Genomic DNA, 113362 nt, shown 5'->3' with positions numbered 1-113362 from the left:
GACGCCTGCGGATCGGAGCCCGGATCGCCGACGGATATACGATCGGACACACCGACAGATTCACCCCACCGCCGCCCTACCATCACCTGATCGATCGGCCGGACGGGCTCGCTATCTGGCGCCGCCGTGCGGCACTGCAGATCCCCGACGCCGAGTTCGACGCCCTCGGCGTGCCCCGCACTCGTGAATCTGCCTGGAAATCGGACGAACTCGTGTATGCGACGCAATTTCCGACGGGTGACCCGGAGAGTGATTCGGCAACGCTGAGCGTCGTCCGACATCGGGGCGGGGACGTCGACTGGGTCACCGCCGACGCCTCGTCCGCGTACTTCGCCGGTGACCGCGTGGACCGGGAGGGCCGGCCGTCGCCCCTGCACTATCCGGGTGCACCGGTGAGCCGGTGGTGGGAGTTCGAGGATGCCGCTGTGGACATCGGCGGGTATCCGCCCGACAGCGCGCACCCGGTGACCGCGCTGCTGATCGAACTGATCTGCACCCACGGCGATGACTGGTTCGTCTTCCCGATCGATGTCCCGGTCGGTCACGTCGCGACACTGCCGGACGCCTCGATCACCGTCACCGACTCGTTCGGCGACCGGACCGCCGTGACGGCTCCGGTCGACGATTGGTCCATGTTCACAACGACAGGTGCCGACGTCCGGTCTCTGGTGCTGTGGCTTCGCGCGGTGACGCCGCTGGAAGGACCGATTCTCGATGACGTCCTGTTCGGGATGGACGAGTACGCGAACGTGCTGTGGGCAGTCGAGCGGCGCATCGCGGGCCAGGACGTGACCGAACCCGACGCACCCGCGGCTCCGGCACCGGACGAGCACCCGCGGACCGAACCACGAGCCGGCGATCCGGGCACCCGGCGATACCGGTACCTGGCCGGTATCGCCCCGCAGGTGCACTGGCACCCGTACGAGATCGACCGCGACTCCGAGATTCCGCGTTTCGTGCAGCGGGCGGTCGCCGATCTGTCGAGCGATCCGCCCCACCTGATCGCCCCTCCCACCGCCCAGGTGTTGCGCGTGCACACCGATGCGGGCGAGGCCGTGCACACGATCACCCCCGCCACGATCCCCTCGTCCGGAACGCATCTGGAAAGTCGCTACAAACTCGCCCGCGGAACCGACGGCACACCGTGTCTCTGGCTCGAGCGGCACCGCGCCCCGGTGCTGCGCCCACCCGGTCGCACCGTCCGGTTCGACGATGTCGTCGAAGTCTGACGCCAACCGCACGAACCGGTGGACCGCCCCGCATCGGGGGTATCGGCATCGGGAGTATCGGCATCTGTCGGAATCAACCGCCGGAAACTACCTGGCACCGACCGGAAATCGATACCCGATACGAGTAGCCGACTACCCTGTCGCCACTGCACAGGCATTCATAGAGTCATTCTCAACGCACAGAACATTCCGCCATCACCACCGACGAAAGGAATCAGGAAATGAGTACGATCCCGCTCGAAGACGCCCTCGAAGAGATCAAGAGAATCGCTTTCAGCGCACTGCACGAGAACCCGGAAATCAACGGTGTCCCGGTTGACACTCCTGCGGGAGAACAATTCCCGGGTTGCAGCGTGAAGCGACTCCCCACCCGGCTGCAACAGCAGGCCGCGGAGGTCAGCACACGTATCAACCCCGCGAACGCCCCCTTGCGCGAATTCGTCGCGGTCGGTGACCTCGCACCGGACTCACCCCTGGCACTCACATTGACCACGGCGAAATATTGGGGTCCGGCACCACGGGTACTCTCTGTGAGTTTCACCGAATCGACACCGGCCGATCTGCGCGCCAGGATAGTGTCACATCTCAACGCCTGGAGCCTGTGGACGAGTATCTCGTTCGCCGAGACCGCCGGCAGCGGAGACGTCCGTATCTCACGGGACGGCGGCGGGCACTGGTCCTATCTCGGCACCGATATCACGTTGATTCCACGCAATCGCCCGACGATGAGCCTGCAGAGCTTCACGATGACCACCCCGGAATCGGAGTTCCGGCGTGTCGTCCGGCACGAGGCCGGGCACACCCTCGGATTCCCTCATGAGCACATGCGCCGGGAACTGGTCCAGCGCATCGATCCGGCGAAGGCGTACCCGTACTTCCTCGCCACGCAGGGCTGGTCGACGGCAATGGTCGATCAGCAGGTGCTCACCCCGCTCGACGACGCGACGATCTACGGCACCACACCCGACCAGGATTCGATCATGTGCTACCAGTTGCCCGGAGCCATCACCTACGACGGGCAACCGATCCGCGGCGGCACCGACATCAACGCCGTCGACTACGCCATGGCGGCGGTCATTTATCCCAAGCCCCTGTTCCCACCGCACGGCGGGTCCGTCGAGATCACCGCCGACTGGGATCCGGCGGACGACGTGTCCCTGCCGGCGTGACAATGGGCATCCTCCGATGTGAAAGGCGATCATGGCGCGCTACATCGAGTTGCCCAACGCACCCGAGAGTCGCCCATCCCGTCTCCGCCTCGGCGTCGGCGATGTGCTTCGATGCCCAGGAACAGGGGTACGGACAGGCGATGAGTGTGTTGAGGTGCTCGGCGTGCTCGCCGAGTCCGTCGTCGGCACCGACGGGACGATCCTGACACACAGTGGCACACCGAATGTGGTACTCATCAGGGCACGCTCCCCAGGCCTGGCGAGAATCGAGATCGTCACCGGCCGGCCGGCCGATCCCACGGGCGGGCGAGCACCATTGCACATCCAGGTCGTGGCCTGAGCACCGCCCGCGCCGCACGGTCCGCACCGCAGAACAGGTTGACTGCTACGAAACAGGTTGCCGGGCACCGGTACGCCGTCTATGGTGGACCACTGTGAGTCCAGGGGCCTGACCGCTCCGGGGTGTGACAACACCCGGACCACAGCCATATGTCACCGGCCGGAGGAGCTGATTCTCGGAATGAACGACTGAAGTGTCCCGACCCGGCGCGTCCTCGCGTCGACCTTTCGAGCCACTTCTGGAGTTGTCATGCCCGAAAATCATTCTATTTCCACGCCTTCATCCGCCCTGTGCGTTTCCGATCTCGATTTTTCCTGGCCCGACGGCACACCGTTGTTCGCCGGCCTGTCGTTCTCCGTGGACCGACGCACGCATTCGCTTGTCGGCTCCAACGGTGCGGGCAAGACCACACTGCTGGGGCTGATCGCCGGCACCCTGGTGCCCGCGTCGGGCAGCGTGACCACCGCCGGTGACGTCGTCCTGGTCACGCAGAACCCGCAGGCCGATCCCGGTCGTACCATCGCCGACGTCCTGGGGATCGCCCCGATCCTGGCCGCACTCTCCCGGGTCGAGGCGGGTTCGGTGGATCCGGCGGACTTCGAGACCATCGGCGACGACTGGGACATCGAGGAACGCGCCCGCGCGTTGCTGTCGGAATCCGTTCTGCCGCATGATGATCTGCTGCGCACCGTCGACACCCTGTCGGGCGGTGAGGCGACGCTGCTGACGATCTGCGGCGCCCTGTTGCGACGACCGGGGGCACTGCTGCTCGACGAACCCACCAACAACCTCGATTCCCACGCCCGGGCAAGACTTTTCCGGATGATCGACGAGTTCTCCGGCGTCCTGCTGGTGGTCACCCACGATCTGGAACTGCTCGAACGGGTCGAGGCGACCCTCGAGTTGCACACCGGGTCGATCCGGCTGTTCGGTGGGCCACACTCGGTGTACCGGGAGATCCTCGACGCTGAACACCGCGCCGCCCAGGCCGCGGTGGCCGACGCCCGATCCGATCTCGCCAAGCAGAAACGCGAGAAGGAGGAGGCGAACACCACACTGGCCCGGCGCGAGCGAACAGCCCGAAAAGCGGAGCGGGACAAGAGGGTTCCCAAGATCGTCATGGGTTTGCGCAAGAACAATGCCGAGGTGGCGGCGGGCAAACTGGCGAACAAGCACCGTGATGATGTGATCGCCGCCACTGATCGGCTACACGAGGCCCGCGACGGGATACGCGTCGACCAGTCCGCACGCATCACTCTGCCGGAGATGTCGCTGGCGAGCCGCGCCCAAGTGGTCGACGACGACCGGCTGAAACTCCTGGGGCCCGAACGGGTTGCGATCGCAGGACCCAACGGTTCAGGTAAGACCACGCTGCTGGAGTCGCTGATCGCCGCCGACACGATCTGCGTCCCGTACGCCTACCTGCCGCAACGCCTTCGGTTCGTAGACGAGTCGAAGTCCTTGGCCCAGGCCATCACCGATGCCAACCCCGACATCGGCGAGAACGAGATCCGCGGCCGGCTGGCCCGGTTCCTGTTCCGCGGCCGGCGCGGCGATCAACTGCTGTCGGAGCTGTCCGGCGGCGAACGGATCCGGGCGGCGCTCGCGTCCGCGCTGCTGCACACACCCACACCCAAACTGCTGATCCTGGATGAACCCACCAACAATCTCGACATCGATACCGTCGAGCAACTCGCCGACGCCCTCACCGGCTGGCAGGGTGCGCTGATCCTGGTCTCCCACGACCCAGGATTCGTCCGGCGAGTAGGGATGGATCGCACCGTGACACTGGAACCGAACAGGGCAGGGCCAGAAGAGGACAGGGCCGGTGCGGTGACTCCGCGTTATGTCGCGGGAAACGGCACAAAGTGCGGAGTTTCCACTCAAAGCCGGCAGCAGAGTCGAACGGTTCAGTAGCGGGCCAGTTCCGGGCCGAGGCGGGCGGATTTGTCGTCGGTCCAGCCGGGGACCCGCAGGATCGCCTGCCAGGCGTAGGGGATCTCGGTGGAGTAGTTGTGGCCGTGACCATCGGGCACCTTGTCGGAGGAGACCATGTCGGCCGAGATCTGCAGGAAGGTGACCAGCGGGATCCACCGCACATCGGGGTGTACGTCGGGGCCACGCTTCTCGCGCAGCCAATCCGGTTTGCGCAAAATGGTTCCCGGATCCCACCACACCACCGGGTCGGAGGCGTGCTGAAGGAACAGGATACGGCTGGTGGTGGGCCACGGCCGCTTCTCGGCCTCGGCGATATCGTCGTGACCGGCGACGAATCGCACCTGATCGCCGTTCTCGAAAACCGGCAGACGTTCCGGGCTGCCCTTGTCGCGGTCGCGGGTGGTGGCTTTCCACAATGGATTGTTGACGATCGGCCCGGTGAAGAACGCGCCGTCGGTGCGGGCCGCGATGTCGGGGATGGTACTGAACGGGGCCTCGGCGCCCGAAGTACCCAGGCTCTCGCCGAATACCACCAGCTTTGGCCGTTGGGCTTCGGGCATTGTCCGGATCCGCGCGGACACCGCCTCGAACAGCGCCTGCCCGGACCGGCGGCTGCGTTCGTTGTCGACGAGGAACGACAACCAGCTCGGCAGATACGAATATTGGATGGCGACGGTCGCGGTGTCCCCGTTGTACATGTACTCCAGCGAGTCCACGGTGGACCGGTTGATCCAGCCGGTGCCGGTGGTGCCGGCGACAGCGATGATCTTGCGGTCGAACGCTCCGCTGCGTTCCATCTCGGCGACGGCCAGCCTCGCGTTCGCCCTCGGGTCGGCGTCCTCGCCGAGGCCCACGTAGGACCGGACCGGTTCCTTGGCGGGGGTCCCGTTGAAGCGTTCGAGGTCGGCGACGGTGGGCCCGGTGCCGATGAACACCCTCCCCTGTAATCCGATCGAATCCCAGGTCACCAACGAGCCCGGACCTCCCGAACGCAGCGGCGAGGTGGTCGGTTCGGATTCGGCGGTCGTCTCGTCGTTGAGCGAGGCGAACGAGGAGTTCATCGCCCGCATCGAATACCGGGCCACCACACCGTTGAGGACGAGCACGGTGAGCACCAGCACGAGCAATACGGAGGTGACACCGGCTAGTCGCGGCGGGACATAGTTGTCGAGCCGGCGCGCCAGAAAGCGGACCGCGTCGCCCCACGCCCACCCCAGCCAGATCAGTACGATGAATGCGACGTGCGCGATGACCGCGATGACCGGGTAGGCGTGCCAGGACATGTGGGGCATCCCCATCAGATCTCTGATCTCGTCCTGCCAGCGCGCGAACCAGTACAGCATGATCGAGGTGCCGATCAGCGCCACAACCAGCAGACCGAACCAGTATTCGCGGCGCGGCGGCGGCCACGGACGCTCACGGGAGATCAGGTACCGCACCAGCCACGACGCGAACGTCCCGAGCAGATAGCCGGTACCCGCTGAGATGGCGCTGATCAAACCCTGGAACACCGGCTCGCGCGGCAGCAACGACGGTGTCACCGATAACCACAGCATCACCAGCGCGGCCGACAGACCGGTGAAGCTGTACCGGTGCACCCGTCTGGACAGGAGTCGGCGCGCGCGGCGTGGCCGTCGGCCCCGCACACCCGGTTCGGCGGTCGCCGCGGGTTCCTCGCCGATGACACCTGTCGCGATGGCATCGTTGCTCGTCGTGCTGTCGTCGTCGCCCATGATCCTCTGTCAATCCCCACCGGCGGTCCGGTCGTGGCAGCGTACGCCCCGGTCTCTCCCGTCGCTCCGCTCGCCCCGGTCTCTCCCGTCGCTCCGCTCGCCCCGGTCTCTCCCGTCGCTCCGCTCGCCCCGGTCTCTCCCGTCGCTCCGCTCGCCCCGGCCTCGGACGCCCGTACCGGTCAGTCCATCAGCTCGGCGAGCTCGAGCCACTGTGCTTCGGCGGTGTCCTTCTGCTCCACCACGGATTTGAGTTCGGCGCCCAGGGTAACGAGCTTGCCGGGATCTGTCGCGGCGGCCGCCAGATCGGCATGCAGCTTGTCCTCCTTGGCCGACAGCTGCTCGATCTGCCGTTCGAGCCGGTTCATCGTCTTACGCGTCTCGCGATGCTCTGCGGCCGACAACACGGTCGACGCCTGCGACGAATCAGATTCCACCACAGCCTGTTTAACGGTCGACTTTGCCTCGTTCGCGGCGAGCTCGCGACGCCGGTGCAGGTATTGCTCAATGCCACCGGGCAGGTTGGTGAGCTTGCCGTCGCCGAACAACGCCCACGTGCTGTCGCAGATCCGCTCGATCAGGTACCTGTCGTGGGAGATCACCACCAGGGTGCCCGCCCACGAGTCCAGGATGTCCTCGACCTGCTGCAGGGTGTCGATGTCAAGGTCGTTGGTCGGCTCGTCGAGCAGCAGCACGTTGGGCTCGGCCATCAGCACGCGAGTCAACTGCAGCCGACGGCGTTCGCCTCCGGACAGGTCCCGTACCGGGGTGCGCTGTTTGGCGGGGCTGAAGCCGAGCCGTTCGGCGAGCTGGGCGGCCGACATCTCCTTGTCACCCACCATGATCCGGCCGGCCACGTCCTCGACGGCGTCGAGGACCCGCTGGTCTTCGTCGAGGTCGTCGAGTTCCTGGCGCAGCCAGCCGATCTTGACGGTGGTGCCCTCGATACGACGGCCGGGGGCAATGCTGACCCGCGCTCCGTCCGCGTCGTCACCGGCACCGGCGACCTGTCCGGCCAGCACGCGCAGCAGCGTGGTCTTGCCGGAACCGTTGACGCCCACCAGACCGACCCGCTCCCCCGGCGCCAGCCGCCAGGTCAGGTCGTCGAGAAGCGTTACGCCCCCAGGGGTTTCCAGGTGAGCGTTCTCGAGTTCGATGACCACCCGGCCGAGCCGGCGACGGGCGAACGAGGAGAGCGTGACCGTGTCCCGTGGCGGTGGAACGTCGGCGATGAGCTTCTCGGCGGCCTCGATCCGGTAGCGGGGCTTGGAGGTTCGGGCGGGCGGGCCCCTGCGCAGCCAGGCGAGCTCTTTGCGTGCCAGGTTACGGCGGCGTTCCTCGGCGGCGTCGTCGAGACGGACCCGCTCGGCCCGCGCGAAGATCCAGTCGTTGTAGCCGCCCTCGTACTCGTCGACACGGCCCGAATGCACCTCCCAGGTGCGGGTGGCGACGGTGTCGAGGAACCAGCGGTCGTGGGTGACCACGATCAGCGCGCTGCGCCGCGACACCAGGTGATCGGCCAGCCACTGCACCCCTTCGATGTCGAGGTGGTTGGTGGGTTCGTCGAGGATCAGCAGATCGGCGTCGGAGATGAGCGCGGTGGCCAGGCCGACGCGCCGCCGCTGACCGCCGGACAACTCGTCGACACGGCGATCGAGCAGCCCGTCGATCCCGATACCGGCGAGGATCGCGCGCACCCGGGCATCACCGGCCCATTCGTACACGGCCACCTCCGGACCGCCGACCACCACCTCGGCGACCGTGGCACCGGCGGGCAGGTCGCCGCGCTGCGTGACCGTCTCAACCCGGATGTCGCCGGCCCGCGATACCCGGCCGCTGTCGGGTTCGGTGATGCCACCGAGAATCTCCAGCAGGGTGGTCTTTCCGCCGCCGTTGAGGCCCACCACCCCGATTCGCTGGCCTTCGTGCACGCCGAGGCTGACGGAGTCGAGCAACTGTTTGATGCCGAAGCTCTTGCTGATGCGGTCGGCGTTGATCAGGGCCGTCGGGTTGGAGGGTGCCACCCGACGACGATAGCTCACCCCGGCGGGTGGTCCCGGGCCACACGAACCTCGACGACGGCGGTCTGGCCGTCATGGCTGTGACGCACCCGACACCCGAGCCCGTGCGACTGAGCGTACAGGCGCGCCACACCGGCCTGATCGCGATGGCATTCGAGCAACATCACCCCGTCCGCCGAACACCACCGCCGGGTGCCGGCGATCAGTCCGCGCACGGCGTCGAGGCCGTCGTGGCCACCGTCGTGACTGTCGGCGGGCTCATGATCGAGCGCCTCGGCCGGCAGCAGATCGCGGCGCGAACTGGGCACGTAGGGCGCGACGGCGCCCAGCACGTCCACCGCCCCGAGTACACCCTCGCCGGCGAGCACCCCGGTCATCGCCCCGGGTAGTGCGCCGTGGACGACCCGCGCGGACGCGGGCAGGTTGCGCCGCGCGTGCCGCCGCGCCACCGCACTGTGGTCGACGGCGATGAGCCGCGCCGATTCGGCCCGAGAGGCGACGACCGCACCGATGGGCGCCGCACCGCAGTACGCCTCGACCACGACCGGCCGCACCACGGAAGCATGACAGGCGTCGATGACCAGGTCGGCCACGAATGCCGAACGACGGCGCGGAATGAACACCCCCGGCCCCACCGACAGCCGCAGATCCGCGAACTTCACATACCCGACGATATGTTCGGGCGGTTCGCCCTTCTCGCGCCTGCGCACCATCGATTCGAGCAGGTCGGCGTCGAGCGACCCGCCGCGGGCGGCGGCCTCGGCGAACAGCCGGGCCTCGTCGTCGGCGAAGACGCATCCGGCCCCGCGCAGCCGCCCGGCGAGCTCCGTGACGCCTTCGGGTTCCCACGACTCAGCCGTGATCGATCACCTTGGCACCCGGTACCGGTCCACTGGCCACACGCACACCGCGCGCCACCCCGGCACCGGCGAGTTCGGCCGCCACGGCCACCGCCGAGTCATGGTCGGCGCAGAGGAAGGCGCAGGTAGGGCCCGACCCGGACACGATGCCGCCGAGTGCGCCGGTTTCCAGTCCGGCGCGCAGCGTTCGGCGGAGAGCCGGTTTGAGTCCCAGCGCGGCGGGCTGCAGGTCGTTGTGCAGCAGCGGCGCCACCGCGTGCGGATCTCCCGAGGCCAGCGCGGCCAGCAACCGGTCGGGGCGGGCCGGATCGCCGGACGGGGTGTCCGCCGCGGCGCGGTTCTCGCGCAGCCGGTCGAGTTCGGCGAAGACCGTCGGGGTGGACAGACCACCGTCGGCGAGGGCCAGCACCCAGTGGAATTCGCCGCGGGACAGGACCGGCACGAGCTGTTCGCCCCGGCCGGTGCCCAGCGCGGTGCCGCCGTGCAGGCCGAACGGCACGTCGGAGCCGAGGCCGGCGGCCAGCGCGGACAGCTCGGCGCGGTCGATGTCGAGTCTCCAGAGTTCGGCGACGGCCACCAGTGCGCCCGCCGCGTCGGCGCTGCCACCGGCCATCCCCCCGGCGACAGGAATGGACTTGTCGATGTCGATGGACAGCCCGGCCGCCCGGTTGGCCCATTCGGCCAGCACCACCGCCGCGCGGTAGGCGAGGTTGGTGTGATCGTCGGCGACCGACGCGGCGCCGTCACCGCGGGTGTGCACCGACAGTTCCGGGTCCTGACGCACGGTGATGTCGTCGTACAGCGACAGCGCCTGGAACACGGTGATGAGGTCGTGGTAGCCGTCCTTGCGCAGCGGTCCCACCCCCAGATGGAGGTTGACCTTGGCGGGCGCGCGCACGGTGACCGACGAGGAGACCACGGACAACGACACACCTGACACGTTGTAGAGCCTAGTGGTCGGGTGCGACAGGGACCTGAGCGAGTCGGACGAAATCGGCCACCGCCAGCTTCTCGCCCCTGATCTGCGGGTCGATCCCGGCGGCGCGCAGCCTGCGTTCGGCCTCCACAGCACCGCCGGCCCAGGCCGCGAGCGCCGACCGCATCGTCTTACGACGCTGGGCGAACGCGGCGTCGACCACCTCGAACACCTGGCGGCGCAGCTGCTCGTCGACCGGGTAGGTGTCGGTGCGCGTGATGCGCACGAGTCCGGACTCGACCTTCGGCTCGGGCCAGAACACGTTGCGACCGACCGCACCCGCCCGCGCCACCGTCCCGTAGTAGCGGGCCTTGACGCTGGGCACCCCGTAGATACGGCTGCCCGGATCGGCGGCGAGCCGGTCGGCGACCTCGGCCTGGACCATCACCAGAGCCGTGGTGATGCTGGGCAGTTCGGCCATCAGATGCAGCAGGACGGGAACCGCCACGTTGTAGGGCAGGTTGGCCACCAGCGCCGTCGGTTCGGGCAGATCCGCCCGGCGCACCGACATGGCGTCGGCGGTGAGCACCTCGAACCGCCCGGCCTGCGCCGGTGCGCGCTCGGCGATGGTGCGCGGAAGCCGTGCGGCGAGCTTCGGGTCGATCTCGACGGCCACCACCCGGCCGGCCTCGGCGAGCAACGCGAGAGTCAGTGAACCGAGACCCGGGCCGACCTCAAGAACGGTGTCGCCCGATCCGATCCCCGATGCCGCCACTATCCGCCGGACGGTGTTGGCGTCGTGTACGAAATTCTGGCCGAGTGTCTTGGTGGGCCGCACATCGAGTTCGGCGGCCAGTTCGCGGATCTGTGCAGGTCCGAGTAGTGCCGGTCCCCCGCCGGTCGCGGATGCCGAGGTGCTCAGCGCAGGCCCAGCCGGGATGAGCAGGACGGCCACGCACCCCAGCCCTGAGCGGCCTGTGTCTTGCTTGCGATGGCGATCTGCTCCTCACGGGTTGCCAGGTCGGCGCGCGGGGCGTATTCAAGGCCGCCCCAGCGTTCCCAGGTGTTCTGGTCGAACTGTACGCCACCGAAGAAGCCGTTGCCGGTGTTGATGGCCCAGTTGCCGGTGGCCTCGCACTGTGCGAGCTGATCCCAGACCGAACCGGCCGGCACATACGGCGCTCCCGCCTTGGTGCCCACCCGCACGGTCGCCGGCACCGGCTCGGTGACGGTCTTGGAACTGATCTGCTCGCGGTCGGTCACCTTGCCGTTGACGATGGTCAGACGGTAGGTGACCTCGTTCTTACCCGGTATGCCGCGCTTCTCCACGACCTTGCGGTTCTTGACCAGGGTGGGGTCGTCCTTGGTGATCGGATCGGCGGTGAACCTCTCGGTGACCGTCGACATCTCGGTGCGGACCCGGGTGACGACGATCTTCATACCCGGGGTGACCGGGGTGTCGGCGGCGGGTTTGACCTTGTCCAGGTCACCGAGCGGCTTTCCGGTGCCATTGAGAACCTCGGCCACGGTGCGCGCGGCGACGTTGGTGCGGTAGCTGGTGGTGCCGTCGGTGATGCGGATCCTCTTGGGCAGTGTCACCTCCACCAGACCGCCGGTGAGCGGGACGCTGTCGGCGCCGAAGTTCTGCGGGCGTGCCACGACGTTCGTCAATCCGTTCTCACTGAGGATCTGCTGCACAGTGGTGCCGGTGGTCTCGATGGTCGACTGCTTGCCATCGATGTTGAGCGTGAGCGTCTTGTGCCGGTTGAACACGATGGTCTGGCCCTGTTTGAGTCGCGAACCGAGTCCGGGCTCCACCCTGTCGGCGCCGGATGGCTTGTAGCCCTGATCACGCAGGACGCGGTCGACGGAGAACGCCATGGTCGAGATCTGCTTGGTCTTGCCGTCGACGGCGAGCGTGATGTCCTTGTGCGAGGTGACGCCCACGACGCCGCCCGCCATCACCGTGAGCAGCGCGGCACCGGTGGCCACGCGTGCTGCTTTGGAATCGGACTTGTGGATGTGGAGCAGAACAGACACGTTACGAAATTCCTCGTCGACAACAGATCGGCCACGTGCCGGTTGTCGTGACTCCCGACGGTCGCAGAGGGCTGCGACCTGGAGGAGGCGGCACGTGGGGATGAACCTCTTGATTACGATACGATAACGAACAGAAATGCTCAGCGCAAAGGTATGTTGTAAACCCGGCGGGCATTGGCACCCACGATCGCCGCGAGTTCGACCTCGTCGACGTCTCGGGTCCGCGCGATGTGACGTGCGGTGTACGGCAGGCAATACGACTGATTTGGCTGGCCACGGTAGGGATGCGGGGTCAGGAACGGCGCATCGGTCTCCACCAGAAGCTGATCGTCGGGCACCAACTCTGCCGCCGCACGCAATTCCGTGGAGTTGGCGAACGTCACAGTCCCGGAGAAACTCAACAGATACCCGCGGTCGACACATTCGCGTGCAACGTTTCGGTCACCGGAGAAGCAATGCATGATCACGGCCTCGGGGGCACCCTCGGCCGCCAGCACATCCAGCAGATCGGCGTCGGCATCGCGGTTGTGGATCATCAGCGGCTTGCCCAGCCGCTTGGCGAGGTCGATATGCCACGCGAACGCCTCATACTGCTGTTCCCTCGTGGCACACGATTCGGACTTGCCGATCCAGTAGTAATCCAGCCCGGTCTCACCCACCGCGACGACCCGATCGTCGGCGGCCATCGTCTCGATCTCGGCGCGCGTGGCGTCATCGAGTTCACCGGCGTGGGTCGGATGGATCGCGACCGCCGCGTACACCCGCTCGTCCCACTGCGCCGCCCGGTGCGCCCAGCGGGCGTCGACGATGTCATCGGCGACCGTCACCACCGCCGCCACCCCCACCGACGCGGCGTGGTCGACGATGGACCGCACCGATTCGGGATCGCGGCCGCCGCACGCGGCCAGGTGCGTGTGCGCGTCGATCAGTCCCGCCAGCGGCGTGGGATCCGGCGGCGGCTGTTTGCGCAGCCGCCTGCGCGCCGCCTTGTTGCTCTCGGTCTCGGTCGGGGCCTCACTCACGGACACCACTGTAGGGAGCCGGCGGCGTGCGCCTCTGCCGGGGCGGGCACATTGCGACGACCGGTCAGGACCGGAACACCATCCGCACCGCGGACTCGTCGCCGTCGATCTCGATGAGTTCCAGGGCCTTCGCGTCGTCTATCGTCAGCGCACCGGCTGCGAGACCGAGGATGTAGTGCGCCTGACCGCGGATCGTGGCATCGCCCGACAGATCATCCCGCTTCGACACCGAGAACCCCGACGGAGTGGCCCGCAACTCGAACCGGGCATCGCCGATGTCCAGACCCACTGTCACCGCCGAGCGCACCGTGGCACGGGTTTCGAGAAGTGCGGGCACCGCCAGCGCCAGCCATTCCGGGCGGAACACGTCGCCGGCTTTCGGCCCCTGGACCATCAGCGGCGTGGACCAGCGAATCAGCCCCTCCAGCGGTTCGCGGAGTTCGGCTCCCCACGGTGTGAGGGCGTAGTCGACGACGCTGCCCTCGCCGGCGAGTCGGCGCTCGACCACTCCGGCGGTCTCCAGGTCCCGAAGCCGGTCGGCGAGCATGTTGGTCGCGATGCCCGGCAAGCCTTGCGCCAGATCGCGATACCGTGCCGGCGAGATGAGGAGTTCCCGGACGATCAGCAGATTCCACCGGTCACCGACGATCTCGAGTGACCGGGCCAGGCCACAGTACTGCCCGTAACTACGCATCCATCTCCCACCACTTTCACAATCTCCTTGTTTTTCTCAAGCGCACGTGCCATTCTCAATTCTACACCCGGCCAGAGAATCGGCCCACGACCGAAACCCCCGCAGGAACAAGGCCCCGCCGGGTTGAGAATGCACCGTCTTCCTCGGCCGCACTGCGTGATTGGGCGGGGATATTGACCGGTCGACCACCAGAACAGGAGACACACATGGCACTCGACACTCCCCGCGACATCGTCGCGCGGTACCACCGAGGATGGACCACCGGCGACATCGAGGCCGCGATGACTGTTGTACACGACGACATCACCTGCTGTGCACCAGGTTTCGATATCCACGGAAAGGACACCTACCGATCGTTCATCGGCGGTTTCGCACCCACCCTGACAGGAATCGGGGATATCGCAGAATTCGCGGACGGCGAGCGGGTGGCGCTGTTCTACTACCCACAGACCGCCGCGACATCGACCACACCGGCGGCGGAGCTGTTCACGGTACGTCACGGAACGATCGTGCAGAGCATCCTGATCTTCGACCGTATGTCTTACCTACCGGCACAGCCGGACTCGTAGCCGCCCCGGCTAGTCCAGCCCCGACCGCCCCTCGGACCAATACGGCTTTCCGTGGACGCGGCGCGGCGCGCTCGGCCAGCTCCGAACGCTACTCCGGACTGCGCGGACGGTTGCGGCGTCGCCGCCGGCGACCACATCGACCGGCCCGGGGCGGCTTGCCGCGGCTTCTCGGACCTGTTCCAGGAGCAGGGTCCGATCCTCATCCTTGGCGACGACGACGCGCTCACCGAAGCCGAGCGCATCGAGTGCGGCGGCCAGTGCCCCCGGGTCGACGGCCTCGAAAACCAACGGCGCATCGGGTCGAAGGTCCCGGACGACGCAGGCGAGACCGATGGTGGATTCGTCACCGACGAACACCACCTCGTCGCCGGTCTTGCCGAGTTCCACCGACCGGCGCGGCCCGAACACCGAGCAGGTATCGCGATCGGCGACCTCCCCGAACCACCGGCCACCGGGCCCGTGATCGGTGGCCCAGCCGATCAGTTGCGTGGTGGCGTTCGCGTTGTCCCACGCGATCGGCGTATAGGTGCGCAGTGACAGGCTGCCACGGTACGGCCGGAGTTGCAGTTTGTCGCCGGGCGACCATCGCTTGTCGGCGAAACCCTGATCATGCAGCGTGACCCGAATGAACCCGGGCGCAACCGGCGTCACGCCGGACACCTGGACATCTGTCAGGATCGCGTCGCCGACGATGTCTGCCAGACGCGAGACGATAGCGTTCATACTGCCTCCCATGGTCGAGCGCGTGACCAAGCCCCCGTAAACTTAGGTTTACCTAACGTAGCGCCGGGTCGCGGCGTCCGCAAGGACTGCACGGAGTCATCCCCCCGTCGTCGCCCGATCAGCACGGGACTCTCGCTCGCCCGCGGAGCTACAACTCAACAGTCCCGTCGATGACGGTGACGCAGTCACCGCCGACCCAGATGTCGGTGCCGTCGTCGGTGATGTGAATACGCCCGGCCCGGCCGACCGCGGCACCCTGGGCGGCCACGTACTGCTCGGGGACCCGGCCCGCGGCGCGCATCCATATGGCGACACCGGCATTGAGGCTGCCCGTGACCGGATCCTCTGGTACGCCGATACCCGGGGCGAATGCCCTTACTTCGTAAGCGATTTCGGAGTCTTCGAGGTACGGGCCGACAACACCCACCTTATGGGAGCCGAGCGCGGCCATGTCGGGCTCGAGCCCCTGTACCCGGTCCGCGGAATCAAGGACCAGCAGCATCCAGTCGGGTCCGTTGACCACCCATTCGGCCGCGGCGATCTCCTCACGGCCCACACCGAGCGCTGCGGCGACCTCGTCGACGATGACCTCGTCGACGGATCCGGTGCGGCTCAACGGCGGCGCGGCGAACGCCAGGCGTTGTGCGTCCGCGCGGACGGACACCAGACCGACACCGCATTCCTGCACGATCCGGTCGGCTTTCGGCACGCCACCGGCGGCCAGCCACGCATGTGCCGATCCGAGCGTGGGGTGTCCGGCGAACGGCAGTTCGCCACCCGGGGTGAAGATCCGCACCCGGTAGTCGGCGTCGGGGTGGGTCGGCGGCAACAGAAAGGTCGTCTCCGACAGGTTCGTCCACCGGGCGAACGCGGCGAGCGTCTCGTCATCGAGGCCGTCGGCATCGACGACCACGGCCAGCGGGTTGCCACGGGTCGGTTGCCGCGAGAACACATCGATCTGAGCGAATCGTCTGGTCACGGCGCCATTCTGCCCGGTACCACCACACCGGTCCAGCGATTTCCGGACCGGCCCGGTTCCCGCTCGTTCAGCGGATCGAGCGGAACGCTTTGAGGCGCAGCACATGCCGAAGAACGAAGCCGAGGATAGGCCGCATCAGCGGCACGGCCCAGCGCCAGGGCAACCAACCGACCCAGCGGGGTGAGCCGGCTATCGCCCAGGTGACGATGAGCGTGCCGCGCGGCCCGTCGGTCAGCGTCCAGCGTTCGGCGAAGCTGTGGATGACCAGCGGCAACGACAGCGCGGTGCCGGTGAGGGCGAGTTCGACCCCGTGTTCGACGTGGGTGACGCGTTCGGTCACCGACAGCAGTGTTCCCGACATGGTGCGCACCGCACCCTCGGGCACAGTGGGTGATGCCCCCCGCACCACCGCCTCACCGCTCCACGTGGGCCCGGACAGCATCGGCAGGCTCGACATGTACTCGATGTCGACGAGCCGGTCCCATACCTCTCCGCGCGAGAGCGGAGTCCGTTCGGTCAGCACTATCGCGAACGACGCGTCGTGGGCGATATAGCGGTCCAGTTCGTCTGCGGTGACCTCCTCACGCACCGCTGATCTGCCGGGATCGGCCGCGGTACCCCACAACACCACCAACCCGATGATTCCGGCGACGGCCAGCGCCGCCACCATCCCGATCACCAGCCACACGATCTGCGACGTACTCATCTGGCCCCTTCCGACCTGGTCGTATCGTCCCATTGATTTGAAGCTTTACATTTCATATATGAAACATGCTAGCATGCTCACTGAGAGCTAGGACACAGAATCAAAGGAGGTTTCGGTGACATTCGACCTTCCGGCGTCAAAAGGTCCCCTGCGGGATCTCGCCACCGAAGCCGGTCACACGCTCGGTTTCGCACTCCAGGCGATCGGGGCAACCGTGGTCGCCATACTCCGGCGGCGGCTGTCGCTCAGCGAGACACTGACCCAGGTCGTATTCATCGGCCGGGTCAGTACAGGCCCCGCCCTGTTGCTGATGATCCCCGTCGGCGTGTTCATCGCGGTGTCGGTGGGCGAGCTCGCCGGCCGGATCGGGGCAGGTGGCTACTCGGGCGCCGTGGTCGCGTTCATCATCGTCGGGCAGGCCTCGGCGCTGGTCAGTGCGCTGATGATGGCGGGCGTGGCGGGATCGGCCATCTGCACCGACCTCGGCTCACGCAAGATCCGCGAGGAGGTCGACGCCATCGAGGTGATGGGCATGAACGTTATCGAGCGACTGGTCGCCCCGCGCGTGGCCGCCGGAATCATCGTGTCGATCATGTTGTGCTCACTGATCACGGTCGTCGGAGTGGGCGCGTGCTACGCGTATCACATCTACGTGCAACATCTTCCGGCCGGAGCGTTCATGGCCACGTTCAGCCAGTACGGCCGGATGTCGGACTTCGTGATGGCGCTGGTGAAGGCGGCGGTATTCGCGCTGGTATCGACGATCGTGGCCTGCTTCAAAGGATTACACGCCCGCGGCGGCCCACGAGGGGTGGCCGACGCGGTCAACGAAGCGGTGGTGATGGCCTTCGCGCTGGTATTCGTGTTCAATACCGTGTTCTCGCAGTTGTATACGGTGATCGTTCCCGCAGTGGGAGCGTACTGATGGTTGCCACACACGACTCCACCTACCGCATCCGGACCTCGATGTCCCGTCGGGTCGAGGGCGCCACCTCGGCGGTGGTGCGCCTGGGCGAATACGTCACCTTCATCACCCGCGCGACCCTGGCGATCCCGTACACCCTGGTCCACTACCGCAAGCACGTCCTCAACCAGATCTCCGAGGTCACCTTCGGTTCCAAGTCCCTGCTGTCGGGCGGTGGAACACTGGGTATCGTGCTGGCGATGTCGCTGGCCGCGGCGATGATGCTCGGCGTCGAAACCTACCGGGGGCTGCAACTGGTCGGCATGACATCGCTGTCGGGAATGCTGTCGGCGGTGGCCAACACCCGCGAGCTGGCACCGGTCGTCGTGGCGATCGCGCTGGCCGCGAAGGTGGGTACCGGATTCACCGCGCAGATCGGCGCGATGCGCATCTCCGACGAGATCTCCGCACTCGATGTGATGGCGATCCGCTCGATCCCGTTCCTCGCGACCACCCGCATGATCGCCGCGATGGTGTGCGTACTGCCGATCTACATGATCGGCCTGCTGTCGAGCTACATCGCCACCCGGCTGGTGGTGGTCTGGTACAACGGTGAGTCGTCGGGCACCTACGACTACTTCTTCCACCTCGCGATGAGCCCGTCGGACCTGCTGTACTCGGCGATCAAAGCGGTGTTCTTCGCTGGCATCGTGACGCTGGTGCATTGCAGCTACGGCTATTTCGCCTCGGGCGGCCCCGAAGGCGTCGGTCAGGCCGCCGGTCGTGCCCTGCGCACCTCGATCCTGGCGATCGGGATCTTCGATGTGATCCTGACCTTCGGGCTGTGGGGTCTGGTGCCCGAGATCCCGGGAATGGGGATCTGAGCGATGACCATCATGCTTCCCGGCCGCCAGGTGTCGAAGGCCGGGTACATTCTGCGGGCACTGGTAGCGACCGCCCTGCTGGTCGCCTTCGCCCTGTACATGATCTCGCGCAGCACGGGTATGTTCGCCGACACCGCGCATGTGCACAGCGAGATCCCGGTCGAGGCCGGGCTCATCTCCCCCGGCGCACCCGTCCGGTTCAACGGCGTCAAAGTGGGCCAGATTGATTCCATCGCCGCCGGCACCACCTCGTCACAGGTCGGCATGACCGTGGACAGGGCGATGATCTCGTCCATTCCCGACAACGTGCGGATACGGGTTTCGCCGCGAACATTCTTCGGCGACATCTACATTCAGATGATGCCCGGAACCGGAAAGGCCACCGGCACACTGCGCGACGGCGCCGACATCCCCGTCGACAGCGGCGCGGACGCGGTCAACCTCTACGACATCTTCACCAAGATGTCCAACCTGCTCGGCGAGGTCCGGCCCGAGAAGATGAACGTCGCCCTGAACGCGGTGAACCGGGCTATCGGCGATCGCGGCGCCGAACTCGGCCTCATGATCGACGATTGGTGGGTCGCCTCGCGCGAACTCGAATCGACGATGAACCGATTCCTCGACGCCACCCCCCGATTCCGGGCCGTGGTCGAAAGCCTGCGCCGCGCAACACCCGACGTGATCAAGACGCTGTCCTCGGTCACGTCGATCTCCCGCGGCATCATCGAGAACCGCGACCAGCTCGCGAATATGATGTCCTCGGCGGCAGGCTATCTCGAATCACTGACACCCTTCGTGACCGCCCAGCGCACAAACCTGATCACCGTCGTCGAATCGACCTCGACCATACTGTCGACGGTCGGCGACAATCCCGACGGCCTGTCGGCCACCCTGGCCGAGGCGGACAAGTTCGGTGCCGCAGGCACCGTGCTGTTCTCCTCCGGCAAGTTCAACATCACCGCCGTACCGACCTTCTCCCAGCCCATGCCGTACACGGCGGCCGATTGCCCTCGCTACGGAAGCCTGCGCGGGCAACAGTGTTTCGGCACCGGAACCCGGCAGGGCGTTGGACCGGTCCGGATACCCGGCACCCCGAACGGCACCGTCCTCAACCCGCCGCGGGGAGACGACGATCCCGGCGACACCGGGTCGCCGACCGGCACGTCCCGACAGGACACGACCCGAGAGAACTCTGGCCGAGCGAACACGACCCGGGAGGGTGTCATCGACGGCACCGCGGAGAACAAACCGATGAGCAACCTGGAATCGACGGTGACCGGCAAACCTTCGACCACCGGAACACCCAGCGCGGCAACAACCCTCATGGTGGGACCGATGGTGCGCGGCATGAAGGTGCAGGTGCGGCACCGATGACCAGACTCCCCCTGTCCGTCACCCTCAAGGCCCTCGCGTACGTGGTGGTCGGTATCGTCGCGGCCGTCGTCATGAGCAACACGCTGCGCGTACCCGTGCACGGTGACACCACCGTCTACCGGATCCAGTTCTACGACGCCGAAGGACTCACCGCCGGCAACCCCGTCTCCATGTCGGGGGTGCGTATCGGCCGGGTCGACTCGGTGGATCTGCGCCCGCAGAAGGACGGCACCGCACTGGCCGAGGTGAAGGTCACGGTCGCCTCGAAGTACCCGCTCCCCGACAAGGTTCACGCCACGGTCCGCTACGGTGACATGCTCGGCGCGCGTTACATCGCGCTCGAATCCACTCCCGACACCCCCGCACGGACCGGGAACCGGATCCCCGTGGGAGCCACCACCGCGGCGATCAATCTCACCGCGCTGATGAACGGCTTCCAACCGCTGTTCTCCGCCCTCGACCCGGATCAGGCCAATCAGCTCGCCCGCGGTTTCGTGGACACCTTCGAAGGCCGGGGCGGATCGGTTCAGACCCTGCTGGAACAGATCTCGACGATGGGCCAGAACCTGGCCGCCAACGGCGCCGTGTTCACCCGCCTGGTATCCAATCTCAACGCACTCATGACCACCGTCAGCGATCGCAGCCCCGAGCTCACCGAGTTGTTCGACGGCCTCGGCAAGCTCAGTTCCACGTTGATCGGCGACAACGGGCAACTGACCACGCTTCTCGACAGCGGCGACAAGGCCGTCACCGCGCTCGCGGACATGATGACCGCGGCGGGAAGCGATTTCGAGACCTCACTGAAAGGACTCACGAACATCACGTCGGCATGGATCCCGCAGACCGGGGAGTTCACCACGTTCCTGGCGAACTTTCCGACACTGGCGCGCAAACTGAATCAGTCCGGCCGCTACGGGGGATTCATCATGCTCTACCTGTGCAACTTCACCCTCGAAGCGGCCGGCCTGAGCGCCAACATCTTCGGCCCCCTGCACTCGCCGTCCTGCATGCCCAGGTCCTCGGCACAGCAGTATTCGGTACCGAGGTGATGCGCTGATGTTTCTGGTCAAACTCATCGACGTCTTCGTCGGCATTCTCGCGTTCGTCTTCAAATCCGACAAGCGCGCGCAGGGTGCGTCGGCGGCGACGCTGGGTACCGCGGGCATCATCACCCTGCTGGCGATCATGCTGGTCGCCATCGGCGTGCCCCGGATCGTCTACCACAACAGCACCACCGAGTACACCGCCGAACTGTCCAACGCGTCGGGCCTGACCACCGCGGACCCGGTCCTGGTGGCCGGCGTACCGGCCGGGCGCATCGAGCGGATCTCGCTGGCCGGTGACCGCGTCGAGGTCGGATTCCGCCTCGACAACGATCAGCCGCTGGGCGACCGGACCACCGCCGGGGTGCGGCTGCGCACCGTGCTCGGCAAGCGCTACCTCGAGGTCGTTCCCGCCGGTTCCGGCCCGGTGGGCACCGGCAAGACCGGCAAGAAGAATGTCATTCCGTTGTCGCGCACCACATCCCCGTATAGCCTCGACAGTCTGTCATCGGACGCCGTGACCACCTCCGCCGACATCGACGTCGATGTGCTTCGCACGATGATGACCACGATGACCAAGCTGATCCCCGACTCTGAGACCACCTCCGACTCGCTCAACGGGGTCACCGCGGCGGCATCGACCATCACTCGCAGCGGCAACCAGATCAATCAGCTGCTGACCATCTCCCAGCGCTTGGCGGCGGTCACATCGCAGCAGAGCGAGACGATGGCCGATGCCTTCTCCTCCACTCAGGCGCTGGTGCAGATGCTGTCGGTGCGTCATCTCGCGCTCACCCGGCTCACCGACAATCTCCGGTTGATCCTGCGGCAGATGGCAACCACGTTCCCGAACGTTCCGATGGCCCAACTGACCACCCAATTGACCGCGGTCACCAAGACCCTCGCCGACAACGCCGGTCAGATCGACGAGATCCTCACCCAGCTGCCCGCGTCGGTGCGGACCATCACCGACGCCACCGGCAACGGCAACTGGGCCGACGTGGTCTCACCGTCCGCTGTCATTCCCGATGGACTGCTCTGCGTCCTCGGCGTCGTCAAGGGGTGCAGATGAGCTTCCGCCAGGTCCGCGAAGTCCGCAAACGCACGCATCGTGGCGGCAAGATCTTCACTGCCCTGCTGGTGATCGGGGCCATCGTCGCCGGCTCGTGGTACGTCTTCGGCCGCGGCGGCGACACCCGGACCGTGCACGCCGATTTCGCCTTCGTCAACGGCCTGTACCAGGGGTCCACGGTCACCGTGCTCGGAGTGCCCGTGGGCCACATCGACAAGGTCGACGCTCGCGGTGATCATGTCCGGCTCACCATGAAGGTGCGCCGCGACGTCACCCTTCCGGCCGGGGTGGAGGCCTTTGTGCTCAACCCGTCGGTGATCAGCGACCGCCATCTCGAACTCGGTCCCGCCTACACCACGGGCAAGACGTTCGCCGACGGTGGCGTGATCCCGCAAAACCGCACCCACTCCCCGATCAGCTGGGACAACCTGATGGAGAGCGTCAAAACACTCACCCAGGTCATGGGGCCGGGGCCGGACTCCGACGGCACCGGCGGCGGTTCGGAAGGTCTCGGCGCACTACTGTCCCGGACGGCCAAGTCGTGGGAGGGACGTGGCCCCGAATTCGGTACCGCCATGAACACTCTCGCGTCCGCATCCGGTGTCTTCGGCGCCCGCGGCGACGACATCGACGACCTCATCGACAGTCTCGATCTGATGATGACGACGTTCCGGAACAAACAGGTTTCACTCGACGGGCTGATCCGGTCGATGAGCGTGCTGTCGGACAAGTGGGCTGAGGCCGACACCGACATCACCACGCCGATCAACGATCTGCGGACCGTCTTCGATCAGATCAACAACTTCGTGCTCCGGCACGGGGGCGACGTGGGCGTGGTGGCCGAAAATCTCGACACGCTCGGAAAAACGCTGGTGGACAACAAGGCCGGCCTGGCCGAGTTCATGGACCTGGCTCCGCTGATGATGCAGAACCTGTCCGGTGCAGTCGGACCCGACCGTCGGGGGCGGATCCGGTTGAACGTGTCCACCACGCTTACCCAGTTCAAGACACTCAAACCGCTCTGCGATCAATTCCCGATGCCGATCTGTGTGGGCGCCGGGCTGACCAACCCCATCTCGTTCCCGATATCGGCATCCGACCCGCTCGGCATCGTCTCGGCAATCTCCGGCGGTGCGCTCCCCAATAAGCCAGGAGGCCGATGATGCGCGCCGCCCGCATGTCCGCCCTGACGCTGACCGCCGGAATGTGCCTGTCCGCGTGTGCGACCGGTCTGCAGGACCTGCCGATGCACGGCGTGGGCGGCGACACGTTCACCGTCACCGCCGACGTGGACACCGCCGACGGCATCGTCTCCGGCGCCGACGTCCGGCAGGGGCAGCAGGTGATCGGCAGGGTCACCGATATCGCGCTGGTCGACAACAAGGCCCGGCTGACCCTGACCCTCGACGAGACCGTCCGGGCACCTGAGAACTCGACGCTGAGGGTGGAGCTTCCCTCGGCACTGGGCAATCCGTTCCTGCGACTGAACAAGCCGGACCATCCGCAGGGCACCCTGCACCAGGGATCGCATATCTCCGCACAGGACACCTCGCTCGGGCCACAGGTGGAAAGTACCCTCGCCGCACTCGGAAACCTGATGAGCGGCAGCGGTATCGGCCAGTTGCAGTCGGTGATCACCAGCCTCAACGACGCCTTCGCCAACCGGTCCGACAAGGTGGGTGACCTGATCGACACCCTGAACCGGTTGTTGGCCCGATCATCGATCCACACCGAGGATTTCAACGCCGCCCTGTCGGCGGCCGCCGATGTGAGCGACCTGTTCGCCGCCCGGCAACAGCTGGTGACCGACTTTCTCGACCAGGTGCCCGACGCCGTCACCGTGCTGGCGGGTCAGCGCGAGCGCATCGGTGCGCTGATGCGGCAGACCTCCACCCTGGCCGCCACTATGAACCAGATCGTCAGTGGCAGAAGATCGGAACTGAACAATCTGGTGGGCGAGGCCCGTACCGTCCTCGACGCGCTCGGCACTTTCAACGACGACGTCGGACGGACGCTGCGGCACATGAACGGTTTCCTGGTGAACTTTTCCAGCGCCATCCGCGGCGACTACCTCGTCTTCGACGGTGGCCTCGACATCCCCGGCAGCATCGACAAGATCCTCACCGGTGGACTGTTCCTGTCCGGGCAGCCCGCACCCGACATGGGCGAACTACGCGACCTCGTCACCGGCGGACTCGCGAAGGACCGCCGCAAGCCGGCGGCCGGCCGCACGAAAACCGACAAGAAGACACGGTCCGACACGGGTGTCACACGTGAGAAGACACGGCCGGGCACCAGCACGACGACCACCGGGGAGGCCCCGCGATGAAGCCCACCCCGTGGTACAGACGGCTGCCCACCGGATCGCTGCAGTTCGTCATCTTTCTCGCGATCGCCGCGATCGTGATCCCCTACGGCATCAACTTCATCGCTGGGCCCGAGGGATTCGGCGACAAGATCACGCTCCGGGCGCAGATGCGCGATGCGTTCGGTCTCACCAGGGGCACCGGTGTCACCGTCCGCGGTGTCGACGTGGGCACCGTGTCCGAGGTGACCCTCTCCCCCGACGGCAAGGCCGCCGACATCACCATGGTGCTGCGCGGCAACGTCCGGATTCCCCGGGATTCGTACATGCAGGTCACCATGGCGACGATGGCCGGCATCCAGAGCGTCGACATCATCCCGGAATCGTCGACCGGCCCCTACCTGACGACCGGCGACACGATCTCCGCACCCGCCGACCGGCAGCCACAGCAGATGGACTCCATCATCGCCGACGCCGCCAAGGTACTGCGCAGCATCGGAGACGGCGAACTGACCATCGTGGGCGACGCGATCTACAGTGCGCTGGGCACCAACGAGAAGACGCTGACCACGTTGCTGTCCAACGGATCACAACTGGCGTCGCTGGTGCGGCGCAACGCCCCGATGCTGCGCGGACTGTTCGACGAATGGCTGACCGTGCTCGACGCGATGAGCGATGGCACCGAATCGTTCGAACGGGGCATGAAAACCACTGCCACGTTCACCGATCAGCTCGACGCCCAGCAACCGGTGTTCGTGTACCTGCTCGACCGCTCGCCCAAGGGGCTCGACCACGCCCGCACGCTGTTCGACAAGTACCGCGGCACCTTCGGTGGCGTGCTGGCGAATCTCGCAGTGGTGGAACCGATCATCAGCGACCGGCAACCGGCCCTGGCCACCGGGTTGAAGACGATCCCCCGCGGCATGAAGGACCTGCGATCGATCGTCAAGAACGGTCGCGCCGACTTCTCGCTGATCGCCACCCAGGGCCCGGTGTGCCTGTTCTACGACGAACCCCGCAGTAGCGTCGGCGACTTCGACGTCGCCGCACCGAACCTGGCCCGCTACTGCCCGCCGGGCAACGGCCACGGTCAACGCGGCGCGGTGAACGCCCCACGGCCCGACGATCTGGGCACCTCCACCTGGACCTCGCCCGGCCAACCATCCGGACCGGCCGTCGTCGACGATCCCGTACTCATCCCCAACGGCACCGAGTTGCTCGACTGGTGGCGCACACTCGAAGAAAGGGCATCACATGGCAATTGACACAGTGACATCCACAACCGGGATTACCGGAACTGACGAATCGCCCGCCCTGAACGATACGGGAAACGAGTCGAACGACAATCCGGACGCGGCCTCCGCCGCGGCCGACCCGATGGCCGATAAGCGGCCCACGGCCGCACGGACGGCGCCGCTGCGTAAACAGGCAGTTCCGCAACGTAAGCAGTTTTCGGTGCGCCCCAAGCAGGACAAGCTCGAGCAGAGCGGCTCCGACACCAATGCCACGACAACGCCGGGCAGATCCGGGCGGAACCGGATCCTGCTCGGTATCCTCGGCGCACTGCTCACGGGCGCCGTGGCCGCCGGCTGCTTCTGGGCGGGCCGAAGCACGGTCGGCGACTCGGGAAATTCGGACGGTGACCGCGCCGTGGTCACCACGATCGCCCGCGATTACGCGATCAAACTCTCAAGTTTCGACTACCGCAATCTGGACAAGAACCGTGAGGCGATCGCGGCGATGTCGACTCCCGATTTCGCCAAGAAATATGATGAGATGGTCCAGGCGCTGACCCAGATCGTGCAGAACGGCAAGGGCGAGGCCACCGCCACGGTCTCGTACGCCGCCGTCGACTCCATCGACGACTCCTCGGCGACGGTGATGCTCTTTATCGACCAGCAGGCCAAGAACGTCGTCTCGCCCGACGGCCGCTCTCAGCCGTACCGAATGGTGGTTTCGCTCAAGCACTCCGGCGGTAAGTGGCTCGTCGACAATGTTGAAACCATCTGATCGGCAACCCCACACCCGCCCGTCCACCGGGTGCACGCTCGCCCACCCGAAATTGATGTCCCCGAAATTGATGTCCCCGAAATCGATGGCGTAGAGGAGAATCCATGCCCACCCCCTATCTTCCGGATCTGAAGACCACCAAGGCCGAGCTGACCACCCCCCGCACCCGAATTCGCATCACGACCCGCAAACACCGGATCACCAACGCCCGCAAGCCCGCCCACATCACCGAGGCCCTGGACTTCTGGTCGTTCGCCGGTTCGGCGGCCAACGTGGTGCTGCAGCTCGGCTGGCCCGAGGTGGCCTACGGCGTGATGGAGTCGAAGGTCGAGTCGGGGTCGCTGATGCACCATCCGTGGAAGCGGGCCCGCACCACCACACAGTATCTGGCGGTAGCCATACTGGGCACTGAGGAGGAGCGTAACGCCTTCCGGGACGCCGTGAACACCGCCCACCGACATGTGCATTCGGATTCCGAAAGCCCGGTGAAGTACAACGCGTTCAACAAAGAGCTCCAGATGTGGGTCGCCGCATGCCTGTTCGTCGGCTTCGAGGACTCCCATCAACTCCTGCACGGGATGATGACCGCCGAGGAGGCGGAGGAGTTCTACCAGTCGGCCAAACCGCTGGGCACCACCCTGCAGGTGCCGGACTCGATGTGGCCGGCCACCCGCGCCGACTTCGACCACTACTGGAACATCGGCTGCGAACGCGTCGTCATCGACGACACCACATGTGATTTCCTCAACGATCTGATCGATCTGAAGATGATCAACCCGCTCCTCCGGTTGCCGTTCGTCAACCTGCTGCGCTTTCTGACCACCGGATTCCTGCCGCCACTGTACCGAGAGCAGCTCGGTCTGGAGTGGACCGACGACGATCGGCGGCGGTTCGAGCACCTGTTCACCTTCGTCTCCGCGGTGAACAAGGCCCTGCCCAAATCGATCCGGTTCGGCGGCAGCCGGATGATGATGCGCGACCTGCGTCATCGGATCAAGCACAACAAGCCGATAGTCTGATCAGAGGATACGTGGTCCACCCACCACGGCGCCAGAGCGCCGGCACCACAACACGGCACCGGATAGATAGACGGTTTGACAGATGACACCTCAGGGCCTTCGCCGCACTCAGTTGACCGACGAGGTCGCCACCGTGTTGCGCAACCGAATCATGACCGGTGACCTGAGGCCGGGCGATTTCGTACGGCTCGACGAGACGGCGTCGTCACTGGGGTGCAGCGTCACCCCGGTACGTGAGGCGTTGGTGACGCTGCGGGGCGAGGGACTGGTCCGATCCTCCCCGCACCGCGGCTTCATCGTGGAGCCGCTCGAGCGCGGCGACATCGTCGACATCTTCTGGATGCAGGCCGAACTGTCGGCGCGGCTGGCCACCAACGCCGTCGGTAATCCCGACCTGCCGGCGCACCTGACCACCCTGTCCGCCCTGGTCGACGAATTCGAGGACGCCGTGGCCGCGGGCGACCAGCGGCGGGTGCTGCGCACCGAGTTCGCCTTTCACCGCGAGATCAACCTGGCCGGCAACAGCAAGAAGCTCGCCTGGTTCGTGCACGCGGCGAGCAAGTACAACCCGCACGAGCTGTACACCCGCGATCCAGAGTGGCGCACGCAGGCGGCGGCCAGCCATCGTCGCCTGGTCGGCTATTTGCACCACCGGGACACCGCGGCGATCCGCACCGAGATCCACAACGGTTTCGAGGATGCCCGCGACCGGCTGATCGACAAGCTCGAATCGATCGGGTTCTTCGACGACCAGTCCCGGGCCGAACGCGCACCGGCCTGATGCTGTGTCTCGTGGTCGGTTCCCGGTCGGCCTCTCAGGCCCCGGCTTCCTCCCTCGCTCGCAGGTCGCAAGCTCCCCACTCGCCCGGTCGTCCGGACACGGCCGGGCCGACCGAACCCTCTGCCAATGCTTGTCCCGCGCGCTTCCCGCGCCGAACCGGCGCACGACAGGTAGCGTTGGCCCGGTGTTGGGATTGCCAGAAACAGTTACGGTCGCACTCTTCGACCTCGACGGGGTGCTGACGTCCACCGCGGTGCTGCACCGCGGCGCGTGGAAACGCGCCTTCGATGCGTATCTGCGAGAACGTGACCCGGACGGATTCGCCGAGTTCACCGCGCAGGACTACCTCGACCACGTCGACGGCAGACCCCGCGCCGACGGTGTGCGCACCTTCCTCGCCTCCCGCGGTATCACCGACGTCGACGAGGCGACGATCGAGGCGATCGGCACCGGCAAGAACGAGATGTTCCTGGCCGCGCTGGCCTCCGACGGGGTCACCCCCTATCCGGGTTCGGTCCGCTATCTGACGGCCGCGCGCGATGCGGGACTGCGTATCGCCGTGGTCACCTCATCGAAGAATGGAGAAGCCGTGCTCGAGGCCGCCGACCTGTCCGGATATGTCGAGGTCCGCGTCGACGGGCTCGATGTCGTCGCCCGTGGACTCAACGGAAAGCCGGCACCCGACTCGTTCCTGCTCGGTGCGCAGCTGATGGGGGTCGAGCCCGCGCACGCCGCCGTCTTCGAGGACGCCATTTCCGGGGTAACCGCCGCGGCCGCAGGCGACTTCGGCTATATCGTGGCGATCGACCGGCACGACGGGGAACAGACCGAGGCGATGCGCGCGGCAGGCGCGAGCATCGTCGTCGCCGACCTCGATGAGCTGGTGACCGCATGACCGTTCACGAACATGCCTACGGTTTCGAGGTCCACCCGTGGCGCCTGCGCTGGAGTGGTCTGGACACCGACGCGCTGAAGAAGACCGAGACCCTGTTCGCCCTGTCGAACGGCCACATCGGCCTGCGCGGCACCTTCGAGGAGGGTGAGCCGGTCGACCATCCGGGCACCTACCTCAACGGCTTCTATGAGGGCCGCGGTCTGCCCTACGCCGAGAGCGGGTACGGCTACCCAGAATCCGGGCAGACCGTGGTGAATGTGACCGACGGAAAGATCATCCGGCTGCTCGTCGAGGACGAGCCGATGGACTTGCGCTACGGGCGTACCGAGGAGCACGAACGCACCCTCGATTTCCGCACGGGAACGCTGCGCCGGTCCACCCTGTGGACCTCGCCCACCGGCCACACGGTGCGCATCAAGTCCGAGCGGCTCGTCTCGTTCACCAAACGCACCATCGCGGCCATCCACTACGAGGTGGAACCGATCGGCGAGGACATGAAGCTGGTACTCCAGTCGGACCTGCTCGCCAACGAACCCGTGCCCACCCCCGGCAATGATCCGCGACTGGCCGCCGCGCTCGACGCCCCGCTGGTCCCGGATCTGGCGGCGTGCCGCAACTTCTGGTCGATCCTGGTGCACCACACGAAGAACTCCAACCTGCACATGGCCGCCGGGATGGATCACGAGATCGACTTCCCCGACAAGTTCGACGCGTTTATCCGCGCCGACGGTGACCTGGCCCGGCTCACGGCCGCCGCCAATGTGCCGCAGGGCACCAAGTTGTCGCTGACCAAGTACATCGGTTACGGCTGGTCGGCCCGGCGTTCGGTACCCGCGCTGCGCGCCCAGGTCGACGCGGCGCTGGCGATGGCGATGGAAACCGGATGGGCGGCGCTCAAAGCCGAGCAGGTTGCCTACCTCGATGACTTCTGGCGGGACGCCGATATCGAGCTCGACGGCGACGCCGAGCTCCAGCAGGCGGTGCGGTTCTCGCTGTTCCATGTGCTGCAGGCCGGGGCCCGCGGGCAGTCCCGGGCCATCCCCGCCAAGGGCCTGACCGGCCCCGGTTACGACGGTCACACCTTCTGGGACACCGAGAGTTTCATCCTGCCGATGCTCACCTACACCGCACCCGCGGCGGCCGGTGAGGAGTTGCGCTGGCGGCACGCGACGATGGACAAGGCCAAGGCCCGCGCCGCCGAACTCGGCCAGCGTGGGGCGATGTTCCCGTGGCGCTCCATCAACGGCGACGAATGTTCGGGCTACTGGCCCGCCGGTACCGCCGGTGTCCACGTGTCCGCCGATATCGCCAACGCCACCGCCCGCTATCTGCGCGCCACCCATGACGAGAAGTTCGAAACCGAGTGCGGTGTGGAGCTTCTCGTGGAAACCGCCCGACTGTTCGCCGGACTCGGACACCACGACGTCAACGGCAGGTTCCGGATCGACGGGGTGACCGGACCCGATGAGTACACCGCCATCGTCAACAACAACGTGTTCACCAATCTGGCTGCGCGGCAGAATCTGCGCGACGCCGCCGAGGTGGTGCACCGCCGACCCGATATCGCCGGCCTGCTCGGTGTCACCAATGCCGAAGTGGCGCACTGGGAGTCATGCGCCGATGCGATGACGATCCCGTACGACGAGGCACTCGGGGTGCATCAGCAGTGCGAATCGTTCACCCTGCTCGGTGCCTGGGATTTCGAGGCTTCGGTAGGCAAATACCCACTGCTGCTGAACTATCCGTACTACGACCTGTACCGCAAGCAGGTGGTCAAGCAGGCCGACCTGGTGTTCGCGATGTACAGCTTCGGAGAGGAGTTCAGCGCCGAGCAGAAGCTCAAGAACTTCGACTACTACTATCCGATAACCGTGCGCGACTCGTCACTGTCGGCGTGCTGTGAGGCCGTCACCGCCGCGGAGGTCGGCTATCTCGACCTGGCCTACGACCTGCTCTCGGAATCGGTGTTCACCGACCTGCACGACCTGCACAACAATGTCAGCAGCGGGTTGCACATCGCCGCGCTCGCCGGGGCCTGGACCGATTGCGTGGCCGGTTTCGGCGGCATGCGCGATTTCGGCGGCAACATCACCTTCGCGCCGCGCCTGCCCACCCGGCTCACCTACCTGTCGTTCAGGATGGTGGTGCGTGACTCCAAGATCGTCGTCGCCATCGACAAGGAGCACGCCACCTATCGACTGCTGTCGGGTCCGCCGATCGAGCTGGCCCACCACGGCGAGGAGTTCACCCTGCACGAGCAGCCGGTGTCCATGACCATCCCCGGGATCGAGCACCGAACCCCGCCGAACGCGCCGCCCGGCTGCGAGCCGTACCAGCGCAGCGTGTGAGCGGCGGTGATGGTTAGGCACCTGCCCGCACGGGTCGGTAATCTGACGACATTATGTCTGCAGACACCGCCGCGGCCGCCGGCCCCGAGTTGTATGGGGCCGGCCGTCCGTACTACCTGACCACCGCCATCGCCTACCCCAACGGTGTGCCGCACATCGGCCACGCCTACGAGTACATCTCGGCCGACGCACTGGCGCGGTTCAAGAGACTCGACGGCTTCGACGTCCGCTTCCTCACCGGGACGGACGTGCACGGACAGAAGATGCAGCAGACCGCACAGGCCGAGGGCGTGTCCACCGCCGAGCTGGCCGCCCGCAACTCCGACAGATTCCAGGAACTGCAGGATCGGCTGGGTTCGTCCTACGACCGGTTCATCCGCACCTCCGACGACGACCACAAACGCGCCTCGGAGGCCATCTGGCGGCGGATGGCCGACGCCGGCGATATCTATCTGGACAAGTATTCGGGCTGGTACGACGTCCGGGACGAGGTCTTCTACGCCGAAGCCGACACCACCGTCGACGAGGCCGGCGACCGGGTGGCCGCCGACAACGGGCACAAGCTGACCTGGACCGAGGAGGAGACCTACTTCTTCCGGCTCTCGGCGTACCAGGATCGGTTGCTCGCCCTGTACGAGGAGCATCCCGAGTTCATCGGCCCCGACGTGCGCCGCAACGAGGTGATCAGCTTCGTCAAGGGCGGGCTCACCGACCTGTCGATCTCGCGGACCACCTTCGACTGGGGTGTGCCGGTGCCCGATCATCCCGGTCATGTCATGTACGTGTGGGTGGACGCGCTCACCAACTACCTCACCGGTGCCGGTTTCCCGGACGATCCGGAGACCACCGGCAGGTACTGGCCGGCCGATCTGCACATCATCGGCAAGGACATCATCCGCTTCCACTGCGTGTACTGGCCGGCCTTCCTGCTCAGCGCGGGCATCGACCTGCCCAAACGCGTGTTCGCGCATGGCTTTTTGTTCAACAAGGGCGAAAAGATGAGCAAGTCGGTGGGCAATGTGGTGGACCCGGGCAATCTGATCGACCAGTTCGGGCTCGACCCGGTGCGCTATTTCTTCCTGCGCGAGGTGTCCTACGGTCAGGACGGGTCCTATTCGGCGGAGGCGATGATCAGCCGGATCAACGCCGATCTGGCCAACGAATTCGGCAACCTGGCCCAGCGCACCCTGTCGATGATCGGCAAGTACTTCGACGGTGCGGTACCGCGGCCGGGCGAGTTCACCGACGCCGACCGCGTGCTGCTCGACGCCGCGGACGCACTGCTCGAGCAGGTACGCGGACACTTCGACGCACAGGCCATCCATCTCGGCCTGGAGTCGCTGTGGTCGGTGCTGGCCGACACCAACCGGTACATCTCGGCGCAGGAACCGTGGAAGCTGGCCAAGTCCGACGTGGACCGGACCGCGACCGTGCTGTACGTGTGCGCCGAGACGGTGCGGATCGTCGCGTTGCTGGCGCAGCCGGTGCTGCCCACCTCCTGCGGCACGATCCTCGACCTGCTGGCGGTCGGCGAAGACCGGCGGTTCGCCGCGGTCACCACCCGGCTCGTCCCCGGTACCCCGCTGCCCAAGCCGTCTCCGGTGTTTCCCCGCTACGAGACGTCTTGACACCTGCTCCGCTCGACGTTCTGGGTGCGTTGCTCGACCACACCCGGGCACATCGGCTGCCGCCGCCGGCCGCCCTGGTGGGCGACTGGTGGGGTGCCGATGCGGTGATCGCGCCGTCGATCGACCTGGTCGCCGGCCATCGGCCGCCACCGGTGTCCGACCGATTCTGGTTCGGCTACATCGGTTTTCCCCACTACTCGGCCGCCCGCGCCGGCACGGGCGAGGACGACGCGACCGGCAACCCCACGACGGGGGGTCTCAACACCGGGGGCACCGGGACCGGAGACGATGGGTTGCCGGCGATCGCCGGCGGTGAGACCGACGCCGTCCTGCTGCTTCACGACGGCCGCTGGGAATACCGCAGCATCGACCGATCACCTTGCCCGACATGGATTTCGGACTGCCTCACCACGGCCGCTCAACTCGGTCCGCCACGACCGCCGCGGGTGAGCTGGCACGCACCACAGCGGCAGCCCCACCTGGCGGCCGTCGAGTCCTGCCTGGCGGCCATCCGGGCGGGCGAGGTCTACCAGGCCTGTGTGTGCACCCGCTTCACCGGACGGATCGACGGCTGTACAGCGGACTTCTACCGACTTCTCGCCGCTGCCACAACACCGGCCAAATCCGCTTTTCTGCAAGGTGATTGGGGTTCAGTGGCGAGCTTTTCACCGGAGACGTTCCTGCGCCGCGCCGACGGAGCGGTGATCTCGGCGCCCATCAAGGGCACCATCGCCGCATCCGGCGACCCCGCCACCCTGGCGTCGTCGGTGAAGGACATCGCCGAAAACGTGATGATCGTCGACCTCGTCCGCAACGATCTGGGCCGGGTCGCCGACATCGGCAGCGTCACCGTGCCCGCCCTGCTCCGGACCTCCCCCGCCCCCGGGGTGTGGCATCTGGTGTCGACCGTCCGCGCGGATGTCGGAAGCCACGTCAGCACAACCGATCTGCTGGAGGCCACGTTCCCGCCCGCGTCTGTGACCGGAACCCCGAAGCTGCGGGCGCTGTCACTGCTGGCCGACTGGGAACAGCACTCGCGCGGGGTGTACTGCGGTGCGATCGGGATGTGCGGGCCGGGCGGCGACCTCGACCTGAACGTGGCGATCCGCACCGTCGCGGTCACCCCCGACGGCGAGGCGGTCCTGGGCGTGGGCGGCGGGATCACCATCGACTCCGACCCGGCCCGCGAATGGCAGGAATGCCTGGACAAGGCGGCCTCCATCGTGTCCGCCTTCCCCCACGATGACACCGGACGATCGCACCCGACCCGTTAGGATGTCGCCATGGGGTTGATCACGCCGGGGACAGATCTTGTGCGGATGCACGACCGGCTGGCCGCGGCACACGAGGCCGTCGTCGGCCGCGGCGAGGCCGCACCCGAGTTCATCCGTGACGAACTCGTCACGTCCTGGCGGCAGTCGGCGGAGTTCGGCGTCGACCCCGACAACCTCGATCCACCGCTGGCCGGGCGCGCGAGTGTCGCCGAGCGGCTGGCCCACCACCCGCTGGCCGGTGCCATCGAACGCATGCGGCAGCTGTTCTCCGACGCGGTCACCGATCCCCACCTGATCATGCTGGTCGTCGACCCCGACGGGACCATCATCCACCGCAATGTCCCGGCCGACCTGCTGCCCATCGCCGCCGGTATCCGGTTGTTCGAAGGCAGCCGCTGGGATGAGCAGTCGGTGGGCACCAACGCGGTCACGATGGTGATGCGGACCGGGCGGCCGCAACTGGTATTCGGTCCCGAACACTACTGTCGCGCCCTGCACAAGGTATATTGCGCCGCCGCACCCATCCGGGACCGCTCGACCGGGTCGATCGTCGGCCTGATCGGCATCACCGGGCCGTGCGCCGAACTCCAGCAAGCATCCACCGCCCTGGTCACCGCGTTCGCCGCGCTCGGCGAGCGCGAGATGGAGATGACGCACGAGCGCAACCTGGCCGAACTGCGGGTGCGCACCGTCGCCCACCTCACCGGCCTGTCGGGTCCGGGCATGGTTGTCGACGACAACGGCTGGGTGGCCGCAGGGGTCGGCTTCACCGCCCCCAACCGCATCGACGCGCCGGTACCGGGGGCGATGCCGTTCGTTCCCGGCATGGGTGTGTGCGAGATCGAACGCGTCACCGGCGGCTGGTTGTTGCGCCCGTCGGGCCCGGGCGGACCGGTTGTCGCCACACTCGACCTGCGCGGTGAGCCCAGCGTCACGGTGACCGGCACCGACAGCGAATGGCGGTCGGTGCTCACCCGGCGGCACGCCCAGATCGTGCTGCTGCTGGCCGATGCGGGTGAGAGCGGCATCACCGGTGCCGAGCTGAGCCGGCGGCTGTTCGGCGACACCGAGCACCTGGTGACCGTGCGCGCCGAGATGTCCCGGCTGCGACGAGTGGTCGGCTCGCTGCTGTCCAGCCGCCCCTACCGGCTCTCGCGGGGCGTCGAACTGCGCGTCGTCGGCGACGTCGAGCCGGCGCGATCGGGCATGCACGAACCCGATCCGGCACTCACCGGCTGATCCCGGACCGCCCGGTCAGCCGCGCCGGTCCAGCACCGCCTGATACACCTCGCGCCGCGACACGCCCAGACCCGTACACACCTGCGCGCAGGCGTCCTTGAGTCGCATCCCGGCCGCCGCGAGTTCCTCGGCACGTCCGGCCAACGTCGGCACGTCGGGTTCACCCGAACCCGCCGGCGCGCCCTCGATGACGACGGTGATCTCGCCGCGCACCCCGTCGGCGGCCCAGCGCGCGAGTTCGGCGAGAGTTCCACGCCGAACCTCCTCGTGAGTCTTGGTCAGCTCGCGGCACACCGCGGCACGTCGGTCCGGTCCGAGCACCTCGGCGGCGCAGTCGAGGGTGTCGGCCAGCCTGTGCGGGGATTCGAAGAAGACCGTGGTCCGCGGCTGCGCGATCAGTTCGGCCAGCCAGGTCCGGCGGGCGCCCGGTTTGCGGGGGGCGAAACCGTCGAAACAGAACCGTTCGGCGGGCAGCGCCGACAGCGCCAGCGCCGTCGTCACCGCGGACGGGCCCGGCAGGCAGGTCACCGGCAGCCCGGCGTCGACACATGCCCGGACCACCGTATATCCGGGATCGCTGACCGACGGCATCCCCGCATCGGTGATCAGCAGCACCGTCGATCCCTCGGCCACCGCCTCGACGAGTTGCCGGGCGCGGGCCGTCTCCACGTGGTCGTAGTAGCTGACGATACGGCCGGTGATCTGCACGTCGAGGGCTGACGCCAGGTTGCGGGCCCGCCGGGTGTCCTCGGCGGCGACCACATCGGCGGTCCGCAACGCCGAGCACAGTCGGGCGGAGGCGTCACCGGCCTGCCCCATCGGTGTCGCGGCCAGGACGAGCCGGCCTGCCGGGGCGAGCGGAGCAACGGGGGATATCCGATTCTCGGGAGCACTCACCGCATCAGGGTATCCGCGCATCCGGGGGCGGCCCACGGCGGCGGCACCACGCTCGGGCGATGCCCTACCATCGAGCGGGTGACGTTGACCGCCGACCGCCCCGTGCACTCGCGCGGCGTGCCGGCCCCGCAGGCCACCACCGCGGACGCACCGGACCCGGGCACGCTGCTCGACGTGCCGGGCACCTCCGAGGACCTGGGTACCGCACCGGCCCCGATCATCCCCGAACCGGTGTTCGGCGCCGCCGACCGTACGCGCGGGCTCGTCGTCGGCCTGCTGCTGACACTGGTCGCCGCCGCGACCCGGCTGTGGAATCTCTCGCACCCCACCGACCAGGGCACACCGGTCTTCGACGAGAAGCACTACGTTCCGCAGGCCTGGCAGATCCTCAGCGGCGCCAACTGGATCGAGGACAATCCCGCCTACGGGCTGGTCGTCCACCCGCCCGTCGCGAAATGGCTGCTCGCCGCGGGTGAGTGGATGTTCGGCTACGGCCCGGTCGGCTGGCGGATCATGCCGGCGATCGCGGGTATCGCAATCGTGGTGATGGTCTACCGGGTGGTGCGCCGACTGACCCGGTCCACTCTGATCGGCGCCATCGCCGGCGTTTTCGCGATCTGCGACAGTGTGCTGTTCGTGCAGTCGCGGATGGGGATGCTCGACATCCTGCAGACGGTGTTCATCGTCGCCGCGTTCACCGCGCTGATCGCCGACCGCGACCAGGTACGGGCCCGGATCGACAAGGTGTACCGCGAGGGGCGCATCCACGACAGCGTGTACGGGCCCCGTTACGGGTTCCGCTGGTATCGGTTCACCGCCGGGATCATGCTGGGCCTGACCTGCGGCACCAAGTGGTCGGGCATCTACTACGTGATCGCGTTCGGCGTGCTTGCGGTGGCGCTGGACGTGGCCACCCGCAAGGCGTACCACGTACGGCGGCCGTGGCGGGGCACCCTCGTACGCGACGTGCTGCCCGCCGGCATGAGTCTGGCGGTGCTGCCGGTGCTGATCTATCTGGCGTGCTTCATTCCGTGGTTCAACTCCGAGACATCGGTGTACCGGTACGAGGTGGGCAACGCGATCGGCACGGGTGGCCCCTTCTCCTGGGTGCCGGGGGCGTGGCGATCGCTGTGGTACTACGAGTCGGGGATCCTGGAGTTCCATGCCGGACTCACCAATGCCGCCGGCAACCACCATCCCTGGGAATCGAAACCGTGGACCTGGCCGATGAGTCTGCGGCCGATGCTGTACGCCATCGACAACGGCCCCGATCACTGCGGCGCCGGCGAATGTGTCCGGGCGCAGATGCTGATCGGCTCACCGGCGTTGTGGTGGCCGGCGGTGCCGATGCTGCTGTGGGCGCTGTGGCGGCTGGTGACGCGCCGCGACTGGGCGCACGGCACCGTCCTGGTCGGCTACCTCGCCGGCATCCTGCCGTGGTTCACCTCGATCGACCGGCAGATGTACTTCTTCTACGCCACCGCACTGGCCCCGTTCCTGGTGATGGGGCTGGCACTGTGCTGCGGTGATCTGCTGCGGTCGGCCGCGGCCCGGGTACGCCCCCGGCACGCCCCGGACGGCCCGGCCACGGTACGGACCGAACGACGCACGCTCGCCATCCTCGTCGTCTCCGTCTACATCGCGCTGGTCATCGCCAACTTCGTGTGGCTGTGGCCGATTCTCACCGCGAGCCCGATCTCGCCCGAGCAGTGGCACAACCAGATCTGGCTGCCCAGCTGGGGCTGATCCGGGCCTGTGCCCTCAGGCCGGGATCGCCGCGCGCGAGACGGGGCACGCCAGACACCGCGGCCCGCCGCGGCCGGTCGCGAGCTCGCCGCCCGCGATCTCCAGCACCTCGATGCCGACGTCGCGGAGCCTGCGGTTGGTCTCGGTGGCGTGCGCGTAGGCGATGACCACGCCGGGTGAGACTGCCAGTGTGTTGCTGCCGTCGGCCCCGTACACCGGTAGGTCGCCGGCACCGGCGTCGAGCGCGGTGTCGATCACGCGCAGCCGCGCCAGCCCCATAGCCCGGGACGCGACGTCGGCGAACTCGGTCGGCCCGGTCACGGTGAGGTCGTCGGGACCGCCTCCGGCCACCCGGCTCACCGTGAACGTGGGAGCACAGCGCATCTGCGGATTCATCACCATCGCGTCGGTGTCGACCATGGTGGCCATGGTGCCCAGGTGCATGTACGCGCGCGACTGGGCGATCCCGACCGCGAGCACCGTGTGCGCCAGTTCGTCACGGAACAGGCTGCGCGCGAGCGCCTCGACCCCCGCCGGGGTGGTTCGTTCCCCCACCCCGACGGCCACCACACCGGGCGCGAGCAGCACCACGTCGCCACCCTCGACGGGTGCGGTGCGCGACTCGTAGGCGCGCCGGGTACCCAGGAACAGCGGATGGTGGGCGAAGACGATGTCGGTGAGGGAGGTCTCACGGCTGCGCGCGGCGAACGCGAGCCGGGTGATGGCGAATCTGTCACCCACCCAGAACGAACTGTCGCGGGTGAACATGAGATTGGGCAGCGGATCGATCACGAAATCGGTCTCGGCGTGCATGAAACGTACCAGCGACGTCGCCGACGTCCCGATCTCACCCGGCAGTTCGTCGAACGCCAGGCCCTCGATGAGCACCCGGGCCAGGTCGGCGGGCGCCAGGCCGCGCAGATACGCCGACACCTCGGCGGCCAGCGGAGGCCCCAGCCTCCGGTCGCTGACGGCCGCCGAAATCCCCTGGATGCGGGCGGCGCCGCTGTGTTCGATGGCCTGCGGCAACAGGTCACCGAGCAGCAGCACCTCCACCCCGCGTTCGCGCAGCACCTGCGCGAACGCGTCGTGTTCGGCGCGCATCTCCGACAGGGAGGGCACTACGTCGAACAGCAACCGATCGCGGTTGGCCTCGGTCAGCCTGCTCAGTTCGGCGCCCGGCCGGTGCAGCAGGACACCGCGCAGCGTACCGACCTCCGACGACACCCCAAATTCACCCATGGGATAAATCTAGGGCATGTCGCCGGCTCGTCCGGGCGTGCTCTCGGCGACCCGCGCCGGTGCCGTCTCCGGTGCGAACAGCCACATCAGCAGCGCGATCGCGGTCACCCCGCCGGTGACGGCGAATGCCGTGGTGAACCCGGCCGTCGACGCGATCAGACCGACCACGATCGGACCGCTGACCGCCCCGAGGTCGCTGGCCATCGAGAACGCGGCCAGCGCCGAGCCGCCGCGGACCCGGTTGCCCAGGACGTCGGCGAGGGTGGCCTGCTGGGTGGGGACGAACAGCCCGGACCCGAGACCCGCCACCGCCGACACCGCCACCGTCACCACGATCGACGAGGTGAAACCCATCGCGGCGGTGGCCACGGATACCACCACCAGGCCGGGCAGGATCACCGTGCGCCGGCCGTGCGCGTCCGACAGCCGCCCGGCGGTCATGATCGCCATCACGTTGCCCGCGGCATATGCGGCCAGCACCACACCGGCCAGCGCCGCGTCCTCACCGAGGCCGTCGACGACGAACAGCGGCACCACCGCCACCCGGACGCCGAACGAGGCCCAGCCGTTGGCGAAGTTCGACACGAGCACCGCACGATAGGCGCGGTTGCCCCAGGCCGCGGCCAGCGAGACGGCCACCCCACCGGTCGGCTGCCCCGACCCCGGTGTGTCGCCGTCGGCGCGCAACTGGGTGGCCACCACGATCGAGGCGATGATCAGCGCGATCGCATAGACCACGAACGGCATCCGCAGACCGAAGCCGACCAGAGCGCTGCCGATCAGCGGTCCGGTGATGTTGCCGATCAGGAAACCGGCGGAGAAGTATCCCGACACCCGGCCGCGGATGTCGTCCGGCGCCATCCGGATCAGCAAGCCCATCGCCGACACGGTGAACATCGTCGAACCGATACCGCCCAGGCCACGGAAAACCAGCAGCTGCCAGTAGTTCTGGGCGAACGCGCAGGCGAGTGTGCTGATCGCCACGATCAGCAGCCCGACCAGGTAGACGCGCCGCTCGCCGACCACCGCGATCAGCCGGCCGGCGCCGGGTGCGAAGATCAGCCGCATCACGGCGAACGCCGACACGACGGCCGAGGCGGCGGTGATCCCGACGTCGAAACTGCGGGCGAAGCTGGGCAGCGCCGGTGCGATCAGCCCGTATCCGAGGGCGATGACGACATTGGCCGACAGCAGCACCCAGATGCCGCGGGGAATGCTCCTCACTCAGATCCGTTCCGGCAGTTGATCCAACGCGGCCGCGGTCAGCGTGCGGCCGATCTCGATCAGCTCTGCCGACCGGTGGAAGTCCAAGGTGCGTGCGGATTTTCGCGGCACGCGGATCAGTACGTCGGGCGGGTGTGAGGCCGTCTGGTACCGGGCCAGCGCTTCCTGCATGATGTCGAGCGACCGGGTCAGCACCTCCACCTTGCCCATCCGGGCACGTGCGGCCGGATCCGCGTCGGCGGGCACGAGTTCACCCGTGCGGGCGTCCGGACCGTCGAGGTAGTCCGGCAGTTCCACACCGAAGCGGTCCCGGACCGATTTGACGAAGTCGTTGTCGAGCAGGGGTGCGACGTTGCGCCGCATCATCCCCGCGCTCCGCGACCCGCGCGAGGCACCCTCGTCGGGCGTGAAATCGTTGCCGAGGATCACCCCGACGGTTACATCGCTGAGCACGGCGGCGGTCGGCGCCACCGGCAGCGGGTCGAGGATGCCGCCGTCGCCGAGGATGCGCCCCTGATACGAATGCGGGCTGATCACACCCGGGATCGCGATAGAGGCCCGGATCGCGTCGACGAGACTGCCCCGCTGATACCAGATCGACCGGCCCGCGGTGAGGTCGGTGGCAACCGCGGTGAACGGGGTGGGCAGGTCCTCGATCACGACGTCGCCGAGAATCTCGCGCACCCGGGTCACCACGCGTTCTGCGCCGATCACGCCCGCCTTGGACAACGAGACGTCCATCAGCCGCACCAGATCGAGTTGTGTCAGGGTCGACGCCCAGTCGGCGAATTCGCCGAGTTTGCCCGCGCAGTGCAGGCCACCGACGAGGGCTCCCATCGACGACCCGGACACCGTGACGATCTCGTAGCCACGCGCGAGGAGTTCGTCGATCACCCCGATGTGCGCGTAGCCACGGGCACCGCCGCTCCCCAGCGCGAGCGCCACCCGCGCCGGTTTAAACGTCTTCGGCGCGTCGACCGGGCCCGCGGATACGTCCGCTCCGGGCCGCGACGCCACGTCGTCACCGGGCTGTTTGACCACGGCCGAACCCGGGCGCTTGGCCACCGCGCCCGGGTTCCGCCGGGTCATGTCATTACCACTCGGCCTCGCCATGGGTCCGAGAGTATCGGGCAGGCCCGCGTCTGTGTCAGTCGCGCACCACGAGAACCGGTACCTGCGCCTGCTGCAGCACCTTCTGGCTGGTGGAGCCGAGCAGCATACCCTTGAACCCGCCCCGGCCGCGGCTTCCGACGACGATCAGTGACGCGCCGGTACCGGCGGCGTCGAGCACCGCCTTGGCCGGTTCGTCGGGCAGCACCACATGCTGGACGGTCACGTCCGGGTAGTCGCCCGAGTATCCCGCCAGGCGCTCACCGAGCGCCTCCAGTGCCTCCTCCGACATCCGCGTGATCTCGTCGGGTTCGATCCCGTACCCGTGCAGCGCGTCGGCGTCGAGCGGGGTCCACGTGTGAACCGCGACCAGCGGCACATCACGCAAGGCGGCCTGCCGGAACGCCTCGGCCACTGCCGCATCGCTCACCGGCGAATCGTCGACACCGACCACCACCGGGCCGTCCCCGGCATCGCCGGCGACGACCGCGACCCGGCCGTGCGCGTGCGCGGCGACGCTGGTGCTGACCGACCCGAGGAACAGACCGCGGAAGGTGCCCAGGTGCCGAGTGCCCAGCGCGATCGCCGACGCATCCTTGCCGAGTTCGAGCAGCACATGCGCGGCGTCCCCGTCGGTGATGGATGCCTGGACGGTGATCGACGGCGCCGTCTCCTTGGCCACGGCGGCGGCCGCGTTGACCGCGTCGGTGGCATCCTGACGTACCGCCTCGATGACGTCCTGCGGGATGATCAGGCCCGGCGCGTAGTTGCTGGTCCGCACATCGTAGACACCGATGATCTTCAGCTCGGCGCCTTCCAGTTCGGCGGTCCGCGCCGCCCAGCGCACCGCGCCCGTCGATGCTTCCGATCCGTCGACACCGACCAGGATCGCGTTCATGTGGCCTCACTCTCCGTAGAATCCTCAGCCCCCAACTCCCCATCATGCCGATCGCGGACGCCGAATCCAAGGGAAGTTGGTCCTGATCAGGGGTACTTTTTGACGCGTAGACTGGCTCGGGGACCCCCTCGGGAACGACATGGCGGGAACCGTTGGCCGCACCGGCGTGTGGGTCCACCACACGGCGGGAACCGCCGACCGCACCACAACCCGACACAACCTCAGGGAAGCAGACGATGAGCACAGGTCAGCAGCATCAGCCCGGATCGAATTCCGACGTCCGGCGGGCCGCGACCCACGCGATCATCACCATCGTGTTCGTTCTGGCATGTTTCGGTGTGGCGGCCCTGTCGTCGGGATCGCTGCGCACCGCGATGATCGCGGCCGCCCCCGCGGTCATGTTCGTCGGCGCGTTCAGTTCACTGTGGATCACCTACCGCAGCTGGCAGGCCGGGGGCCGCTGGCAGGTGTGGCAGGGCGCGTCGTGGTTTCTGCTCGCCGCCGCCGTTCTGACCTTGATGTCGACCGCACCGGTGTTGCTGGACTGACCCGGACCGGCCCCGGGAAGCCGCCGCGAGGTCTACCGCCCCCGCTCGCCGTACCGGCGACGGAAACGTTCCACGCGGCCCGTCCTGTCGACCAGTCGTGCGCTGCCGGTCCAGAAGGGATGCGAATCACTGGTGACATCGACGACGATCAGCGGATAGGTGCGCCCGTCGGACCACTCGACGGTCAGTTCGGAGTCGGCGGTCGAGCGGGTCAGGAATTCCTTTCCGGTGGACGCGTCACGGAAGACGACGGGGCGATAGTCGGGGTGGATGCCGGGTTTCATTGCTGTCCTTTCGGTGTGATCGATTCACTGTCCGCCTGATCGGGAATGCCCGCGCCGTCCGGACACGGGTCGACGTGTTCGAGGCCGAACGGATCGTCATAGGCCATCCAGAGGATCTGTCCCTGCGTCATCTCATCGTCGGTGAGGCAGGCCCGGCGCAGTGCGGCACGGATGTGGTCGGGATCGGCGCGGTGCGCCAGGATCACGATGCTCGAATGCCGGTCGCCGTACTCGTCGTCCCAGCGCAGCGCCGCCATCGCCCGATGCTCGGGGTCGGCGTCGGCGAGTTCGTCGTCGTCCATAGCGGCCAGCCACCGACCGTCGGCGTCGACGCGCAGGCCGCCGCCGGCCGACTCGAGCCACAGCGCACGATCGGGTTGTGTTGCCAGCCAAAGCCTTCCGCGCGCCCGCACCACGCCCTCGAGCAGTTCGTCGATGGCCTCGTGCAGCCGGCCAGGATGAAAGGGGCGCTGCGCGGAGAACTCGAACAACACCACGCCGCAGTCCTCGTGCAACGGCGGCCTTCCGCGCAGCAGAGAATCGAACGGATTCGCGATCCGGCCGTGCGGAGTGTGTTCGGGAATCGCCGACAACATGGTGGCCGCGATGGCCGGGGTGAATGGTCGCTGCGGTATCTCCATGATCAGCGGGGCGGCCGGTGCCAGACGTTTGAGTACCGCCGCGGTGCGCGCGGTCAGCCAGGAGTCGCGGGCCACCGCGTCGCAGCCGGCAAGCACCAGGGCGTCGGCGAATTCGACCTGACCGACAGCCACCTGAGCCAGTGTGCGTTCGTCATTGCCGACCCCGATGATCAGACCGGCCTCGTCCATGGTGATATCGCCGGTGGCCGCTTCCAGCCAGTCCATCTCCGCGACGCACGCGACAGTCAGCGCCACCCGCACCTCGTGGGCCGCCGGTGCCCTTACATAGCCCGGCATCCCGTCGACGACCACGTTGTCGATGGCCCACGTGACCGCCTCGGGCTCAAGCACGGGATCGAGTGCGACGACGACGGCACCGATGTCGGCTCGGCGGTGCAGTTGCCGCAGCAATGGCAGCAGGTCGGCGCGGACCGTGCACGATCCGCAGGCGTGTTCGAGCTCGACCCTGGTGCGCGCGAAGTATCCACCGCTGCGCAGGGTCCGGATCACCTCACCGTCGGCAACCCTGGATAAGTCGTGAGCAACGATCGCCGTCTCGCCGGAGCCACGGGCGGCGATCGCTTCGGCGACCGCGCCGGACACACGGTCGATGGCGTCGCGGTCGAGTCCGGTCACCAGAATCACCGGCGTGCGCGACCCAGGCTTACTGGGAGTGATTTCCATTTGCACCGTGAACACGCTACCGTGCGTTCAGCACTAATGCCAATCATTACCAATAGCCCTGTTCAAGGAGGTCCCATGTCGGCGCACTGCCAAGTCACCGGACGCAGTCCCGGTTTCGGCAAACAGGTGTCACACTCGCACAAGAGAACCCCCCGCCGCTGGAACCCCAACATCCAACGGCGCCGCTACTACGTGCCCGGCGAGGATCGGTACGTGACGCTGCGGGTATCGGCGAAGGGCATCAAGACAATCGACCGCGACGGCATCGAAGCGGTGGTCGCGCGAATCCGGGCCAACGGAGAGAAACTCTGATGGCCGGCAACGACATCCGCCCCATCGTCAAACTCCGGTCCACCGCCGGCACCGGCTACACCTACGTGACGCGCAAGAACCGCCGCAACGATCCCGACCGGATCGTGCTGCGCAAGTACGACCCCGTCGTCCGGCGGCACGTCGAATTCAGAGAGGACCGCTGATGGCGAAGAAGTCCAAGATCATCCGCAACGAGCAACGACGCGAGACGGTGTCGCGATACGCCGCCCGCCGCGCCGAGCTCAAACGCGTCATCGCCGACCCCGCAGCCGGTCAGGACCAGAAAAATCTTGCCCGGCAACAGCTTCAGCGGATGCCTCGAGATGCAAGCCCCACCCGGTTGCGTAATCGCGACGCCGTCGACGGCAGGCCCCGCGGCTACCTGCGCAAAGCCGGACTGTCCCGGATTCGCTTTCGTGAAATGGCCCACCGCGGTGAACTACCGGGAATCACCAAATCCAGTTGGTGACAACTACTCTCGCTCAAAGGAACTCAATCATGGGTAAATCTCACCCCCACCGACGTCCCGAACAACCGACCCGCAAAGCGGCCAACAGGCTTGCCGCGCTGAGTAAGTCGACCGGAACCACACCCGCCATCGACTACAAGGATGTGGCGCTGCTACGCCAGTTCCTGTCCGACCGGGGCAAGATCCGCAGCCGCCGGGTCACCGGCCTCACCCCGCAGCAGCAACGTCAGGTGGCCACCGCGATCCGCAATGCCCGCGACATGGCGTTGTTGCCCTTCGCCTCCCACGGAAAGTGATCTCATTCTGCGGCGCGCATGTCCAGGCTGATCTCCTCGGCGTCGAGCTGGGCCAGTTCACGGGTCAGCAATCCCGAACTGTAGACGCCTGATTCGCGGTGGCGCAGCAGGATCTCGCGCTGCGCGGCGATGATGGCGCGGCGGATTCGGGTGTATTCGGCACCGATCTGCGCCGGCGACGGCATGGTGTCGTCGGCCTCGTCGTCGGCCTGCTTCTGCTCGTCGGCACGCTGGGTCCACTGCACCACGCGAGCGCGCAGAGCCGGCGAATCGTGCACCGAGGGCGATTCGGCGATCACCCGGCTCGCCGCGACTCCCATCTCGCGGCGCAGCCGGGCACGGCCCGCCGCACGATTCTGCGACATGTCCGGTAGCTTGAGCCGCTTGATCAGCAGAGGGAGCGTTCCACCCTGTACGAGCAACGACAACGCCGCCACCACGAAGGCGATCAGCACCAGCATCGGACGTGACTCGGTGTCGGCGGGCAGCGTCTGCGCCGCGGCCAGAGTGACCACACCGCGCATTCCCGCCCAGATGATGATCGTGCCCTCCGCCCTGCCCATCGGGGCGGCCAGCACGTAGTCGATGTCGGCAAGCCGCCGGGTGAGCCGCGAGTCGTACAACGCGGCGGTGTCGACGGACACCCCGCTCAGGTCGGCGTCGCCGAGGTCATCCAGGCGCCTGCGCCGCAGCAATCGCCGCATCCCCGGCCTGCGCCTGCCGGCGCGCTCGGCCGGGTCGAACTCCAGCCGACGAGCGTGCACCGCCTCGCTGGCGTCGGCGAGGAACTCACGCTGATCGGACCGCCGGCCCGCCTTGTAGCCGAGCCACCACACCAGCGGCACCACATAGATCGCCCGGATAGCCGTGACCACCACCAGCGCCGCCACCCCGATCCCCAGTGCGGCGAGCACACCGCTGTGGTCGCGCTGTGCGTCGCGGACCAGGCCGTACAACTCCAGCCCCATGATCAGGAAGACACCGCCCTCGAGAATCAGCTCGATGGTCCGCCAGTTCTGCCGGTCGGAAAAACGGTGCTGCGGGGTCAGGTATTTGACGGCGCCGGTACCGGTGACCAGCCCCGCCGTGACGGCCGCGACCAGGCCGGAGGCGCCCAGTTCCTCGGCGGGCAGGTAGGCCAGGAACGGCACGGTGAACGATATGGCGGTATTCACGGTCGCGTTGCGCACCAGGGCGCCCACCCGCAGGTTGACCGCACCGACGATCGCACCGATGACCACCGCCGCGAGGACCGCGTACAGGAAGTTGACCGCGACCCCGGCGAACGAGATCGACGAGGCGGTGGCCGCGACCGCCGCACGCAGCAACACCAGCGCGCTGGCGTCGTTGAGCATGCTCTCGCCCTCGAGGACCGCGATCACCCGGCTCGGCGCCCCCACCCGTTTGGCGATGGAGGTGGCCACCGCGTCGGTGGGGCTGACGATCGCGCCGAGCGCGATGCCGGTGGCGATGCCGAGGTCGGGAATCAGCCAGGTGAAGAAGAAGCCGAGACCGACGGCGCTGACCAGCACCAGCAGAAACGACAGTGCGCTGATCGTGCCGAGTTCACGGCGGAAATCCATCGCAGGCATCGACACCGCCGCCGAGTACAGCAACGGCGGCAGCACCCCGACGAGAATCCATTCGGGGTCGAGTTCGATCTCGGGAATGAACGGAAGGATCCCCACGATCGCACCGGTCACCACGAGGATCAGCGGGGGTGAGATCCGGATTCGGGGACCGATCTCCTGCGCGAGCGCGACGGCGAGGACCCCTACGACAACGACGAGAATCTTCTCCATCGCACCATCATCTCAGGGGTCCGCGCGGTCCGAGGGTCACCCGGACACGCCGCCGACGTCAGGCGTTGCGGGCGGTTCCGGAGCGCGAGGCGCCCGATCGCGGGGCTCCGCCGCGGGCACTACCGCCACGCGAGCCGGTGCCGCGAGCACTGCCGCCCCGGGCCGAGGTTCCCCTGTGTGCGGTGCCCCGGGTGTTGCCGCCACGGGCACTACCGCCCCGGGCGTCACCGCCGCGACGCGACTCGGCGCCCTCGGCACTGCGCTGGCCGCCGGTGCGTGAGGCTCCCGAGGTGCCCCGGCCCGAACCGCTGCGGCCGGCCGAACCACGTCCGCCGCCGCGGGCGGGACGCGACTGCGAGGGCCGCGAACCGGCCTGGGCCGGTTGCACCGGTTGCGGTTTCACGCGAGGAGCGCGCTCGCCGACCAGTTCGTCGACGGCGGCGCTACGGGCGTCGGCCGGTTGCGGGCTCACCGAGATCTTGGCCTTGCGCAGCAACTGCGCCACGTCCCGACGCTGCTCGGGCAGGCACACCGTCACCACGTCGCCGGAGCTGCCCGCGCGGGCGGTACGGCCCGAACGATGAAGGTAGGCCTTGTGTTCGGCGGGCGGATCGACGTGTACGACGAGTTCGATACCGTCCACGTGCACACCGCGGGCGGCGACGTCGGTGGCCACCAGTACCCGGACGCTGCCGTCGGCGAACGCCGACAGATTCCGGTCACGTTGCGGCTGCGACAGATTGCCGTGCAGGTCGACGGCGGGGATGCCGTCGGAGGTCAGCTTCTTCGCCCACTTCCGGGCCTGGTGCTTGGTGCGGGTGAACAGGATCCTGCGGCCGCTGCCCGAGGCCAGTTCGGCGACGAGGTCGTTCTTGCGGTCGGGAGCCACCTCGAACACGTGGTGGGTCATGGCCGGCACCGGCGAGGATGCCTCATCCACCGAATGCAGGGTGGGCGAATGCAGGAACTTGCGGGCCAGCACGTCGACACCGTTGTCCAGAGTCGCCGAGAACAGCAGCCGCTGGCCGTCGGCCGGGGTGGCCTTCATGATGCGGGTGACGCCGGGCAGGAAGCCGAGGTCGGCCATGTGGTCGGCCTCATCGAGAACGGTGATCTGTACCTTGTCGAGCCGGACGATACCCTGCCCCATCAGGTCTTCGAGGCGGCCGGGGCAGGCGACGACGATGTCGACCCCACGCCGGAAGGCCTCCACCTGGCGGCCTTGCTTGACACCACCGAAAACGGTGGTGACCACGAGGTCCGCGGTCTGCGCCAGGGGGTTGAGCGCGGCGGCGATCTGAGTGGCCAGCTCTCGGGTGGGCGCCAGGATCAGGCCGGTGGGGGCGCCGGAGGTGCGGCGGATGCGGCCGTCGGCCTTGGCCTGCGCCAGCCGCGCGACGACGGGAATGGAGAAGGCCAGGGTCTTGCCCGAGCCGGTCTTGCCACGGCCGAGGACGTCGCCACCGGCGAGGGTGTCCGCCAGGGTGGCCGCCTGGATCTCAAATGCTTCTGTTTTTCCTTCTGCGGCAAGTGCTTTCACAATGTTTGCGGGCACGCCGAGGGATTCGAATGTTACGGTCATCGATTATTGGCTTTCACGATCTGGACATGCCTGCGACGCCCGGGGGCGGAGGATGTCAATGGGCGAACACGCGGGCTTGCGAGCTCGTTCGCCGTACGAAAGTCTGGTGGCGGGTCACCGACCCGCAACGAAGCGTTCTACGACGCGTTGCCGCACCGAGGTGCGGTCACTCCCCTGAAGACTACCCGTCGGTAACAGTTGTTGCCACCCGACGCGATGGTGACATCGCCCACTGCCGCACGAACAGCCCAGCTCAGGACACTTCGGTGACCATCACCGCGACGGTACCCGGTTCGCGCGCCTCGAAGATGTGTTCGACATCTCCGGGGCAGGAGACGAAGTCCCCGGCGCGCAGTGTGTTCCTGTTCTGTGCGGCACGTTCGTAGACGGCAAGATCAACAACCGACCCGACACGATCAGTATCAGAGTTGTTGTGAGAGTTGTTGGTACGAAATTTGTTTGCTTCCTCTTGGGTGGCTTCGCCGGGCGGGATGCGTTCCTGGCGGCAGTACGGGCGCCCACCGGTGGCGGCCTGGCCTTTGACCAACGTTTCCAGTGCGAGGACATTCCCGTGATCACCGACCTGGACGTCGGCCCCGCGTGGGGCGAGGACGTGTCGGGCGATCACGATGCCCGATGCGGTCGCGATGTCGATGTGGTCGCCGCCGAGGGCTTCGGTGACGGTGACCTCACCCATGGCCAGCTCGGGTGGTACCGAGTCCACCTCGCCCGGGACAGGTCTGGCTCCGGATCACTGCCCACGCGACGCACCATCCGTATTCGAACTGGGTCGGTTTCGGGACGATGCCGCGGTCGCTGGCCGTCTCGTCGCATGCACACCGCGGGGTGCAGTCTTTTGTGGCGACGCAATCGCCGATCCGCTCACCGGTCTCGAAGCCGCGCTCCTGGTCGCCGAATCCCTCCGCGACGGTGGCGGTGCCCTCATCGATGTCACTCTCTCTCGAGTCGCGGCGAAATACGCTCGTTCGGCGTCGACGCGCTTGCTCGATGCCGCACCGTCTGCCCTGATCAGCCACATCCCGTCGTCGAGATGTGACGCCCCCGAGCTCGGGGCAGACAATTCAGTCGTCGACTCCCTGGTATCACGTCAGCATCAGCACGAGTGCGGCCACTGACGTCAGACCAACGGATACATGGGTGTGCCGGCGGTAGATCGGGCGGGGCACGGATCGACCGCCGGCACCAGGGTTCAGGCGATGCTGACACCCTTGGTTCGTAGGAATTCCTCGATGCCGGCGAACCCGCCCTCCTTGCCCGTTCCGCTGAGCCCGAAACCACCGAAGGGACGGACCGGGTTCAGGTTGGCGGCGCCGTTCACCAGTACCTCTCCCGTCACCATCTCCTCTGCCACCCGGAGCGCACGCTTCACATTGGACGTCTGGATATAGCCGGAAAGCCCATATCTCGTCGCATTGGCGATCTCGATTGCCTCTTCCTCGGTGCCGAAACGCGTGATCGCGAGAACCGGACCGAAAACCTCGTTCTGAGCGAGCTCGGAATAGGGATCGATATCAGCAAAGACTGTGGGCTCGATGAAGTACCCGCCCGCCAGGTCCCCGTCCAACTGCAACGCTTTGCCACCGGTGACCAACCACGCCCCGGATTCCTTCGCCCGCTCGATCATTCCAAGGATGCGATCGAACGCGGCGCGGTTCACCACCGGGCCGGACATGTTCGCGGGACCGAACGGATCCCCCACGGTGATCTGCTGTGCCACCGCCGCGACCCGGGCAACAACCTCATCGTAAACAGTGTCCTGCACGAGCATTCGGGTCGGGAAGGCGCAACCCTGGCCCGACACGACCCCGATGGGGATCATCGTTCCCACCGTGCATGCGGTGTCCAGGTCGGCGTCATCGAAGATGATGTTGGCCGATTTGCCGCCGAGTTCGAGCACCGCGGGCTTCCGGAACTTGTCAAGGTGATTGAGTCCAACGGGTGTTACGCGGCGGCCTGATCCGCCGCGGGTTCGGTGCCGTCGATGGCAGCGGGTTTGTTGATCCAGGCTTCGGTGGGCAGGTCCAGGATCTTCGGGCCGCGACGGGTTTGCTGGTCATCGACGTTCCCCGGTCCGCGTGGACCACGTTCTCCACGGCGAGCAGACCGGGCTCGCGGGCCTGGACGTGGACGCCAACGATGTAGCGGAAATAGATGTCGACCATCACGCAGTCGTCGAAGTAGACGCCCTTGGTCGGGCCGGCGAGTTTGGAGATGTCCCACGTGTAGACCTGCCGCGGGGCTTCGGCGACTAACTCGGGGCGGTCCTTCGTCGGATGTCGAGCCTGTCGCCGACGGTCGGTGACCTGCAGGTTCTCCCGCAGGATCCGGTACATCGTCGACACCGAACACAGGTAGGTGTCCTCGTCGAGGAGTTGGGCGTAGACCCCGAGCGCGGGGCCTGGTCGACGAACCGGTCGCAGTCGGAGCGCTCAGCGGCTCGCGTGCAGCCACGGTGGCCACGTTCGCCCGGCCTTCTTTCGTTCGGCGCATCCGCACATCGGAACGGGTGCGGCAGAACGTGTCGCAGCTGGCTTGCGCCTCGGTCACACTCATATCATCCGGTAGGGTGCGCCACCACCGTTGCGCGGCAGTGTGGTTGGCCTTCTCCACCAAACCTTTACGATTCCCGCGCCGTGGTGGGCACACGGCCACCGACACCCCGTAATGCTTGGCCACGCCCGCGAACTCGGCAGTCAACGCCCCGGTCGCCGGGTGACACACCGTGGCCATCCGATCGAACCGCCACTTCTTGGTGACACCACCGAGTCGGCGGGTGATGCGGTCAAGGCCGGCGATCACCTGCGGGCGAGTCATATCCGGCGCCAGATAGCCGCGCCAACGACCCGAATGCGCTAGCGACCCGAAAAGGAGATACGCCGCCGGGCCCCAATTCCATCCGGCCGGCGGGTTCGGCAGTTCAACCCAATCCCATTGCGTCTCTTCACCCGGCGGGTGCTCAATGACCGCGTTCGCACGTTCGGTCACCTGCGCGCACTCCTCGCACCGCGGACGCAGCCCGCGCTGCCGGATCTGGCGGGTCAACCTCTGGTACGACTGCGTGTAGCCCAGATCCTCGAGTTCGTCGCACAACGTGCGCGACCACAAATGCGGATCCTCGTCCAACCGCGCCCGGACATAGGCCAGGAACGGATCGAACAGATCGACCGCCGGCTTCTTGCGCTCACCCGGAGTGCGTTCCCCGTTGAGATAGGCCCGGATCGTTTTCCTGTCGTGCCCGGTATAGCGGGCGATCGCCGAGATCGTCCACCCCCGTTTATGCAAAGCATGTACTTCCACATCGTTCTCCCGTGTCAACATGAAAGCGGGCCTCCCGTGTGCTGGTGAGTTCTGGCCATCACGTTCGCTGACCGGATGCCAGCAGCCGAAGACCGCTGACCGAGCACCACCTCATCCACACCGGACAGTCGGCGTTTGCGTTTGCCGTTCACCCCCCGGCGGCTCAGCGCACCACCGCCGGGTACCGGCAGCTGTCGGGCACCGACACCAGCGAACACGCCACCGGCAGGCGGGTGGGGCGATATCCGGTCGGCACACCCCCCTGCCGGGTGATCTGCCGGTAACCGGCGACGGCATCGGTCGGCGTGCGTGTCAGTGACCGATCATGGTGCACATCAACCGAATACAATCCGAATCGCGGACCGTAGTCGCCCCACTCGTAGTTGTCGGTGATGCTCCAATAGTTGAACGAGATCACTGTGACGCCGTCCTGCCGGGCGCGCTGCACCCAGTAGACGGTGTCCCACAGGTGGTCGCCGCGCCGGTACCCGTCGGGCCGAACACCGTTGGGGGCACCGGCCATTCCGGCCTCGATGATGCGGATCGGCACGCCCGGATATCGCCCGGCCAGATGCCGGAGCACGTAGTAGATGCTTTCCGGTGCCTGCGACGCCTTCCACAGTTCACCCGTCGCCGCCAGCGCCACGCTCAGATCGGTGACCGAGAGCGAGTAGTAGTTGTCGACGCCGATGAAGTCCATGCTGTCCCGAAGACGTTCCGGGAACAGACCTTCCAGCCAGGGTCCGAGCCCGGGTACCGGAAAGTAAGCCATGTTCGTCGACACCTCGGCGCCCGGTTGCACGGCATGGATGTGGCGATAGAGCCTGCGGTGGGCGTCGATGATGCCATCGACCATCCGCGTCGCGTTCTCGGGCCGCACCCCGCCGTACATGAGTTCACGCCGAACGTATTCGGTCGGTTCGTTGAACGTGATCCACAGCGGATCGGCCCAACTGTACCGGTCCGCCACGCGTGTACCGAAGGCCACCATGTCATCTGCCATGCCCGTCCGGTTCCAGCCGCCGCGGTCGACCTCCCAGCCGGGATGGACCCAGTGATTGAGGGTGATCATCGGCCGCATCCCGGCGTCGACGACCGCCCGGATCACCCGGTCGTAGAACGCCCAGCCGACATCGTCGAACCGTCCCGGCCGTGGCTGCACCCGCGACCATTCGACGCTGGTGCGATAGATCCGGACACCGAGCGCCTTCGCCCGCGCGATGTCCTGCAGATACCGGTGATAGAAGTCGACACTGTTGCCCACCTTCTGCCGCACCTTGCCCTGGTCGCCGTAGCGCACCCAGTTCGAATCCCGGTTGTGGCCCTCCGACTGGAACCCGGCCTGGGCGACCCCGAATTCGAAATCCGATCCGAGCGGCGGCACCGCCGCCCCCGCCTGTGTCGGCCCGCACAGCACCCCGGCCAGCACCACCGACACCACCAGCACCCAAAGCCGCATGTTCATACGCCGGTTCTATCGCGCGCAGAGCCTCCACCTGCCCGGTTTGGAAAGACTGCCGGTGAGGCTGCTACAGTGGCACACGGTCAATCGCATCGCGCGCTTGCCCGGGGCTATGGCGCAGTTGGTAGCGCGACTCGTTCGCATCGAGTAGGTCAGGGGTTCGATTCCCCTTAGCTCCACCCAAAGTGTCTTACGGGAACACGCGACATGCGTAGGTTCGTCGTGTTCGTGTTCCGCACCCTCTCCTTCGGCAAGCCGTTCTGGTGGGATTCACGGACGATGGTGGCGAACGGCTCGGCGAGTCGCCGGGCCAGCAAGCCTCCGATGTGTCCGGTCGCTCCGGTGACGGTGAGAGCGGGAAAGGTTCATGATGAGGCTTCTGACGGGTGTGTGAGTTGGTCGATGGCCTATGTACCAGGATCCGGCGTACACGTTGAGGAACACTTCTCCGCCGCAGTTCGGGCATACCGGGATCGCTGTTGGGTCGACTTTTCCGGTCATCGGATCGTAGTGGTCGAGTGCTTTGCGAATGATCGGCTCGGACGGCCAGACCTCCCTCGTGCGGGGGGGTGAGGCACTGGTAGAGACCGTAGTCGCCTTGCGGGGTGTAGATGCGTTCAGAGTCGAAGCCGTTACGTGAGAAGAGCTGGTCGACGTTCGAGGTCATCACGAAATAGCCGCGGTCGTCAATAATGCCGCGCAGCCGCTGGTATAGCGGTGATGGTTCAGGGTTGAAGCGGATGTCTTCGGTGTGCACGGCCCAGAAACCCCAGAGGTATTCGGGTGGCAGGTCGCGGCCGATCATCTCGTAGCGTGCGCGAAAGCCCGCCCGGTGCAGTGCCGGGAACAGTTCGGCGAAGCGTTCACGATCGGTGTAATCGAACCCGGCAGCAGCCGACAGACCAGCGCCGGCGGTGATGAGTACCCGGTCGGCAGCCGTGATCCATTCGGCAGCGTCACGAAGGTCATTCACGTGAGTACCTCTCGGATGGCGTCGAGATATACGGCTTCATCGGCCGGGGTGAAGGCGGTGACGAGCGGCTCGACACGGCTGTCGGGGTGTTCGGTGAGCCAGTCGCGGATCGTGCGGATCGCGACACGCGCGCCGGAATCTTTGGGGTATCCGAACACGCCGGTGGAGATCGCGCAGAACCCGACCGTGCGGATTCCGCTGTGCTCGTCGGCTGCGTCGAGGATCGAGCGATAGCAGGATGTAAGTGCTGCCTCGTCGTCGGCGGTGGGTTGGCGGGTCGGCACCATCGGGCCGACGGTGTGGATCACGAACGCCGCGGGCAGGTGATACCCGGCAGTCAGGGTGGCGGTGCCGGTTGGCTCGGGGTGCCCTGGCGGCGCATGTGCTCGGCGCATTCTGCTCGCAGACCCGGACCCGCGGAGGCGTGGATCACGTTGTCGATGCAGAGGTGGCCGGGAATGAAGCATCCCAGCATCTGGCTGTTCGCGGCATTGACGATGGCATCCGCGCGCAACACGGTCAGGTCACCGCGCCACAGGCGCATACGCTCGGCAACCGCCCCGAATGCTGCCCCTTGTGCGGCGAGTGTCGGGAGTTCCTCGGCCGCGATGGAACCGCGCGCCTCGGCTTCTTCTGACAGCAGCGCGTCGAGCAGTGCGCTGACTTCTTCCGGGATCTGGCCAGGCCCTCGCAGTGTCAGCAGTGCGGCGAGAAGGCGGCGGTCATTCAAGGCGGCAGGTGGGATGATCTGACCGCGTTCGCCCGCGAAGTACTCGATCAGCGGTGCGATGTTCATGGTGCCTCGTCGTAGGCGTCGCGGGCTTCGATGATCGCTGCCATGTGGTCTATTGCCCAGTCTTCAAGTGCTTTCAGTGGTGCCCGCAACGATTGCCCGGCCTCGGTGAGTTCGTAATCAACACGCGGCGGGATCTGCGGCGTCATCGTTCTCAGTACGAGACCGTCACGTTCGAGACCACGCAGCGTCTGGGTGAGCATCTTTTGTGATACCCCGTCGATGCGCTTACGCAGCTCGCTGTAGCGCAGCGGACCAGCGGCCAGTGCGCCGACGACGAGCACCGTCCAACGATCCCCGATGCGATCGAGCATCCGCCTGGTCGGGCAGTTCCGGTCGTACGGATCCCATTCCGGCTCGGCCATGCGGCACCTTCCTGACTGTAAGGCACCTGCAAGTGCCTACTTCCCAATGGATTGTGACTCTCCTACAGTAACTCATGTTCGGCGATCCGGACAAAGAAGCGTTCACGTTGTCCAGAAAGGTCACACCATGTCATCCGTCAAAGAAGCCGTTGTCGCAGCCACCACCCGCCTGTTCGTAGAGCAGGACACCACGGTCGTCGCAGAAGCGTTCGGCCCCACGTATGTGCAGCACTCCGCGATCGCTGCGGACGGCATCGAGGGTCTGAACGGTCTCGCGAACAACCTCCCCGAAGGTTTCAGCTACGCTCTTTCGCGGGTAGTCGCCGACGACAGCCTCGTCGTCCTCCATGGTGTCTACACCGGTTTTGGCCCGGACCCTCTGGTCAGCTTCGATGTATTCCGCGCCGATAACGGCCGCATTGTCGAGCACTGGGACGCCCTCACGCCGCAGGTCACCGAGACGGTGAGCGGCCACAGCCAGACCGACGGCACCACCGAGGTGCGCGAGCTTGATCAGACCGACGCGAACAAGAAGCTCGTCGCCGAGTTCGCCGAGAAGGTTCTCATCGGCCAGGACTACAGCGTGCTCACCGACTACATCTCGACCGAGACCTACATCCAGCACAACCCGGAAGCAGGCGACGGCCTCGACGGGTTCGGCGCTGCGGTCGGCCGTTGGGCAGAGGGCGGCAAGAACCTCGTCTACAAGCAGGTCCACCAGGTCGTCGCCGAAGGTAACTTCGTGTTCACCCGCGCCGAAGGCGAGTTCGGTGTCCCCGTCGTCTACAGCGACCTCTGGCGCGTCGAAAACGGCAAGATCGTCGAGCACTGGGACGTCGTGGTCCCGATCCCCGCAGAAATTCCTCACACCAACGGACTCTTCTAAGCGCTGGTAGCGTCCCGCGTCTGGATCGGACGCGGGACAATCTGTCGCTGCTGCTTCACAAGTGCTGACGAAAGTGCTGAGCAACCTGTAGCTCGGCGTATCGCGGTGGAGCTATCCGAACGCCGTCCGCTCGGTCTGTTCGCATAGCGTCCACTTCTTCGTCCGTGAGGCGTGATCTCTTCCGGTTTCCCGAGACGGGAGCGGTATGCCGGTAGCAGCGGCGCGCCTCCTCGTCTCGTCGGCAGAGTCAACAGAGCGCAACACATGATCCCGGCGTTGTCGAACCTCGTCACCGTCGTCGCAGGTGATCGTGAGGGCGCTCTGCCCCTTCGCGGTGGCCTCGCCGATGCTGGCGCTGCCGCCGGTGACGAATGTGGTCTTGCCGATGAAGTCATAGGTGAGGTCGGTCATGGTGCTTCTCTTCGATGTCGGGGAGGTCCGTGGCTCAGTCCACGGTCTCGACGGTGGTCTGCTTTCCTTCGAACTCGGCCAGCTCGGACTCGGTTGCGTCGTAGCTGCCGAGGTGGAGGACCTGGTCGGAGTGGCCCATGTTGGTGGCGTCGTAGAAGAAGCCGATGTTGCCCCAGGGCGTGTAATAGATGAGGTCGCCGTCCTCGGGGTCGGATCCGGGGGTGCCGTCCCAGTCGAGCTCGCGGGGGAGGTAGGCGATCTTCTCGCTGACGTCGAAGTCCTCGAGCTCGAGGGTCATCGGCAGCAGGGAGAGGAAGTCGCGGGTGGCCGGGGTGTCCTCTTCAATGGTGACGTCGACGGAGGCGTCGCCGGCGGTGAAGCGGACCACTGTGCCGACGACGCCCTGTTCGCTCTCGCGGTCCTGCGACGAGCTCGGGGCCGGGCCGGCGCCGGTCGCGGCCGGGCTCGACGCCCCGTTGGTGGCGTCCTGGTCGTCCGCGGGTCCGCTGCAGCCGGCGACCGCCAGCACGAGCACGGCCGAGGCCGCGGCGATCGCGGACGATCGGATCCGGTTGGGCCGCGGGCGTCCGGTGAGCTCGAGCCTCATCGGGTTGGCTCCGCGGCCTCGATGGTCACCGTCGGTGCCCCGTCGCCTCGCGTGAGGGCGTCGAGGGGGCCGTCGATGCGGCCGAGGATCATGAGTCCGGCCGAGCGGGGGAAGTCGCGATAGAAGATGGCGAGGTTGCCCCAAGGGGCGTAGTAGGCGATGTCTCCGGCGCTGGCTGCGGCGGCGGCGGGCGAGCCGTCGGTGCTCAGCCGTCCGGGAAGGTCGGCGATCTTCTCGGTGGAGTGGAAGTCGGACAGCGCCAGCGTCAGGGGCAGCATGGCCGCGATGTCGTCGAGCGTCGCGCTCAAGGCCGTGCCGCCGGTGGTAGTGATGCGGATGTCCATGGATTCAATCCTCTTGTCGTGGTCGTGGTCGTGGTCGTGGTCGTGGTCGTGGGCGGTCAGGTGAGTTCGTGCTGGGGGTCGCGGCCTGTGTTTAGCCCCGGTCTGAGGCGAGGAGGACGACGATGGCGGCGAGGACGGCCAGTCCTGCGTAGCCGAGCGAGATCGTCTGCAAAGTCATCCCGGCGGCGGTGAGCCGTCCGGAGATGAGGCTGGGCAGGGCGGCTCCACCGTAGGAGAAGAGGTAGACGGTGGACATGAGCCCGGCCCTGTCTGCGGCGCTGGTGCGGGACAGCAGTGCGCGCATGGAGCCGGTGAACGCCGCCCCTTGGGCCGCTCCGGCGACGATGCCGCACAGGATCACGACGGCGATGGTCCCGGTGCGCAGCCCGATGACGACGCCGACCACGGCCAGCGCGAAGACGACGATGCCCAGTCGTTGCGCGGCCGCCGGGCTGAGGCGTCCGGCGAGCGGGCCGCCGAGGGCGTAGGGGGCCATGAAGGAGGCGAACACGATCCCGGCCACGAGGGTGTTGGTGGTGCCCAGGCTCTGCGCGGAGATGGTGGGGCTGAAGGCTTGGTAGAAGCCGCCGAGCGCCCAGGTGCCGACGAATACGGCGATCGCCGCGGGCAGTAGCGGCCGGATCGTGTGGGGCAGGTGCACGTGAGGCCGCAGCGATCGCAGCCCGCCTTCGCGGCGGGCCGTCGGGTCGGGACTGAGCAGCAGGAGCGCGGCGCACACGGCGAGCAGGACGGTCACGGCGATGTAGGGGGTCTGCTCGGGCGCGGGCCCGTACTCGGCCAGCGCCCCGGCACCGACGGCGCCGATCGTCAGGCCGATCAGCGGGGAGCCCGCGACGACGGTCGCGCTGAGCCATCTCGGCTTCTCGGGGGCGAGGTCGACGATGTACGCGGCGATCGCCGAAGAGCCCAGCCCGCAGGCCAGCCCCTGCAGGGCGCGGCCGGCCATGAGCACGCCGAGGCCGGTGACGTCGAGCAGCGCCAGGGATCCGGCGGCGGCGAGGACGACGGCCCCGAGCGCGACGGCCCTGCGCCCGATGTGATCGGAGAGCCGTCCGAGGACGACGAGGGCGAGCATGACGGCGACGAAGTAGGTCACAGCGGCGATCGACAGGTCGCCGGTGGTCAGGCCGTCGGCGGAGCGGTAGCGCTCGTAGAGCGGGATCGGCGCGCCGGAGGCCGCGAAGACGACCACCAGCGACGCCGCGGCGGCGGCGAACCCGAGCCGCCTGCGCGGCAGGGGCCGCCCGGGGGCGTCGGGTGCGCTGGTGGTCGGCTCGCTCATCTCGTGGTCTTTCTCGTCGGTCGTGGTCGTCTCGTCGGTGGTGACGCGGTCGCGTCTCAGGGGCGCAGGAGCGCCTTGGTGGCGCGCCGCTCGTCCATGGCCCGGTAGGCCTCGGCGGCCTCGTCCAGGGGCAGGTCGAGGTCGAACACGCGCCCCGGGTCGATCCGGAGGTCCCAGATCCGCTCGACGAGGTCTGGCAGGAATGCGCGGACGGGGGCGGGGCCGCCGGTGAGCTGCTTGATCCTCGCGATGCCGGCGTCACCGCGCTCTTCGACGATGTCGGTCGCGCCGAACTCGCGCGCCGGCGCCTGCCGGTCGGCGTGGCGGGACACGGCGATCACGCGGTCCGCGCCGAGCTGGCCGGCCGCGAGCACGGCCGGGAGCCCGACCGCGCCGTCGCCGACCACGACGACGGTCTTGCCGAGGCCCGCCTCGGCGGCGGACGCCCCGAACCATCCGGTGCCGAGCACGTCGGAGGCGGCCGGCAGGGACGGCACCAGGTCCGGATCGGGCTCGCCGGGGTGCTCGGGGTAGGTCTGGTCAGTCGTCGTTCTCGATGATGTTCTTCAGCACGGTGGTCGCGCCCATACCATTGGGCCAGCCGGCGTAGAACGCGAGCTGGAGCAGGGCTTCCTTGAGCTCGTCGTCGGTAACGCCGTTCTGCCGGGCGTAGGCGAGGTGGAACTGCAGCTGGTCCATCTTCCCCAGCGCGGTGAGCGCGGAGATCGTCACGAGGCTGCGGTCGCGCTTGGACAGGCCTTCGCGCTCCCAGACCTCGTCGAAGAGGACCTTGTCGGTGTAGTGGACCATGCCGGGGGCGAAGTCGCCGAAGGCGTTCTTTCCGCCGGTCCAGCCGGTGCTCTGCTGCTCGTCGCTCATGATCGCTCCATCTCTCGTGGCCGGTTCTTCGTGCTTCTTCCATGCAACCCGTGACGTGGTGTGGGTGCCAGGCCCGGTCGTGAGGGGGTACTGCCAGGGATAGGCTCGTCGGTGCTTGCCGTTCCTGAGTCCTGGCGTTGTGTGTTTTCAGTCTCGGTCGGGGGATTCCAGGGCCCAGCTGGCCAGGATTGCCAGCCGTTCGGCCGAGGTCGTGGTCGGCTCGGCGGTGGCGATCCGCAGCGTCAGCGCCCGGTCCACCGTTGGGGTGAGGTCCTCGCGGGTCAGTTCCAGTCGTCCGACGACGGGGTGATCGATGACCACCCGGGGCGGGCGGCAGCCACGGTGTCTCTTGGCCGACCAACGGGACCGGAACGGTCCGCTGTTCGTCGACAACTGCCCGATGAGCCGATGCAGCGCCCGGTCGTGCGGGTCGCGCGCTGCGGCGGTCCGTAACCGGTGCACGTGTTCGTCGGCGACCTGGTCCCAGTCGGGGTAGAACGCGGTCGAGGAGTCCTCGTCCAGGAACAGGAACCGGGCCAGGTTCGGCCGGGTGTCTACCAGGGCGGGTGTCAGGAGGGCGCGGCCGAGCCCGTTGACCGCGACGACGTCCAGCCGGTCGGTGAGCACGGCCGCAGGGGCGTCGGTGACCGCATCGAGGGCGGCCCGGAGTCCGGAGCGCAGCTTCACGGGCCGTGCCCCGTCGGTGCGACTGCTGGTCCGCTGGGTACTCATGGCCTCGAGTCAAGGCCGATCCCGGGACGTGTGCCAGTCCCTGCCAGTACCCCCGCACAGCAGGGTCTGCCACGAGCGCCGGGCTTCTGGTGACCTGGATGGACCACTGCATACAACCCCTGATTGGGAGCCATCATGACGACAACCATCCGCAGGACCCTCGCCGGCCTGGCAGCCGCGACCCTGGCCGGCGCGCTGCTGCTCACCGGCTGCTCGCCCCAGGACGAGTCCGACGCCGCGCCGGAGACGACCAAGACCACCGCTTCACCCGCGGCCGATGGGCCTGGCATCGTCGTGTCCTCCATTGAGGAGCGCGAGGCCACCGCCGGCGACCCGGAGACCTTCACCGGGGACGTGGAGATCCAGCCCCTGTATGACCCGAACGACGCCTCGACCGGCGGTGCCGGCCAGGTCACGTTCCAGCCCGGGGCGCGCACCGCCTGGCACGCCCACCCCGCCGGCCAGCGTCTGATCGTCACCGACGGCACCGGCTGGATCCAGGCGGAGGGCGAGGACCGCATCACTGTTTCCGAGGGCGACGTCGTGTGGTTCGCACCCGGCATCAAGCACTGGCACGGGGCCACCGACGGCGAGGCGATGACCCACATCGCCGTCCAGGACACCATCGACGGGAACAACGCCGAATGGATGGAACACGTGACCGACGAGCAGTACCTCGACCAGGCATGACCAGGAGGAGAATCGATGACGCACCGACACCCCCACCGCCCCGGACGCCTCGCGCTCTCGGCTGCCGCCCTGGCCGCCGGTGCTGCTCTGCTGGCCGGATGCACCGGCCAGCCCGCGGAGGACGCCGGCCCGACTTCCCGCACCGACCACATCGGATCCGTCGCTCCGGCACTGGAGCAGTACGACGCCGAGCAGGTGCAAGCCTTGTGGAACGACGAGAGCCTCTCTGCCCGCGACCGCGGACTGGTCACCATCGCCGTGCACGTAGCCGGCGGGAACACCGACGACCTCGGGTTCTACGTCGACAAGGCCCTCGACGACGGCGCGACTCCCGCCGAGGTGTCCGAGACCATCACCCACCTCGGCTTCTACGCCGGCTGGCCCAACGCCATGGCCGCGGTCGACCCGGTCGCCGCCGTGTACGAGGAGCGCGGCATCGACGCCTCCGAGCTGCCCGAGACCGACCCCGAGCTGCTCGACCAAGAGCCCGCCGCCGAGTCCGCCCGGGAGACCGCCGTGCAGGACCAGCACGGCGACACCTCGCAGCGCCTCGTCGACGCCACCGACGAGACTGTCTTCGACGACCTGTGGCTGCGGCCCGGACTCGAGCCGCGCGACCGCAGCCTCGTCACAATCGTCGCCCTGGTGACGACCGGCCAGGCCGACCAGATCCCGTACCACCTGGGCCGGGCCATGGACAACGGGTTGACCGCTGAGGAAATCGACCCGCTCATGGAGCACCTGGCCTACTTCACCGGCTGGCCCAAGGTGTTCACCGCTATGCCCGTCGTCACCGAGACACTCGAATCCCGATGACCCGCCCGGCATCCGCGAGACCCGTACCCGAAGGAAGGGAAGCATCATGTCGCGCATCGTCGTGATCGGAGCCGCCGGCGGGGTCGGCACCCGCCTCGTCGGCGAGCTGATCGCCCGCGGCGACGACGTCACCGCCGTTCACCGCCGTCCCGAGCAGGCCGGGCAGCTTCGCACCCTCGGGGCGGAGCCTGTGCTGCTCGACGTTGCCGACGAGGTCCGCTCCGGATCGCTGGACGGCTTCGTGCAGATTCTGCCAGGCGCGGACGCGGTCGTCTACGCCGCCGGGGCCAGTAGCGCGCCGATTGACGTTGCCCGGCTCGTGGACGGTGACGGGGTCGCTGTCGCGGCCCGAGCGGCCGAGGCCGCCGGTGTCGACCGTTTCCTGCTGATCTCGGCGTTCCCCGACGCCTGGCGCGGCAAGGGCATGCCGGCCGCGTTCGAGGAGTACATGGGCATCAAGAAGGCCGCCGACGTCGCCCTCGTGGCCACCGGCCTCGACTGGGTCATTGTCCGCCCCGGCACCCTCACGAACAGGTCACGGACCGGGCGCGTCGCGCTGGGCCCGGCGATCGCCTACGGCGACGTGTCCCGGGCCGACGTCGCCGCCGTCCTGGCCGAACTCGTCCACCGGACCGAGGTGTCCCGGCAGGTCCTGGAATTGACCGAGGGCACCGCCTTGATCACCGACGCGGTCGACGCCGTCGCCCGCCTGTAGGAAGGAATGACGTCGATGACCGACACCATGCGCGCGCTGATCGCCGGACGGGGACCCGACTGGGTCCTCGACGAGGTCCCGGTCCCCGAGCCCGGTCCCGGGCAGGTCCTCATCCGAAACCGTGCGGCGGCGGTCAACAACGCCGACCTGCCCATGCTCGCCGAGGCCGACCCCACCGCGGGCGGGCACGGGGAGGAGTTCGTCGCCGGGTTCGAGTACGCCGGCGAGATCGCCGCCGTCGGCGACGACGCCGGCGACTGGAGGGCCGGGAACCCGGTCATGGGGTCGATCCCGGCCTCCTTCGCCGAATACGTCGTCGCCGACCACCGGTTCGTCATGCCCCGACCCGCTTCGCTCGTGCCCGAGATCGCGGCGGCCCTGCCGACGGGGCTGCTGACCGAGCACGGGGCGCTCACGGTCGCCGGGTTCGAGGCCGGCCGGAGCGTGCTGATCACCGGGGCGTCGACCGGCATCGGCCTCATCGGCGTCCAGGTCGCGAAAGCCCTCGGTGCTTCTCAGGTGATCGGCACGACTCGCAGCCCGGGCAAGCGGGAGCTGCTGGCCTCGGTCGGAGTGGACGAGGTCATCGTGACAAACGAGCAGGACCTGGCTGAGGCGGTCCTGGCCGCCACCGGCGGCGAAGGCGTCGACGTCGTCCTCGACCACGTCGCCGGGCAGGTCTTCGCCGAGACCCTGCTCGCCACCGCTCACGACGGGCACGTCGTCAACATCGGCCGGCTCGCCGGGGCGGCGTCGACGATTGATATCGATGCCCTGTCCTACCGGCACCTGAACGTCCATGGCGTCTCCTTCGGCTTCACCCGTGACTGGGAGACCGCAGGCATCATCGCCGGCCTCCTGCCCGAGGTGATCCCCGCCGTCGAGCGGGGACAGATCCGCCCGGTCATCGACAGCGGCCTGCCGCTGAGCCGCCCCGACGAGATCGCGGACCGCCTACGCTCGGGCCTGGTGACCGGGAAAGTCGTCGTCGCCATCGACGACTGATCCCGACCGCCGCCGGGGAGCCTGGGCCAGGGGTGGTACCAGCAGGGTCTGCCACCGGCCCGGGTACCGGCCTAGCGTGGAATCACAAGCGATGAACAGACGCACAGGCGATGAACAGACGCGAGGAGAGAACGAGCAGAGCCATGGAGTACGCGCATCTGAGCCGGTCCGGCCTACAGGTCTCGAGGATCGCGCTGGGCGCCATGAACTTCGGCGACGCCGCCGGCAAGGACGAGGCCTTCGAGGTCCTGGACCGAGCCTTCGACCTCAGCATCAACCACATCGACACCGCCGATGTCTACGGCGGTCCGCAGACACCGGACATGATCCAGGGCTTCGGCACCTCCGAGGAGATCATCGGCGAATGGCTCCAGCACACCGGCAGGCGTGACGAGATCGTGCTGGACGCCGAGACGCTGACTGAGTTGGACCGGATCCGGCCCGGTCCCGGCGTCGCCCCGCAGTCCTACGCCTGGTGACCATCCAGGCGCGATCGAACAGAAGGAGAATGGAATGAGTGAGAACGGATTCGACCAGATCTTCCCGACCGGGGAGCCCAACGACGCGTTCGCGCAGTACTTCATCGGACAGAGCTACCTCGCCCCGCTGACCGATGGCAGCGTGCCGGTGTCGAATGTGTCGTTCGAGCCGGGATGCCGCAACAATTGGCACATCCACCACGGTGAAAACGGCGGCGGCGATCAGATCCTTCTGTGCACCGCAGGCTCCGGTTGGTACCAGGCCGAAGGCGAGGACCCGGTCAGCATGGTCCCGGGCACCGCGATCCGCGTGCCGGCCGGAACCAAGCACTGGCACGGAGCGAAGGCCGACGCGTGGTTCTCCCACCTGGCCTTCATCACGCCCGGCGAGGGCGTGAGGAACGAATGGCTCGAGCCGGTCACCGACGAGGTCTACGGCCAGCTGCCCAACAACGGAAAGTGAACTGACAATCATGAGCATTCTGAACGAGACCTACACCCTGACCGGCGGCGTCGAGATCCCCAAGCTGGGGCTGGGCACCTGGTTCATCGACGACGACCAAGCCGCCGACGCCGTCCGCGCAGCGGTCGAGATCGGCTACCGCAACATCGACACCGCCCAGGCCTACGGCAACGAGCGAGGTGTCGGCGAAGGCGTGCGCACCTCCGGCGTCGCCCGTGAGGCCCTCTTCGTCTCCACGAAGCTCGCCGCGGAGATCAAGGACTACGACAGTGCGGTCGCCGCGATCGACGAGTCGTTGGCCACGATGGACCTGGACTACGTCGACCTGTTCCTCATCCATGCTCCGCAGCCCTGGGCGGACTTCCGCGGCGGGGACTACGCAGATGGGAACCGACAGGCCTGGAAGGCCCTCGAAGAGGCGCACCAGGCGGGCAAGGTCCGCGCGATCGGCGTGTCGAACTTCCTGCAGTCCGATCTCGACAGCCTGCTGGAGACCGCGACCGTTACGCCGCACGTCAACCAGTTGCTCGTCCACGCCGGCAACACCCCGACCGAGCTGCTGGACTACTGCGAGTCCAAGGGCATCCGCGTCGAGGCCTACTCACCCATCGCCCACGGCGAGATCCTCGACAACGCCGACGTCAACGCGATGGCCGAGAAGTACGCCGTCACCGTGCCACAGCTGTGCATCCGCTACACCATCCAGCTGGGCACCGTGTCTCTGCCGAAGACGGCGAATCCCGACCACATGCGCTCTAACGCCCAGGTCGACTTCACCATCTCCGACGACGACATGGCTGCGCTGCAGAACCTGCACGACCAGGACTACGGCGAGGCCGGCGCCTTCCCCGTCTACAGCGGCAAGTGACACCAACAAAGACGCGAACACTTCTCAACGGAGGAGAGGCACGCAGATGCGCGCACTACTGGAAGACAAGACAGCGATCGTCACGGGGGCGAGCAAGGGGATCGGCCTCGCCATCGCCGAGCTATTCGCCGAGGTGGGTGCCAACGATTCCGCCGCACCGGCCGCTCATCCCTACGAGCGGCCCCTTCAGAGGGATCCCGCCTCTGCCTCGCAACGCGGCATTCGATACGACACCCCATACATGAAACATGAAAGGAGCCACTCAATGACCACCTGGACCCGGCGGAGTCGAACCGTACGCCGTCGACCGCCCCGGCGCCGAGGAGCTCTGGCGGCTCTCAGCTGCGATCACCGCCACCGATCTGCCCGGGTAGCGAACAGGAGGGACTACTCCGCAGTGGACGCCCTCGCGGCTATCCGAGCGCCGTCGGTGCCGTGGACCTGCTCGGCCAGCCGCCGCATCCGTGCCTCCGACGGCGTGTTCGGATCGGCGCTGTAGGCGGTGAGCGTCAGCCCGTGCTGGGCGGGCATCTCCAGGGCGTCAATGCTCAGGTGCAGGTCGCCGACGAGGGGGTGGCGGAAGTCCTTGTAGCCGTTCTGGTGCAGTCGCACGTCGTGCTTGGCCCAGAGCGTGCGGAAGTCCTCCGACCTCGTGTTCAGCTCGCCCACCAGTTCGGTCAGCCCGTCATCGGAGGGGTCTCGGCCGGCCTCGGTGTGCAGCAGCGCGACGGCGATGTCGGCGGCCTTCTGCCAGTCCGGGTAGAGCCGGTGCGCACCCTCGTCGAGGAAGCAGAACCGGGCCAGGTTCACCGGTCGCGCGGAGTGCACGAACGCCTCCGAGTAGAGCATTTGGCCCAGCGCGTTGATCGCCAGCACGTCGAGGCGGCCGTTGCGGATGAACGCCGGCACCCCGGTCATGCCGTCCAGCAGCCGCTGCAGGCTCGCCGAGACCTGGCCGCGCTTCTTCCGCGCGGTCTTCGGCGCGGGTCCGGCGGCCCGGCTGAGGTCGAACAGGTGCTCGCGCTCGGCGTCGTCGAGCTGCAGTGCCCGGACGAGGGCGTCGAGGACGCCGTCGGAGACCCCGGCGAGCCCGCCGCGCTCCAGGCGCGTGTAGTACTCGACGCTGACCCCGGCCAGCAGCGCGACCTCCTCGCGGCGCAGCCCCGGGACCCGGCGGATGCCGCCGAAGTCCGGCAGACCGGTGTCCTCCGGGCTCAGCTTCGCCCGGCGGGTCATGAGGAACTCGCGGGTCTCAGCTCGATTGTCCATATTTTGATGGTAGATCGACTGTTTCATTGCCAGGCAGTCCCCATCAGGGTCTGGCACCGGCCCACGTGAGGGGCCACCCGGCCGTGGGCGCATCGATGCGGGCGAAGTTCAACGTGCGGACTGCTGCCGCAGTCCCTTTGTCACGACGGGCTCGAAAGCGCGCCATGACTGCGGTCGTTACCCTCACGAATGTCCACGTTCGGCCACGCACGTACCTGCAGGGTGTGACGGTCTCGATCCCGGTGATGACGACCGGGCAGGGCCACCGGTATCTACTGAACAGCGTGGTCGTAGGCGACCGGGACGCGGCGACCGCGCTGACGCGCTACTACGGGCAGACCGGAACCCGCCCGGCCGCCGGCACGGGGCGGGCCTGGCCGGCCTCGTTCGACGAGATCGTCGGGCCGCATGTTCGACGGAACCGGCCGGTCCACGCGGACGGCGCAGAGGTGACCGGTTCCGGCAGGATCAGGACGGGCGCTAACGTTGGCCCATGGCCGATTCCGTCCCCGCACCGCACCCGTACGCGAATACCACCGCCGAGTTCGCAGCGAATCTCGCGGCCGTGCAGGCCAACATCGAGGCGGCCGCCGCCCGTGCCGGGCGGTCCGCGCAGAACGTGCGGCTGCTGCCGGTGAGCAAGACGGTGCCCGAGGAACGGCTGCGGCAGGCGATCGCCGCCGGCTGTCACCGGCTGGGCGAGAACAAGGTCCAGGAAGCCAAACGCAAATCCGCGAACCTGGCCGATCTGGGCGTCGAGTGGGCGGTCATCGGGCACCTGCAAACCAACAAGGCCAAGGACGTGGCCTTGTTCGCGACCGAGTTCCAGGCGCTGGACAATCTGCGGGTCGCCGACGCACTCGATCGCAAGCTGACCGAATTGGGACGAACCCTCGAGGTGTTTGTGCAGGTCAACACGTCCGCCGAGGAGTCGAAGTTCGGGCTGCCACCGGCCGAGCTGGACGGCTTTCTCCACGAGTTGCCGCGGTTCGAGACCCTCAAGGTGCAGGGCCTGATGACGCTGGCGCTGTTCACCGCCGATACCGGCCGGGTGCGCACATGCTTCGGCACACTGCGCACGCTGCGGGATCGGGCACGCGAGAGTTCCCCCGAACTCATCGGGCCGGGCGAACTGTCGATGGGCATGTCCGGTGACTACGAACTGGCCATCGAGGAGGGCGCCACCTGTGTCCGGGTGGGGCAGGCGATCTTCGGCGCCCGCAACACCCCCGACAGCCGGTACTGGCCGCCCGCCGGACCCACCGACTAGCGTCGGCCGCCGAGATCAGTCGGCGAATCGCAGACGCAACAGGTGCGGGCGCACATCACGGACAAGGGGCAGATCACCGATCCGGCGCAGGATCGAGGACTTCCAGACCCCGCGACCGGGCGGCAGCGCGATGTCGCCCACCTCGGCCACACCATCGATCTCCACGAGCTTCTCCGCTTCACCGTAGGTCAACGCGTACGGCATCGGCGGGGTTTGATAGCCGTTGGCAAGAGTCAAGCCGGACAGTGTTTTTCGTGAAAACCAGTGCGGAATCGAGTCGAAGACGAGGGTGGCACCGGGAAAGCGGGCGGCCAGGAAACCGATCAGTGTGCGCGCCTCGTCCGGTTCGAGGTACATCAGCAGACCTTCTGCCGTGATGATTACCCCGGAATCTGTGTCGATGCCGTCGGCCCACGAGGTGTCCAGCGCCGAGCCGGCGATATGCTCGATGGCGTCCTCGGCCGGTAACAGCTTCTCCCGCAACGTGATCACCTCGGGCAGATCGACGCCGACCCAGCGTTTCACCGGACGGCCGAGCCGCCAGTACGTGGTCTGCAAACCCTCGGCGAGCGCGACGACGGTCCCGTCCGGGTGCGTGTCGAGAAAGTCGTTGATCTCCTTATCGACGGCGAGCGCGCGCAGCGGATGCGACTGACTGGGTGTGCCGAACCGCTCGAAATCGGTGTCGATGGCCTCGTACATCCGCACCGCGAGCGGATCGGTGAACGTCGAGTCCGGCCGGCGTGCCTCCAGCGCACGGTTGCGGAGCGTCCAGAGGGTGGTCGCGGAGACGCCGTCGAGATCAGCCATGAGGTAAGGGTACCCTCACCCATGTTTATCGGGCTACCCGGCGAACACCTAACCTGCGATCACATAGGCGGACTCGAACATCACCGTCCGGCCACCCACCCGAATCCGCGCGCCGGGCACCAGGACATGCGGACGTCCTGGTGCCAGCCGGATCTCCACCGTGCTCGGACTCGAGACGTAGGTACCGTTGGCCGAATGCAGATCCAGGATCTGCACCGTCCATTCGACCAGCCGGAACTCCACGTGCTTTCGCGACAATAACCCCGAATCATCGCGTACCTGAACAAGTTTGGGAGTCGATTGCGGGGCCGGTTGACCCGAACCGGTGAGCCTGCCCAAGATCAGTGTCTCATCGAGGATCACCTCGGTACCCTGGTCGAGGATCAGCCTGCCCAGCGCCGGCCGCTCCCCTTTCACCAGCACCCCGGGCCCCAGCGCCAGCGGCTGCCTGCACTCGGCACACCAGCGGGCATCGGGATGGTTGAGATGCCCCTGCGGACAGCGGATTCCGTAGGCCATCGGACGTGAGTGGGCCACATCGGTGACGGCGTCGAACCCGTCCGGGGCATAGCCGGTCCCCGCCGCCCCCACCGGCACGTACGGCCCGTCGAACTGGGTCGGCGCCGCACGACCCGAGCCCGGGCCGGGCGGAGTGGGTCCCGGGTGATCGGTTGCCCCAGAAGGGGACACAACAGAAGATTTCATCACGGAATTGGAGACCGGCGGCGTGGGCGCGCCCGGCCGGTGTCCAGCGGGTACCGGCGCCTCGACGTCGGGGGCGGGCGGGTCCTGCGGCGCCGGAATCGACGGTCCGGGATCGGCCCGCGCCGGTGCGAGGTCGTCGGTCGCCGGTTCGCCGTCGCCCGGTTCCCGCGGGCTTCCGGCCGCCCACGGTTCGGTCGCGGCCGGTGCCGCCGTCTCCGGCGCCACCTCCGGCCCGGGCGGCACCTCGGGCCCGGACGAGGACGCGGGCGCTTCGGCGGACGCCGGTGGGCGTTCGTGGGCCAATGGCGCGGTGACGGGCAACTCTCCGGTCACCGAGCCGGTGACCGGCTTCAACTGTTCGACCGGACCGGACCGCGCCGGTTGCGCGCGCAGCCGGCCCCGCTGTCCCGTGTCGGGAACGATCTGGGTACTGCGCAGCCCGACGGGAACATGCAACAGCGCACCCGCCGCCGGGACGACGCCGCGCACCAGATCGAACCTTTCCCGCCCGGGCTCGGCGGGCGTGATTCCGGCCAGATACAGCCCGAATCCCTCGTGCGACCACGGCAGCGCCCGGTCGAACGGCGTACCCGGACCCGGTTCGATCCGGCGCCCGTCGACCTCGGCGAACACCCGTCCGTTCAGGAAGGCGGCGATGCCGACCCGGTCGGTGGCGGCGAAGGCCATGTCGATGTCGTCGTCGGCGGTGGCCACCAGCTGGGCGATCGCCCGGACCAGATGCCGACCTCGACGGGTGACCCCGTCGGGTGTTTCGACGTCTGACTCGATGCCCGCGATCGCGGCGAGAACCGGCTCGGGTGTCCCTGCGGCCACAACACAGAAGAAAGCCGGTGTCCGGATGACAACCCCATCACCCGGAACCAGCGTCACCCTCGGATATTCAACGCCCGACATGGCCCCACTGTAGCCCGCCGGACACTGCGTGACGGCGGGCCACGGCGGGCTGAATCACAGCACTACTTTGCTGTCGCGATACCCAGCGAGGGGAAGTAATAGCAGGTGGCGTCACCGTTCTTGATGGTGCCGTAGATGGCTGCGAGCACCGTACCCTGGCCCGTCTCGACGAGACCACCCCGCGCGCCGTTGGTGGGCAGCAGCTTCACCAGCGGAGTGAGGGCGGTTTCGGCGATGCCCTTGGCACCCGGGATCCCGGCCTCCTCGATGCGCTGGGCGACGGCGTTGACGATCGTCTCGGCCAACCCGTCCATCGGCGCGCCGAGCCCGCTCTGGAGGGTGTTCACGTTGAGCCAGGCCACCCTCATCCCGGACCTGTCGGACCTGTCGGAGAACTGCCCGACCGGAACGAAACCGAACATGACCTCGCCCTTCTTGATCGCGTTGGCGTCAACAGTCTTGTTCAGCGGCCAGGGCAGTTTGATGGTGAGGTCACCGAGGCCCGGCGTGTACGGCCCCGGCACGGCGCCGCCGAGCGCGGTGGAGATGCTGAAGTCGGTGCAGGCGCCCACGGTGGGTGTGAACGGCGTGATGCCCAGGCCCTTGAGCAGCTCGTTGGCCGCCGCGATGCTGTCGGCGGCGGTGGTGTCGTACTGATGCCTGACCAGGGTCCGATCGGCCACGTCCTCCAGCGCGAGCCGGATGGCCGCGGACTGATCGGTCTGAGCGGGGGCCTTGGGAGCGGCCGATGCCGTCGGAGCCGCCACTACGGCCCCGGTGACCAGCGCAGATGACATCATGGCCGCGGCAAGAGCACGACGCGCACGCAATTTCATGAGTTCTCCTCGACTAGCGGTCTCCACGGAAGCGTCTGCCAAACCGACGAATCCCTGTGAAACTAGCGCACTTATGTGATAGATGTGAATATTGAGGTGTAGTCGTTATCATTTCGACATGCATCGGATGTCATGTCGCTACCCGGCCATCCCGTCGGACACGGCCGATCTCACGCCACTCGCCGGGTGCGGCGATATCCGATAATCGGGATGAGGTTCACGACGGGCGACTCTTGATATGTCAGACTTGGATTGATATTTCAACGTGAGGAGTTTTCGCATGGCGAATGCCGTCTACCGTCCGCGTCGCTCAACCCTGGCCGTACCCGGATCGAGCCAGAAGTTCATCGACAAGGCACGCTCGCTCAACCCGGACGCACTGTTCCTCGATCTGGAGGACGCCTGCGCCCCCGCCGCCAAGGCCGACGGCCGCGTCAACATCGTCAAGGCGCTCAACGAGGGCGGGTTCGGCGACACCACCCGCGTCGTCCGCATCAACGACTGGACCACCGAGTGGACCTACCGCGACGTGGTCGATGTGGTCAGCGGCGCCGGCGCCAACCTCGACTGCCTGATGCTGCCCAAGGTGCAGTCCGTGGCGCAGGTCCAGGCCCTGGACCTGCTGGTCACCCAGGTCGAGAAGGCCGAGGGTCTGGAGGTTGGCCGCATCGGTTTCGAGATCCAGATCGAAAACGCGAAGGGTCTGCTGGCGGTCAACGAGATCGCCGCGGCCAGCCCCCGCAACGAGACACTGATCTTCGGGCCCGCCGACTTCATGGCATCCATCCAGATGAAGTCCCTGGTGGTGGGCGAACAGCCCGACGGCTACGACACCGGCGACGCCTACCATCACATCCTGATGTCGCTGCTGATGGCCGCCCGCGCCAACGACCTGCAGGTGATCGACGGCCCCTACCTGGCGATCAAGGATCTCGACGGCCTGCGGCGCGTCGCCGGGCGGTCCGCGGCACTCGGTTTCGACGGCAAATGGGCACTGCACCCCACGCAGATCGACATCGTCAACGACATCTTCTCCCCGCGCCAGACCGACTACGACCACGCCGAGAACATCCTCGACGCCTACGACTGGCACACCTCGGCCGCAGGCGGTGCGCGCGGCGCGGCGATGCTCGGCGACGAGATGATCGACGAGGCCTCCCGCAAGATGGCGCTGGTGATCTCGGCCAAGGGCCGGGCCGCCGGGATGGCGCGCACCGATGTGTGGGCTCCGCCGCAGTAGCCTTGCTGATATATCAGATGGGAATTAATATGTCTCCATGGTGCCAACGCAACCCGTGACCCCCTCGAACGTCACCCCCGAGGTGTTCGCCGACCTGTTCCGCGAACACCCGGGCGGTGTTGCGGTGGTAACCGCCGACGCCGGCGGCGGACCGGTCGCGATGACCGTCACGTCGGTGTCGTCCGTCGACGTCTCTCCCCCGATCCTCATGTTCTCGGTATCCGGGCGATCCTCGAGCGCACCGACGATCCGCGCGGCGCGGACCGTCGTCGTGCACCTACTCGATGCCGACGACGTCGAGATCGCCAAGCTGGCCGCGACGCACGGCGTGGACAGGTTCGCCGACAACTCGTCGTGGTCGCGACTGCCCACCGGTGAGCCCCGATATCACGGGACCCGGGCCTGGATCCGCGGAATGCCCGTCGCGTCGATGGACGCGGGCGACGCCACCATCATCGCCGTCTGGGCGCTGGAAGCGGGTACGGCCGAAGGGAAGTCCGCGGCACCACTGGTCTACCACGCCCGCACCTGGCACGGACTCGGCGAGCACAGCAGGCTGGACCGGCCCTCCGGGCAGGACTGAGTCGCACGCAGGCCCGAAGCCCCTGCCCGGACCGTCAGCGGCGTCCGAGATGTTCGGCCAAAAGCTTTGCCGCGATATCGAAATGACCCTCGGCGATACGTCGCGCGGTGGCCCCGTCCCGGACCGAGAGGGCTCGGACGAGATCTTCGTGGTCATCGAGCGAGCAGGGCACCCGTTCCGGGAAGAGCGCGAAGAAGCGGCGCGGGATCATCCGGCCGGCATCGGAGAGCATGCCGATCAGGCGCGGCGAACCGCAGGCCCGGTTGATGGCGGCGTGAAAGAGCCAATTGAGGGTGGTGATGTCTTCACCGGATTGCGATGCGATCCGAATCTCTCGCTGAAGTTCCTTGACACGCAACAGGTCCCGTTCCGAAATCTTGCCGGCGGCCCACTGCGCGGCAACCCCGGACAGGGCCGCCATCAGCTGAAAGTTCTCGATGGTCGACTCCGGTGACACGCCGATGACCGTGACACCGCTGCGCTGCACCACCTTCACCAGCCCGTCCTGCGCGAGCGCCAGGCACGCCTCCCGCACCGGGGTACGGCTGGTACCGAACTCGGCGGCGTACTTGTCCAGATCGATACGGTCGCCCGGCGCCAACTCGCCCGCCAAGATCCGTTCACGCAGAACGTCGCCGACCCGCTCGCGGCCGGTACGCCGATCCGTCCGGTCGGCATCGACCTCACCGACCACCCACGGGCCCTGCACTGTGTCACTCACCGGCCACACCTCTCCTGCTCCGACCTGCCCAGTATCACCGATCGGCGTCACCGATCAGGGACCCGCCCTTGACGGGCCACGCTCGCGGCTATAAATATATCAGTTATCCGGTGATACTTTTAAACCCGAGAGGCATACCAATGACCGAATCGCGCACCGACCAACTCACCCTCGTCGCATTCATGCAGGCATCCAACGTGTCCGTGTTCTCCGGATCGTGGCGTTACGCCAGCTCGGCGGCCGACTACCTGGACCTGCGCTACTACCAGCGCATCGCCCGCACCCTCGAGGACGGCAAGTTCGACCTGATGTTTTTCGACGACCGCCTCGCGATGCCGTCGATCTACGGCAACTCACCCGACGAAGCCGTCCGGCGAGGAGCCCGCCCCATCAAACTCGACCTCACCGCCATCCTCGGCGCGATGGCCGCCGCCACCGACCACCTCGGGCTCGGCGCCACCTACTCCACCACCTACTACGAGCCGTTCCACGTCGCCCGTACCTTCGCCACCCTCGACCACCTCAGCCGCGGCCGCGCCGCCTGGAACGTGGTCACCTCCGTCAATGACGCCGAGGCGCGCAATTTCAGCGTCGACGCCCACACCGAACACGACCGCCGCTACGACCGCGCGGACGAATTCATCGACGTGGTGAGCAAACTGTGGGACTCGTGGGAGGACGACGCCATCATCGACGACCGCACCACAGGCGTATTCGCCGACCCCGACAAGGTGCACGAACTCGGCCACAAGGGCGAATTCTTCTCCGTTCAGGGACCGCTCACCGTGCCTCGCACCCCGCAGGGCCGCCCCGTGATCATCCAGGCCGGGCAATCCGGCCGCGGACGCCAATTCGCCGGTAAATGGGCCGATCTCATCTTCACCGGCAACCCCAGCCAGGCCATCGCGCAGGAACACTACGCCGACCAGAAGGCGACGATCGCCGCCGAGGGCCGCGACCCGAACAGCGTGCGGATCCTGCCGATGGTCTACGTCATCACCGGCGAAACCGAGGACATCGCCCGTCAGAAGGAAGCGATCTTCCTCAACGAACTCGTCCACCCGCAGGCCTCACTGGCACTGCTGTCGGAGGTCACCAACTACGACTTCTCCGGACACAGCCTCGACGACGAGATCACCGACGAACTCGTCGACTCCATCTCCGGTATCCGAGGCCTGGTGCAGGGCGTCAAACGGCACCTCGGCGATCAGCCGATGACCCTGCGGGTACTGGCCAATCACCGTGCCACACTCCTGCAGGGCCCCCGTTTCGTGGGCACCGGAGAACAGATCGCCGAACAGATGGCCGACTGGTTCAACTCGCGGTCCTGCGACGGATTCGTCATCGCCGCCACACATTTCCCCGGAGCATTCGAGGACTTCACCCGGCTGGTGGTGCCGGTGCTCCAGCACCGCGGCCTGATGCGCACCGACTACACCGGCAACACCCTGCGCGAAAACCTCGGCCTGGCACGCCCGGCCAACCACTTCGCCGACACCGCCGCACCGGCGGCCGACACGACCCCGGCACCGCTTGCCGCCGCACTGCCGGAGGCCGTCGGTGCCTGAATCGACAGCTTCGACCGCCCACCCGGGCACACCGCCGCGCAGCACCATGCTGTCGGGAATCCGGGTGCTCGACATGGCGACCCTGGCCGCCGCCCCCCTTGCCGCAACCTACCTCGGTGAATTCGGCGCCGACGTGATCAAGGTGGAGCAACCGCAGGGCGGCGACGCCATCCGCGGCTGGGGCGTGCAACGCAACGGCGTCGGCCTCATGTGGAAGAGCGTCGGACGCAACAAGCGATCGGTCACCATCGACCTGCGCACCGACGACGGCCAGCGACTCCTACGCGAGCTCGCCGCCCGATGCGATGTGGTGGTGGCCAACACCCGGCCCCTCACGCTGCGCACATGGGGTCTTGACTATGAGCAACTGTCCCAGGTCAATCCGAAGCTGGTGATGCTGCATATCACCGGGTTTGGCCTCGACGGCCCCAAGGCGCCGCGCCCAGGCTTCGGCACCCTCGGCGAGGCGATGAGCGGCTTCGCCCACCTCACCGGTGAACCCGACGGCCCGCCGACGCTTCCCGCGTTCATGCTGGCCGACGGGGTGGCCTCGCTCAATGCCGCCTATGCGGTGATGATGGCGCTGTACCACCGTGACGTGCACGGCGCCGACGGACAACTCATCGACATCAACCTGATCGACCCGCTCGCCCGGCTCCTCGAACAGGCGCTGCTCACCTACGACCAGACCGGGGACATACCGCGACGGGCCGGCAACAAATGGGACATCTCCGCCCCCCGCAACACCTATCGCACCGCCGACGACAAATGGCTCGCCCTGTCGGCCAGTGCGCCGACCATCGCGATGCGCGTGTTCCGGGCCATCGGGCGCGCCGATCTGGTGGAACACAACGACTTCGCCGACCCGCAGCAACGGCTGGCCCGAGCCTCCGAAGTCGACTCCATCGTCGCCGGCTGGGTATCGGCGCGAACCCTCGACGAGGCGATGCAGGTGTTCGAGGACGCCGAGATCGCCGCCGCCCCCGTCTACGACATCACCGACCTTATCGACGACGAACAGATGAAGGCACGCGGAGTGTTCGTCCGCATCGATGACGCCGACCTCGACAGCATGCTCGTGCAGGCACCCGTGCCCCGATTCTCCGGCAGCGAAGGCATCGTGGACAACCTCGGCCCCGCCCTCGGCGCACACACCGACGACGTGCTGGCCGAGGTCCTCGGCCTCGACGAGGCCGCCATCGCCGACCTGCACACCCGGAACATCGTCTGACCGCCACCACACGAAAAGGCCTACCGCACATGACCACCATCACCCGGCCCATCCGCCGACGATCCGAACTGGCCACGCCGGCCTCCAATGAACGCATGTTTGCCAAGGCCGCGACCTCGGCGGCCGACCTCGTGTTCCTCGACCTCGAGGACGCGGTTGCTCCGGCGCTACGAAAAGAGTCCCGCGCCAAGGCCGTTCACGCACTCAACGACTACGACTGGGGCGAGACCGCCCGCGCCGTACGGGTCAACGACATCAGTACGCACTGGGCCTACGGCGACATCATCGAGGTGGTGACCGGCGCAGGCCACAACCTCGACACCATCATCGTCCCGAAAGTCACCGCCGCCCGCGACGTGTGGTGGGTCGACGTCCTGCTCAGTCAACTGGAGACCGACCTCAACCTCACACGGCAGATCCGGCTCGAAGTACTCATCGAAGACGTCGCCGGCGTCGCGCACGCCGAGGAGATCGCCACCGCAAGCCCACGCCTGGACGCACTGATCTTCGGCGCCGGCGATCTGAGCGTGTCACAGGGTGCCCGCGTCGACACCAACTTCGTTCCGCGCGACCCGTACCCGGGCGACTTCTGGCACTACGCCCGGATGACCGTGCTGACCGCCGCCCGGATCGCGGGGATTCTCGCCATCGACGCCCCCTACCCCGATTTCGCCGACGCCGACGGCTACCAGAGGCAGGCCCGCTACGCGGCATCACTCGGCTACAACGGCAAATGGGCCATCCACCCCTCGCAGATCGACCTCGCCAACGCCGTGTACTCGCCTACCCCCGAAGAGGTCTCGCGGGCCCGGCGCAACCTGGATGCCTACCGCGACGCCGAGGCCCGCGGACTCGGAGCCACCAGCGTCGACGGTCAACTCGTCGACGCCGCACACGTCAAACTCGCCCAGGCAGTCCTGGCCCAGGCGGATTCGGTGAGTACCCCTTCGGCCCACTGAGGCCTCCGTGTCGGCCGACGCCCACCCCTCTCTCCGATTGAGGAACGAAGAGCCCACCCCTACGCCGATTGAGGTGCGAAGAGCCGCTAGACGATGAGCCTCGAAACCCGGTGAGATGACATTGTCGTCTCACCGGGTTTCGAGGCTCATCGCTTACGCTTCTCGCCGCTCAACCAGCGGAGGGGAAAGCTCGAACGGCGGCGGAGGATCAGCCGACGGCGCGGCCGTAGTGCTCGTCGGGAGAGCTGTCGAAGTACATGCGTCGCGGACCGTTGGGCAGATGCTCGAACACCGGATCCTCGTCATCGATCTCGAGGACGACCGCACCACCGGGCCGACGCCGACGCGGCGGTGCGGGCACCACCGGACGGATCCGGGACTGCCGCTCCTCCAGCTCGCGGCGGCGGGCCTCGTCCTTGCGCTGCCGTGCCGCGCGGGCCATCCGCTGTGCCCTGGCCTCCTGTTCGCGGACGACGGACCGACGAAGGAATGCCAGGTAGCCGACCAGGGAGACCGCGACGAGCATCGTCACCAGCCAGCCGATCAGTCCGAGAACCACACCGGCCACGATCGAACCGAGGAGCACGCCGAGGAAGCCGAGCAGCACCCGCTGGCGCTCCTTGTACCGGGCGTCGGAATGCTTGTCGACCAGGCTTTCCTTCGACCGCGACGGCGACGGCCTGCGCGGCGCAGCAGTGGTCACCGGGACCTGCTCAACCCGCGCAGTACCCGGCATCGCCTCGGCGAGCAGGTCGTCCTCAATCAGATCTTCTTCCAGATCGTCCGGTCCGGAATCGCTCAGGTCATCGCCGTCGAGTTCGGCCTCCGGGCCGATGTCGCGTGACCCGTCGGCGGTGTCGTCCTCGGATGCCTCATCCGACTCCGTGTAATCGTCCGCCTCAGTGTAATCATCCGCACCATCGTCTGTCGCCACGTCGGGCGAGGATTCCCCGGCCTCATCCGGGAGACATTCGGGAGTGACGGACTCGGGTGTCTCCGCGTCGAGTGCGACGCCCGCGGTGGTCACCGTCGGTTCGTCGGCGACCTCGGCCTTCTCAGTGGCCGAATACACCCCGATATCGGCTGTGTCGGTGCCGGTCTCCCCGGGCTCGGCCTCGTCGAGGTCGGTCGCGGTGGACTCCGGACCCTCGGCGATGACCTCGGCATTCTCCGACTCGACGGTCTCCTCGAACGCCTCGTCGGTGGCGTCCGCGGCAGGTTCGGACGCCTTGAGCCCGGCCGCCTTGAGTTCGGCTTCCTTCTTCTCCAACAAGGCGATCGCCGTCGGCGACGGCACGCGGGCGGGCTTGTGGGTGGGATCGGACGGGTGGGCGCCGGCCTTCTTGCGACCCGCCGACGCGCGCGCACCACCACGGTGCAGCGTGCGCGTGGAGGCGGCCGCGGCCGTGGCCTTGCGGACCTGCGGCCGACCCGTGTTGATCACCATCGGCACCAGGACGAACAGCCAGACGGCGACCAGGCAGATCCATAGGACGGAGTTCGGCATCAGGTCCCTCCTTCACTCATGCTGCAACCGCCACTCTGGCCACATTGCCACCATGAACAATCTATGGCGGATCACCCATGCCTGGGTACCGACGCGCCGAGCCCATCCGGATTGGCCCAGGTTCTCAGGAAATGTTCAGTAGCTCGCACGACCCGAACGCACCAGCGCCTCGACCGCGCTGGTCGGCAGGTCCTCCACGGTGAGCGCGAACAACAGGTGATCGCGCCATTGCGAGTTGACGTCCATATAGCGCTTGAGCAGGCCCTCGTTGCGGAAACCGACCTTGGCGAGCACCGCCTGCGACGCCTGATTGGCGGGCTGCACCGTCGCGTCGAGCCGGTGCAGCCCCACCCGGCCGAAGCAGTGATCGACACCCAGCGCCACCGCGGCGGTGGCGATACCCCCGCCGAAGTGTTCCGAGTCGATCCAGTAGCCGATCCAGGCACTGCGCACGGCACCGCGCTGGATGTTGCCGACCGTCAACTGCCCCACGTACCGGCCGTCGAGCTCGATGACGTAGGGCAGGATCGTGCCCCGTTTGGCCTCCGACCTGAGCGCCGAGTACAGCGGCCCCCACTGGCTGGTGTGATGTCGCTGCTCCCAGGTACCCATCCCGGTCGGTTCCCACGGGACCAGCGTCTGCTCGTTGCGCACACGCAGCTCACTCCAGGTCTTGGCGTCGCGGAGCCGGATCGGCCGCACACTCACCTGACCTGCGGACGTCCGGATCGGCCCGAGAGTCGACTGCCACGTCTTGCCGTACGGTCCCCCCCACCAATTCAGCACGCCGGCTCTCTCCGTACTGGCCGCGTCGGCCCGGGGCGCATCAGCATGTGATCCGGGGAGATCAGACCGGACGGAATCCGGCGCCGACGCCTCCGTAATAGTTGAGCTGGTCGAGCACGACCGACACCTTGGTGGCGATCATCGGCGAGTAGATCGGGATCGACGGGTGGATGCATTCGACGATGACGCCGGCGTTGGTGAACGGGATCGCCACACCGGCGCCGCCGGTCAGGATGCCGACGAGCTTGCCGCCGGCGATCACCGGTCCGCCCGAATCGCCGGGGGCCGCGCACACGTAGCTGAGGGTCTCGTAGCTGCGGGCGCTGTTCTCGATGACCTGACCGCACGAGAAGCCGGTGGTCCGGCCCGACTTGCAGACCTGGGTACCCGCCCGCGGATGCTGCGCGACATCGGTCACCGTTGCCCGGCCGACGGTGCGCACCGGATACACGGCCGCCTTGTTGAACACGATGACCGAGTAGTCGACCTTCTTGTTCTTGGCCGCGATGGTGCCGATGACACCCGAGCGGCGGCTCTCGATCGACACCTTGGAGCCGACGTTGCCGCAGTGTCCGGCGGTCAGTCCGACGAGCCGGCCGCCCTTATCGTAGCCGGCGGCGGCCAGCGTGCACGCAGCGGACCCGTCGACGACGATCGGCGTGCCCGGACCCACGGCATAGCCGGGAGCCGCCTGCGTCGGCGACGCCATCAGACCGGTGGGAATCAGAACGGCGAGCACTCCGGCGAGAGCGACCAGGATCCGCGAAGCGGTACGCATAAGTCTCCGATCGAGATGGACGTTATCGGATACAGCGGGGTCCGCGGCGGATACCTGCTGTGAGGTGGGAAACACGACCGAGACTCTAGCGCACCGGGCGCACCGGTTCGGTCAGCCCGGCGTACGAAATCCGAATCGAATCGCCCTCCGAGAGCCTATCCCACCCGCCAACTCATCGACAGCATGCCCTGGCTGTAAGACCTAGCCACGCTGGGCGAGGAACGCGACCTCCACCTCGTCGCCGGTACCGAGCTCCTCGACGTCCGGTTCGACGATGATCAGGCAGTTGGCCTCGGCGAGTTCGGCGAGCAGATGTGAGGAACCCGTCGGCGAGGCCCCGATCACCTGCACCAGGTACTCGCCCGAGCGTTCATCACGCATCAGCTGTCCACGCAGGTAGCCCTTGCGGCCCGCCACCGACACGATCGGCCCGATGGTGCGTGCCCGCACCGTCCGCCGCATCGGTTGGCGCTTGCCGAGCGCGATCCTGATCAGCGGGCGCACCATCACCTCGAAGGCCACCAGCGCGCTCACCGGATTGGCCGGGAGCAGGAACGTGGGCACCTCGTCCCGGCCGAGCCTGCCGAATCCCTGCACCGAGCCCGGGTGCATGGCGATCCGGGCGATCTCCAGGTCGCCGAGATCACTGAGCGCGGCCACCACCGCGCGCGAGGCGCTGCCACCGACGGCGCCGGTGATCACCACGATCTCCGACCGGATCAGCTGCGCCTCCACCACCTCCCGCATCCGGGAGATGTCCCGTTCGGCGATCCCGACCCGGTTCACGTCGGCTCCCGCATCACGGCCCGCGGCGGCCAGTGCGTAACTGTTGACGTCGAAGATCTGCCCCGGACCGGGCGCCCTGTCGATGTCGACGAGCTCGTTGCCGATGGAGATCACCGACATCCGCGGTCGCGGATGGACCAATACCCGCGGCTGCCCGACCGCTGCGAGCAGGCCCACCTGCGCCGGGCCGATGATCGACCCCGAGCACACCGCGACGTCGCCGGGCGCCACATCATCGCCGACACGCCGGATGTAGTCCCCGCTGCCCACTCCGTGCCCGATCTTCACGCGCTGCTCACCGCCGTCGGTCCAGCGCAACGGCACCACGGCGTCGGCGAGCGTCGGCATGGGAGCACCGGTCTCGACCCGCACCGCCTGACGCGGCTGCAACCGGGTGGGCGTACGCGCACCTGGGGAGACGTCACCGACCACCGGCAGTCCGACGATCAGCGGTTCGCCTGCCATCAGGTCCACGAATTCGGCGCCACCGGGGTCGAAGTCGTCGAGGTCGTCGGGAGCGTCCTGACCGGCGAGCGCGACATCGACCGCACGTACCGCGTATCCGTCGATCGCCGCCTGGTCGAAGCCGGGCATAGGCCGCTCGGCCACCACTTCCTCTGCACACATGAGGCCCTGTGCCTCCGAAATGGCCACCCGAACCGGCCTGGGTGCCACCGCCGCAGCGGTCACCAAAGTCAGATGATCCTCGACCGAACGCATGTCACCTCTCGCACCTCTTGAGCTGCCGGTGTCACGCTATCCGGCCGCAGGCCTGTGGGAAAGCAGGCGCGCTGAGAGGACACCAAGTGCGCCGGACCGGCCCTCACTCCTCGGCAAGCCTGTTGACCAGCCATTCACGCAGGTCGGGGCCGTAGTCGTCGCGGTCGAGGGCGAAATCGACCGCGGCCTTCAGGTAGCCGCCGGGATTGCCCAGGTCATGCCGGGTGCCGTGATGCACCACGACGTGCACCGGCTCACCCTCGGCGATCAGCAGCGCGATGGCGTCGGTGAGTTGCAGTTCGCCGCCCGCCCCCGGGGTGATCCGGCGCAGCGCGTCGAAGATCTTCCGGTCGAGGATGTATCGTCCTGCCGCGGCCAGATTGGACGGCGCCTGGTCGGGGCTGGGCTTTTCGACCATGCCCTTGAGCCGCATGACGTTCGGGTTGTTGGCGTCGGGCAGTTCCTCGACGTCGAACACGCCGTAGGCGCTGATCCGGTCCCCCGGCACCTCGATGGCGCACAGCACCGAGCCGCCGCGCCGGGCGCGGGTGCGGGCCATCACCTCGAGCACCCCGCCGGGCAGCACCAGGTCGTCGGGCAGGAGCACCGCGATCGCGTCCTCGTCGTCGTCGAGGTATTGCTCGACGCAGCCGACGGCGTGCCCGAGCCCGAGCGGCTTGTCCTGCACCACCGAGGCCACCTCCAGCAACGACGGCGCCTTGCGGACCTTGGCCAGCATCGCCTCCTTGCCGCGCTTGGACAGCGTGTTCTCCAGCACCAGGTCTTCCACGAAGTGCGCGACCACGCCGTCCTTACCGGGCGAGGTGACGATCAGCAGTCGTTCGGCGCCGGCGGACTTGGCCTCTTCGGCGACGAGTTCGATTCCCGGGGTGTCGACGACGGGCAGCAGTTCTTTGGGGACGGTCTTGGTGGCGGGCAGGAATCGTGTTCCCAGACCGGCCGCCGGGACCACCGCGGTCCGCGGGATGGGCGGGGTGTCGGGAACGGACTCGTGTTCGGCGGTGAGTTCCGCGCGTGCGCTCGTTGCTGCCATAGATCCACCCTAGGCTGAGATGTATGGCGTTGGTGTGTCCACAGGTAACAGATCACAACTTCGCAGGCCCCGTCCAGCAGACCCACAACCGACGTATCCGAGCCAGGGAGGTATGCGATGACCGGCACCAAAGATGAGGTTCGCGCCGCCGTCCGGGCCACCCGCCGGGCCCGGCCGGCGGATGAGCGTGCCCGCGCGGCACAGGATCTCGCGGGATGGATGACGTGCTCACCGTTCCGGCTCGAATACGACGTCGTGGTGGCCGCGTATGTGCCGACGGGCACCGAACCGGGGTCGCGGGCGATGCTCGAGGCGCTGACCGGCCAGGGTGTGCGTGTGCTGGTCCCGATCGTCGCGCCCGGCCCGCCCGCACCGTTGGACTGGGCGCGCTACGACGACGCCGACACCCTGACCTCGGCCCGGTTCGGGCTGCATGAACCGGGAGGGGACAGACTCGGGCCCGACGCCGTCGCCAAGGCAGCGGTGGTGTTTCTGCCGGCGCTGGCCGCCGCTCGCACCGGGGTGCGGCTGGGCCGGGGCGCCGGCTACTACGACCGTTCGATCGCGACGGCCTCGGCCGCGGAACTGGTCGCGGTCGTCTACGACGACGAGCTGGTCGACGATCTGCCCGCCGACCCGCACGATGTTCCGGTCGACTGGGTATTGACCCCCGGCGGCGGATTCGTCCGCTGCGAGCCGGCGGCGGACGACAACTAGGCCGAGGCCGCCGCGGTGCTCGTCGAGGACGAGGTGCTCGACGCCGAACCACTTCCCGACGCCGAACCACTTCCCGACGCCGAACCACTTCCCGACGACGAACCACCGGAGGAGGACTCCGACTTCGTCGAGGAGGAATCCGACGAGGAGGAGGTGCTCGCGGAGTCCGAGCTCGATGCCTTCTCCGACGCCGTGGAGCCCGACCTCGAGTCGGTGCGGTAGAAGCCGCTGCCCTTGAAGACGATGCCGACGGAGTTGAACAGCTTGCGAAGGCGGCCCGCGCACGCCGGGCATTCGGTCAGCGAGTCATCCGAGAACGACTGGACGATGTCGAACTTGTTGTCGCATTCCGTGCACGCATATGAGTAGGTGGGCACCAATACCTCCGAAGATCTGAATCTGCCGACGCGTATTCTAACGCGTTGTTGGCACTCACTCATTCCGAGTGCCAATCCATGGGACCGAATCAACCTCCGGGCGGTCGGTCGCCCCGCTGATAGACGTCCGGCACACCGTCGCCGTCGGCGTCGATCTGTTCGATCCGGGCGAGCTCGCGGTATCCCCGTTCACGCATCCGCAGCACGGTCGCCGCGATCAGCGCCGCGGCCACCGATCCGAGCAGCACACCTATCTTGGCGTGTTCGGCGGTATGTGCGTCATCCGGATACGCCAGCTCGCTGATCAGCAGCGATACCGTGAATCCGACACCGCCCAGGATGCCGATACCGATGACGTCCGGCCAGCGCAAGCCGTCGTCGAGCGAGGCCCTGGTGAACCGTGCCAACGCGGCGGTGGCCGAGACGATGCCGACCGCCTTGCCCACCAGCAGCCCCAACAGCACCCCGAGCGTCACCGGATCGGTCAGGGCGCCGCGGATGCCGGACAGGCCACCGAAGGTCACGCCCGCCGCGCAGAACGCGAACACCGGGACCGCCACCCCCGCCGACAGCGGACGCAGTCGGTGTTCGAGGTGTTCGGCCGTACTCCTGTGTTCACCGCCGAGTACCGGGACGGTGAAGCCCAGCAGTACCCCGGCCACGGTGGCGTGGATACCCGAGGAGTGCACGAATGCCCAGGTGCACACCGCGAGCGGGACGAGTACCCACCACGACCGCACACCGCGCCGCACCGCGACCGCGAACGCCGTCAACGGGATCAGTGCCAGCCCCAGTGCGCCAAGGTGCAGGTCGGAGGCGTAAAACACGGCGATGACAACGATGGCGAGTAGATCGTCGACCACCGCGAGGGTCAGCAAAAATGTGCGCAGCGCCGACGGCAGGTGAGTGCCGACAACCGCCAGCACGGCCACCGCGAAGGCGATGTCGGTTGCGGTCGGGATCGCCCAGCCGCGCAGTGCGCCCGACCCGGCGGCGGTGTTGACGGCCAGGAAGACCAGCGCCGGAACCACCATGCCACCGACCGCGGCGAGTACTGGCAGCACCGCGCGAGCCGGATCGCGCAGATCGCCGGCGATGAATTCGCGTTTGAGTTCGAGGCCGACGACGAAGAAGAACAGCGCGAGCAGTCCGTCGGCGGCCCACTGTGCCACCGTCAGGTCCAGGTGCAGCGATGCCGGGCCGACCTCGGTGGCCATCAGCCGGTGGTACCGGTCCTGCGCGGGGGTGTTGGCCGCGACCACGGCGGCGAGTGCGGCCAGCAGGACCAGCATTCCGCCGATCGTCTCCTTGCGGAGAATGTCGGCCACCCGGCCCGCCTCGGGCCAGGAGCCGCGGCCGAACAAGGTACGACGGCCGGCACCGTCGTTCGGGTTGTGCCCGGTGTGTTGTTCCTGAATGGCGTGGCTCCCACCTGCGGGCGGCTCCGCCGGTCGCGGAGCACAGTTCTGTTACCCGCCGACCAGACTTCCCGGCACACCGGGTCCATACAGTAACAGCCGACCGGCACCGGCGCCACCGACGGAACGCTGTCAACCTTGGTTTCCCCAGGTCAGCCGGTTGTCCACAGATCGTCTCCGGCGGCGCGCGAGGCGCCCGGACACCCCTAGCGTCGTCGTATGCCCGTACTATCGCCCCGCGACCCGCTCGCGCCCCGAGTCCTCGACCGCATCCGCCACCTCGCCCGGCCGTCGTGGACCCGTTCGGTGGTCGTTCGCCGGGTCGCCGCCATCGCCCTGGTGCTCACCGCGATCGTGGTCGGGCTGTCCGGGCAGGCCGCCGACGCCGACCGGCCGGTCATCGTCGCCGCACGCGATCTGCACCCCGGGGCGCGACTGTCCGCCGAGGACCTGTCGGTGAGCCGGGTTCCGGGCCGGCTGGTACCGAAGGGTGCGATGCGCCTGTCGGCCGACTGCGTGGGCCGCACGGTGGTGTCCCACATCCGTTCCGGCGAGATCCTGACCGACGCCCGGGTGCTCACCTCCCGACTCCCCCGGCAGCTCACCGGGCGGGCGTCGGCCCGGCTGGTACCGGTCCGTCCGGCCGACGCCTCGGTGGGCTCGATACTGCGCGAGGGTGATGTCGTCGACGTGCTGGGGCCGGATTCGGCGGTGCTGGCGCGGGGTGCGGTCGTGGCGCTCACGACGGGACTCACGCAGGTCTCCGGCCCGTTGTCGGGAGGCGGTTCGACGTCGGCGCCGATCCTGTTGGCGATGGCGGAACGGGAGGCGCACCGGGTGGCAACCGTCGGCCTGGATTCGGCACTTGCCATGGTCCTGCACTGAATAGTGCTCTACATCACTGTCGATGCCGCTGGTGCCACCCTCCGAAAAGCACAGGTCAACGGCGTGATCCCGGGCACACATACAGTCAATTCTTTGCCAACCACAAGATAATCAAGTATTTGGCAAAAGTATTCCGACACGCGGAGAGAGCCGGTGAAAGCACTGTCGCTCGTTTATCATCCTGGATAGGCTTCGCCCGAGTGCGCTTCCGTCACGGGAGTCGCGGTGACCTCACCGACGCAACGAGAACCGACGTACAAATTACCGACGTACTGACGAGCATGTATCGACCATCACGAGAGGACAGCCGTGCTCAAGGGCTTCAAGGAATTCATACTCAGAGGTAACGTGGTCGAGCTGGCCACAGCGGTGATCATCGGTGGAGCTTTCACCGCGATCGTCACCGCTTTCACCTCCAGCATCATCGAACCGTTGTTCGCCGCCATTCCGGTCGGCAGTGGTTGCGACGACGGCGCCACCGCGACGGCCGCCGCGGACGGGACGGTCGCCGGACCGATCCAGAGCTGTCCACTCGGGTTCAGGATCCTCAGCGACAACGAAGCGACCTTCATGGACTTCGGCGCGCTGCTGACCGCGATCATCAACTTCCTGATCATCGCCGCGGTCATCTACTTCCTCATCATCATGCCGTACACCAAGCTCTCCGAGCTGCGGAAGAAGCCCGAGGACGAGGCCGACGACGACGAGATCTCGCTGCTCACCGAGATCCGCGACCTGCTCGATCCAGACGGCAAGATCGCCGAGAAGAAGGCCGCCGCCAAGAAGGCCGCGGACGAGAAGGAAGCAGCGGAGAAGGAAGCAGCCGACAAGGAGGCCGCCGAGCGCGAAGCCGCCAACCGGCTCGGCAGGCTCGGCGGTGATCCGCTCGGAGCTCCGGTCGGCGCCACACAGCGCTTCACCGCACCGCCGCCGGCCGCACCGCAGGCTCCCCAGCCCGGTGCACCGCAGGGACCGCCTCCTGGTGGCCCGGGTTACGACGCCCCCGGCGGTCCGCCGAGCCAGCCGCTGTACACCAACCCGCCGCGCTACGGTGCCCCGTCTCCGTATAAGCAGCAACCGCACCAGCCGTCGCCGTACCAGCAGCAGCCGCCCGCCGGTGGTTACCCGACACCGCCGCCCGCGCAAGGCAACTATCCGGCCCCGGGCGCCTATCCCGGCCAGTACCCACCGGAGGGCGGCGAGTACCCGAACGACCCCGACGGTCCGGGCAGGCACTCACGCTGACGCATCACCTCCACAACTGAACGAGGCACTTCGGGCGTGTCTCCCAATTCCCTGTGCCGCCCTCTGCGGAAGAATTGGGAGACACGCCCGAGTAGGGCGGCAACCCGACTGATTCGGCGCCCTCGTGCCCTACCTATACCGAGGGAGCCGACTTCGTGGGCCTGCCGAGCAGGAAACTGTCGGCCACCGCCTTGACGTCGCCGGCGAAGACCGAACCCACGTGGCTGCCCTGATACCAGTGCACCCGGCCGTTCCAGTGCTGGTGTAGCTGCTGGGCGGCGGTCACCGAGGTGATCCGGTCGTTGAGCGCCGCGATCACCATCCTCCGGTCGGGCTCCGCGTGCGGTTCGACACTCAATGGGTCCATGACCGCCGACACCGTCCGCACGGGCTCGCTACTGAGCAGTTCAGCCATCAGTTTGCCCCGGATACCGCCGCGCGCCATGTGATGGGTGAGCGTACGGTGCATGTCGAGCATCGGTACTGTCGCCAGGACCGACGACACCCGCGGATCGAGCGAGGCCACCAGCGCGGCGATGGGCCCGCCGAGTGAGGTACCGGCGATCGTGATATCGATCGGGTCGTGCGTGTGGATCCAGCCGATCAGCGACCGGATCTCGGCAACCGCCCGCATGGTGATCAGCACGTTGAGGATCGGGTCAAAACCCGGATACGCGACCCCCGGCAGACTGCGCGGGCCGTGCGCCGGCAACACCGGCATGACCACCTCGAAGTCGAGATCGTTGTGCAGATGCGCCGCGCGGAAGGTGAACAGGTCGTCGGGCCTGCCCTGAGAGGCGCCATGCACCCAGATCAGCCACCGACGGCGGGTGCCGCCGTGGCTGAGCACCCGCGCCGACGCCTCGTTGGCGGCACCCGGGTCGAACTCCGCCACCGATGCGGGCAGCGGATCGGCCACCTGGAAGGAGATCTGCTCGTACGGTGTGGTCATGAATCGGCGTGATTGGCGCCTGAGGATCGCGGGTGGCCCGGGATCGCGGCTGGCGCCCTGGACACCGAGTGCGACGAACTCGTCGGCGATCGTCGCGCACCTGTCGACGTAGTCGGCCACCGCCTCGTCGGCGGGAATGTCACGCAGCACCGAATTGAGGGCGATGAAGAACTCATCGAAGACCGTTTCACCGACCGCCCGCGGCCCCCAGCCCGACCGGGGCCGACCGCTGCGGGTATCACGGATGTGCGCGATCCGGGCACTGCGCAGCGACCGTGGCACCACCTCGGCGAACATGAAGGCCCTGCTGAACCCGGCTTCCCAGCTTTTCACTGCTTTTCCTCAACCTTTCGCACACTCTGATCCGTGCCGTCCGCCAGCCATTGCCGTTGCGGACTTTCCGGCAGGCCCAGCGTCCGGGATACCTCGTTGAGCGACTCATGCACGCGCTCAAGGAAACTGCGCGGGTCAGGCATCGACTCAGGCGTGGACACCAGACCCATCGTGATCCGGCCGGCATAGCTGTAGGCGGTCAGGTTCACATCGGCGGGTGCGATCGCCAGTGCGAACGACACCCAGTCGACCACCTCGATGTCGCCGACCCACCGGGTTTTCTTGGGGCCCGGCATGTTTGCCGTGGTGATGTTGTTCATCACGCGCGGCATCCGGTGCGCCGCGAGGATCCGGAACACCGGCCCGAGGCGGCCGGTATAGGCCGAGGTCTTCTCCGTCAGTTCGAAACCTACCTGCCGGCGGTAGGCGACCGCCTCATGACAGCTGGCCGCGGTCCGGACGACCCGCTCCACCGGATCGTCCAGATCGGCGCGCAGATACGCTGAGGCGGTGGCGATCTCGTTGCCCCACGTACGGGGTGAGGTGATGTCCTTACACACCCCGAACACGCTGACCTGTGCTCCCGGATTCTCACCGCGGGAAAGCAGTTCGGCGCGCATGGCACCGGCTATCACTCCGTGGAGCGCACCGTTGACGGTGGTCTCGGTGGCCACCGCGATCCGTTGCACCGCCGCCAGCGGGATCTCACCGCTGGCACATACCCGGACCGCACCGCTCGGAGTGTTGAAACTGTTGCGCGGCACCGTCAACGGCCTGGGTAGGGTGGGCGTGCCGCTCTTGATACGTGCGGCCCGGGCGAAACCGCCCACCATTCCCGGAATGGCCCGCAGCAGGCGGCGCGATTCCTCGCGCGCCATCCTTCCCAGCACCCGCCGGTCGACCGGAGCGGACACCGGGTCGATGGGCGCGGGTTCGATGACCCCGCCCTCCTCCGAGGTGGCACCCATAAAGGTGTTGAGCGCGGCCAGCCCGTCGGCCACCGCATGGTGGATGCGCACCACCACCGCCTGACGGCCGCCGGTGACCCCGTGTATCAGGGTCAATGCCCACAGTGGACGATGCCGATCCAATTGCCGCACAGCGAGTTCAGCGAGCACCGCGTCAAGTTCGGCGCGTCCGCCCGGCTCAGGCAGCGTCACCTCATCGAGGTGGTTACGGATGTCGAAGTCCTTGTCACGTACCCAGAACGGCCGGGCCTGATATGCGGGCAGCCGCTCGAGATGCTGTGTGGAGCGCGGGAATCTGCCCAGGTATCGCGGCAGGATGTCCACCAGTTCGGTCAACGACACCGGTTTACCCCGACGTGAGGTATCGATGACCGCGATCTTGAGCGTGTGCATCGGCGTCGTGCGTGTCTCCATATTCAGCATGAGGGCATCGGGCCCACTCAGCCGTTCCATGACATCACCCAACTTTCGATTCAGGGCCGCCGAGCGCACGTTTGAGAACCTTGCCGGTGGCGTTGCGGGGCAGTTCGTCGAGGAAGTGAACCTCTCGCGGCACCTTGTACCCGGCGAGCTGCTGCTTGACGTGCTGCTTGAGGTCGGCTTCGCCGAGTTCGAAACCGGGACGGGCCACCACGTACGCTGCCAGCCGCTGACCGAACTTCTCGTCGTCGACGCCGATCACCGCCACCTCACCGACCCCCGGATACGCACCGAGCACCTCCTCGACCTCCAACGGGTAGACGTTCTCGCCGCCGGAAACGATCATCTCGTCGTCGCGGCCCACCACGAACAGGAGACCGTTGTGGTCAATGCGGCCGACATCGCCGGAGACCATGTGGTTGCCGGCGAACGCCTTGGTATCCGAGGAGGTGTAGCCATCGAAACCGGAGTTGCTCTGCACCACGATCCGGCCGATCTCGTCGGTGCCGAGTTCGCGGTCGTCATCGTCGAGAATGCGCACGCTGGTGCCGGTCAGCGGGCGACCGGCGGTCTCGGGTGCGATGCGCATGTCGGCGGGGGTGGCAGTGCTGATAAGTCCGGCCTCGGTGGCGTTGTAGCTGTTGTAGATGATGTCGCCGTAGCGGTCCATGAAAGCCAGCAGCGCCTCGGTGCGCATCCGGGAGCCGCTCGCGGTGACAAAACGCAGTGACGGCATGGGCCGGGCGTCGAGCACCTCGGCGGGCAGATCGATGATGCGTTCGATCATCACCGGCACCACCGCGAGACCGGTGGCCGCATGTCTGCGCACCAGGTCGAGGGTGCCCTTCGGGTCGAAGCGGCGCTCCATGATCATGGTGCAGGTCATGGTCGACGAGATGGCCATCTGACCGAAACCCCAGGCGTGGAAGATGGGCGCGGCGATCACCGTCGACTCTCCCGCGCGCCACGGGATGCGCTCGAACATCGCGGCCAGCGACGAGATGTCGGTACTGCCTCCCCGGCGGGCGCCCTTCGGCGTGCCGGTGGTGCCGGAGGTGAGCAGCACGATCCGGCCGGCTTTGGTGGGCCGGCGCGCGCGATGGCCCCAGTGCGCCTCGATCAGACCGTCGAGGGAGTCGGTGCCGGCGACCGGGGCGGCGGGGTCCTCGATCCACGCACGCACCACGCGCAACTTCGGGAGCCGCTGGACGGCCGGGCCGAGGAGCGCGTCGAACTCGTCGTCGGCGATGAGTACGTCGGCCTGTTCACGCTCAAGCACGTCGGCGAGCTGCGGAGCCGCGAAACCTGTGTTGAGCAGCACCGAGTCCGCGCCGAGCCGGGACACCGCCGCGATCGACTCGACCAGGCCACGATGGTTACGGCACATGACGGCGACGGTCGCCACATCTGGGATGGCCGCCAGCGCTGCGGCCAGCGCGTCGGCCCGCCGGTCGAGTTCGCCCCAGGTGACCGGTCCGGCCTCGTCGATGATCGCGGTGCCGTTCGGCGCGCGCACGGCGGCCAGACCGATACCACTGACCGGTGATGCTCCGCCGTGCCTGCGCATGGCCAGACCCATCCGGACGTACCGGTCGGGCCGCAGCACCGTAAGAAACCCACTGCCGACCAGTTCACGGATCACCCAGATCAACGCCGCGATCCGGCCGCGAACCGCGGCCGCCACACCTGAGAAGTTCATACCCTCACCACCGTCTGTTCGTCGGACCTTTTACCTACCCACCCCGCGGTGTCCCGCGCATTCAGCCCAAAATCGGGAACCTGCGTTTGTCCGCGAGCTCGTCGAGGGCATGCTGCATCCGTGCGCGGATCTCCGCGTCGACCATGTCGATGTCGGGGTCGTCGCCGAACTCAGCGGCGATGTCGACCGGGTCGAGCACCCGGGTGATCAACTTGGACGGCAGCGGAATATTCAGTGAGACACCGAGGCTCAGGCCGAATGGGAAACCGAAGACGAACGGCACGGAATCGGCGCGCACCAGCTTGTCCAGCCGCAGAAGTTTGGCCAGGGTGTCGCCGCGGTTGATGTACCACTGCGTTTCCTGCCCGCCGATCGTCACGATGGGCACGATCGGCACCCCGGCTTTGAGCGCGGTCCTGATGTAGCCGGTACGGCCGCCGAAGTCGACGTTGGCACTCTGGGAGGTGGGACGCATCGCGTCCCAGGTGCCGCCGGGAAAGACCAGCGTGGCGGCACCCTCCTTGAGCGCGCGGACCGCGTTCTTGGGGTGGGCCGGCAAGAAGCCGACCTTGCCGAAGATGTCTTTGCCGGGGCCGGTGAACACCAAGTCGTGAGCGAGGGTGTAGAGCGGTCGGTTCTCACCGAACTGCTCGGCGAACGCGACGCCGATCACCGGCACGTCGAACGCGGTTATCCCGCCGGAGTGGTTGGACACCAGCAGAACACCGCCGTCGGGAACCTTCTCCATGCCGGTGACCTCGGACCGGAAGTAGTTCTTGGCGATGAGCCGCAGCAACGGCAGGACGCGTTTGACCCAGTCCTCATCGCGGGCGACCAGGTCGGTGCGCAGCCCGTCCGCGGGGGCCGCGTCCTTGTCGCCGGAGTCCGGACCATCCGGGCCCGTCCCGTCGGCCGTTACGGTTGGTTTGTCTGCCATTGTTCTCTCGTCATCCTCCACGCCCACCGCGGCGCTCGCGCGCGCGGCCATCCGCCGCGATCATTGTCGGTGCAGCCGATGTTGCCGTCACTACATCGTAAGTTAGAACACGTTACAGTTTTGGCCTAATCCCGAGTTCGCCGCGAAATAGGCACACAACCGTGGTCACCTTACAGATAGGCTTACCGTATGGATTTCAAACAGCACGACCTGTCCGATGACGAGATTCGCCGGCGCGCGGAACTGTACGGACCGCTGGGAGCGGCGGTGCGCGAACTGATCGACGCGGCGATCCGTACCGAGGTCGACGACGACACCATCCGCACCGCCACCACCCAGATCTCCGACATCGCAGCCGGTCTGCGCGCCCGGCAGATCGACGGCGCGTTCGGCGTGCGATACAACGCGAGCGGCACCGGGATGGCCTGGGGAAACGCCGTCGTCGGCCTGGCCAACGGGGTGGCGCCCCCGATCACCCTGCACTACCCGCCGACCGGCGGAACGCGGGCCGAGTTCAACCTCGGCGCACCGTATGAGGGTCCGCCCGGTTGCGTACACGGCGGAATCTGCATGATGGTGCTCGACGCGCTACTCGGCTCGGCAGCAGCCTCCGACGAGACGGCCGCCTACACCGGCACCATCACCGTGCGTTTCCTACGGCCGACGATGCTGTTCACCCCGCTCACCGCGAGCGCCGAGGTGACCGAACGATCCGGCCGCAAGAAGATCGTGCGCGGATCCATCGCCGACGAACACGGCGACACCGTCGTCGCCGAAGGCGTCTTCATCCTCCCCCGGGAAACCAACGCACGCCCCCTCACCAGCGTGGACGGCAGCACCCGGCGGGCGCCCGGCTAAGCTGGCGGGCACGTGCCCGGCCCCGACCCGCCGGCCCCGTGCCATCGGACCCCACAGGAGACACCGTGCTGAACACCGGCGACACCGCACCCGATTTCACCCTCCCGGACCAGGACGGCAATCCCGTCACACTGTCATCGGTACTGGCACAGGGTCCGGTCGTGCTGTTCTTCTATCCGGCCGCACTGACCCCCGGATGCACCAAGGAGGCATGCCACTTCCGCGACATCGTCGGCGAGTTCACCGCCGCCGGAGCGCGTGTGCTGGGCATCAGCGCCGACGACGTGGCCAAGCAGAAGCAGTTCGACACCACCCACAATCTCGGCTACCCACTGCTCTCGGACACCGACAAATCGGTGGCCAAGGCGTACGGGGTGAGTCGGCGTATCGGCCTGCTGCCCAACCAGCGGGCCACCTTCGCGATCGGCGCCGACGGCACCGTGGTCGCGGCCGTGCGCAGCGAGATCAACATGAACGTGCACGCGGACACCGCGCTCAAGGCACTGGCCGCGGGCTGAGCCGTGACCGTCGCCGGGATCAGAGCACCTGCGACAGGAACGTCCGCAGCCGCTCGGACTCGGCGGCGGTGAAGATCTGCTCCGGCTTGCCGGTCTCCACCACCACACCCCGGTCCATGAACACGACGTGATCGGAAACGTTTCGGGCATAACCCATTTCGTGGGTCACAACCACCATTGTCATACCGCCGGAGGCCAGCTCGGCCATCAGCGCCAGCACGCCCTTGACCAGTTCGGGGTCCAGGGCGGAGGTGGCCTCGTCGAAGAACATCACCTGTGGCTCCATCGCGAGCGCCCGTGCGATGGCCACCCGCTGCTGCTGCCCACCGGACAGATTGGCCGGCCGCGCATCGGCCTTGTGCGCCAGACCTACCAGCTCAAGCTGGCGCAGCGCCACCGACCGTGCCTCCTCCTTGCTCACACCTCTGAGTTTGCGCGGACCGAGGGCGATGTTGTCGGCGACGCTCTTGTGCGGGAACAGGTTGAACTGCTGAAACACCATTCCGATGCGTTTGCGCAGGTCGTCGGGGTTGTCCTGGAGCACCGACCGGCCGTCGAGGGCGATGTCGCCGCTGTCGGGTTCGTGCAGCCGGTTGAGCACCCGCAGCAGCGTCGACTTGCCCGATCCCGACGGCCCGATGACGGTGGTGGTGGTGCCGGCGTCGACGTGGATATCGACGCCCTTGAGAACCTTGTTGTTCCCGAACGCCAGGTGCAGGCCGGTACCGGTGAGCGAGACCGCCTGCTTGGTGGTGGTGGATGTGGTTGACACAGTGTCTCTTTCGGGTTCGCGCGGCTATGGCTTAGTGGGCGGCCCGGGGACCGCGCCGCCGCTGGTCACCAGCGGTCCGGGATCGTCCTCCGCCGGTGCCGGACGGCCGGTGCGCAACCTGTGGTCGATGTAGTTGACCAGGTGGGTCAGCGGGATGGTGAGCAGCAGGTAGACCAGGCCCGCGGCAACCAGCGGGGACAGATTTCCGGTCTGCGCGTTCAGGTCCCGCCCGACGGCGAACAGTTCGCGCTGGCTGGCCAGCAGACCTAGGAAGTACACCAGCGAACTGTCCTTGATGAGGCTGATGAACTGGTTCATCAGCGCCGGCAGCACCCGCCGCACACCCTGCGGGATCACCACCAGCCGCATCGACTGCCCGTAGGAGAAGCCGATCGCGCGCGAGGCCTCCATCTGCCCGGCTTCCACGCTTTGGATGCCGGAGCGGAAGATCTCACCGATGTAGGCGGCGGCCAGCAGGGCCAGGGCCACCGCGCCGAGCCAGTACGGGTTGTTGCCGGTGATGTCACTGACCACCGGGCCGATACCGAGGCCGACGATCAGGATCACCACCACGGCCGGCAGACCACGGAAGATGTCGGTGTAGATGCGGGCGGGCCAACGCAGCCAGCGCGAACGGGAGATGCCGGCAACGGCCAGCAGCAGACCCAGCAACGTGCCCAGCACGCCGGACACCAACGCCAGCAGCAGTGTGTTGGGCAGACCCGTCTTGAACAGATCCGGGAACGAATCCTTGTACAGCTCCCAGTTGAAGAAGGTGTCGCTCAACTGCGCGAGGGTGCCCTTGCGACTGCCGGTGTCGTCTTCCTTTCCGGCGGCGTTCTCGCGGGCAATCGTGGCGATGTCGGGCAGTTCGGGCGTCGGCGCGGCCTTGCTGCCGGGCTTCCAGCCGGCGGGCAGTTCCCGCGGAACCCAGTCGGCGTACAGCGTGGCATAGGTACCGTCGGCTATGATCGCGTCGAGTCCCGAGTTGAGCGCGGCCACCAGTTTCGGCTTGTTCTTGCCCACTGCCCAGGCGACGAAGTTGTTGACGCTGAAGGTGTTCTCGGTGATCGTCACCCCGTCACCCGGCCGCACCGCGCCTTCGGCCTGCTGGGACGGCGCCACCCAGGCATCGATCTGCCCGGTCTTGAGATTGGCGTAGGCGGTGGCGTAGTCGGGGAACTTCACCGGGTCGAGCTTGAGGGTGTTGACGACGTAGTCGTCCTGCACGGTGCCCTGCACCACGCCGATCCGCTGCCCCGGACCGAGGTCGGAGAAGCTGGTCGCCTTGCCGCCGGGAGGTGCGACGAGCGAGAAGTAGCCGAAGTCGTAGCCGTTGGTGAAGTCGACCGTCTGCCTGCGTTCGTCGGTGGTGGTGATCGACGACGACCCGATGTCGAAACGATTGTTGGACACCTGGGCGAGCAGTCCCGCGAATTCGGTTCCGGCGAAGGTGATCTTGAGGCCGATCTTGGCGGCGATCGCCTTGAGCAGTTCGTTGTCGAAGCCGGTGAACACGCCCTTGCGGTTGACGCAGATACTCGGTCCGGCATCGGAAAGGGTGCCCACGGAGATGACACCGCGATTGATCAGTTCCAGCGCACCGATGTCGATCTGATCGACCGGGGTGGTGGTCACGGTGGTGAATCTGTCCTCACCGCCCTCCTCGGCCGCGGCGAGGTTGACCGGCGCGGCCGAGGCCGACGACAGGCCGGGCGGGACGCAGTTGTCCGGAGCCGCGTGTGCGACCGGGGGCGCCGCGGCGACCAGCGAGAGCAGTGCGGTCAGCAGCAGGATCACCACAACCGCCGGCAGCCGGACAGGTACCGCAATCTGTGAGATGCGCACGAATCGCACCCTACCCAGTCGGTACCGGCGGAACCGAGGCTTTCCCCAGGTGCGCGTATAAGTCGGCCCGCGGACGACTTATACGGCGATGTTCAGCGGCCGAGCCGGGCGATCACCTCGGGGCGCCGCAGCGGCGGCACCGTCCTGGGTGGTTGCCGACGCTGCGGCAGCACACCGAGCAGGTCCCTGGTGGCCGCGGCGACGGTTGCGACGGCCTCCTCGAACGCGACCTCGGTGGCGGCCGACGGATGCCGGATCCCGCTCACCTTGCGCACGTACTGGCGCGCGGCGGCCTCCACCTCGTCGGTGGTGGCCGGTGGCTCCAGGCCACGCAGTTCAGTGATGTTTCGGCACATGGCGGCTCCGATGTCGGTGGGGGCGGCTCACTCCGCGATCGTGATGACCGCCTTGCCCAGGATCTTCCCGGCGGCCATGTCCGTCAACGCCTGTCCGGCATCGGCCAGTGGATAGCGCGCGGTGACCGGCGGGCGCAGCCCGGCGTCGATCATCTCGATGATCTCGTCGTGGATGAGTCCGGGAATGTTGTCGTTCGGGTGGGACCGCAGGTACTCGCCCCACGCGGCACCGACGATCGCGATATTGCGGAACAACACCCGATTGAGTTTGACGGTGGGGATGCCGCCGGCGGCGAAACCGACCACCACGTAACGGCCGTCGGGCGCCACCTGGCGCAGCGCCTCGTCGAACACGTCGCCGCCGGACGGGTCGATCATCACGTCGACACCGTCGGGCGCGAACTCCCGGAGTCTGTCGCCCCAGCCGTCGGTGAGTTGCACGATGTGATCGGCACCGAGACTCTTGAGCAGGTCGTCGGCACCGGTGCGATGCACGATGGCCACCACCGTCGCCCCCATCGCCTTGGCCACCAGGATCGAGGCCACCCCGATGCCGCCGGCGGCGCCGAGGACACCCACCACCTCGCCGGGCGCGGTCTGTGCGCGCATCTTGAGCGCGAACACCGCGGTCTGGAAGTTGATGCCCAACGCGGCACCCTCGTCGAAACTCAGGCCCTCGGGCATCGGCAGCAACATCTCGGGGACAACGAGGATCTGTTCGGCGAATCCACCAATCATCGGGGTGACCAGCACCTTGTCGCCCGGCCGGTACTGCCCTCCGTCCGGGGCCTCGCGGACGACGCCGGACACCTCGGTGCCCGGGATGAACGGCAACGGCGGACGGATCTGATACTTGCCCTGGGCGATCAGCAGATCGGGAAAACACACCCCGCACGACTTGATGTCGACGAGCAGTTGCCCCGGTCCCGGTATCGGATCCGCGATCTCGGTCAGTGCCAGGCCGGCGGGCCCGGACTCCTCGGTGAGCAGTTGCGCCTTCATCCAGCCCACCCTACGCCGCCCGGTGCGGGCGCGGTGACGGGAATGCGACCATGGTCGGACCCATAGTTAGGATCACGGTATGACCGCATCCCCGGCCCCGTCCCCTTCGCCCGAGCGACTCGCCGTCGCAGCCGAGGCGCCCGGATTCATGCCCCTCGACGAGGCACAGACCCTGTACGAGATCGCGGGTGAGTATCTGACACACACCGATTCGACGAAGGTCGGGATCGAGATCGGCACCTACTGCGGCAAGTCCACGGTGTTTCTCGGCGCGGCGGCCGAAGCCGCGGACGCGGTACTGGTGACCGTCGACCATCACCGCGGCTCCGAGGAGCACCAGCCCGGCTGGGAGTACCACGACCCGACGCTGGTCGACCCGCACAGCGGCACGCTGGACACCTCGGCCCGCTTCCGGCGCACCATGTTCGACGCGGGTCTGGAGCGCACCGTGATCGGCATGCTCGCGCCGTCCACGACCGCCGCCCGCGCCTGGGGCACACCGGCCGACTTCGTGTTCATCGACGGAGGCCACAGCATGCGGGCCGCGCAGGACGATCTCGACGGCTGGGCGCCGTGGGTGCGGATCGGCGGCGCGCTGCTGATCCACGACGTCTTCCCCGACCCCGCCGACGGCGGCCGTCCGCCGTACGAGATCTATTGCCAGGCGCTCGCGTCCGGCCAGTTCACCGAGGTCCGCGTCGAGGGTTCGCTGCGGGTCTTGCGCCGCGACGGCGGCGTGCCGGGCACCCCGCTGCCGCAACCGCCCGCCTGATCCCCGCCCGTCTACTCCCCGTGCGCCCGATCCCTGCCCACCCGGCACCCGAGGGGTAACTCCCCGGTCACCCGGCGACCGGCTGCGGTACCAGATGCCTTGTCAAGAAGTCGATCTCGTGCCGCACGGTGGCCTCGTACCAGTCGTTGCCGGCAAAGACGTCGAAGTGGTCGCACGGATAGTGCCGGACCTCGGCACGGGCAAGGAAGGCGACCTTGGCGGCGGCCTCGGGCGGGGCACCGGAATCGAAGTCGGCGATCTGCACCAACACCGGTGCGCCTATGTCGCCGACTCCCCTGCCAACCCGGAACGAACCGATCTCCATGCCGATCGCGGCGTCGATCTCGTTGCGCCACGAGGGACCGGCGATGGCCCGGTAGCTCTCGAAGAAGCCGGGTGCGCTGAGCGCGGCGCCGGTGTCACCCGGGTAGCCGACGACCCGCATCATGGTGGGCGTCCGGCCGACCTTGGTGGCCACCGTGCTGCCGATCGCGGCGACCGTGGAGCGTGCCATGCCCGCGCCGCTGACGTGCGTGCGGGCGTGTTTGCCCGCGGCGATGCCGCTGACCAGCGGAACCACCGCGACCACCGCCGCGATGTCGGCGCGGCCCTGCGCGACCTTGAGCGCCAGTCCGCCACCGAGCGACACTCCCCAGATGATGATGCGCCCCGGGTCGACGCCGGGCAGGGTGGCCGCCGCCTCGATCGCCGAGGCGTAGTCGCGGGCCTGCCCGGCCATCGAGACCCGCTGTCGCGGTACGCCGTCCGAGTGTCCGAAGCCCCGATAGTCGAACGCGAACACCGCCAGGCCGGCATCGGCGAACCGCTGCGCGAACGGCGCCAGTCCCGAGTCCTTGGTGCCGGCGAAACCGTGTGCCATCACCACCACCGGCCGTCTGCCGCCGATCTCGAACGGAGAACTCTTCGATCCCTCGAAAAACCATGCATCACAATCGGTCCCGGCCGAGTCGAACCGCAGGCGGACCGCCCCGCGCGGCACCGCGCCCTGAACCGCGCTCATGAGCGCTCTCCCGCCGCGACCGGTTCGTCCGCGACGCCCGCCCATCTCGGCGGGCCCGCGGTGCGTGCCCGCTCGTAACCCGCCGGCAGTTCCTTCGTGCGCATATGGTGCTCGTACAGGAAGTAGTCGAGTTGCTGGGTGTGCCGGGCCGACTTCTGCATGTGACCGCGATCGTGGGCGTCGTCGGCGGCGATGTCGGCACGCATCCGATCGACGGTCGGCAGTGCATACCTGCCCACCGCGTAGGCGCCGATCAGCCGGGCCTGGCATTCCACGAACGGGAACAGCGTGGGGGTGGCCTGTGCGAAACCGTGGAAGATCAGATCGTCGATACCCGGGTAGAACATCCGCCTGTACAGGTCGATCCTGTTGTCCGGCGCGCTGATGAACTCCGGATCGAAGAACGGGAAGGTGATATTGTAGCCGGTCGCGTAGATGATGATGTCGAAATCGGCCTGCGTGCCGTCCTCGAAATGCACCGTGTCCCCGTCCAATCGGGCGACATTCGGTTTGGGGATCACATCGCCCGCACCCAACCGGAACGGCAGTTCCACCGATTGCGTGGGATGGGCCTCGAAGAACTTGTGATTCGGCTTGGGCAGGCCGAAACTCTCGGGCCTTCCCACCATCGGGATCATTGCCTGCAGCACCTTGCGTTGCCAGGCCGCCGGCACGTGCGGGAACGTGCGATATAGGCGGTCGGCGGGCACGCTGCCGTAGTACTTGGGCACGATCCACGCCCCGGACCGCGTCGACAGGGTCAGTGTGTTGCCCAACGCCTTCGACGACAGTTCGACCGCGACGTCGGCGGCACTGTTGCCCAGGCCGACGACCAGGATGCGTTTGTCGAAGAATTCGTAGGGGGTTCGCGGGTCGACGTAGTCGTGCACGTGCATCTCGATGCCGTCGAATTCGCCCGGGAAGTCGGGCATCCGGGGATCCCAGTGATGGCCGTTGGCCACCACCAGCAGATCGAACCGCCGTTGCTCGCCGCGCTGGGTGGTCAGTTCCCAGCCGCCGCCGGGCAGTCGTTCGGCGCGTACGACCCCGTTGGTGAACTCGATGTTCTCCAGCAGCCCGAAAGCCTCGGCATACGCATCGAGGTAGGCCTTGATCTGCGTGTGGTGCGGGAAATCCGGATACTCGTCGGGCATCGGGAAATCGCGGAACGACAGCCGATACTTGGAGGTGTCGATGTGCAGCGACCGGTAGGCGCTGCTGTGCCCATTGGGATTGCCGAACGCCCAGTTGCCGCCGATCCGGTCGGACGACTCGAAGCAGACATAGCTCACTCCGTAGTCCTTGAGCTGCTTTCCGGCCGTCAGACCGCTGATGCCGGCCCCGATGACGGCGACCGTGGGGAGGTCCTGTGCCACACCCACACCCTTCTCCTAGACAGATTCACAGAGCTGTCTACATCACTCCGCGACCTCAGTGTAGACACTTTCCATTCTTTGTCTACCACTTTTGGTAAGGTGCCCATCGTGAAGAGCGCAGCCGACACATCCGCCGCGGACACCCGGGAAAGGATCGTCGCCGCCACCCAGAAGCTGCTGGCGGTCAAAGGAATACGGGCGCTCACCGTCGCCGAGGTGGCCGACCTCGCCGGCATCTCCCGGGCCTGGCTCTATCGACAGTTTCCCGACAAGCAGGCCATGGTCGGCGCCGCAATCGTGGCCACCACCGACGCCTTCTGGAGCGACGCCCGATCCGAGCTCGAGCGACTGGATTCGTTCGCCGAACAGATGATCGTCGGCGTCCGGGTGGGCCGCGGCGCCTATGACGATCCGGGGCCGGTGCTGATCCGCCTCCAGCTCACCGAGCCGGAGGCATACGCGGCGTGCATCGGGCCGGGGGTCGCCGGCCTGATTCCCGGGCTGGCCGCGTTCTGGCGGCCCTTCGTCGACGCGGCCGTCGCCCGCGGCGACATCGCCGCCGGCCACGACCCGGAGGAAACCTCGGAATGGGTTGCGCGGGTGATGATCAGCATCGGCACCACCCCGAGCCCGACGATCAATCCGGACGACCCGGCGGATGTGTCCCGCTACATCCACCGCTACATCCTGCCGGGCCTGGGCACGGTGCCGGACTAGTGGTCAGACGACGGCGGGTGCGATGCCGAGCCTGCCGGCGAGCTTGGCGAGGTAGGCACTCGCCTTCTCCACCGAATCGTCGGGCAGGCCGTACAAGACCGTGGAGACACCGATCTCGCGCCAGCGCTCCAGCTTCTCGGGCACCGGCCGGAAATCGAGGACGACGATCTGCGGGTCGCCCGCACGCCCGGCATCGGTCCAGATCTGCTTGAGCAGGTCCACCGAGCCCTCGATGTCGGCCTCCCCGGGCGTGGTGATCCAGCCGTCGGCGCTGCGGGCGATCCATGTGAAGTTCTTCTCGTTACCCGCGGCGCCGACCAGTGTCGGGATCAGCCCCTGCGGCGGCTTCGGCCACGCCCAGCTGGTGCCGAAATCGACGAACTCACCATGATATTCGGCTTCCTCGTCGGTCCACAGCACGCGCATCGCCTCCAGGTATTCGCGCAGCATCGTGCGGCGCCGGCCCGATGGCACGCCGTGGTCGCCGAGTTCATCGAGGTTCCAGCCGAATCCCACGCCGAGAGTGACCCGGCCGCCGGAGATGTGGTCCAGCGTCGCAAGGGTTTTGGCTAAAGTGATGGGGTCGGACTGTACCGGCAGCGCCACCGCGGTGGCCAACCGGATACGCGTGGTGACCGCCGCGGCGGCAGCCAGGGTGGTCCACGGATCCAGGGTGCGCATGTACCGGTCGTCGGGCAGCGACGAGTCGCCGGTCTGCGGGTGGGCGGCGTCGCGGCGGGTGGGTATGTGTCCGTGTTCGGGCACGTAGTACGAGGCGAAACCCGCATCCTCGATCAACGGGGCCAGGATCTGCGGCGTGAGCCCTCGGTCACTGGTGAACTGTACGATCCCGAACTCCATCAAAGCCTCCTGGACAGGTGTCTAGTCGATAGAACTGTAACACGTTCTATTCAGCTCGCCCAGGGTGATCTACCAGGCAATCTCCGGACGGTGGACCCGACGCGGCCCGATGTCACCGCAGATCCAGCACGGTCTGCCGGACGTCCCGGAAGATGCCGTTGGCCGCACTGGTGCGCGAGATCGCGTCGGCGGCCAGCACGACGGCCGCCGACGTCCAACTCGACTTCTCCACCGGCCACCGCTTGCCGTCGGAGAACACCAGACCCGTCCAGTACGAGCCGTCCGGGTCGCGCAGATGCTGAATCGACTCGATGAGCCCGATCGCGTCGGCGGTGTCGCCGAGCGCCTCCAGCGCCAGCGCCAGCTCGCTCGTCTCGGCGCCGGTCACCCACGGCCGGTGGTGCACGCACCGCGCCCCCCAGCCGGGCACCACGAACTCGTCCCAGCGTTCGGCGATGTGCTGCTGCGCGCGTTCCCCACGCATCGCACCGCCCAGAATCGGGTAGTACCAATCCATCGAATGTTCCGACGGCGGCTCGAACGCGGTGTCCATCCGCTCGGCGAATGCCGCGCCCAGGGCCGCGTGCGCGAGGATGAAATCCTCCTCCGGCTGCCCCATCTCGACGGCTATGCGAATGGCACAGTCCAGCGCCTGAAAGATGCTGGCGTTGCCGGTGATCTGGGCCTCGGCGAACTTGGCCCCCGACTGGTCACCGCCCCACCGGAAAGCACCGTCGGGACGCTGGTACGTCAGTACCAGTTCCAGGGCCGACCACACCACCGGCCACATCCGGTTCAAAAACCCTGTGTCACCGGTTATCCGGTAGTGATGCCACACCCCCACCGCGATATAGGCACAGAAGTTGCTATCGATGTTCGCGTCTTCGACCCGGCCCGCGACGGTGCGGATGGGCCACGATCCGTCAGCCCGCTGATGACGGCGTGACCAATCGTAGGCCGCCTCGGCCTCGGCGTGAAAGCCCGTCACCGACAAGGCCATCGCCGACTCGATGTGGTCCCACGGATCGGTGTGGCCGCCGGGGAACCACGGCAGCGCACCCGAATCCTCCTGCATTCCGACGATCGCCGCGCCGGTGGCGAGGACCTGCTCGGCGGTGAGGACGCCCGCGATCGCGGGGATCTCCATCAGACCGCTTCGGTGACGCCGGGTTTGCGCAGGTACAGCGCCACCGACTTGCCGATCACCGGATTGAGAACCTGCTCGCCGACCCTGGTGAGCGCGGGTGCGCTCATCATGTCCCACACCAGCAGCTTGTGGTACGCCTTGACCAGAGGGTTGCCGTTGTTCTCCACGCCCACAGCGCATTTGAGCCACCAATACGGTGAGTGCAGAGCATGGGCGTGATCAGTGCCGGTCACCTCCAAGCCGGCCTTGCCCAGCTTCGCCGCGAGTTCGGAGGCCTTGTAGATACGCACGTGCCCACCTTCGACCTCGTGATACGGCGTGGACAGCGCCCAGCAGACCTTTTCCGGCCAATACCGCGGAACGGTCACCGCAGCAACGCCACCCGGCCGCAACACGCGCACCATCTCGGCGATCGCGGCGTCGTCGGACGGAATGTGCTCGAGGATCTCGGACATGAGCACGACGTCGAAGCTGTTGTCCGCATAGGGAAGATGCAGCGCATCCCCCACCTCGGAGCGTGCCTTGGCCGAGGCCGGAACCTGCCCCTCGGCCATCATCGCGTCGAACATCACGCCCACGTCGGTCATGTCGGATTCGGACATGTCGAAGGCGATCACGTCGGCGCCACGCCGGAACATCTCGAACGAATGCCTGCCCTGCCCCGCGCCGATGTCGATGGCCTTGGTACCCACGCCGACACCCAGTCGGTCGAAATCCACTGTCAGCACTCGCCTGCCTCCTTGATCGTCTCCACCGCGGCCGACTGCCGCAACACCGTCTCATAGTGCGCGGCGGTCCGGGCGGCAACAGCCGCCCAACTATAGAATTCCTCGACGCGGGCCCGGCCGCGCGCACCGATCCGCGCACGCAGACCGGCGTCATCGAGCAAGCCACCGATCGCCTGCGCCAGCTTCTCCGAATCACGCGGCGGCACAAGGAGAGCGGCCGGCCCGTCGGCTCCCCGGCCGGCGTCCTCCGGATCGGTCGCCCCGACCACCTCCGGGATGGCACCGGTGCGGGTGGCCACCAGCGGTGTCGAGCAGCTCATCGCCTCCACCGCCGGCAGCGAGAATCCCTCGTACAGCGACGGCACGCATGCCACCTCTGCCGACGCCAGCAGTTCGGCCAGCTCGCCGTCCTCCAGACCGGAGACCACGGTCACCCGATCCCTGATCGCGAGCTGGTCGATCAGCGTGGCCGACGGACCGTCGGGATCGAGCCGGGACACCAGGGTCAGCGACACATCGCGCTCGGCACCGAGCTTGGCGACGGCCTCCAGCAGATACGACACGCCCTTGAGCGGGGCGTCGGCGCTGGCCACGCACACGATCCGGCCCGGAATCCGCGCGGGCGCGCAGTCCGCGGTGAACACCTCGGTGTCGACGCCGAGCGGAATGGTGGTGATCCTGCCCCGATCGATATCGAAGGCCTTGCGGATGTCGACCTCGCTGCTGCGCGAGACGGTCAGAAGTTCGGGAATGCGCCGCGCGACCCTGCCCTGCATCGCCAGGAACGAATGCCAGCGCCAGGCCGTGACCTTCTTGAACCCCTTGGCGGCCCTGACCGCCAGGGTGCGGTCGCGGGTGATCGGGTGGTGGATCGTGGCGATCAGCGGGAACCCGGCGCGCTGGATGCCCAGCAGCCCGTAACCGAGGCACTGGTTGTCGTGTACGACGTCGAAGTCGGCGCGGCGGGACTTGAGCAGTCGTGCCGCACGCAGGCTGAAGGTGAGGGGTTCGGCGAAGCTCGCGGTCCACATCGAGAGCACCTCGATCACGTCGATCCAGTCGCGATACTCCCGCGGTCGGGGCGTACGGAACAGATTCGGCTCGTCATAGAGGCCGAGGCTGGGTACCTTCGTGACGGTCACCCCGGCGTCGGCGGCAGCCTGGTCGAGTTCGGGATACGGGGCTCCGGAGAAGATCTCCACCTGGTGACCGAGCAGCGCCAGTTCGCGGCTGAGATGCCGGACGTAAACACCCTGTCCGCCGCAGTGCGGCTTGCTCCGGTATGACAGCAGAGCCACTCGCATCGGTGCGTTACCTTTCGCCGATTGTTCTGGACACCTGTCTAGAACGTGTTCTAGTTAGCGGAGACTGTACCAGTCCCGGGACAAGCCGGCCTCTGGACGACCGAGTGAACCGGACGAGGTACGGGCCCGCGTGAACGAGGGAGGACGACGGCGACCAAGGGCCGACCGGAGCCCGGTAATTATCATTGCCCGCCGCTGAGCACCAATTCCATCAGCTTCGTGGGCGCCGCGCAGGGGTCGGCCGCAGCACCGCCGCGCGGTTCGGTCCACCAGGTGAAGACCCCCCGGCTCGGGGCGCGTGCGGTGACCCCGCATTTGCCCGGGTCCTTCGGGTCGCGCTGGGTGAAGCCGGTCTGGCTGGCGATCTTGATGTTCTCGGTGGTGTACCCGAACTTCTTGGCGATCTGCTTCTCCGAGTTGAGGCTGCCCGACTCGTACCAGGTGAAGGTCACCGACGTGGTGGTCGCACCGGTGACGATCCACCGGCAGATCGCGCCGACGAACGTCCCCTGGACGGAACCGCCGCCGAGCACCTTGGAGATCGTCGCGTCGGAGAGTATGTCGCATTCGAGCAGGAGATTGTCGTAGCGATCGGTGTCGACCTGGCTGTCGCCGCCGGTGTCGCGCTGACCCACCGCGACGGGCTCCCCGTCGACGGAACATCCGGCGAGCAGCAGCATCGCCGCCAGCAGCGCGGTCACCGCGGGAACGAAGCGCGTCGTCATGACGCACGCTCGATCACCAGTCCGGCGAGCTGACGGGCCGAGTCGCACACGGTGTCGATCGGCGGCAGGGTCGCGACGGTGGATCCTCGTTCGGCCGCACTGACCGACCATTCGAAGAAGTCACCGCCGAATCCGATACCGATCTCGCAGATGCCCTGCGTCTGGTCGTAGCCGATGAAGCCCTTGTGACCGTTGATCTCGATGTTCTTGGCCGTGGCGCGGGACAGTTTGACGTTGGCCTCCTCACGGCCGATCGGTGACCCCCGATACCAGTTGAACGAGGCCACCTTTCCGGTGCGGTCCGCACTGGCGTCCCATTCGCAGGCGGAGGTGTTGTTGACCGTCTGTGTCAGGCCCGCGAATCCGGTGATGCGGGAGACGTCGTCGACGGTGACGCCGCCGCAGGGCCCGAAGAACGGGCCGGGGGCCGCTGCCGCCGTCGTCCGTGCGGGATCGTCGGAGCCGTTGTCGTCGTCACCGGAACATCCTGTCGCCAGGGCCAGCAGCAATGCTGCCGAAGCCACCAGGAACCCGGACCGCATCCGCAGCTTTTCCAGGTCACGTCGGTCGCGCTTGGTGGGTCTGCCCGTTCCGCGATCACGCTGCGGGACGGCGCCGGCGAGTTCTCGAGGCGGCGGGGGCGGGCTGTTGTCGATGTAGCATTCGCCGGCCATCGGCGCCGACACCCGCTTACTGATGAGCCGGGTGACCTCGACGACACGTTCCCGCCCGCCCAGCCGCACCCGGACCTCGTCGCCGACGGCGACCGCGGTGGAGGGTTTGGCGGTGGCCGAGTTGACCCGCACATGACCGGCCCGGCAGGCGGCACCCGCCGCCGACCTGGTCTTGGTGAGACGGATCGCCCAGATCCAACTGTCGACGCGCGTCGTCATCCGGCTCCTCCGTCCCACACACGGCTAACGGCATCCACTGTAGCGACAACCCCGCGCATGCCGGTGTGCCCGGACACACACGCACGGCCCCGGACATGACGGTGCCCTCGCGCCACGGGGGGATTCGCGCGAGGGCACCGAGCTTGTGACGGCAGCACGTCGGGGGACTGCGGGAACGGGGGATTTCCCGCCGCTGCCGTCATCAGGTGTATCGACACACCGCACATCGGCGTTACAACGTCGTGCGCAAAAATTTGCCTATCGCAGGCAGATTGGATATCTGCGCAGTTCAGAGCGCATTTCCGGGAGGTGCGAGCAACGCCGAGCCGGCCATCGACACCAACAACCGGCGCAACCGGTCGCGCGGATGGTCGGGAAGCCGGGGCGAGGAGTTGAGCAGACCGAACACCGCGTGTACACGGACTCGGGCCTCGTCCCGATCGATCGGCGTCCCGTCCTGCGCCCGGCCGACGCCTACCAGCACGTCCACCCACCGTTCCACGTACCGGCGCTGCAGCGAACGAACCTCGTGATTGGCGGCGGCGCTGAGCGAGGACAGGTCACGGTCCTGCACCGCGATCAGGTCGGGTTTGGTGACCAGGACGTCGATGTGGAACTCGATGAGCGCCCGCATCGTCGCGGCCGGATCCGCCTGCGCGACCCCGCACCGGGCCACCACCTGCTCCCCGCCCTCATACAACCGCCGGCTGATGTCGATGAGCAGCTCGTCGAGCAACTCGGATTTGGACGAGAAGTGCCGGTACATGCCCGGCCCGCTGATCCCGGCCGCGGCCGCGATGTCCTCAAGCCGGACGGCCGTGAAGCCCTTCGCGGAGATCTGTTCGGCCGCTGCCTCCAGCAACCCGGCCCGACGTGCCGCCTTCGCCCGACCGCGCCGGGTCATCGGACGCTCAGCGCCCGGCTCGTTCACCTGATCTGTCGTCATTCGTCCAGCACCATCACGGGTTCCACCGTCAGCGAGGGTCGGGCGGCAACAGTACAGCCATCATCGGACCATTGTCCCCTCTGCCGCGTCCGGCTTCTGCCGAGACCGTAGCAGGACGATGACCGACGGCCTCTCAACGCGAGTAGACGACCCGAGTACGCATGACCACGTCGGGCACCGATCTTCTGCGCGCGTCGATCGCCGACCAGAACAGCCCGGCCGCGAAAAACGTGCAGAACAGGGCCCGCAGGACGGCGGTCATCGGCCGCGGCGTCTTTCCGCGCCGGTCGACCACCCGCAGACCCATCAATACCGCGCCGGGCGTGCGGCCGGAAACCGCCCAGCAGGAGGCGAGATACACCACCGAGATGACCACGAACCCGGCGACGGTGAACACCGAGTCCATCTGGGGGAAGGCGAAGTGCCTGACCGAGGTGAGCAGACGCCACACCACCACGACGAAATAGCAGCCCACAAGTATCAGCATGACCACGACGACGTCGACGATCGCCGCGATTCCACGGCTGACGATGCCTGCGGGCCTGTCGCTGTCGCGTACGGCGCGACCGTCGGCGGCGGGTGGCCGGTCCCGCGCGGCACGCTCACTCATTCGCACCGGACCCGCGCCGGAGCAGCCGGGACACCGCGTGGGCGACCGCGTCGTCGGCACGCTCGCCCGTGCTCCGCACGTCGGTCACAACGTCGCCGGTGACCGACGTACTCGCGCCGCGAATGATCTCGGGCAGATCGACTCCGTCGATGACGATCCCGGCGATCCCGACAAGATCCACACCGGCCAGGACCGCGTCGAGATCCACTCGCCCGATCAGCGCGTTCAGGTCGAGCCCGGCCAGCAGCGCGTCGAGGTCGAGGGTGCCGAGCAGACCGTCCAGATCGAGCCCGGCGAGCACTACGTCCAGATCGAGGCCGGCCAGGACGGCGTTCAGGTCGATCCGGGCGAGCAGCGCATCGAGATCCACTCCGGCGAGCAGGGCGTCGAGATCGAGCCCGGCGAGCACGCGGTCAAGATCGATCGTGTCCAGCAGGCGGCCGATATCGATCTCGGCGAGGACCGCGTTCAGGTCGATGCGGCCGACGACGTCATTGATCGAGATGCCGGCGACCACCGCGTCGACGTCGATGGTCCTGACCGCCCGGTCGATGTCGATGGCCGTCACGATCCGGTTGACGTCGACGGCCGCGAGGAGCAGACCGGTGGGATCGATCTCGGTGATCACCGCGTCGGCGGCCCGCACGATCAGATCGGCACCGACGGCCGCGATCCCGCGCGCACCCGACACGATCCGCCCGGGCATCCCGAGCACCCACCCCAGCCCACCGTCGGTCACCGCACAATCATTTCACGGCGGGATGGGTTTGCCCGCCTGATCGGCCGCAGTCGCGCACGGGCCACCGGCGCGCGCGTGCGGCGGTCACCAACCGTCGACGTGCAGGACCTCGTCGAGCGGTTTGCGCGGCGCGGGCTTGAAGGTGTTGCCGGTGTAATACGCCACCGGCAACAGGACACCCTGCGCGACGGTGTCGGGGATGCCGAGGATCTCGGCGACCTCCCGCTCGTAGGCCAGGTGCAGCGTCGTCCACGCCGAACCGAGGCCGCGCGCCCGCAGCGCGAGTTGCAGGCTCCAAGCACCGGGCAGCAGCGATCCCCACACCCCGGCCTGATTGCCGGTGGGCAGTCCGCCCTTGCCCACGAAGATCGCGCCGATCACCAGCACCGGCACTTCGTGCAGAATCTCGGCCAGGTAGCTCGCGCTGGCGGCCACACGTTTGCCGGTCTCATCACCACGCTTCTCGGCGGCCTCGTTCTGCATCGCGATGTAGGGCGCGAACGAGGCGCGGTACAGGTCGGCGATCTTGCGCTTCTTCTCCGGATCGGTGACGACGATCCAGTGCCAGGTCTGACTGTTGCTGCCGGTGGGCGCCTGCAGAGCCACCTCAAGCGACTCCCGGACGATCTCCAACGGCACGGGCCGGGACAGGTCGAGTCGTTTGCGCACCGACCGGGTACCGGTCAGCAGTTCGTCCGGGTTCAGCGGCAAAAGCTCGGACATGCGAGTCCTTTCGGTCGTTCCCCGGTCGTCCCCCCGGTCGTTCCCCAGGGTTCCGGGTTCCGGGTTCCGGGCCGACTGTAGCAGCGAACCCGGTCACCGAACGGTGACCGGGTTCGTCTCAGGTGTCCGCCCTGACGGGCACGTGTCCCTTAGAGCGCTTCGAACAACTCGCGGGCCAGGCGCGCGGTCTCGCTCGGCGTCTTGCCGACCTTGACCCCGGCGGCCTCGAGGGCTTCCTTCTTGGCCTGGGCGGTGCCCGAGCTGCCCGACACGATGGCGCCGGCGTGGCCCATCGTCTTGCCTTCCGGCGCGGTGAAGCCCGCGACGTAGCCGACGACCGGCTTGGACACGTTGGCCTTGATGTAGTCGGCCGCCCGCTCCTCGGCATCGCCGCCGATCTCACCGATCATGACGATCAGCTTGGTCTCGGGATCCTTCTCGAACGCCTCGATGGCGTCGATGTGGGTGGTGCCGATGACCGGGTCGCCGCCGATGCCGATGGCGGTGGAGAAGCCGAGGTCACGCAGCTCGTACATCATCTGGTAGGTCAGCGTGCCCGACTTGGACACCAGGCCGATCGGGCCCTTGCCGGTGATGTTGTTGGGCGTGATGCCCACCAGCGCCTCACCCGGGGTGATGATGCCGGGGCAGTTGGGGCCGATGATCCGGGTCTTGGCGCCCTTGTCCAGGTTGTAGGCCCACGCATAGGCCGAGTCCTGCACCGGGATGCCCTCGGTGATGACCACGAGCAGCGGGATCTCCGCGTCGATGGCCTCGATGATGGCGTCCTTGGAGAAGGCCGGGGGCACGAACGCGATCGAGGTGTCGGCACCGGTCTTCTCGATGGCCTCGGCGACACTCCCGAACACCGGCAGTTCCACGGCGTTGCCGTCGGCGTCGACGTGGCTGACGGTGGTGCCCGCCTTGCGCGCGTTGACGCCGCCGACGACATTGGTGCCGGCCTTGAGCATGAGTGCGGTGTGCTTGGTGCCCTCACCACCGGTGATGCCCTGGACGATGACCTTGTTGTCTTTGTTCAGAAAAATCGACATGTCCAGCGTTCCTTACTTGCTCGCCAGTTCGGCGGCCTTGTCGGCGCCGGCGTCCATGGTCTCGGCCAGCGTCACCAGCGGGTGGTTCGCATCGGCGAGGATCTTGCGGCCTTCTTCGACCTTGTTGCCGTCCAGACGAACGACCAGTG

General features: G+C 67.4%; 115 protein-coding genes, 1 tRNA gene and 4 pseudogenes (2 of these 120 running past the window's edge). 50 read left to right on the top strand and 70 right to left on the bottom strand.

Annotated elements, in window-relative coordinates; all coding sequences use genetic code 11:
• The 4 genes from GII31_RS06130 to GII31_RS06115 form a co-directional block, all read left to right on the top strand.
• A protein-coding gene (locus GII31_RS06130) for a hypothetical protein (RefSeq protein ID WP_213247741.1) crosses the window boundary here: on the top strand, positions 1-1229 show its 3' portion. The gene continues 286 nt to the left of window position 1, outside the view; only the last 1229 of its 1515 coding nucleotides appear in the window; the start codon falls outside the window, past its left edge; it ends in the stop codon at positions 1227-1229.
• 221 nt (positions 1230-1450) lie between these two features.
• Positions 1451-2398 carry a M12 family metallopeptidase gene (locus GII31_RS06125; protein ID WP_213247739.1) on the top strand — a complete coding sequence of 316 codons (948 nt, stop codon included), beginning with the start codon at positions 1451-1453 and terminating at the stop codon, positions 2396-2398.
• Between the two features lie 163 nt (positions 2399-2561).
• Positions 2562-2738, top strand: a complete 177-nt coding sequence (locus GII31_RS06120; RefSeq protein ID WP_260840335.1) for a hypothetical protein — start codon at positions 2562-2564, stop codon at positions 2736-2738.
• 249 nt (positions 2739-2987) lie between these two features.
• The gene (locus tag GII31_RS06115; protein ID WP_213247737.1) at positions 2988-4655 is read left to right on the top strand and encodes an ABC-F family ATP-binding cassette domain-containing protein; all 1668 of its coding nucleotides are present in this window, start codon (positions 2988-2990) and stop codon (positions 4653-4655) included.
• On the opposite strand, the gene GII31_RS06110 is transcribed toward GII31_RS06115, so the two are convergent.
• The 8 genes from GII31_RS06110 to GII31_RS06075 all read right to left on the bottom strand — a co-directional run bounded on the left by GII31_RS06110 (position 4649) and on the right by GII31_RS06075 (position 13959).
• Entirely contained in the window at positions 4649-6409 is a 1761-nt protein-coding gene (locus tag GII31_RS06110; RefSeq protein ID WP_213247735.1) for an alpha/beta hydrolase, read from the bottom strand. The two genes, GII31_RS06115 and GII31_RS06110, sit on opposite strands and share 7 nt — an antisense overlap.
• Before the next feature lie 179 nt (positions 6410-6588).
• Positions 6589-8430 (bottom strand): ABC-F family ATP-binding cassette domain-containing protein, encoded by a 1842-nt coding sequence (locus GII31_RS06105; protein ID WP_213247733.1) that lies wholly within the window; start codon positions 8428-8430, stop codon positions 6589-6591.
• 14 nt (positions 8431-8444) lie between these two features.
• The gene (locus GII31_RS06100; RefSeq protein WP_213247731.1) at positions 8445-9140 is read right to left on the bottom strand and encodes a class I SAM-dependent methyltransferase; all 696 of its coding nucleotides are present in this window, start codon (positions 9138-9140) and stop codon (positions 8445-8447) included.
• A 139-nt stretch (positions 9141-9279) separates the two neighbouring features.
• Entirely contained in the window at positions 9280-10227 is a 948-nt protein-coding gene (locus GII31_RS06095; protein WP_213247729.1) for a 4-(cytidine 5'-diphospho)-2-C-methyl-D-erythritol kinase, read from the bottom strand.
• A gap of 10 nt (positions 10228-10237) precedes the next feature.
• The gene (gene rsmA, locus GII31_RS06090; protein WP_213247727.1) at positions 10238-11158 is read right to left on the bottom strand and encodes a 16S rRNA (adenine(1518)-N(6)/adenine(1519)-N(6))-dimethyltransferase RsmA; all 921 of its coding nucleotides are present in this window, start codon (positions 11156-11158) and stop codon (positions 10238-10240) included.
• Positions 11122-12243: a resuscitation-promoting factor gene (locus tag GII31_RS06085; RefSeq protein WP_213247725.1), complete on the bottom strand. Its 1122-nt coding sequence runs from the start codon at positions 12241-12243 to the stop codon at positions 11122-11124. The genes rsmA and GII31_RS06085 overlap by 37 nt, the downstream gene beginning before the upstream one ends.
• A 140-nt stretch (positions 12244-12383) precedes the next feature.
• Positions 12384-13271 (bottom strand): TatD family hydrolase, encoded by an 888-nt coding sequence (locus GII31_RS06080; RefSeq protein ID WP_213247723.1) that lies wholly within the window; start codon positions 13269-13271, stop codon positions 12384-12386.
• 58 nt (positions 13272-13329) lie between these two features.
• Positions 13330-13959: a winged helix-turn-helix transcriptional regulator gene (locus GII31_RS06075; RefSeq protein ID WP_213247721.1), complete on the bottom strand. Its 630-nt coding sequence runs from the start codon at positions 13957-13959 to the stop codon at positions 13330-13332.
• 206 nt (positions 13960-14165) lie between these two features.
• Here GII31_RS06075 and GII31_RS06070 point away from each other — a divergent pair, with 206 nt between their 5' ends.
• Positions 14166-14528: a nuclear transport factor 2 family protein gene (locus GII31_RS06070; RefSeq protein ID WP_213247719.1), complete on the top strand. Its 363-nt coding sequence runs from the start codon at positions 14166-14168 to the stop codon at positions 14526-14528.
• 9 nt (positions 14529-14537) lie between these two features.
• On the opposite strand, the gene GII31_RS06065 is transcribed toward GII31_RS06070, so the two are convergent.
• The 3 genes from GII31_RS06065 to GII31_RS06055 form a co-directional block, all read right to left on the bottom strand.
• A complete protein-coding gene (locus tag GII31_RS06065; RefSeq protein WP_213247717.1) occupies positions 14538-15251 on the bottom strand; it encodes a siderophore-interacting protein in 714 nt (237 codons plus the stop codon).
• Between the two features lie 148 nt (positions 15252-15399).
• Complete coding sequence (locus GII31_RS06060) at positions 15400-16230, bottom strand: PhzF family phenazine biosynthesis protein (RefSeq protein ID WP_213247715.1); 831 nt, start codon at positions 16228-16230, stop codon at positions 15400-15402.
• 67 nt (positions 16231-16297) lie between these two features.
• A complete protein-coding gene (locus tag GII31_RS06055; protein ID WP_213247713.1) occupies positions 16298-16936 on the bottom strand; it encodes an SRPBCC family protein in 639 nt (212 codons plus the stop codon).
• A gap of 115 nt (positions 16937-17051) precedes the next feature.
• On the opposite strand from GII31_RS06055, the gene GII31_RS06050 reads away from it, so the two are divergent.
• From GII31_RS06050 to GII31_RS05975, 16 genes are all read left to right on the top strand, one after another.
• Positions 17052-17861: an MlaE family ABC transporter permease gene (locus GII31_RS06050; protein WP_213247711.1), complete on the top strand. Its 810-nt coding sequence runs from the start codon at positions 17052-17054 to the stop codon at positions 17859-17861.
• 41 nt (positions 17862-17902) lie between these two features.
• Positions 17903-18724: an MlaE family ABC transporter permease gene (locus tag GII31_RS06045; RefSeq protein ID WP_246222264.1), complete on the top strand. Its 822-nt coding sequence runs from the start codon at positions 17903-17905 to the stop codon at positions 18722-18724.
• Positions 18725-18727: 3 nt separating this feature from the next.
• Positions 18728-20098, top strand: coding sequence for an MCE family protein (locus GII31_RS06040; RefSeq protein WP_260840334.1), 1371 nt, complete (start codon positions 18728-18730; stop codon positions 20096-20098).
• Entirely contained in the window at positions 20095-21147 is a 1053-nt protein-coding gene (locus GII31_RS06035) for an MCE family protein (protein ID WP_213247701.1), read from the top strand. Before GII31_RS06040 ends, GII31_RS06035 begins: the two co-directional genes overlap by 4 nt.
• 7 nt (positions 21148-21154) lie before the next feature.
• Positions 21155-22213: an MlaD family protein gene (locus GII31_RS06030; protein WP_213247699.1), complete on the top strand. Its 1059-nt coding sequence runs from the start codon at positions 21155-21157 to the stop codon at positions 22211-22213.
• Positions 22210-23376 (top strand): MCE family protein, encoded by a 1167-nt coding sequence (locus GII31_RS06025; RefSeq protein ID WP_213247697.1) that lies wholly within the window; start codon positions 22210-22212, stop codon positions 23374-23376. Before GII31_RS06030 ends, GII31_RS06025 begins: the two co-directional genes overlap by 4 nt.
• Positions 23373-24542 (top strand): MlaD family protein, encoded by a 1170-nt coding sequence (locus tag GII31_RS06020; RefSeq protein ID WP_322973055.1) that lies wholly within the window; start codon positions 23373-23375, stop codon positions 24540-24542. The genes GII31_RS06025 and GII31_RS06020 overlap by 4 nt, the downstream gene beginning before the upstream one ends.
• Positions 24539-25783 (top strand): MlaD family protein, encoded by a 1245-nt coding sequence (locus tag GII31_RS06015; RefSeq protein WP_213247695.1) that lies wholly within the window; start codon positions 24539-24541, stop codon positions 25781-25783. Before GII31_RS06020 ends, GII31_RS06015 begins: the two co-directional genes overlap by 4 nt.
• Positions 25773-26528, top strand: coding sequence for a hypothetical protein (locus tag GII31_RS06010; RefSeq protein WP_246222123.1), 756 nt, complete (start codon positions 25773-25775; stop codon positions 26526-26528). The genes GII31_RS06015 and GII31_RS06010 overlap by 11 nt, the downstream gene beginning before the upstream one ends.
• Before the next feature lie 104 nt (positions 26529-26632).
• Positions 26633-27547 carry an oxygenase MpaB family protein gene (locus tag GII31_RS06005; RefSeq protein ID WP_213247693.1) on the top strand — a complete coding sequence of 305 codons (915 nt, stop codon included), beginning with the start codon at positions 26633-26635 and terminating at the stop codon, positions 27545-27547.
• An 82-nt stretch (positions 27548-27629) separates the two neighbouring features.
• On the top strand, positions 27630-28328 hold the full coding sequence (locus GII31_RS06000) for a GntR family transcriptional regulator (protein ID WP_213247691.1): 699 nt from the start codon (positions 27630-27632) through the stop codon (positions 28326-28328).
• Positions 28329-28512: 184 nt separating this feature from the next.
• On the top strand, positions 28513-29223 hold the full coding sequence (locus tag GII31_RS05995) for an HAD family hydrolase (RefSeq protein WP_213247689.1): 711 nt from the start codon (positions 28513-28515) through the stop codon (positions 29221-29223).
• Positions 29220-31571: a glycoside hydrolase family 65 protein gene (locus GII31_RS05990; RefSeq protein WP_213247687.1), complete on the top strand. Its 2352-nt coding sequence runs from the start codon at positions 29220-29222 to the stop codon at positions 31569-31571. Before GII31_RS05995 ends, GII31_RS05990 begins: the two co-directional genes overlap by 4 nt.
• A 53-nt stretch (positions 31572-31624) precedes the next feature.
• Entirely contained in the window at positions 31625-33199 is a 1575-nt protein-coding gene (gene metG, locus GII31_RS05985; RefSeq protein ID WP_213247685.1) for a methionine--tRNA ligase, read from the top strand.
• Positions 33196-34473, top strand: a complete 1278-nt coding sequence (locus GII31_RS05980) for an aminodeoxychorismate synthase component I (RefSeq protein WP_260840332.1) — start codon at positions 33196-33198, stop codon at positions 34471-34473. Before metG ends, GII31_RS05980 begins: the two co-directional genes overlap by 4 nt.
• A gap of 9 nt (positions 34474-34482) precedes the next feature.
• On the top strand, positions 34483-35712 hold the full coding sequence (locus GII31_RS05975; protein WP_213247681.1) for a GAF domain-containing protein: 1230 nt from the start codon (positions 34483-34485) through the stop codon (positions 35710-35712).
• A gap of 15 nt (positions 35713-35727) precedes the next feature.
• Here GII31_RS05975 and rsmI read toward each other — a convergent pair whose 3' ends face one another.
• The gene (gene rsmI / locus GII31_RS05970; RefSeq protein ID WP_407649901.1) at positions 35728-36609 is read right to left on the bottom strand and encodes a 16S rRNA (cytidine(1402)-2'-O)-methyltransferase; all 882 of its coding nucleotides are present in this window, start codon (positions 36607-36609) and stop codon (positions 35728-35730) included.
• Between the two features lie 78 nt (positions 36610-36687).
• Between rsmI and GII31_RS05965 the strand changes: the two genes are divergently transcribed.
• Positions 36688-38355, top strand: a complete 1668-nt coding sequence (locus tag GII31_RS05965) for a dolichyl-phosphate-mannose--protein mannosyltransferase (RefSeq protein WP_407649900.1) — start codon at positions 36688-36690, stop codon at positions 38353-38355.
• 15 nt (positions 38356-38370) lie between these two features.
• On the opposite strand, the gene GII31_RS05960 is transcribed toward GII31_RS05965, so the two are convergent.
• The 4 genes from GII31_RS05960 to GII31_RS05945 are packed head-to-tail and all read right to left on the bottom strand — an operon-like array spanning position 38371 to position 42829.
• Complete coding sequence (locus GII31_RS05960) at positions 38371-39597, bottom strand: arginine deiminase (protein WP_213247677.1); 1227 nt, start codon at positions 39595-39597, stop codon at positions 38371-38373.
• Positions 39598-39606: 9 nt separating this feature from the next.
• A complete protein-coding gene (locus GII31_RS05955) occupies positions 39607-40821 on the bottom strand; it encodes an MFS transporter (RefSeq protein WP_213247675.1) in 1215 nt (404 codons plus the stop codon).
• Positions 40822-41910 carry a patatin-like phospholipase family protein gene (locus GII31_RS05950; RefSeq protein ID WP_213247673.1) on the bottom strand — a complete coding sequence of 363 codons (1089 nt, stop codon included), beginning with the start codon at positions 41908-41910 and terminating at the stop codon, positions 40822-40824.
• Positions 41911-41968: 58 nt separating this feature from the next.
• Positions 41969-42829, bottom strand: a complete 861-nt coding sequence (locus GII31_RS05945) for a universal stress protein (protein WP_213247672.1) — start codon at positions 42827-42829, stop codon at positions 41969-41971.
• Positions 42830-43065: 236 nt separating this feature from the next.
• On the opposite strand from GII31_RS05945, the gene GII31_RS05940 reads away from it, so the two are divergent.
• Entirely contained in the window at positions 43066-43377 is a 312-nt protein-coding gene (locus GII31_RS05940) for a hypothetical protein (protein WP_260840331.1), read from the top strand.
• Between the two features lie 32 nt (positions 43378-43409).
• Here the strand turns inward: GII31_RS05940 and GII31_RS05935 are convergent, their stop codons facing one another.
• Together GII31_RS05935 and mrf are read right to left on the bottom strand one after the other, a co-directional pair.
• On the bottom strand, positions 43410-43661 hold the full coding sequence (locus GII31_RS05935; RefSeq protein WP_213247668.1) for a type B 50S ribosomal protein L31: 252 nt from the start codon (positions 43659-43661) through the stop codon (positions 43410-43412).
• Complete coding sequence (gene mrf / locus GII31_RS05930) at positions 43658-44986, bottom strand: ribosome hibernation factor-recruiting GTPase MRF (protein ID WP_287383798.1); 1329 nt, start codon at positions 44984-44986, stop codon at positions 43658-43660. The genes GII31_RS05935 and mrf overlap by 4 nt, the downstream gene beginning before the upstream one ends.
• A gap of 75 nt (positions 44987-45061) precedes the next feature.
• Here mrf and rpmB point away from each other — a divergent pair, with 75 nt between their 5' ends.
• Genes rpmB through rpsR form a run of 4 tightly spaced genes read left to right on the top strand, consistent with a single transcriptional unit; the run spans position 45062 to position 46063 of the window.
• Complete coding sequence (gene rpmB / locus GII31_RS05925; protein WP_213247664.1) at positions 45062-45298, top strand: 50S ribosomal protein L28; 237 nt, start codon at positions 45062-45064, stop codon at positions 45296-45298.
• Complete coding sequence (gene rpmG, locus GII31_RS05920; protein WP_213247662.1) at positions 45298-45462, top strand: 50S ribosomal protein L33; 165 nt, start codon at positions 45298-45300, stop codon at positions 45460-45462. The genes rpmB and rpmG overlap by 1 nt, the downstream gene beginning before the upstream one ends.
• The gene (gene rpsN / locus GII31_RS05915) at positions 45462-45767 is read left to right on the top strand and encodes a 30S ribosomal protein S14 (RefSeq protein ID WP_213247660.1); all 306 of its coding nucleotides are present in this window, start codon (positions 45462-45464) and stop codon (positions 45765-45767) included. Before rpmG ends, rpsN begins: the two co-directional genes overlap by 1 nt.
• A gap of 29 nt (positions 45768-45796) precedes the next feature.
• Positions 45797-46063 carry a 30S ribosomal protein S18 gene (gene rpsR / locus GII31_RS05910; RefSeq protein WP_213247658.1) on the top strand — a complete coding sequence of 89 codons (267 nt, stop codon included), beginning with the start codon at positions 45797-45799 and terminating at the stop codon, positions 46061-46063.
• A gap of 2 nt (positions 46064-46065) precedes the next feature.
• On the opposite strand, the gene GII31_RS05905 is transcribed toward rpsR, so the two are convergent.
• The 7 genes and pseudogenes from GII31_RS05905 to GII31_RS05875 all read right to left on the bottom strand — a co-directional run bounded on the left by GII31_RS05905 (position 46066) and on the right by GII31_RS05875 (position 54224).
• Entirely contained in the window at positions 46066-47865 is a 1800-nt protein-coding gene (locus GII31_RS05905; RefSeq protein WP_213247656.1) for a cation:proton antiporter, read from the bottom strand.
• 58 nt (positions 47866-47923) lie between these two features.
• Positions 47924-49447 carry a DEAD/DEAH box helicase gene (locus GII31_RS05900; protein ID WP_213247649.1) on the bottom strand — a complete coding sequence of 508 codons (1524 nt, stop codon included), beginning with the start codon at positions 49445-49447 and terminating at the stop codon, positions 47924-47926.
• A 253-nt stretch (positions 49448-49700) separates the two neighbouring features.
• Positions 49701-50171 (bottom strand): hypothetical protein, encoded by a 471-nt coding sequence (locus GII31_RS05895; RefSeq protein ID WP_246222122.1) that lies wholly within the window; start codon positions 50169-50171, stop codon positions 49701-49703.
• A gap of 486 nt (positions 50172-50657) precedes the next feature.
• The gene (locus GII31_RS05890) at positions 50658-51365 is read right to left on the bottom strand and encodes an aldehyde dehydrogenase family protein (protein WP_246222121.1); all 708 of its coding nucleotides are present in this window, start codon (positions 51363-51365) and stop codon (positions 50658-50660) included.
• Between the two features lie 136 nt (positions 51366-51501).
• Positions 51502-51884: pseudogene (locus GII31_RS05885) on the bottom strand (IS3-like element ISAar44 family transposase); the annotation flags it as partial.
• Positions 51884-52786, bottom strand: a pseudogene (locus GII31_RS05880) (IS21 family transposase); the annotation flags it as partial. The pseudogenes GII31_RS05885 and GII31_RS05880, both read right to left, overlap by 1 nt.
• Positions 52787-52928: 142 nt before the next feature.
• Complete coding sequence (locus tag GII31_RS05875) at positions 52929-54224, bottom strand: family 1 glycosylhydrolase (RefSeq protein ID WP_213249920.1); 1296 nt, start codon at positions 54222-54224, stop codon at positions 52929-52931.
• A 109-nt stretch (positions 54225-54333) separates the two neighbouring features.
• Between GII31_RS05875 and GII31_RS05870 the strand changes: the two genes are divergently transcribed.
• Positions 54334-54406: transfer RNA gene (locus GII31_RS05870), tRNA-Ala, on the top strand.
• Between the two features lie 11 nt (positions 54407-54417).
• Here the strand turns inward: GII31_RS05870 and GII31_RS05865 are convergent.
• The 4 genes from GII31_RS05865 to GII31_RS05850 are packed head-to-tail and all read right to left on the bottom strand — an operon-like array spanning position 54418 to position 56358.
• A complete protein-coding gene (locus GII31_RS05865) occupies positions 54418-55200 on the bottom strand; it encodes a hypothetical protein (protein ID WP_213247647.1) in 783 nt (260 codons plus the stop codon).
• Positions 55197-55595, bottom strand: a complete 399-nt coding sequence (locus GII31_RS05860) for a macro domain-containing protein (RefSeq protein WP_213247645.1) — start codon at positions 55593-55595, stop codon at positions 55197-55199. Before GII31_RS05860 ends, GII31_RS05865 begins: the two co-directional genes overlap by 4 nt.
• Entirely contained in the window at positions 55538-55996 is a 459-nt protein-coding gene (locus GII31_RS05855) for a macro domain-containing protein (RefSeq protein WP_213247643.1), read from the bottom strand. Before GII31_RS05855 ends, GII31_RS05860 begins: the two co-directional genes overlap by 58 nt.
• A complete protein-coding gene (locus GII31_RS05850) occupies positions 55993-56358 on the bottom strand; it encodes a winged helix-turn-helix transcriptional regulator (RefSeq protein ID WP_213247641.1) in 366 nt (121 codons plus the stop codon). Before GII31_RS05850 ends, GII31_RS05855 begins: the two co-directional genes overlap by 4 nt.
• Before the next feature lie 127 nt (positions 56359-56485).
• Here GII31_RS05850 and GII31_RS05845 point away from each other — a divergent pair, with 127 nt between their 5' ends.
• The gene (locus GII31_RS05845; protein WP_213247639.1) at positions 56486-57244 is read left to right on the top strand and encodes a nuclear transport factor 2 family protein; all 759 of its coding nucleotides are present in this window, start codon (positions 56486-56488) and stop codon (positions 57242-57244) included.
• A 111-nt stretch (positions 57245-57355) separates the two neighbouring features.
• On the opposite strand, the gene GII31_RS05840 is transcribed toward GII31_RS05845, so the two are convergent.
• The 7 genes and pseudogenes from GII31_RS05840 to GII31_RS05810 form a co-directional block, all read right to left on the bottom strand.
• Positions 57356-57655, bottom strand: coding sequence for an SDR family oxidoreductase (locus GII31_RS05840; protein ID WP_213247632.1), 300 nt, complete (start codon positions 57653-57655; stop codon positions 57356-57358).
• Between the two features lie 34 nt (positions 57656-57689).
• Positions 57690-58262 (bottom strand): cyclophilin-like fold protein, encoded by a 573-nt coding sequence (locus tag GII31_RS05835; RefSeq protein WP_213247630.1) that lies wholly within the window; start codon positions 58260-58262, stop codon positions 57690-57692.
• Entirely contained in the window at positions 58259-58606 is a 348-nt protein-coding gene (locus GII31_RS05830) for a cyclophilin-like fold protein (RefSeq protein ID WP_213247628.1), read from the bottom strand. The genes GII31_RS05835 and GII31_RS05830 overlap by 4 nt, the downstream gene beginning before the upstream one ends.
• A gap of 91 nt (positions 58607-58697) precedes the next feature.
• Positions 58698-59909, bottom strand: a complete 1212-nt coding sequence (locus GII31_RS05825; RefSeq protein WP_213247626.1) for an MFS transporter — start codon at positions 59907-59909, stop codon at positions 58698-58700.
• Between the two features lie 56 nt (positions 59910-59965).
• A pseudogene (locus tag GII31_RS05820) lies at positions 59966-60451 on the bottom strand (zinc-binding dehydrogenase); the annotation flags it as partial.
• Entirely contained in the window at positions 60450-60788 is a 339-nt protein-coding gene (locus tag GII31_RS05815; RefSeq protein ID WP_213247624.1) for a carboxymuconolactone decarboxylase family protein, read from the bottom strand. The gene GII31_RS05815 and the pseudogene GII31_RS05820, both read right to left, overlap by 2 nt.
• 147 nt (positions 60789-60935) lie before the next feature.
• Positions 60936-61520 (bottom strand): MmyB family transcriptional regulator, encoded by a 585-nt coding sequence (locus GII31_RS05810; protein WP_213247622.1) that lies wholly within the window; start codon positions 61518-61520, stop codon positions 60936-60938.
• Positions 61521-61655: 135 nt separating this feature from the next.
• Here GII31_RS05810 and GII31_RS05805 point away from each other — a divergent pair, with 135 nt between their 5' ends.
• The 7 genes from GII31_RS05805 (at position 61656) to GII31_RS05775 (ending at position 66556) form a co-directional block, all read left to right on the top strand.
• Positions 61656-62210, top strand: a complete 555-nt coding sequence (locus GII31_RS05805; protein ID WP_213247620.1) for a (R)-mandelonitrile lyase — start codon at positions 61656-61658, stop codon at positions 62208-62210.
• A 15-nt stretch (positions 62211-62225) separates the two neighbouring features.
• Positions 62226-63026, top strand: a complete 801-nt coding sequence (locus GII31_RS05800; RefSeq protein ID WP_213247618.1) for a carboxymuconolactone decarboxylase family protein — start codon at positions 62226-62228, stop codon at positions 63024-63026.
• Between the two features lie 46 nt (positions 63027-63072).
• On the top strand, positions 63073-63741 hold the full coding sequence (locus tag GII31_RS05795) for an NAD(P)H-binding protein (RefSeq protein ID WP_213247616.1): 669 nt from the start codon (positions 63073-63075) through the stop codon (positions 63739-63741).
• A 15-nt stretch (positions 63742-63756) separates the two neighbouring features.
• Entirely contained in the window at positions 63757-64746 is a 990-nt protein-coding gene (locus GII31_RS05790) for a quinone oxidoreductase family protein (RefSeq protein WP_260840329.1), read from the top strand.
• A 143-nt stretch (positions 64747-64889) separates the two neighbouring features.
• Positions 64890-65225: an aldo/keto reductase gene (locus GII31_RS05785; RefSeq protein ID WP_213247612.1), complete on the top strand. Its 336-nt coding sequence runs from the start codon at positions 64890-64892 to the stop codon at positions 65223-65225.
• Positions 65226-65259: 34 nt separating this feature from the next.
• Entirely contained in the window at positions 65260-65688 is a 429-nt protein-coding gene (locus GII31_RS05780; RefSeq protein WP_213247610.1) for a cupin domain-containing protein, read from the top strand.
• Between the two features lie 10 nt (positions 65689-65698).
• Positions 65699-66556, top strand: coding sequence for an aldo/keto reductase (locus GII31_RS05775; RefSeq protein ID WP_213247609.1), 858 nt, complete (start codon positions 65699-65701; stop codon positions 66554-66556).
• A gap of 387 nt (positions 66557-66943) precedes the next feature.
• Here GII31_RS05775 and GII31_RS05770 read toward each other — a convergent pair whose 3' ends face one another.
• Complete coding sequence (locus GII31_RS05770) at positions 66944-67825, bottom strand: helix-turn-helix transcriptional regulator (RefSeq protein ID WP_213247607.1); 882 nt, start codon at positions 67823-67825, stop codon at positions 66944-66946.
• Positions 67826-68318: 493 nt separating this feature from the next.
• Here GII31_RS05770 and GII31_RS05765 point away from each other — a divergent pair, with 493 nt between their 5' ends.
• The gene (locus GII31_RS05765) at positions 68319-69095 is read left to right on the top strand and encodes a YggS family pyridoxal phosphate-dependent enzyme (RefSeq protein ID WP_213247605.1); all 777 of its coding nucleotides are present in this window, start codon (positions 68319-68321) and stop codon (positions 69093-69095) included.
• A gap of 15 nt (positions 69096-69110) precedes the next feature.
• Here GII31_RS05765 and GII31_RS05760 read toward each other — a convergent pair whose 3' ends face one another.
• The 3 genes from GII31_RS05760 to GII31_RS05750 all read right to left on the bottom strand — a co-directional run bounded on the left by GII31_RS05760 (position 69111) and on the right by GII31_RS05750 (position 72361).
• Complete coding sequence (locus tag GII31_RS05760; RefSeq protein ID WP_213247603.1) at positions 69111-69905, bottom strand: class I SAM-dependent methyltransferase; 795 nt, start codon at positions 69903-69905, stop codon at positions 69111-69113.
• Between the two features lie 48 nt (positions 69906-69953).
• Complete coding sequence (locus GII31_RS05755) at positions 69954-71444, bottom strand: FHA domain-containing protein (protein WP_260840328.1); 1491 nt, start codon at positions 71442-71444, stop codon at positions 69954-69956.
• A gap of 143 nt (positions 71445-71587) precedes the next feature.
• Entirely contained in the window at positions 71588-72361 is a 774-nt protein-coding gene (locus tag GII31_RS05750; protein ID WP_213247599.1) for a hypothetical protein, read from the bottom strand.
• 280 nt (positions 72362-72641) lie between these two features.
• Here GII31_RS05750 and GII31_RS05745 point away from each other — a divergent pair, with 280 nt between their 5' ends.
• Both GII31_RS05745 and GII31_RS05740 read left to right on the top strand, forming a co-directional pair.
• Positions 72642-73601: an HpcH/HpaI aldolase/citrate lyase family protein gene (locus GII31_RS05745; RefSeq protein ID WP_213247597.1), complete on the top strand. Its 960-nt coding sequence runs from the start codon at positions 72642-72644 to the stop codon at positions 73599-73601.
• A gap of 37 nt (positions 73602-73638) precedes the next feature.
• Positions 73639-74184, top strand: a complete 546-nt coding sequence (locus GII31_RS05740; protein ID WP_213247595.1) for a flavin reductase family protein — start codon at positions 73639-73641, stop codon at positions 74182-74184.
• Positions 74185-74218: 34 nt separating this feature from the next.
• Here GII31_RS05740 and GII31_RS05735 read toward each other — a convergent pair whose 3' ends face one another.
• Complete coding sequence (locus tag GII31_RS05735; RefSeq protein ID WP_213247592.1) at positions 74219-74905, bottom strand: GntR family transcriptional regulator; 687 nt, start codon at positions 74903-74905, stop codon at positions 74219-74221.
• A gap of 140 nt (positions 74906-75045) precedes the next feature.
• On the opposite strand from GII31_RS05735, the gene GII31_RS05730 reads away from it, so the two are divergent.
• Genes GII31_RS05730 through GII31_RS05720 form a run of 3 tightly spaced genes read left to right on the top strand, consistent with a single transcriptional unit; the run spans position 75046 to position 78663 of the window.
• Positions 75046-76473, top strand: a complete 1428-nt coding sequence (locus tag GII31_RS05730) for an LLM class flavin-dependent oxidoreductase (protein WP_213247590.1) — start codon at positions 75046-75048, stop codon at positions 76471-76473.
• 46 nt (positions 76474-76519) lie between these two features.
• Positions 76520-77704 carry a CaiB/BaiF CoA transferase family protein gene (locus GII31_RS05725; RefSeq protein WP_213249918.1) on the top strand — a complete coding sequence of 395 codons (1185 nt, stop codon included), beginning with the start codon at positions 76520-76522 and terminating at the stop codon, positions 77702-77704.
• A 29-nt stretch (positions 77705-77733) separates the two neighbouring features.
• Positions 77734-78663, top strand: coding sequence for an HpcH/HpaI aldolase/citrate lyase family protein (locus GII31_RS05720; RefSeq protein ID WP_213247588.1), 930 nt, complete (start codon positions 77734-77736; stop codon positions 78661-78663).
• 208 nt (positions 78664-78871) lie between these two features.
• On the opposite strand, the gene sepX is transcribed toward GII31_RS05720, so the two are convergent.
• From sepX to GII31_RS05695, 5 genes are all read right to left on the bottom strand, one after another.
• Complete coding sequence (gene sepX / locus GII31_RS05715) at positions 78872-80170, bottom strand: divisome protein SepX/GlpR (protein ID WP_213247586.1); 1299 nt, start codon at positions 80168-80170, stop codon at positions 78872-78874.
• A gap of 135 nt (positions 80171-80305) precedes the next feature.
• Positions 80306-80956 carry a GNAT family N-acetyltransferase gene (locus tag GII31_RS05710; RefSeq protein ID WP_213247584.1) on the bottom strand — a complete coding sequence of 217 codons (651 nt, stop codon included), beginning with the start codon at positions 80954-80956 and terminating at the stop codon, positions 80306-80308.
• 61 nt (positions 80957-81017) lie between these two features.
• Positions 81018-81734: a S1 family peptidase gene (locus GII31_RS05705; RefSeq protein WP_213247582.1), complete on the bottom strand. Its 717-nt coding sequence runs from the start codon at positions 81732-81734 to the stop codon at positions 81018-81020.
• A 201-nt stretch (positions 81735-81935) separates the two neighbouring features.
• The gene (gene glp, locus GII31_RS05700) at positions 81936-83240 is read right to left on the bottom strand and encodes a molybdotransferase-like divisome protein Glp (RefSeq protein WP_213247580.1); all 1305 of its coding nucleotides are present in this window, start codon (positions 83238-83240) and stop codon (positions 81936-81938) included.
• 103 nt (positions 83241-83343) lie between these two features.
• Positions 83344-84294, bottom strand: coding sequence for a UTP--glucose-1-phosphate uridylyltransferase (locus GII31_RS05695; protein ID WP_213247578.1), 951 nt, complete (start codon positions 84292-84294; stop codon positions 83344-83346).
• 117 nt (positions 84295-84411) lie between these two features.
• Between GII31_RS05695 and GII31_RS05690 the strand changes: the two genes are divergently transcribed.
• Positions 84412-85011 (top strand): 5-formyltetrahydrofolate cyclo-ligase, encoded by a 600-nt coding sequence (locus GII31_RS05690; protein WP_213247576.1) that lies wholly within the window; start codon positions 84412-84414, stop codon positions 85009-85011.
• Positions 85012-85026: 15 nt separating this feature from the next.
• Entirely contained in the window at positions 85027-85233 is a 207-nt protein-coding gene (locus tag GII31_RS22575; RefSeq protein ID WP_407650000.1) for a hypothetical protein, read from the top strand.
• A gap of 14 nt (positions 85234-85247) precedes the next feature.
• Here GII31_RS22575 and GII31_RS22570 read toward each other — a convergent pair.
• Positions 85248-85451, bottom strand: a pseudogene (locus GII31_RS22570) (FmdB family zinc ribbon protein); the annotation flags it as partial.
• A gap of 26 nt (positions 85452-85477) precedes the next feature.
• Positions 85478-86752 carry a Na+/H+ antiporter NhaA gene (gene nhaA / locus GII31_RS05680; protein ID WP_213247573.1) on the bottom strand — a complete coding sequence of 425 codons (1275 nt, stop codon included), beginning with the start codon at positions 86750-86752 and terminating at the stop codon, positions 85478-85480.
• A gap of 273 nt (positions 86753-87025) precedes the next feature.
• On the opposite strand from nhaA, the gene GII31_RS05675 reads away from it, so the two are divergent.
• Both GII31_RS05675 and mscL read left to right on the top strand, forming a co-directional pair.
• Complete coding sequence (locus GII31_RS05675; protein WP_260840327.1) at positions 87026-87691, top strand: SAF domain-containing protein; 666 nt, start codon at positions 87026-87028, stop codon at positions 87689-87691.
• A gap of 309 nt (positions 87692-88000) precedes the next feature.
• A complete protein-coding gene (gene mscL / locus GII31_RS05670; protein ID WP_260840326.1) occupies positions 88001-88936 on the top strand; it encodes a large conductance mechanosensitive channel protein MscL in 936 nt (311 codons plus the stop codon).
• A gap of 133 nt (positions 88937-89069) precedes the next feature.
• On the opposite strand, the gene GII31_RS05665 is transcribed toward mscL, so the two are convergent.
• The 4 genes from GII31_RS05665 to GII31_RS05650 all read right to left on the bottom strand — a co-directional run bounded on the left by GII31_RS05665 (position 89070) and on the right by GII31_RS05650 (position 94104).
• Complete coding sequence (locus GII31_RS05665) at positions 89070-90221, bottom strand: alpha/beta hydrolase family protein (RefSeq protein WP_213247569.1); 1152 nt, start codon at positions 90219-90221, stop codon at positions 89070-89072.
• Entirely contained in the window at positions 90218-91642 is a 1425-nt protein-coding gene (locus tag GII31_RS05660; RefSeq protein WP_213247567.1) for a wax ester/triacylglycerol synthase domain-containing protein, read from the bottom strand. Before GII31_RS05660 ends, GII31_RS05665 begins: the two co-directional genes overlap by 4 nt.
• A gap of 4 nt (positions 91643-91646) precedes the next feature.
• A complete protein-coding gene (locus GII31_RS05655; RefSeq protein WP_213247565.1) occupies positions 91647-93308 on the bottom strand; it encodes an AMP-binding protein in 1662 nt (553 codons plus the stop codon).
• Positions 93309-93369: 61 nt separating this feature from the next.
• Positions 93370-94104, bottom strand: coding sequence for a lysophospholipid acyltransferase family protein (locus GII31_RS05650; RefSeq protein WP_407649896.1), 735 nt, complete (start codon positions 94102-94104; stop codon positions 93370-93372).
• Between the two features lie 330 nt (positions 94105-94434).
• Here GII31_RS05650 and GII31_RS05645 point away from each other — a divergent pair, with 330 nt between their 5' ends.
• Both GII31_RS05645 and GII31_RS05640 read left to right on the top strand, forming a co-directional pair.
• The gene (locus GII31_RS05645) at positions 94435-95103 is read left to right on the top strand and encodes a PaaI family thioesterase (protein WP_213247561.1); all 669 of its coding nucleotides are present in this window, start codon (positions 94435-94437) and stop codon (positions 95101-95103) included.
• Positions 95104-95171: 68 nt separating this feature from the next.
• Positions 95172-95621, top strand: coding sequence for a peroxiredoxin (locus tag GII31_RS05640; RefSeq protein ID WP_213249916.1), 450 nt, complete (start codon positions 95172-95174; stop codon positions 95619-95621).
• 19 nt (positions 95622-95640) lie between these two features.
• Here the strand turns inward: GII31_RS05640 and GII31_RS05635 are convergent, their stop codons facing one another.
• From GII31_RS05635 to GII31_RS05620, 4 genes are all read right to left on the bottom strand, one after another.
• Positions 95641-96393, bottom strand: a complete 753-nt coding sequence (locus tag GII31_RS05635; RefSeq protein WP_322974141.1) for an amino acid ABC transporter ATP-binding protein — start codon at positions 96391-96393, stop codon at positions 95641-95643.
• Between the two features lie 24 nt (positions 96394-96417).
• Complete coding sequence (locus GII31_RS05630; RefSeq protein WP_407649969.1) at positions 96418-98184, bottom strand: ABC transporter substrate-binding protein/permease; 1767 nt, start codon at positions 98182-98184, stop codon at positions 96418-96420.
• A 149-nt stretch (positions 98185-98333) separates the two neighbouring features.
• On the bottom strand, positions 98334-98597 hold the full coding sequence (locus tag GII31_RS05625; protein ID WP_213247559.1) for a DUF2277 domain-containing protein: 264 nt from the start codon (positions 98595-98597) through the stop codon (positions 98334-98336).
• Positions 98598-98624: 27 nt separating this feature from the next.
• The gene (locus GII31_RS05620) at positions 98625-99599 is read right to left on the bottom strand and encodes an NADPH:quinone oxidoreductase family protein (RefSeq protein ID WP_213247557.1); all 975 of its coding nucleotides are present in this window, start codon (positions 99597-99599) and stop codon (positions 98625-98627) included.
• Between the two features lie 79 nt (positions 99600-99678).
• Between GII31_RS05620 and GII31_RS05615 the strand changes: the two genes are divergently transcribed.
• Positions 99679-100371: a class I SAM-dependent methyltransferase gene (locus GII31_RS05615; protein ID WP_213247555.1), complete on the top strand. Its 693-nt coding sequence runs from the start codon at positions 99679-99681 to the stop codon at positions 100369-100371.
• A 67-nt stretch (positions 100372-100438) separates the two neighbouring features.
• On the opposite strand, the gene GII31_RS05610 is transcribed toward GII31_RS05615, so the two are convergent.
• Positions 100439-101392: an alpha/beta hydrolase gene (locus GII31_RS05610; RefSeq protein WP_213247553.1), complete on the bottom strand. Its 954-nt coding sequence runs from the start codon at positions 101390-101392 to the stop codon at positions 100439-100441.
• A complete protein-coding gene (locus GII31_RS05605; protein ID WP_213249904.1) occupies positions 101389-102768 on the bottom strand; it encodes a flavin-containing monooxygenase in 1380 nt (459 codons plus the stop codon). The genes GII31_RS05610 and GII31_RS05605 overlap by 4 nt, the downstream gene beginning before the upstream one ends.
• 108 nt (positions 102769-102876) lie before the next feature.
• Between GII31_RS05605 and GII31_RS05600 the strand changes: the two genes are divergently transcribed.
• A complete protein-coding gene (locus GII31_RS05600) occupies positions 102877-103485 on the top strand; it encodes a TetR/AcrR family transcriptional regulator (RefSeq protein ID WP_213247551.1) in 609 nt (202 codons plus the stop codon).
• Between the two features lie 3 nt (positions 103486-103488).
• Here the strand turns inward: GII31_RS05600 and GII31_RS05595 are convergent, their stop codons facing one another.
• The 12 genes from GII31_RS05595 to sucC all read right to left on the bottom strand — a co-directional run.
• On the bottom strand, positions 103489-104346 hold the full coding sequence (locus tag GII31_RS05595) for an LLM class F420-dependent oxidoreductase (RefSeq protein WP_213247549.1): 858 nt from the start codon (positions 104344-104346) through the stop codon (positions 103489-103491).
• A gap of 112 nt (positions 104347-104458) precedes the next feature.
• Complete coding sequence (locus tag GII31_RS05590; RefSeq protein WP_407649895.1) at positions 104459-105493, bottom strand: glycoside hydrolase family 15 protein; 1035 nt, start codon at positions 105491-105493, stop codon at positions 104459-104461.
• Positions 105493-106221, bottom strand: a complete 729-nt coding sequence (locus GII31_RS05585; protein WP_213247547.1) for a class I SAM-dependent methyltransferase — start codon at positions 106219-106221, stop codon at positions 105493-105495. Before GII31_RS05585 ends, GII31_RS05590 begins: the two co-directional genes overlap by 1 nt.
• Positions 106215-107525, bottom strand: coding sequence for a glycosyltransferase family 4 protein (locus tag GII31_RS05580; RefSeq protein ID WP_213247545.1), 1311 nt, complete (start codon positions 107523-107525; stop codon positions 106215-106217). Before GII31_RS05580 ends, GII31_RS05585 begins: the two co-directional genes overlap by 7 nt.
• Before the next feature lie 182 nt (positions 107526-107707).
• Positions 107708-108250, bottom strand: a complete 543-nt coding sequence (locus GII31_RS05575; protein ID WP_213247543.1) for a DUF3558 domain-containing protein — start codon at positions 108248-108250, stop codon at positions 107708-107710.
• Positions 108247-109143, bottom strand: a complete 897-nt coding sequence (locus tag GII31_RS05570; protein ID WP_213247541.1) for a DUF3558 family protein — start codon at positions 109141-109143, stop codon at positions 108247-108249. Before GII31_RS05570 ends, GII31_RS05575 begins: the two co-directional genes overlap by 4 nt.
• 289 nt (positions 109144-109432) lie before the next feature.
• Positions 109433-110089, bottom strand: coding sequence for a TetR/AcrR family transcriptional regulator (locus tag GII31_RS05565; protein ID WP_213247539.1), 657 nt, complete (start codon positions 110087-110089; stop codon positions 109433-109435).
• Positions 110090-110222: 133 nt separating this feature from the next.
• On the bottom strand, positions 110223-110699 hold the full coding sequence (locus GII31_RS05560; RefSeq protein WP_213247538.1) for an RDD family protein: 477 nt from the start codon (positions 110697-110699) through the stop codon (positions 110223-110225).
• Positions 110692-111438, bottom strand: a complete 747-nt coding sequence (locus GII31_RS05555) for a hypothetical protein (RefSeq protein ID WP_213247536.1) — start codon at positions 111436-111438, stop codon at positions 110692-110694. Before GII31_RS05555 ends, GII31_RS05560 begins: the two co-directional genes overlap by 8 nt.
• Before the next feature lie 84 nt (positions 111439-111522).
• On the bottom strand, positions 111523-112161 hold the full coding sequence (locus GII31_RS05550; protein WP_213247534.1) for a nitroreductase family protein: 639 nt from the start codon (positions 112159-112161) through the stop codon (positions 111523-111525).
• Positions 112162-112310: 149 nt separating this feature from the next.
• Positions 112311-113213, bottom strand: coding sequence for a succinate--CoA ligase subunit alpha (sucD, locus tag GII31_RS05545; RefSeq protein ID WP_213247532.1), 903 nt, complete (start codon positions 113211-113213; stop codon positions 112311-112313).
• A 12-nt stretch (positions 113214-113225) separates the two neighbouring features.
• Positions 113226-113362 carry the 3' portion of an ADP-forming succinate--CoA ligase subunit beta gene (gene sucC / locus GII31_RS05540; RefSeq protein ID WP_260840324.1) on the bottom strand. It continues 1027 nt past the right edge of the window, so the window shows 137 of its 1164 coding nt (coding positions 1028-1164); its start codon lies beyond the right edge, outside the window; it ends in the stop codon at positions 113226-113228.

The sequence above is a fragment of the Gordonia pseudamarae genome (genome assembly GCF_025273675.1).
Lineage (GTDB): Bacteria > Actinomycetota > Actinomycetes > Mycobacteriales > Mycobacteriaceae > Gordonia > Gordonia pseudamarae.
Note: the sequence above shows the minus strand (reverse complement) of the source record. Positions and strands in the feature narration are given on the sequence as shown.

Excerpts from the sequence above, each read along its gene's own strand:
- GII31_RS06125 (WP_213247739.1), top strand. The coding sequence starts at position 1,451 with ATGAGTACGATCCCGCTCGAAGACGCCCTCGAAGAGATCAAGAGAATC.
- GII31_RS06115 (WP_213247737.1), top strand. The coding sequence starts at position 2,988 with ATGCCCGAAAATCATTCTATTTCCACGCCTTCATCCGCCCTGTGCGTT.
- GII31_RS06110 (WP_213247735.1), bottom strand. The coding sequence starts at position 6,409 with ATGGGCGACGACGACAGCACGACGAGCAACGATGCCATCGCGACAGGT.
- GII31_RS06100 (WP_213247731.1), bottom strand. The coding sequence starts at position 9,140 with ATGGTGCGCAGGCGCGAGAAGGGCGAACCGCCCGAACATATCGTCGGG.
- GII31_RS06075 (WP_213247721.1), bottom strand. The coding sequence starts at position 13,959 with ATGCGTAGTTACGGGCAGTACTGTGGCCTGGCCCGGTCACTCGAGATC.
- GII31_RS06070 (WP_213247719.1), top strand. The coding sequence starts at position 14,166 with ATGGCACTCGACACTCCCCGCGACATCGTCGCGCGGTACCACCGAGGA.
- GII31_RS06065 (WP_213247717.1), bottom strand. The coding sequence starts at position 15,251 with ATGAACGCTATCGTCTCGCGTCTGGCAGACATCGTCGGCGACGCGATC.
- GII31_RS06055 (WP_213247713.1), bottom strand. The coding sequence starts at position 16,936 with ATGAGTACGTCGCAGATCGTGTGGCTGGTGATCGGGATGGTGGCGGCG.
- GII31_RS06045 (WP_246222264.1), top strand. The coding sequence starts at position 17,903 with ATGTCCCGTCGGGTCGAGGGCGCCACCTCGGCGGTGGTGCGCCTGGGC.
- GII31_RS06040 (WP_260840334.1), top strand. The coding sequence starts at position 18,728 with ATGACCATCATGCTTCCCGGCCGCCAGGTGTCGAAGGCCGGGTACATT.
- GII31_RS06035 (WP_213247701.1), top strand. The coding sequence starts at position 20,095 with ATGACCAGACTCCCCCTGTCCGTCACCCTCAAGGCCCTCGCGTACGTG.
- GII31_RS06030 (WP_213247699.1), top strand. The coding sequence starts at position 21,155 with ATGTTTCTGGTCAAACTCATCGACGTCTTCGTCGGCATTCTCGCGTTC.
- GII31_RS06025 (WP_213247697.1), top strand. The coding sequence starts at position 22,210 with ATGAGCTTCCGCCAGGTCCGCGAAGTCCGCAAACGCACGCATCGTGGC.
- GII31_RS06020 (WP_322973055.1), top strand. The coding sequence starts at position 23,373 with ATGATGCGCGCCGCCCGCATGTCCGCCCTGACGCTGACCGCCGGAATG.
- GII31_RS06015 (WP_213247695.1), top strand. The coding sequence starts at position 24,539 with ATGAAGCCCACCCCGTGGTACAGACGGCTGCCCACCGGATCGCTGCAG.
- GII31_RS06010 (WP_246222123.1), top strand. The coding sequence starts at position 25,773 with ATGGCAATTGACACAGTGACATCCACAACCGGGATTACCGGAACTGAC.
- GII31_RS06005 (WP_213247693.1), top strand. The coding sequence starts at position 26,633 with ATGCCCACCCCCTATCTTCCGGATCTGAAGACCACCAAGGCCGAGCTG.
- GII31_RS06000 (WP_213247691.1), top strand. The coding sequence starts at position 27,630 with ATGACACCTCAGGGCCTTCGCCGCACTCAGTTGACCGACGAGGTCGCC.
- GII31_RS05990 (WP_213247687.1), top strand. The coding sequence starts at position 29,220 with ATGACCGTTCACGAACATGCCTACGGTTTCGAGGTCCACCCGTGGCGC.
- metG (WP_213247685.1), top strand. The coding sequence starts at position 31,625 with ATGTCTGCAGACACCGCCGCGGCCGCCGGCCCCGAGTTGTATGGGGCC.
- GII31_RS05975 (WP_213247681.1), top strand. The coding sequence starts at position 34,483 with ATGGGGTTGATCACGCCGGGGACAGATCTTGTGCGGATGCACGACCGG.
- GII31_RS05960 (WP_213247677.1), bottom strand. The coding sequence starts at position 39,597 with ATGGGTGAATTTGGGGTGTCGTCGGAGGTCGGTACGCTGCGCGGTGTC.
- GII31_RS05950 (WP_213247673.1), bottom strand. The coding sequence starts at position 41,910 with ATGACCCGGCGGAACCCGGGCGCGGTGGCCAAGCGCCCGGGTTCGGCC.
- GII31_RS05945 (WP_213247672.1), bottom strand. The coding sequence starts at position 42,829 with ATGAACGCGATCCTGGTCGGTGTCGACGGATCGGAAGCATCGACGGGC.
- GII31_RS05940 (WP_260840331.1), top strand. The coding sequence starts at position 43,066 with ATGAGCACAGGTCAGCAGCATCAGCCCGGATCGAATTCCGACGTCCGG.
- GII31_RS05935 (WP_213247668.1), bottom strand. The coding sequence starts at position 43,661 with ATGAAACCCGGCATCCACCCCGACTATCGCCCCGTCGTCTTCCGTGAC.
- mrf (WP_287383798.1), bottom strand. The coding sequence starts at position 44,986 with ATGGAAATCACTCCCAGTAAGCCTGGGTCGCGCACGCCGGTGATTCTG.
- rpmB (WP_213247664.1), top strand. The coding sequence starts at position 45,062 with ATGTCGGCGCACTGCCAAGTCACCGGACGCAGTCCCGGTTTCGGCAAA.
- rpmG (WP_213247662.1), top strand. The coding sequence starts at position 45,298 with ATGGCCGGCAACGACATCCGCCCCATCGTCAAACTCCGGTCCACCGCC.
- rpsN (WP_213247660.1), top strand. The coding sequence starts at position 45,462 with ATGGCGAAGAAGTCCAAGATCATCCGCAACGAGCAACGACGCGAGACG.
- rpsR (WP_213247658.1), top strand. The coding sequence starts at position 45,797 with ATGGGTAAATCTCACCCCCACCGACGTCCCGAACAACCGACCCGCAAA.
- GII31_RS05905 (WP_213247656.1), bottom strand. The coding sequence starts at position 47,865 with ATGGAGAAGATTCTCGTCGTTGTCGTAGGGGTCCTCGCCGTCGCGCTC.
- GII31_RS05900 (WP_213247649.1), bottom strand. The coding sequence starts at position 49,447 with ATGACCGTAACATTCGAATCCCTCGGCGTGCCCGCAAACATTGTGAAA.
- GII31_RS05875 (WP_213249920.1), bottom strand. The coding sequence starts at position 54,224 with ATGCGGCTTTGGGTGCTGGTGGTGTCGGTGGTGCTGGCCGGGGTGCTG.
- GII31_RS05860 (WP_213247645.1), bottom strand. The coding sequence starts at position 55,595 with ATGCGCCGAGCACATGCGCCGCCAGGGCACCCCGAGCCAACCGGCACC.
- GII31_RS05855 (WP_213247643.1), bottom strand. The coding sequence starts at position 55,996 with ATGAACATCGCACCGCTGATCGAGTACTTCGCGGGCGAACGCGGTCAG.
- GII31_RS05850 (WP_213247641.1), bottom strand. The coding sequence starts at position 56,358 with ATGGCCGAGCCGGAATGGGATCCGTACGACCGGAACTGCCCGACCAGG.
- GII31_RS05845 (WP_213247639.1), top strand. The coding sequence starts at position 56,486 with ATGTCATCCGTCAAAGAAGCCGTTGTCGCAGCCACCACCCGCCTGTTC.
- GII31_RS05840 (WP_213247632.1), bottom strand. The coding sequence starts at position 57,655 with ATGACCGACCTCACCTATGACTTCATCGGCAAGACCACATTCGTCACC.
- GII31_RS05835 (WP_213247630.1), bottom strand. The coding sequence starts at position 58,262 with ATGAGGCTCGAGCTCACCGGACGCCCGCGGCCCAACCGGATCCGATCG.
- GII31_RS05830 (WP_213247628.1), bottom strand. The coding sequence starts at position 58,606 with ATGGACATCCGCATCACTACCACCGGCGGCACGGCCTTGAGCGCGACG.
- GII31_RS05825 (WP_213247626.1), bottom strand. The coding sequence starts at position 59,909 with ATGAGCGAGCCGACCACCAGCGCACCCGACGCCCCCGGGCGGCCCCTG.
- GII31_RS05815 (WP_213247624.1), bottom strand. The coding sequence starts at position 60,788 with ATGAGCGACGAGCAGCAGAGCACCGGCTGGACCGGCGGAAAGAACGCC.
- GII31_RS05810 (WP_213247622.1), bottom strand. The coding sequence starts at position 61,520 with ATGAGTACCCAGCGGACCAGCAGTCGCACCGACGGGGCACGGCCCGTG.
- GII31_RS05805 (WP_213247620.1), top strand. The coding sequence starts at position 61,656 with ATGACGACAACCATCCGCAGGACCCTCGCCGGCCTGGCAGCCGCGACC.
- GII31_RS05800 (WP_213247618.1), top strand. The coding sequence starts at position 62,226 with ATGACGCACCGACACCCCCACCGCCCCGGACGCCTCGCGCTCTCGGCT.
- GII31_RS05795 (WP_213247616.1), top strand. The coding sequence starts at position 63,073 with ATGTCGCGCATCGTCGTGATCGGAGCCGCCGGCGGGGTCGGCACCCGC.
- GII31_RS05790 (WP_260840329.1), top strand. The coding sequence starts at position 63,757 with ATGACCGACACCATGCGCGCGCTGATCGCCGGACGGGGACCCGACTGG.
- GII31_RS05785 (WP_213247612.1), top strand. The coding sequence starts at position 64,890 with ATGGAGTACGCGCATCTGAGCCGGTCCGGCCTACAGGTCTCGAGGATC.
- GII31_RS05780 (WP_213247610.1), top strand. The coding sequence starts at position 65,260 with ATGAGTGAGAACGGATTCGACCAGATCTTCCCGACCGGGGAGCCCAAC.
- GII31_RS05775 (WP_213247609.1), top strand. The coding sequence starts at position 65,699 with ATGAGCATTCTGAACGAGACCTACACCCTGACCGGCGGCGTCGAGATC.
- GII31_RS05770 (WP_213247607.1), bottom strand. The coding sequence starts at position 67,825 with ATGGACAATCGAGCTGAGACCCGCGAGTTCCTCATGACCCGCCGGGCG.
- GII31_RS05765 (WP_213247605.1), top strand. The coding sequence starts at position 68,319 with ATGGCCGATTCCGTCCCCGCACCGCACCCGTACGCGAATACCACCGCC.
- GII31_RS05760 (WP_213247603.1), bottom strand. The coding sequence starts at position 69,905 with ATGGCTGATCTCGACGGCGTCTCCGCGACCACCCTCTGGACGCTCCGC.
- GII31_RS05750 (WP_213247599.1), bottom strand. The coding sequence starts at position 72,361 with ATGAAATTGCGTGCGCGTCGTGCTCTTGCCGCGGCCATGATGTCATCT.
- GII31_RS05745 (WP_213247597.1), top strand. The coding sequence starts at position 72,642 with ATGGCGAATGCCGTCTACCGTCCGCGTCGCTCAACCCTGGCCGTACCC.
- GII31_RS05740 (WP_213247595.1), top strand. The coding sequence starts at position 73,639 with ATGGTGCCAACGCAACCCGTGACCCCCTCGAACGTCACCCCCGAGGTG.
- GII31_RS05730 (WP_213247590.1), top strand. The coding sequence starts at position 75,046 with ATGACCGAATCGCGCACCGACCAACTCACCCTCGTCGCATTCATGCAG.
- GII31_RS05725 (WP_213249918.1), top strand. The coding sequence starts at position 76,520 with ATGCTGTCGGGAATCCGGGTGCTCGACATGGCGACCCTGGCCGCCGCC.
- GII31_RS05720 (WP_213247588.1), top strand. The coding sequence starts at position 77,734 with ATGACCACCATCACCCGGCCCATCCGCCGACGATCCGAACTGGCCACG.
- sepX (WP_213247586.1), bottom strand. The coding sequence starts at position 80,170 with ATGCCGAACTCCGTCCTATGGATCTGCCTGGTCGCCGTCTGGCTGTTC.
- GII31_RS05705 (WP_213247582.1), bottom strand. The coding sequence starts at position 81,734 with ATGCGTACCGCTTCGCGGATCCTGGTCGCTCTCGCCGGAGTGCTCGCC.
- glp (WP_213247580.1), bottom strand. The coding sequence starts at position 83,240 with ATGCGTTCGGTCGAGGATCATCTGACTTTGGTGACCGCTGCGGCGGTG.
- GII31_RS05695 (WP_213247578.1), bottom strand. The coding sequence starts at position 84,294 with ATGGCAGCAACGAGCGCACGCGCGGAACTCACCGCCGAACACGAGTCC.
- GII31_RS05690 (WP_213247576.1), top strand. The coding sequence starts at position 84,412 with ATGACCGGCACCAAAGATGAGGTTCGCGCCGCCGTCCGGGCCACCCGC.
- GII31_RS05675 (WP_260840327.1), top strand. The coding sequence starts at position 87,026 with ATGCCCGTACTATCGCCCCGCGACCCGCTCGCGCCCCGAGTCCTCGAC.
- GII31_RS05660 (WP_213247567.1), bottom strand. The coding sequence starts at position 91,642 with ATGGAACGGCTGAGTGGGCCCGATGCCCTCATGCTGAATATGGAGACA.
- GII31_RS05655 (WP_213247565.1), bottom strand. The coding sequence starts at position 93,308 with ATGAACTTCTCAGGTGTGGCGGCCGCGGTTCGCGGCCGGATCGCGGCG.
- GII31_RS05645 (WP_213247561.1), top strand. The coding sequence starts at position 94,435 with ATGGATTTCAAACAGCACGACCTGTCCGATGACGAGATTCGCCGGCGC.
- GII31_RS05625 (WP_213247559.1), bottom strand. The coding sequence starts at position 98,597 with ATGTGCCGAAACATCACTGAACTGCGTGGCCTGGAGCCACCGGCCACC.
- GII31_RS05620 (WP_213247557.1), bottom strand. The coding sequence starts at position 99,599 with ATGAAGGCGCAACTGCTCACCGAGGAGTCCGGGCCCGCCGGCCTGGCA.
- GII31_RS05615 (WP_213247555.1), top strand. The coding sequence starts at position 99,679 with ATGACCGCATCCCCGGCCCCGTCCCCTTCGCCCGAGCGACTCGCCGTC.
- GII31_RS05610 (WP_213247553.1), bottom strand. The coding sequence starts at position 101,392 with ATGAGCGCGGTTCAGGGCGCGGTGCCGCGCGGGGCGGTCCGCCTGCGG.
- GII31_RS05595 (WP_213247549.1), bottom strand. The coding sequence starts at position 104,346 with ATGGAGTTCGGGATCGTACAGTTCACCAGTGACCGAGGGCTCACGCCG.
- GII31_RS05590 (WP_407649895.1), bottom strand. The coding sequence starts at position 105,493 with ATGGAGATCCCCGCGATCGCGGGCGTCCTCACCGCCGAGCAGGTCCTC.
- GII31_RS05580 (WP_213247545.1), bottom strand. The coding sequence starts at position 107,525 with ATGCGAGTGGCTCTGCTGTCATACCGGAGCAAGCCGCACTGCGGCGGA.
- GII31_RS05575 (WP_213247543.1), bottom strand. The coding sequence starts at position 108,250 with ATGACGACGCGCTTCGTTCCCGCGGTGACCGCGCTGCTGGCGGCGATG.
- GII31_RS05570 (WP_213247541.1), bottom strand. The coding sequence starts at position 109,143 with ATGACGACGCGCGTCGACAGTTGGATCTGGGCGATCCGTCTCACCAAG.
- GII31_RS05565 (WP_213247539.1), bottom strand. The coding sequence starts at position 110,089 with ATGACGACAGATCAGGTGAACGAGCCGGGCGCTGAGCGTCCGATGACC.
- GII31_RS05560 (WP_213247538.1), bottom strand. The coding sequence starts at position 110,699 with ATGAGTGAGCGTGCCGCGCGGGACCGGCCACCCGCCGCCGACGGTCGC.
- GII31_RS05550 (WP_213247534.1), bottom strand. The coding sequence starts at position 112,161 with ATGTCCGAGCTTTTGCCGCTGAACCCGGACGAACTGCTGACCGGTACC.
- sucD (WP_213247532.1), bottom strand. The coding sequence starts at position 113,213 with ATGTCGATTTTTCTGAACAAAGACAACAAGGTCATCGTCCAGGGCATC.